Genomic DNA, 115,343 nt, shown 5'->3' with positions numbered 1-115,343 from the left:
ATCGCGGTCCGACGACGGCTGATCGTATGCAACGCTACGAAATCGAAGCCCCAAAACTAGCCGAAGAAGCCTGTCGCCGAGCCCTAGAGACCGCTGGCGTGGACGCGACAGACATTCAACACCTGGTTACCGTTTCTTGTAGTGGTTTCAATTCGCCGGGCTTCGATTTGGAACTTTTTCGGAAACTGAACCTCGATCCGACAACCTCGCGTACCCATGTGGGATTTATGGGCTGCCATGGTGCGCTAAATGGACTGCGGGTGTCTCGTGCTCTGGCGCATGCCAATCCAGGCGAACGAGTGATGTTATGCGCGGTCGAGTTATGTTCATTGCATCATCAATACACAGACGATCCGCAGCAAATTGTGGCCAACAGTTTGTTCGCTGATGGTGCAGCTGCGGCGATTGTGCAGCAAAGTGAATCGCGAGACGACGATGACGCTACCCCGCAGCGCTGTTGGCGCATTGTTGATAGCGCTTCATTTCTGATACCCGATTCCACCGAGGCGATGAGCTGGCGGATTGGAGATAATGGATTCACGATGACCTTGTCAGCTGCCGTACCAGAAGTAATCAAGACGCATTTGAAACCGTGGCTAGAGAGTTGGATTACCAAGTTTGGTTTCAGCCTGGCGGACATTGCGACGTGGGCCATTCACCCTGGAGGACCGCGCATCGTCAGCGCTGCCGTCGGTGCCCTGGCCTTGCCGGAAAACGCAGCTGCTACATCGCTGAGCGTGCTGTCCGACTGCGGTAATATGTCCTCGCCGACCATTCTGTTCATACTGCAGCGCCTATTGGCAGAAAATGCGCCTGGTCCCTGCGTTGCGCTGGCGTTTGGTCCGGGACTAGTTGTCGAAGCCGCGCTGCTGATCTAATAAGGGACTGGGTGGATAGACCAAACACGTGGACACGTCTACGTGCTCCGGACAAACGATGAAGCATGAACACTGCGAAGTTGGCCCGCGATCAGTTGCGAGTGCGAGGAGTGGTGCAAGGTGTGGGCTTTCGTCCGTTTGTGTTTCGCCTGGCTGTGCAATATCAACTGAGTGGTTGGGTTTGTAACACCCAAGGCTCGGTGTTGATTGAGGTTCAAGGCTTGCCCGAGCGGCTTGAACAATTCCGAGTCAGCTTGCGTTCTCAACTCCCGCCGCTGGCCCACATCGATGCGATTGAGTGCAATGGGCTCCAGGTAATAACCACAGAAGTTGGTTTTCAAATCCTGGAGAGCCAACTCGCACCTGCGGCATCCACTCCCATCCCGGCGGATCTCGCTCCCTGCCTTGCCTGTTTGAAGGAACTGGGTGATCCAGAGAATCGTCGCTATCGGTATCCATTCCTGAACTGCATGGACTGCGGTCCTCGATTCACGATCATCGAAGGCTTGCCGTACGATCGTGCACGCACCACCATGCGTGAATTTGAGATGTGCGCGGCTTGCATGGCTGAATATAGTGATCCAAGTAATCGTCGCTTTCACGCTCAGCCCATTGCGTGTCCCGATTGTGGACCTCAAGTTTGGTGCTGGTCGCGCGCCGCGGCCGTACATACGAATCAACATGCGCGAGCCAACGTGGTTGGTGACTGTCAAGGCGAAGCTGCGATCGCTGAGTTTTTGATCAGGTTGGTCAGAGGCGAGATCATCGCTGTCAAAGGCGTGGGAGGCTTTCATTTGGTTTGCGATGCTACCAACGAGTCCGCCGTCCACCGGCTGCGTCAGCGCAAAGGCCGCTTGGAAAAACCCTTGGCCGTGATGGTTGGAACGCTGGCCCAGGCACGGCAGTTCGCTGAGGTCAGCCAGGCTGAAAGTGAGTTGCTCACTTCGTCTGCGCGACCGATCGTGCTGCTGCGCAAGCGTTCGTCTGCGACAATAGTGGCTGATAATGTGGCACCTGGTAATCCATACATCGGAGTAATGCTGCCCTATTCGCCGCTTCATCATTTGATGATCGAGCCGGGAAGACCGCTGGTAATGACTTCGGGCAATCGAAGTGAAGAGCCGATTGCCTGGTGCAATGATGAAGCCGTGGAGAGGCTAAATGAAATCGCAGATGCTTTCTTGATGCACAACCGCTCTATACATGCTGTGTGCGATGATTCTGTGATGCGCCTGACGTCACACGGTCGACCAATTCCCCTGCGGCGCTCGCGTGGCTATGCACCGTTGCCGATTGGAATGCACGCGCGTGATGGTAGCTGCGTATTGGCTGCCGGAGGAGAACTGAAAAACACCTTCTGTATTGCCCGCGATGACTATGCACACGTTAGCCAACACATGGGCGATACGGACAACGCAATTACTCTGACAGCCCTCAATCGCAATGTGGATAGCCTAAGTAAGTTGCTGGATGCCAAGCCGACGCAGGTGGTGGCCGATCTGCATCCGGCTTATTTGTCGACGCAATGGGCCGAGCGATACTCGGCTGAGCATCGAATTCCCTTGCTCAAAGTCCAGCACCATCATGCGCATGTGGCCGCCTTGGCCGCAGAGCATCGCTGGCCGATCGAAGATCCACTGCTTGCCGTATGCTTTGATGGTACGGGTTACGGTGTGGATGGCACGATCTGGGGTGGGGAATTGTTGTTGATGCAAGGCACCGAATGCCGGCGTTTGTGTTCACTCAGCCCCATGCCTCTGCCCGGTGGCGATGCCGCGATCCGCAAACCGTATCGAACAGCGCTGGCGTATCTACATGCATGTGGCATCGCCTGGTCGGACTGCCCCGCGTGTACTCAGCCTGCGACCAGTAGCGAGTTGAAACTGTTGGAACAACAACTGCAACGCAACCTGCAATGTCCGCTGACCAGCAGTATGGGACGATTGTTTGATGTGATTGCGGCTTTGACCGGGATTCGGCAGAGCGTCAGCTACGAAGCGCAGGCGGCTATGGAACTGGAGCATTTGGCGGTCGAGTACTTGGCTCGATCTGGCGCGGAGCGTGAGTTGGATGCCTATCATTTTGGTTGGTCGGGTGGAGAGAGTGACGCTCGCGTCGGGCCCGTTATCCGCGCCGTGGTGGACGACGTAGCGGATGACGTATCGAGGACAGAAATCACAGTGGACCTTCCGCGGGCCGCGATGATGGCCGCCAAGTTTGTGGTGGCGGTTGCGGAGTTGATCGCCAGCTGGGCGGGACATTGGGCCGATCAATCGACTGCCCGCACCGTTGGGCTGACCGGCGGTGTCTTTCAGAATGCACTGCTATTGGACTTGGCGGTGGAAGCCATTGAACGGGTTGGTTGTCGAGTGCTTGTGCACCAGCAGATTCCGCCCAACGACGCCGGCATCTCGCTCGGCCAAGCTCGCCTAGGTATGCGAGCGCTCTGGTAGCCGATCTCGCCAGAGATTGGAATGTTGTAGCCGATCTCGCCAGAGATTGGATGCGTGATGGTAGTTCATCCAAAGTCTGGCGACTTCGGCTACGGGGATGGGGTGAATCAAGCGTAGTTCATCCAAAGTCTGGCGACTTCGGCTACGGGGCCAGGCTCAAGTCGATCTTCAAAATGGTTTGGTCTTGGACTTCCAGACGCACGTCAAGCGCATTAAACAGGCTGACGATCTTTAGGAGCATGTCGATTTCAGCGGTGGCCTCTTCGGAGGTGTGGCCCTTTTCGAGCATGTTTTGGCTAATCAGTTGATCGCGATTGATCGACAAAGCTTGCGAAACCAGTTGGCCGTCGATGTGCAAACGCGTGTTGGCGGGTGCCTCGTCGGCGGGAGAATTTTTGGTTGGTCCGTCCTGCAACTTGCCCACAATCTCTTCAGCCAGGCGTTTGTTACTGGAAAGCACGGCAGTGTTTTCCCAGACGACCAGTGTCGGTGAAAAGTTGTATTGAACTGGAACGATCCAGTCTTCAGGCCGATCGGCATCCATGACAAATTGAGTCGTCACGGCCAGGCTGTTTCCTTCGTTGCTGACGATATCGATATCCAACTGAGGTTGTTGTTCCTGCGCGCCGGCGATGTTCAAGAACCCAATCAAGCTAAAGAAAATACGTTTGAGCTGTGGCCGCATTTTGTCGGCGTCTTTGAGCGTGGTCACGAGCGCAAACGCGGGAAGTTTGATCTTCGGTTCGGCTTCTGGAGCGTAGCGACCATCGTTGGGCACGACGATAATCTGCGAGCCAGGTTCGATTGCGCCCAGGATCTCGTCGCCGAAGTCTCGGCCGGAGAACAGCGTCGTCAAGGTAGCGTCGGCTTGGGCAAGTTGATCGTTGACAGTCTGGCCAAACAGATCGCCTGCGTAGCGCCACAGCTTTGATACATCGCGATGCGCAGCCAATGTTGCATATGGTTGACCTAATTGCAGCAATGGTGGCGCTGACCCAGCCAGGTCTTTTCCAAAGAAGAACTCATAGTCACTCGAGCGCACCGCTCGTGGAGTAGGCGTGGAGAGCACCAGTTTCAATCGATCATCGGCAGCCCGTAACGAACCGGATAAGGTCGCCGTGTGACGGAGGACAGAGAGCACTCCTCCGACCAACAGTTCAGCAGCGAAGTTGTCATCGGGCCGTTTGAAAAGTCCTTTGGCAATGCCCTTTCTGCGCAGTTGTTCCAAGTCCACATAGGTCCACAGCACTAGGACGTCCGTCGAGCTGGCTTTGGCGGCGAGCTGCTGGGCGCGAGCCGCTTCAAAGTGTTTTTGAGAACTGAGCGTCTCCGTTGGACGAGCAGCGAGATTATCGGCCAGCGTTTTGCCCAATTCACTTTTATTGGTAATCACTAGCCACTTGTCCATAGCGGCCACGATGGCATCACCGATCTGATAGGCAGCCACATCGCGATAGGTAACTTGTTTGAACTCGCGGTTGTTGCTCTTGGCATCTTGCGCCGCGATAGATTCCAGCTTGGCATACAGATCAGCGCACGTACTTTTGCTGTCTGTTTCAGCCAGTAGAGCGGCACCTTCTGTCTGGGCATCGACCGCCAAAACCCAACCGCCATGTGTAGCGCGAGCCAAAGCATCGGTCAAGCGTTCACCCAACGCAACTTCGGCCAGCGTTACACCTCCGCGAACTTTCATCGCTTCCGGACTCCGCCAGATTTGCCGAAACACATCCGTGGTCGTAATCGACTTGACCAAAGGCAACTTCAACAACGATTCGCTATCGCGGCCTTCGATATAAATGATGGTCGAAGCAGGCAAGAACTCAGCCACTGTCGATTCCGGCGGCGCGGCATGGAGCGAACAAGCCCAGGACCATGTACAACACAAACAAATTATCGATCGTAAGCGTAAAGCCAGCATCGCGGTTCTCCCAGAAGGTTGGATACTATTGTAGCCGGAGCAACTGGCCCGCTATGATGAAGGCGTTCAAATCGAGCCAAGTTGTAGGTCATGGACCTCGAAGTGTTGAGACAAATGGAACCGACACCCGAACAGCAAGAAAAGTGGGACTTGGAGCAGATCAAACAGAGCCATAGCCGTTTGTTTGCTCGACCCATCAGCACCCACATGCGGCAATTGCTCTCAAAGCAAGCCTACGGCAACATAGAAGCGACCCAGAGTTTGCGCGAGGTTTGGGATGCGATCGTCGGAGATGTTCTTGGCAAAGCGTCACGGCTGGGGCGCATTTCGCGCGGAGCGCTGCTGATCGAAGTTAACTGCAGCCAAGCTTGCCAGGAGCTTTATTTTCAAAAGCCGCGCATTCTGAAAGCTCTAAAAGAGCAACTGCCCGAGCAACGCATTTCGCGACTGACCTTTAAGGTAGTCGCGTTCGATACTTGAGCACTCCACCATGTCGGAGCATGGCTGAAAACGTCGGCAAATGCTTATGCTAGCAAATGCAGTGGAATAATCGGCATGTTGGTGCGCGAAGCATTTTCGCTGTGATTGTTCGCTAGCGTGGTCGATTCTTGGATGTACGCTCGCGGGAAAGGATTTCCCAGTCATGGTAATTCGAAAAGGAATTCGGTGCGATGAAGACAATGCTCGGCATACGATGGGCGGCTTGCCTGAGTGCGGTAGTGGCGGCGAGCGGATTTGCTAGTTCGATTGGTGAGCTCCACGCGGCTCCGCCTGAGCGACCCACGTTCAATCACACAGCGGATCCTCGGCCCAATATTCTGCCGGATTGGATCTACAACCACCACGTGCCCTATCGAGCTCGGTACAATCGCCCGACTTATCATGTCGGCAAGGCTTTGTACTACGTGGTTTCGCCAACCAGTCAAGAAGCTCTGGCTTGGGAAGAAAATCTGGCTCGCGGCAGGTACAACGGCCACAACTGCCCGCCATTGTGCAAGGGCTTCTTCTATCCCAAGCCATGGGAAGTACTGAACACCGGACCGCGGCCCAACGTCACTACGGCCTCGACGGTTGTTCCAGCTGTGCCACCCAGGGTCCAGGAAGAGCAAGCCAAGGAAGCGCTGGAGGCTGGGGCTGAAGTGGTTCCAAAGCCCAATTAAAACGCAAGCGGCTCGGGCACACACGCGCGCCGAGCCGCTTTGAGATTATTTTGCGGTGGGGGACAGGTCGATTAACCCATCGGGCCCAAGGACATACTGGAATCGACAAACATCTCAGGCTTGCGAGTCTGAGTGGGAACGCCACATTCGGCGAGCACTTTGTCGATCGCATCTTGAGCGGCAGAGACCAACGCGTCGCGAGTCATCCCCGAACTGTTGTTGGTGTGACCCATCGGAGTGATTGGTCCCTTGTAGCCAGCTTTGGCAAAGTGCGACACGATCTTGATATTGTCGATCACGCCGCCTAGACCTGGCATCAGGCGATTCTTGGTCGTTGCCTTCTTAACGTCGACCTTGTCCGAGATGTCGGCGATGCGCAGCGAGTGCACTCGGTCTGCGGATAGTTCGGCCAGTTGCTCAAAAGTGCCGCCACCGACATGGAAACTCCAGGTATCCAGAGCTAAACCAACGTTTTTGGCTGTGCAAGCGCGGAAGAGTGCCAAGAAGCCCTCGACATCGTTGACGAATTTGAATTCCTTGCCCGCGCCCGCATCACTGCTAGCCGAAAACAGCAGAGCCACGTTCAGTTCATGGCTGGTGAAGATCTGAGCAACTTCGTCGATTCGCTTGCGAACGGCGTTGAAATATTCGTGGTAGGGAAGGCGATCGGTGCCGGCGGGAATTCGCAGTAAACCGGTGGTCGCGCCAACTCGGCTGGCGATTTCAGCCGCTTCTGGCAAAGCAGCCAACTTGGTGGCATAGACTTTGTCGTCGTCGTCCAAGTCGATCGGGGTCTCGAAGCCGCCGATCTTGATCTTTGCGCTCGTGATGAACCGGGCAGCCTTCTCGAAGGTGGCGCGTTGGCTGCGTTTGACCAGATCGGCCATGTCGATTTCAATTCCCTTGAAACCATATGTCAGGGCCAATTCGATCAATTCGCTTTGACGACCGGAAACTCCGATCGCCAAAGGATTCAGGTTCTTAAACATTCTGTTCTCCAGGAAATTTTTGGCATCTATTTGCTAGGGGCAATAGTATGCCACATTTCCTGTTTTTCATCCAGGGTAGATTTAAGCGGCGCAAGCGATGGGCCAAGGGGGAGCGGCCGGCTACCACTTGGGCTTCTCGCCACGCATCCAATCGCCGACCGAAGCTGGGTTGGAATCTTTTGATTTTGGCGTGCTCCACCAACTGCTCGAGTTGGCTCCCGTATCGCTGGGCGTGCTGCTCTTGGGTGGATTATCAAAGGGGTTCAAGAAACTAACCGTCTTGGTGAAGGCATTTTTGGTGCCTGTGGCCATGCTGCTGACCATCGAAGGTTTGTTGCTTTTGGCCTTGGGCTTGGCGACTGGCCAGCTAGGCAGCCAGGCGCTGACCCCCGACTTTTTGGCGGACGTAGTCACACCATTAGCGGCCGGCTTGCTCGAACTGCCAAACCAACCGTCGCTCGCATTGGAATGGGCGACAGGTAGAGCCAAAAAAACCAGCATCCAGGCTAGTAGAAGTGCGCGTAAATTCATTTTTTGCTTCTCCTGCATTGAGAGAGTCGATCTCCGATCATTTTGCGCAGGATCGTGTCAAAACCGGACAACCACGTCCAGAGCATTTTAGTGCCGTAGCCGATCTCGCCAGAGATTGGATGAATCAAGATTAGCGCGTCCAAAGACTGGCGACTTCGGCTACTTCGGTAGCTGAGCTCGCCAGAGATTGGCTGAATCGAGCTTGACGCGTCCAAAGTCTGGCGACTTCGGCTACAAGCCTATTCCAGGATCATTTCGTCGACCGTCTTGCCGCCTGGGATCATGGGTAGAACGTGCTCTTGATAGGGCACGCAGACATCCAGAACGTAGGGACCGGGGTAGTTGATCATCTCTTCCAGGGCACCACGCAGGTCGGCCTTCTTGCTAATGGTGGCCGCGCCGCAACCGTAGCCCTTCGCGATACCCACGAAGTCTGGGTAACGCTTGGTGACCATCGCATGCTTCTCAGTGATCCCGATGCCACTGGCTTCTTCGTGATCAATTGGTCCGAGATAAGTGTGCGCCCGGTTGCTACCCATAAAGCGGTCTTCCCATTGCACCACCATGCCCAAGTGCTGGTTGTTCAGCAGTAGCACTTTCACAGGTAATTTCTCGCAGAACAGCGTGGCTAGTTCTTGGATGTTCATCTGGAAACTGCCGTCGCCATCGATGTCGACTACCAGTGCCCCAGGGTGAGCTGCTTGCACACCCATGGCCGAAGGCAAACCAAAGCCCATCGTGCCCAGTCCCGAAGAGCTCAGCCAGCGTCGTGGCTGACGGAATTGGAAGAACTGAGCCGCCCACATTTGATGCTGACCTACGCCTACGGTAATGTAAGTTTCGCGATCCGCAGTCAGCTTGGACAGTTCTCGAATAGCGTGTTGCTGCAGAATCCCGTCAAACTTTTCATCGTAGTGGAAAGGGTACCTAGTCTTGAGTGATTTGCAGTTGGCTACCCATTCCGAAATATCTTCGGGGGCTTCGACAATCTTGTTTAGTTCATCGATGACATAGCCCACATCGCTGCAAACTGGAATGTGAGCGACCTTGTTCTTGTTCAGTTCGCTGGCATCGATATCGACGTGAATGATCTTGGCATTCTTGGCAAAGGCCTCCAGCTTGCCAGTCACGCGATCGTCAAATCGCACGCCGAGGGCAATCAACAAATCGCAATCGCGGACGGCATAGTTGGCATACGCCGAGCCGTGCATGCCGAGCATATCCAGCGAGAGTGGATCATCGTTAGGATAGAGTCCCAGTCCCATGACCGTCATGGTCACGGGAATGCCGGTCGTTTTGACCAGCTGCCGCAAAGCCGCGGATGCTTCGGCAGCGATTACACCGCCACCGACATAGAGAATCGGACGCTTGGAATGTTTGATGGCTGCAGCTATTTGTCGAATCTGCTCGGGGCGAGCATGCGGAACTGTCGCGCGGTAGCCTGGTAAATTCATACCGACGTCATCGGGCACTTCGCATTGATCCATCTGCACATCTTTGGGCATATCAATCAAGACAGGCCCCGGCCGACCGGTGGTGGCAATATGGAACGCCTCTTTCATGACGCGCGCCAAGTCGTCGATCTGGGTCACCAAGTAATGATGTTTGGTAATGCCCCGACATACTTCCACGATCGGCGTTTCTTGAAAGGCATCGCTACCGATCGAGTGAGTCGGCACTTGGCCGGTGATCGCAATCAGGGGAACACTGTCCAGTTTGGCATCGGCAATGGCCGTTACCAGGTTAGTGGCTCCCGGTCCGCTGGTCGCCATCACTACGCCCGGTCTGCCGGTGCTGCGAGCATAACCTTGTGCCGCAAATGCTCCGCCTTGTTCATGGCGGGGCAGAATTGTCCGCAGGTGTGCACCGTACTTGGTTAGCGACTGGTGCATAGGCATCGAACACCCACCCGGATAAGCGAAAATCACTTCCACGCCGTGATCCACCAAGGATTTGACCAGGATGTCTGCACCGGTCATTACTTGTGTACCACGTTTCGTTTCCACAGAAGCCATTTCGCCAAACTCCAAAGTAGGGGGTGGATTTAAAGACCAGAGACTTCCAGAATACGGCCACCGGCGTGTTTGTTCAACACTTAAACTCCCCTCTATGATAGGGAATTTGGCTGCGTGGTTCGCGAAATTCTGGCAATTGCCCTAGGCGGCATGTTGGGCTCGCTGGCCCGATACTTCTTGAGCGGTTGGCTGCGCAGCTTTCATCCAACCTGGTTACCGCTGGGGACATTGCTAGTTAACGTTATCGGTTGCCTGGCAATCGGTTACCTGTTCAAGTGGTCCACGCAGAAAGAACTAGTTGGCACCTGGTGGGAATTAGGGCTGCGCGTCGGCTTATTGGGCGGCCTGACTACCTTCAGCAGTTTTGCGCTGGAAGTGGTCGTAGCCTGGCAATGGCAAGCTCGACCGCTGCTGGCCATCGGTATCTTGCTAGCCCACGTGCTCTTGTGCGTGGGCGCGGTGCTCGTCGGCATGGCCATGGTCGGGAAATAGCCTTTAATTCCTACTCCTACTCGTACTCCTACTCCTACTCGTACTCCTATTCGTACTCCTATTCGTACTCCTATTCGTACTCGTACTCGTACTCCTATTCGTACTCGTACTCGCTGCCGTTTCGAGTACGAGTAGGAGTACGAGTACGAGGACTAACGTCTTGCCACGTGAGCTCGTACGCCAAGCACTACGGTAGTACGCGGATTTTACATCATGGAATTCAACATTCAGCAGTTTTCCGCTGGAAGTTGTCGTGGCCTGGCAGTGGCAAGCCCGACCGCTGCTGGCCATCGGTATCTTGCTAGCCCACGTGCTCTTGTGCGTGGGTGCATTACTCGTCGGCATGGCCATGGTCGGCAAAATGACAGCGACGTTGGAAAGCCTTTGATTCCTACTCCTACTCCTACTCCTACTCCTACTCCTACTCCTACTCGCAGCCGTTTCGAGTACGAGACTACCGTCATGCTACCTTCGTTGGTACTACGGCAACACTCGGATCTTTATGTCGCGGAATTCGACGGGTGCCCCTTCGGATTCCAAGCAGAGGTAACCGGTGGCGGGCTGACAATCTTTGCCGCCTGAAACCTCCTGGCCGTTGACCCACAAACGAACCTCCCCGTTTATCGCCCGCACGTAATAGTGGTTCCACTGATTGATGCCCAGGCTCAGGTTCTTGCGAGGAAAACTGCGACGGCCATCGGGGGCGACCGGCTCAAACGGAGTCATTTTGCTCTTGGCCACGGGGAACACATCGCCGTGGGTAGTAAACCAATCTGCCTTCTTGCCCGTGCTTTTCTCGTAGCTTTCCGTGTATCCATGATCGAGCACTTGCACTTCGATACCAACCGACGGCAGCGCACCAGGCTTTAGGCCAGCCATGCCTTCGGCCGAGGCCCACAGAAAGATGCCTGAGTTCCCACCACTGGATAGATGTCGCCATTGGCAGACAAGTTCAAAATTGGTGTATTGAACTTTCGAACGTGTGATACCTACCGGTTGCCCCGTACACTTGGCCAGGCTGCCTTCCCAAGTCCAAGTGGTCGGTTCCAGGTTGACTCGTTCAAAATCGGCTTCAGTCAGTGCTACCCAACCGGGACCTTGGCCATCGATGTGGGCCTGGGTGACACCTGGGATTTCTTGCGCATTACAACACCTCTGACCTAAACAACTCAACTGCCAGACAACTAGAATTGTGGATATGCTCAAAGCGACGCGCATGATCGATTCTCCGGGGCTGAATTACATACCCAGTTAAAGTTGACTGAAACACGATGCGAATATTGGTTTACTGCGTAACGCTGCTGGTAGCAATCAGCTCGCCAGCGCTGGTCGCTCAAGAGGCTCAGCCGCTAACGCCTATCGTAACCGAGCAACTTCATAATGTTTGGCAGCTCTCACCGCGTGTGATCAGCGGCAGTGAACCGGAAAACGAAGCTGCCTTTGCGGAACTTGCCAATCTTGGCATTAAAACCATCGTCAGCGTCGATGGTATTCAACCACAAGTCGAGCTGGCCAGAAAGTACGGCCTGCGCTATGTGCACGTGCCGATCGGTTACGACGCTATCGACCCTGCGGCTCAAGGTAGCCTCGTCCGCACGGCCAAAGAGATTGAGGGCAAGATCTACGTGCATTGTCATCATGGCAAACACCGCGGCCCCGCCGCCGCTGCAGTTTTATGCCGTGCCGACGACGGTCGCTCTGCGACCCAGGCCAGGATGATTCTCGAAAAAGCCGGTACTAGCCGAGAATACGCAGGCCTGTGGCGCGATGTCGAAGCGTTCCATGTTCCCGCTGATTTTCAGAAGTTACCCGCCCTGGTGGAGCGAGCGCAGGTCGATTCGCTGACAGCGTCGATGGCCAACATCGATCGGATCTTTGATCGCCTCAAGCAACTGCAACAAAACAAATGGCAGGCCTTACCGGATCACCCCGACCTGGTCGCCAAACAAGAGGCTCTACAGCTGGAGGAGCTGTTTACCGAATCGGCACGCCTGGCGAGCGGTGAGCTGAAAAGCGGACTGGCCCACAGCGCCCAGTTGATCGAGCAACTTCGTTCTGCACTTACTAACCCCGATTCGGCCATCGCCGACGCATCGATGAAAAAGCTGAGTAGTCAGTGTACGGCTTGTCATCAGACTCATCGTAATAACTGATGACGAGCTTGTAGAGCAGCTGTCCTCAGCTGCTCAGAACCCTCTAACCAAAGCTTCTTCCGACCAACAGACCATTACAGGCGAGCGACTTGCCGGGTGCGGAGCGGCTGGGGACAGCCGCTCTACATCGCCGCTCTACATCGTAGAGCAGCTGTCCTCAGCTGCTCAGAACCCTCTAACCAAAGCTTCTTCCGACCAACAGACCATTACAGGCGTGCGACTTGCCGGGTGCGGAGCGGCTGGGGACAGCGGCTCTACATCGCCGCTCTACATCGTAGAGCAGCTGTCCTCAGCTGCTCAGAACCCTCTAACCAAAGCTTCTTCCGGCCATCAGACCATTACAGGCGAGCGACTTGCCGGGTGCGGAGCGGCTGGGGACAGCCGCTCTACTAAAGCTTAACTTTGCGGAGAATCACGATGCAATCGGCTTCGATGTTGTCGCCGCTTTGGCCGAAGATGTTGGCCGCTTGAGTGTCACGCAACTCGAGATTGTCGATGCCAACTTGTTGCTCCGTTGGATCCTGCTTGGCCGCTTCGTATTGAGGAACGAGTCCCCCGATGGTCGCTTGCGGGTCGTCCAACTGAATCATGCGCGAGTAGTTCTTATTGGCACCGCTGCGACTGCTGCGCTGCAAGGCGGTCATGATCTTGTTGGTTGTTTCGGGCACGACCGTGGTCATCATCTTGACGCCGGGGTAACTGGCTTTGTCCGACTGCAACTGTACGTACAGTTTGTCATTGACCGTGGCGCTGGAGCGGATGAACATGAGCGCTACTTCAGCTCGATCATCTTGTGGAGGATCGCCTGGAATATTCTGTTCGATCAAAGTCCGCAACGTGTCTCGGTCGACGATAAAATCTTCGGCCCCACTTATACCGAGCTGACCAAGTAATTGATCAAACTTGCCTGCTTTCCAAGCTTCTTCGCTCATCTGCACATCGATCATGTACAGCAAACTAATCTGCATGGCATTTTGCAGTTGATGCAATTCGCTGGGTGAACGCCGAGAGGTATCGACCAGCTGATTTTCCGCTGGTTGCTCGGGTACTGGTTGCTCGCGTATTGGCCCATCAACGTCGGCGGGTTGGGTAGCAGTTGGGATGGAGGCGATGCCATTGATCGCTGCTGGTTGGCGACCGGGAATGATTGCTAGCGCTAGCACAGAGGCTGCCAGGGCGGCGGCGATCATCCACCAACCACCTTGCTCCGATCGAACTTTGGGTGCCGAAGTCGCAGGACTGGTAGCGCTGGGACCCAAGGGTCTGACCTGAGTGTCGCCACGCCGAACATGGTGTTCAGCCGACAAACCTTCATGCGCGGCCACTTGTCTAGCCTGGGCAATCACACGCTCGGCCAAGCCGCTGAGATTTTTTGTAGTCTCCAGCTCCTTGAGGCTGGCACGCATTTTGGTAAGCTGGCTAAGCCACAGCGCGGCGTCAGCATTCTGGCTGAGCAATTGCTCCGCCTGCTGCCGCTCGGAACCTTCCAGCGCATCGTCAAGATACGCTGAGATCAGTTCACGTTCTAGTTCGCTTAACTTGCCCATCACACCTAAAGCTCCGAAGCGGCCAATCCGCCTCGATGACCGACGATTTTTCAAAACTGCAATCTAGCGATTGCCAAGGCCGGTCGCAATCTCTTCCCACACAGCAACTTACTGAGTTTCTGACCTGGGAATTTTGGCCCATGCTACTGTGATGCAGTGGCTGACCCATAAGTTCCAGCGATTGTTGCTATCGTTGTGTGGGATTTTGAGATTTTTGTGAGTACGTCGCCTGGGCGGCTTGAAGATCGGGGGACCGATGGCGGCCGGGGCGCGAGCGTCCGGTTATGATGATTGTCGGGAGCGGCGATAAAATTTGCCGTTTGTTCCAATTGAATCAAGCTTGCTGGATATAGTGCCGATTAACAGCCCAGGAGACAGGTAGTCGCAACCGCCCACAAGCGGCAGCGGTACCTGGTGTCGGCGTGCCCCCTTGTGAGTGGTGAGGTACCTTGACGCTCTGCTAAGAGACCGTTACACTTCGGCATGGTAAACCTTGGCTTGCAAATGACTTACGACAATTGCAAGCGGACTTTTGGGAGCATGCCAAGTGACGAAGAAAGAGATCGTTCGTACGATTTCCGACAAGACGGGACTTACGCAGTTGCAGATCAAGGAGATCGTGCAGCTCACGTTTGAAGGTATTGTCGAAACTCTCCTGGAGGAAGGGCGTGTTGAACTGAGAAACTTTGGGGTGTTTCAGGTCAAGACGCGCAAGGCACGGCAAGCTCGCAATCCTCGAACTGGTCGACAAGTATCAGTTCCAGCCAAAAGCGTGGTCGTCTTCAAGCCCGGCAAAGGCATGGAGGCGCGCGTGAAGCTAGCGGATGAGCAGGGGCTTGCCGAGCGCTTGGAACGAATGGGGGCTGAAGCCGAGAAGGCGGCATCCCAAGATTCAGAAATTGAAGAAGAATCAACCCAGTTTTAGCCGCTGCAACCAGCGATCGTGTTTTTGAGCTAAATCGCACAAGACGATCGATTGGTAGCTGCCTAGGGATGCCTGAACGAATTCACGGAGGAGTTGACGATGCGACGTTGGTTACTCGCAGCAATGTTGTTGGGTTGTTTGACCGCTTCGGGATGCGCTATTCCGATCTACTCGGCTCTGCCAGAACGTCGTGCAGAACAACTGATCTATACATCTGAAAACTTGCGCCTGTTGATTCAAGAATGGGAACGCTTCTGGTTCCTGGATCAACCCGACCACATGACGCCTTATCGCGTCCACGGTGGCGTGATCTAGTCGGCAACAATTCACATGTAGCGGAAGTCGTCAAGGCTTTCGGATTTGCTCGCGTAGCGGAAGCCGTCAAGGCTTTCGGGCATTCTCGTAGCGGAAGCCGTCAAGGCTTTCGAATGCAAGGAGCCAGAGGCCAGCCAGGCTTTCGAACAAGCACTTTGCTTTCGCCCCCCGGGGGGGGCTGATGCACGAAATGCTTGACGCATTCCGCTACAGAGTCAGCAACCTCTTGGTAGCGGCGCTGCTAACTAGCTTTCGAGCGTAGGGTAAGGCGGTTCTTGCTTTTGCAGTTCAGCCAGGGCATTGCCTGCTGCGCGCTGCTCGGCGTCTTTCTTGTTCCGCCCCCATGCCGGTGTGAAGCGTTCCTTGCCCAGCACGGCCACGATCTGAAAAGCCTTGGAGTGGTCTGGGCCGCGTTCGCCAACGAGTTGATAGCTGGGTGCTATCCCCAGCTGCCGCTGGGCCAAATGTTGCAAGGCCGATTTGTAGTTGCCAATCGAATGGCCCTTAACTGCTGCGACCAGTTCCTCGGCCATTGTCCGCAAGACAAAATCGCGAGCCGGTTCCATGCCGCCGTCCAAATAGATCGCGGCCACCATCGCTTCAAATACATCGGACAGTAGGCTCTTGGGCACGCCGGTTGCCGACTGCATACCTTTGCCAAGAATCAGGCATTCTTCTAATCCCAGTCGGCGGCTGATTTTGGCACAGCAGCGACGGCTAACCACAGCTGACTTGACCTGCGTCAGCTCGCCTTCCAAATACTCGGGATGCTGAGCAAACAACCATTCGCAAATGGCGAAGCCGAGAATCGCATCACCAAGAAACTCCAGGCGTTCGTTGGACTGGAGGCGACTAGCCGCACCAGAGGCGTGCGTCAGTGCGGATACAGCGATGTTATAATCGCGAAAGTTATAGCCAATCCGCTGCTGGCATAATGCAACTTTCTCTTCGTGAGTCGGGCCTGCAGGCGTAGCGGAGTCTTGCATTATAGAAAGTGGGCTGCAGTTTCCTTTAGGATCTACGTGAGTCAAAGTGGGAACTTACCCTCCATCCGGATTCTTGTCAACGTATTCTAAAGGGGCTTAGCAAAATAACATCTGTACTTACGCAATATATGGCGTTGCCCCTTGTTTCAATTCTATCTGGCGGGACAATCCCAGCGTAAAGCGCGAGCTCAAGCAGGCCAACCCTGCTTTATGGGGTTCACGGGGCGCCAATCCTTCCGTTTCCATTTCACTAAAACCATCTCTAACCATCTCTCATGACCGACAGTCTACTGTACGAAAATCCACTCATCACACGTTACGCCTCGAAAGAGATGGCTCGACTGTGGAGTACGCATAATCGCTCTGTTCTATGGCGAAAACTCTGGATTGTCTTGGCCGAGTGTCAGCAGGAACTCGGACTGCCAATTACGACCTCTCAAATCAACTCGCTCAAAGCCGTTGTCGACCAGCCCAATCTCGACGTGGCTGCGCGTTATGAAAATGAACTGCGCCATGATGTGATGGCTCATATTCACGCCTTGGGTGAACAAGCTCCCGAGGCGCGAGCGATTATCCATCTGGGTGCCACCAGTTGCTACATAACCGACAATGCCGACTTGATCCTGATGCGCGAAGCCTTGCAGATGATCGCCCGCCGACTGGGGCAAGTAATTGCGACCTTGGGCGAGTTCGCTTCGCAGCATCGGGCATTGCCCTGTCTGGCTTTCACACATTTGCAAGCGGCCCAACCCACCACGGTCGGCAAGCGCGCTTGTTTGTGGGCTTATGACTTAGTGCTCGACTTGCACGAGATCGAGCACCGCTTGGAAACGTTATTGGCTCGCAGCGTCAAAGGCACCACGGGAACCCAGGCCAGCTTCCTCGAGCTCTTTCAGGGTGATCACGCTAAGGTTCGAAAACTGGAAGCGATGGTGGCTGAGCGACTGGGCTTTGCAGGTAGTTACGCAGTCACCGGTCAAACGTATCCACGCAAGATCGATAGCCAGGTCGTCGATGCACTTAGTGGAGTGGGCCAGAGCTTGCACAAGATTGCGACCGACCTGCGCATCCTGTCGCATCGCAAAGAGATTGATGAACCGTTTGGTCAACATCAAGTGGGTTCTTCGGCCATGCCCTACAAACGCAATCCCATGCGCAGCGAACGCATTTGCTCGCTCGCGCGATACGTCACCAGCTTGCAGACTTCGACCGCCGCGACTGCATCGACTCAATGGCTCGAGCGTACGCTCGATGACAGTGCAAACCGACGCCTCGTATTGCCACAGAGTTTCTTGGGCATCGATGCTTGCTTAATCTTGATGCAAAACGTGGCCTCAGGTCTGGAAGTCTACGAAGCCACAATAACTCGTCATCTGCTGGAAGAGTTACCGTTTATGGCCAGCGAGAACATCATGATGGCCGCAGTAGCTGCCGGTGGCGATCGACAAACGCTGCATCAAGTCATTCGTGACCACAGCCAACAAGCTGGCACGCGCGTCAAACGCGAAGGCGCGAGCAACGATTTGATCCAGCGCCTGGCGCAGGATTCTCATTTTGCCGGCATCAACCTCGGTCAGTTTATGGATCCAGCCAAATACGTGGGCCGCGCACCTCAACAGGTCGATGAATTCATTGCCGAAGTTGTAGGACCGATCCGGGCTCGCTACGATCAACCACCTCCTCCCACTGAACTGCGAGTCTGAGCCCACTATGAGTTTATTGCCAATTGCGGTGCTGATCTCTGGTGGTGGCACGACGCTACGCAACCTGATCGCCTGGCGCGACGCTGGCAAGCTGGGCGTTGATTTCAAACTGGTCGTTAGCAGTCGAGCCTCAGCCGGTGGCATAAACTTTGCGCGCGAAGCGAAAATTCCTTTCGAAGTCATTTCGCGCCGGCAGGCTCAGTCGCCGCAATTGCACAGCGATCAACTCTTCAATCATTGCCGCAGCGCCGGCGTGGAGTTGATCGTTATGGGTGGCTATCTGGATCATTTGCTGATACCCGACGATTACATCAATCGCGTCGTCAATATCCATCCTTCGCTGATCCCTGCCTTCAGCGGTCATGGATTCTACGGCCTGCGCGTCCATCAAGCCGTGCTGGATTACGGAGCCAAGCTATCGGGCTGTACCGTGCACTACGTCGACAACCAGTTCGATCACGGCCCGATCATCGCTCAAAGCGCCTGTGAAGTGCGCAGCGATGATACTGCCGAGTCGCTCCAACGCCGCGTATTTGACTTAGAATGTACGCTGTATCCAGAAACCATCGCCCACATTGCCGCCGGCCGAGTTCGTATCGACGGCAGAAAAGTAACTGTGGCATAGGCTTCCAGCCTGTGTAGTTCTGGCATAGGCTTCCAGCCGGTGGGAAGTGGCATATTCGTCCAGCCCATACGAGAATCTACATACCACTAGAATCCCCGTCCTCGCACCTCATCAGAACCACCTCTCCATGAAGACCATAACGTCGCTGGCTGTTTTGCTGCTCTGCGTTTCACTGTCGACCGCCGCTGAACCGATCCAGCATTCATTGTTCATTGCTGGTCCGAACTTCACCGGTATTCTCGATGAGCAAATGGAGATCAAGTGGGACTCGGGACAAAAGGGGGCGCGTGATGGTTACGTTCTGCCTAGTGGCAATGCGCTGATTGCCTGGCAAGGTGAAGTCAAAGAACTAACGCCAGCCATGGAAACTCGTTTCCACTACCAGTTAGCGGCCGACAATTCCGAAATCGGCACAGCGGTGCGTCTGTCTGATGGTAACACGCTGATTACCGAGCTAGGCAAGCGTCCGCGACTGATCGAAGTGGATGCTAGTGGAAAGGTAGTGGTCGACGTACCGCTGAAACCAGAGACCGATAACGCGCACATGCAAACACGCATGGCCCGCAAGCTGGCCAATGGCAACTACCTGGTCCCGCATCTCTTGGCCTTTAAAGTAAAAGAATATCGCGCCGATGGCCAAGTGGTGGCGGAAATCAAGACGGATCTGGACGTATTGGGTGGCCGAGCGCAAGAGAACTGGCCCTTTACCGCGATTCGACTCGCCAACGGTAACACGCTGACGACGCTGACGCATGGCAATAAAGTGGTGGAATGGGATGTGCAAGCCAAACCGATTTGGGTACTGACCAACGATGATTTGCCAGGACGACCATTGGTCGACCCCTGTGGTGCGCAGCGTCTACCCAACGGCCACACTGTTATCGCCAGTTATGGAGCGACTGAGGGTGTCAAGATTCTGGAAGTCAATGAAAAGAAGGAATTGCTCTGGAGTTATGCTGGTCCCTATCGCGCCCACGAATTGCAAGTTCTAACGACCAATGGCCAGCCGATCGAAGGTGCTCCACTGAAGTGACACGCGATTACTTGCTGGCGATCGAAACGACTTGCGATGAAACGGCTGCGGCCATCATCGATCGCCAATTGAACGTCTTGGCCAGCGCTGTGGCTAGTCAGCAAGCGGTTCATGAACGCTTTGACGGTGTCGTACCCGAACTGGCCGCGCGAGCGCATTTAGAACGCATCGTCCCGATCATTGATCAGTGTGTGACGGAATCGGCCTTGAGCCTTCCGGATCAATTGGCCGCCGTGGTCGTGGCTAGTGAACCGGGATTGCCTGGATCGTTACTTGTGGGCATGGCGGCCGCCAAAGCGTTGTGTGTCGCCTGGCAAGTGCCGCTGGTGGCGATCAATCACGTGCAAGCTCACATATACGCTTGTCAGTTTGGGCGCGAATCATCGATCTTTCCATGTGTGGGATTTGTCGTTAGCGGAGGCCATACCAATCTCTATCACTGCCATGGTCCAGATCAGTGGCAGTATCTAGGCGGAACGATTGATGATGCCGTGGGCGAAGCCTTTGACAAAGTCGCCGTTATGCTGGGCCTGCCCTACCCTGGTGGTCCCCACGTCAGTCGCTGGGCAGTCCAAGGCGATCCTAAGAAATATGCCTTTCCACGACCAATGCTCAGCGATCGCACCACGCTGAACATGAGTTTTTCAGGACTTAAAACGGCGGTGCGTTACCAGTTGCACGGTGTGGGCAGCAGCGATTGGAACGCGGCCGGGTTGAGCGATCAACAGCGCGCCGACGCGGCCGCCAGTTTTCAAGCGGCCGCCATCGATTGCCTGGTCGGCAAAGCGGAACTCGCCCTCAAGCGAACTCGCCTGCAGCGACTGTGCGTGGGCGGTGGTGTCTGCGCTAACGAATATCTGCGGGCCGCGCTTGTGCGCGTGTGCAAGAAGACCGGAGTCGAACTGATTTTGGCTGAGCCCGAACTATGCACCGACAACGCCGTTATGGGCGCGCTGGGTTGGGAAAAGTTGAACCGGGGACAAGCCACGCCCCTAGACATCGATATCCAACCCGGGCTGCTACGCTCATAGTCTACTTTCGCTCCGCGAAAGGAACACTGCTTTCGCGGAGCGAAAGGAGACGCTGGTTCGCGGAGCGAAAGGAGACTATACCAGTGCCAAACTGGCGCACAGGTGTGGGATCGAATCTTCATCCAGCAAGTGATGGACGTTGATGCGCTGCGCGATCAAGCGGGAGCTGGCTGACAAGTAGGCGTCGTTTTCGTAGTTATTGACGATGGCTGTGACCGAGTAGCCTTGGCGCTTCAACATGCCCAGGGCCAAAGCGGCTGCGTCATCCACTTCTTGAACGATAATGATGACGGTGGCTTGCCGCGACAGACGACTTTCCACTTCGATCAAGAAGTCGGGCAACTGTAAACCGTCGGTGCGTTCGATTCGGGCGAGTGTCTTGTGCAAATGCAAAAAGTGCTCCGGTCCGCGTCCCAGGGGAATGATGACTGGTCGCAGTCGATCGCTTTTTTGAAGCATGGCCGAGGCGCGACGGGCGGCTCCACGATCATGGAACTCGCGCAACTCTTCTTCGGCCATCCGATCGGCTGCATCGCGTCCGTTGCTAACCAAACCAAAGGGCTGTTGCATCTGCATGAGCGTATGCGCCATTGAGGCTGCGGCCGTTACTGCTAAATCACTACGGATCGGTTCATGGCGATCGGGATTGGATTGGCAATGCAAATCCAGCACAATAGTCGCGCCGGCCATGGTCGTCGGCTGATACTGTTTGCTCTGTAACGTCCCTGTGCGGGCAGTGGCTCGCCAATGCACACTGCGAAGCGGATCACCTGGTTCATAGCGACGCACGCCGGAGATCAACGTTGGATCTTCCATCAAACGGTAGGTCACGCGCACTTCTCCGACCGGTCGTTGGCTTGCCAAATCGTAACCGGCCAGCGGAATGATCTTGGGCAGAACCAACAGAGTTTCCGACTTGGTGATCGTTCGGAAACGTCGATGCAATCCAAAGACATCACCCGTCTCAGCGATCAGCGGACCGATCTGGTAATAGCCACGCCGATGAGCCTTGAGGCGATACGAGTGTATTTTGGGTTCGCGACTGGGTAAAGTAATCAGCCGCAAATTGCTGCCTTCGACCTGCAGCGACCGCGGCGGCCCAATCAGTGCGGCACGGGGCAGGACATCTTCCAGTAACATCCAAGTAATGGCCCAGCGGCTTTGATTCTCCAGGGTATAGCCGACCAGGATGGTTTGACCGATTTCAATTTCGTGAGTGCTCGACTTGCGAGTCGCCTTGAGATTGTCGGCCCATTGGCGCGAAAGCGTGCGCGTCACCCAATAGATGATTACCAGCACGTACGAGGCATACACTAACATACTGGCACCAGTCAGCAGGCCGACCAGTAACAGCAGCGCCATACCGACAAACGCACGCATGTTAAGTCAACATTCCTTCGCGGCCGGCACTGGATACCGTGGGCACCGCGATCTCGGAGATAATCTCATCCAAGACGCTCTGTGTCGTAATCTTACGCAGGCGGCTCTCGGGTTTCAGAATCAAACGGTGCCCCATGACCGCATTGGCAACTTTCTTGACATCGTCAGGAAGCACATAATTGCGACCCAACACAGCAGCCATGGCCTGCGAACTGCGCATCAGAGCGATTGAGGCTCGCGGACTGCCACCGAGTGCCAAGGCTTCGTGAGCGCGCGAATCGTGGACGATCTGCAACAAGTATTGCCGAACCTTGGGATCGACGTGCACATCACCAATACTCTTCTGAGCATCGATCAGGTCCTGCGCACTGGCGACGGCAGATAGCGAGTTGATCGGATGGTCGTGCTGCAACATATCCAGCATCCGACCTTCTTCCTCCAGCGACGGGTAGCCGAGCGAGAACTTCATCAGAAAGCGATCCAACTGCGCTTCCGGTAGTGGGAAAGTGCCTTCGTGATCGACCGGGTTCTGAGTGGCAATAACCAGAAACGGCGGTTGCAGTTGATGAGTTACTCCATCGACCGTTACACGCCCTTCAGCCATCGCCTCCAGCAGTGCCGCTTGCGTGCGCGGCGTGGTGCGATTGATTTCATCGGCCAACAGGATTTGCGTAAAGATGGGGCCAGCCCGAAATTCAAATTCGACAGTGCGCGGATTGAAGACCGAGGCGCCGGTCACATCGGTAGGCAATAAATCCGGCGTGCACTGGATGCGTTTGAAATTGCAACCAACACTCAAGGCCAAGGCACGCGCCAACATGGTCTTGGCTACGCCCGGCACATCTTCCAGCAGGATGTGACCACCGGAAAACCATGAGACCAGAGCGAGAATCAATTGCTTGCGTTTGCCAACGATCGCACGCTCGACGTTTGCGATCAGCCGCTTGGACAACTCGTTGACAGCAGTCACACCAGCCCCTTATCACCGTTGAAAGATCGGTAGTACCGTTCGCGGCATATTGAGAATCAGGCAAGCCATGGCTGTGCCGTATTCGCTGCTGTAAAAGTCAAACCAGCCTTGGTTGTCGGTCTTCAGTTGCAGCAAAATTCTGCGCAGCCGCGTGTACCACTGTTTCCACTGGTCGCCACCGCGATGCCAAAATGCTTGAACGGAATAGTAATGCGCATAATAAAAGAATGTTTCGCGCTGCAGTGAAGAGCAAGAGCCAAAGTTCTCGTGCAAGTATTTTATCGCCGCATCAATTTCCGACGAGTCGTAGATGCCAGCGTTGTACAGAGCCACCACGGCGGCCGCGGTCAAGGGAAATCGGCTTTGACCGCCGGACCGTTGGTACATGAATCCGCCGTCAGGATTTTGACTGCGGCGAATATAGTCGACCGCCCGATCGATCGTCTCTTTGGCCACCCCCACCCCGGCGTTGCGAGCAGCCCGTAGGGCCATGACCTGGCATACGGTTACCGACAGATCAGCATCGGTCGGCCGCGGATCGTAGCGCCAACCGCCTTGGTTGTTTTGTGATCGCACAATCAAATCCACGGCCGCTGACAATCGTGGTCGAACATCCAGCTTAGGATCCGTGCCGTGCAATTCGGCTAGAAACAAAGTACCAAATCCGTGCTCGTACATCGGTCCATGACTGGTGGCACCAGTAACTGTCAGGAAGCCACTTTCTTGCGAAGACCCCAAGACGTAGTTGCCAATCCTTTGCAACGCGGAACCCGCTTGTCCGATACCGGATCGAACTCCGCGACTCATCAGGGCCAAACCGGCCAACGAGCACACACCCACGTTGCGACCGGTTTCATTTCTCCCCAGGCTACCCTCTTCCGTTTGTCCGTTGAGCAACATCATCAGCCCAGATCGGACCGCCTGGTCGACGTCCTGCGTGTACAGTTCGTCAAAGTCATTTCGAGCGGGCAACTCGTCGGCCCAGGGGCTCGCCTCGAGCAGACTGGTCAGCCCGGGCGAACCCAATCCAAGCGCGAGAGCCCCACCGCAAGTCGTACCGCGCACAAAGGTCCGCCGATTGAGCGCCCTCGAGTTACTTGGCCAGGGCACGATAATAAGCCTCGATGTCTTCGCGGTAACCTGGCAGGAATCTTTCGACCATGCGCGACTGCATCTGTTCACGCATGCGCTCAGGCAAGCTGCCCCAGGCGCTGCGCTGCAGGGCAGTTGGATCATTCAAGTCGATGACCACTTGGCGATTACCCAGTGGTGACGATCCCGGCTGGCTCTCGCCGCTGGGTTGGTTCCCACCAGCAGTTGGTGGATCGCCGCCCGGTTGGCCGGATTGATTGCCGTTTCGATTCGGCGAAGTTGGCGCACTAGAATCCGCGGGAGTGCCTGCCTTGTTGGCCAACTGAGAATTGCCCTGGCGCTGACCAGCGGCAGGACTGGATGGTTCACCAGGCTGGCCGGTGGGTTGTCCGGTGCTTTGCGATTGAGACGCAGACTGGGAACTTGACGAACTCGATCCCGACTGTGATTTACTCTGCGATTGCTGCTGCTGCATTTGCGCGATCAATTCATCCAGACGTAGAACCACATCGCGCTGCAGTTGCTGAGTCTTCTGAGGTTCCGAACCGCTACGTAGCCAATCGGCCAGTTGGACCATGCTCTGCTGGACAGGCACCAACGGATGCTCAGGCCCTTGCCCAATATCTTCACCCGTCTCGGAGCCTGGAACGGGCGGAACTTCCTTGGCTGGCACGCTGGGTCGCTCCGCGTTTGGAGTTTTGTTTTCAACGGGCTCGCGCAACAAGTCCAACAAACCATCGGTGAGGTCAGGTGGAGCAGTGGTAGCGGGTGCGGTGGTAGATGGTGCCGTAGTTTTCGGCGGTGGCGCAGGAGTATCCTGGGCCAGGCACAGAGCCTGGTTGATCAGCAAACACCCTAGCGCAACGCATATTCGCTTCATCACTGGCTCCCCTGTGGCATAGGCTTCCAGCCTGTGAACTCATGTGGCATAGGCTTCCAGCCTGTGAACTCATGTAGCATAGGCTTCCAGCCTGTGTACGCGTGTGGCATTGGCTGCTAGCCTCACTACCTTCCAACTCTAACATTATTGGCACACCGTCAGTGGCACAGATACTATTTGTTGACGGATTTCATCAATGTTTGGACTTGCTCGGCCAGGGCTTGTTGGCGTTGGGCCAGTCGTTCGAGCAGGGCGGTATCATCGGGACTAAGTTCAACGACTTGAGAGGATTGTTCGTTCAGCAGGGCTTGCATTTCACGCAGCAGTTTCAGACTGGTTAGGGTAATCGCCGATTCGGGTTTATCTGGCTCTTTGGATTCCGAAGGATCAGCTGACTGCGATTCGCCTGCTGGCGAAGGTGGATCGGTGGCTTTATCGAGCGCGGCCAAAGCGGCGCGGAACATGCCCAAGGCGGCACTAGCGCTGGTCATTGCTTCGGGATGGACGCGCTGCCGTTCCAGAGCCGCCAGGGCTCTGACTAGTTCATCTTCGCATTGTTCGAGTAACCAGTCGAAGGTTGCGGGGATGTTGGATTGTGAACGGCCATCGCGCAGTTGATTGAGTGACTGTTGGTGCGTGGTGATGACTTCGGTCAGTGACGGGAGTTGGCTGCTGTCGGCAGTTGTGGGGATGGCCTTCAGTTTTTCAACGACATCGGTCTGTCGCTTGACTAGCGTCTCGAGCAAGGTTGCCAAATCGAGTAGTTGCTGTTGCGAAAGTTGTTGTCGCAGTTGATCCGCTTTCTGGCTGGCCTGTTGCTGCGCCTGGCGGAGTCCACTAGCCGACGAGTCTGCTTGTTGGGCGGCTTGTTCAAATTGATCTTGTTGTGCTGAGTCGGTAGCAGACTGTGCTGCCTCCTGCGCCTCGTCCAGCATTTCTCGCATGGCTTGACTGCCGGCGGCGGTTGCGCGATCGGTTGCCTGTTCGATCGCTTGGGCGAGCTTGGCTTGTTCTTGTGCGAGGAAATCGCCTTCGGCTGCGTTGCGGGATTGTTGTTGTTGCCGCATGCGGTCGGCTAAGGCTTGTTGATTGCCTGCGAGTTGCTCGAGTTGCCTAGCCAGATTCTCCATGGCGTTAGACGAACTCTCCAAGCCGCCTTGAGCACCGGAACTGAATTCACCCACTACTTGCTCGAGCGCTTCGATGGACGCTTGTTGTGAGGCCAGGGCCTGCGAAACGCGATTATCTTCGATCTGCTCGGCAGCCTGCTGCATGCGCGCTCCGACTTGACTGTCGAGCAGTTGTTGGCGAACACGACTGAGGATATCTGTATTTTGCCCACCCACTGCGGGCTGGTCAGCATTTTGATTGGCCGATTGGAGTTCACGATCGAGCTTGGCCATCAATTCCGTGACATTGCGAGCCAGATCTTGTTGATCGGATCGAATACCAGCTTGTTTGCTCTGCAATTGCGAGCGACTATTCTCCGTCAGGGCGTCCACCTGCAACTGCTGGGTCGTGCGCTGTACGGCTTGTTGCTCGCTGAGCAACTGTTGGAATTGTTTCTGTGTGTCGGCGAGCGATTCGACGGCGGCGATCGATTGAGTCAATCCGCTCAATTGTGACGAAAGTTGTCGGGCAGCGGTAAGTGCAGTATTCAACTGTTCAAGCGTCTGAGTATTGGTGGTTGATTGCTCGGCGGCGGAACGCGCCGTTTGGCTGGCCTGATCGAGAGCCGTGATGGCCGGCTCAATCGTCTCGGTTTGCAATTGGTCAAGTTGCTGTTTCAGCCGGCCAATGTCCTCGGCCAATTGGGAATCGCTCAAATTGTTTTGCGACAGCAGTTTCTCCAGGCCTCCCAAGCGCTCGTGCAAACTATCGGGCGAGCGGACCAGTGCATTGGCCACCGAGTTTTCTAACTGCAGGGCTGTCGCCACCGAATCAGATTCGCTGTTTTCAACTTTGCCAGCGGCCATTATGACTTCGAGGGCTCGTTCCAACGAATGTGTCGCTCGATTCTGCGATTGAGCGATCTCGCGCAGACTGCTAAAGGCTTCGGCTTGCTGTTGTTGCACCTGAGCCAACATGGCTTGGTCGTCCAGCACTTCAACGGATTGTGTCAGACTACGCGATCGTTGACCGGCGGTATCGGTGGCTTCTAATTCCAACACAATGCGCTGACCAGTAACCAAAGCGATGGATGCCGACGGCCACTGCGTTGATACATCGACAGCTTTGGGCGGCGGTGCAGATCCAGTGGAAGCATCCATGGCGCGGTCGGTCGAAGTCGAGGTACTGTTCCAAACGATTTGGCGAGTTGGTTCGGCCGCGTCACCTGTACGCCATTGGAGAGCGATCTCGACTAGTCCCAAGTCATCGACGGCTTGACCGGTTAGGTTCAGTCGCGCGTGCCGTGTGATGCTGGGTGATTCCAGCGGATGAAGCGTGACTGTCGGGGCTTGATCTGCCATGACTCGAATGTGCCATGGGCGTTCATCCATCACGACCAGCCCCTCAGCAGTCGTGATCTCCAATCGCCATGATTGATCGCTTTGAATGACTGCCGTCGGTCCAGCCTCCGGTGCCATATCGAAGCTTAGGCCGTCAGCGCTGAGCGTGCAAAGCCAGGCAAAGGATGTTTCTTCAGTCGCTGCGGGTGCGTCCTGAGTTGTCGATGCAGGCGCGGGCAGGGCGACCACAGCCCGCACCGGCACATCAAACTGGCCATGAAATGTAGCTCGCGAACCAGCGAGCACTTCGATGCGTTGACCGACTAGTTGGAAAGGTGACTGGGCGGTGTAAACCGGCGGCTCAATCGTGAACTGATGTTCGACCAGCATGGGTCTCCGCGCGACCTTGATCTCGTGCCACGGAGCCTCGCGTTGATCGCCTCCCAGCACACGCACGGAGAAGTCACTGTCCATGGCGGGCAATGTCAACACTGCCAACTCTTCAAGTGATCGCATAGGTAACCTGTCGACGACCGGCTGTTCATTGCGCTCAACGCGGTGCCGAAGTTCGAGCAGTACATCCAGCGGCAGGGGAGGGTGGTTGTCGAGAACTTGAACTTCTAATTGGCTGTTGATGGCAATCATGCTGGGCAACGCGACAAACTCAAGTTGATCTGCGCGGGGCCAAGGCGCCCAGCGCCACGGCGCCACCATGCGTTCCATTCCCAATGCCGCCAACGTTTGATTGGTCGCGACGATTGTCCCCAGCAGACTGAAAGCCACAGCGCAGACTGTGGCAGCTGCGATGGTTGAACGTTTGTCAAGGACATTCTGCCACGGGGGATCGCCTAATTGAGCTAAATCGGAGTTGATGGCAGCTCGACGCAGCTCCAGCGAACCAAATCGCAAGTCGCTGGTCGGTAATTGTTCGGCAGCCAAGAGATTGCTTAATCGTCCTGCCAGCTCGGGACGCCGCTGCTCAATCCACTGGGCCAGTTGCAAAGAGTTGAGGCGGAACCGCCACGCATCGTTTGCCCAGTACCAGACAATTGCCAGCAGCGATCCCACCCATAGTAGACTCAGCAACCAACGCAAGCCCGATTCGTCAACGTGCAGACCAAAGTCGACCAGGACAAAGAACACTGTGACCAACACAACATAAACCGTGCACCACAAGGCGGCTCGCAAGCGGTACAGCCGAACAGCTTGCACAGCCATGTTTTCCGCGGTCGAACTAATCTGCCTCAGTGGCTGCATGTCGTGCAAAGTAAGAAATGGTGAGAGTGGATCAGACCTGCTCCCTAAATTGTATCGCACCAAGAAAAAGGGGTCAGGTCCATTTTGGGAAAATAGACCTGACCCCATTTAATGTCGCGCCACTGTTACATTTTTGGCCACCCCTGGACAACAGATCACCAAGTGCAGGCGAAGTTCGAGGGATGTAGCGCCAAAATGTTGTGAAAACATTGGGAATATGTGCATTTCCCGATTGGGCACAGTCTTTGCCTTTAGGCGGTTGCCATTGTCAATACGCTCGAATTTCAGACACCAGTTCAATAAGTGGGTTACATGCGCAGACACTCGGGATTCACATTGGTTGAGTTGTTGGTTGTGATCGCCATCATAGGCATTTTGGTCGGACTGCTACTGCCGGCGGTCCAAGCCGCGCGTGAGGCGGCGCGTCGAATGTCTTGTAGCAACAATCTAAAACAAATTGGACTAGCGACTCACAACTACGAATCGGCCAATCGCAAACTGCCGCCTAGCTCGTGCATCAATCCTACCGCCAGCAACAACGGCTCTTGGTCGATTCACGGCCGTTTGCTGCCTTACATGGAGCAATCGAATCTCTATAACCAAATTGACTTGAGCGTCGGCTGGTCGAGCCAGCCGATTGTCAGTCGCTTCCAAGTTCCGGTCTACTATTGCCCTTCGGATCCCAAGGGCCAGCAACTGCGCGACACCAGTACGACGGGCAGCACGAGCGGCATCTTTCTGTACCCGACCAACTACGGCTTCAATTTTGGAACGTGGTTCATCTACAACCCACTGACCAATACCGGGGGTGATGGGATGACGCATCCAAACTCTCGGATCACCATGGGCTCGATCACCGACGGGACCAGCAATACACTGTTGGCAGCCGAGGTGCATGCCTGGGCAGCATACACGCGTAACGCCGGACCACCGACGACCAACGTTCCTGCCAACGCTGCTGATGCGTTGGCGGCTGTCGCCAGTGGCAAGCCCGATCGCTTGTTACCTGAAGGCTATGGAACTGGTCACACGGAGTGGGCCAACGGCCATTGCCACCACAGCGGCTTTACCACGACGCTCGCGCCCAATACTCCGTTGGCCTACGTCTACAACGGGATAACGTATGCCAACGTTGACTTCAATTCGCAGCAGGAAGGTAACAGTAGCTCGCGACCCAGCTATGCAGTAATAACATCCCGCAGTTACCACACAGGCATTGTCAACGTGAACCTGCTGGATGGATCTGTGCGCTCGATCAGCAATTCAATTGACCTGGCCGTCTGGCGAGCCTTGGGGACTCGCTCCGGTGGTGAGATCAATCAGCTGGACTAAACAAAGGGTCGGGGCTCAACTCGTTGGTTTCCATCGTCACACGGTCTAGGGCATCGTAGAGGTAAGTTGTGACCGCTGGAAAACGAGGGCAAGTCTCGATTTGCCACCTTTATAGAGACCTGACCCCGTGTTTCGTTTTAAGTCGTGTTACTTTACATGTAAAGTAATGGCTAACCGCAGGGGCCCCCCTTCTCCCTCAATGTACTCATTGGGGGAGAAAGGGACGGGGGATGAGGGGCGCGTTTGAGCTTGTAGCGGGAGCGATCAGGACATAGGTGGCGCTTTGCGGCCAGGGCAGCATTGACGAAGTCACAGATACACGCGAGAGTGTAGTTGTGCGAGCTCCGGAGTCAGTGCGTAGCGCCGGGGTCTAACCCGAGCGCATGCCGGCTGTCTCATCGTTTTGTTCGTTGTCCTATGGATCCGGAATGCCTAAGTCGCGGCATATTTTTCGGGCTAAGTTGTCAGATACTTCGCTGTGTCTCGGGACCGCGGATCGGCGTCCATTCGCAGGATTGCCCCACCATGAATGACTACCGCCCTCACGTACGAGTTCACAGCCATGATCCATCAGGTGCCGTATCAGATCTCGACGTTTCACAGTTCAATCGTTACCACTTCAAATGTTTCGCCAGCAGCATTGCGAGCATCTTCGCGGTTCATCTCAATCGCTTCGCCCAGCGCTTCACGCAGGTTCGATAGCAATTCATCTCGGGTTGCCCCCTGCGAATTGACGCCGGAAACTTCTTCAATCCATCCAATCCACCATGTTCCGTCTTGACGGATCACTGCGGTAAAGCCATTGGGCAGCATTTCTCATTCTCCAAGCTATTGATCGATGATCCTATTGTACTGACTACGGACCGCTGACTGCAATCGCTGCCGATTCGATGATGACCAACTAACGCTGGCGGAACCGTCCTTCGTATCCGAGACCAGTGCACTCAACACTAGGTCGCTTCGCCCTTCTCCCTTCGTCCACGATAATCGTGTTCCACGAAGGCATTAACGATCTCGCGAAATGCAGGACGCCAAGCCGAGAAAATGGGGTCAGGTCTGGGTCAGGTCTCGACTTGTACGGTTTCGGACTGCAATTGACACCTGGGGATCTTGTGCGTAGCGCCGGGGTCAGACCCGGGATTCGGGATTGCGGTCTCTTCAGAAGTCGGAGTAAGTGTCGGCTAGATTGAGTTTGAGCTACCCAGACAGCGCGTCAGCCCGGTTTGCTCGAAGGTTCAAGCAAATAGAATGGCTCGGCGACCGTCAATTGATCACCATCGAACTGAATCCCGAATCCCGGGTCTGACCCGAGCGCATGCCGGCTGTAGATGCTTCGCGGAAGGTTCATTCAGCAATTGGATGTAAGGCACACGCTAGCTGACGAAACCGTCACCGCTTTCAATACCCACTGTCCCCCACCGGATGACGCAGCGGCACTCGCTGAGCGCCGTTTGAGGCAGAGAAAAGGGGTCAGGTCTAGACCTGACCCCAATTTTTTTCCTGACCCCAATTTTTTTCCTGACCCCAATTTTTTTCTTATTGAGCCGAGCGTGGAGCGCGCGAGACGCGCTCTAAGAGCAAGAAATTGCGGCCACGGTATTCAGTGACCGTGCCCGTGACCAGCCAGCGTTTGTCGCCTGAATCAGCCCGAACGGCTTGCACGATGCGTTCCAGCGCCAGGTTCTCCAAAGCTTCGAAGGACTGCTTGTCATCCTCGGCCTCCAGGCTGAGCGTCTCGCCCGCCAGCCGCACGACCATCATTCGCGATTCAATGCGGGCTCCCTCGCGAAATATCTTGCTGGGCTCGCGCGTGCTGGCAGCCGTCGAACTGGCATCGTCACCGGAGCCAGCTCCATCGCCTGCGGCCAGGTTGGAACCAATCGCGGCCAGGCCAATCAGGTTCAGCACCCAAAACATGGGTGAGTGAATTGCCGAACGAACAGTCGAATGCATGGGTCAATTACCCGAATTTGTAGAACCAGCCCTACGATCGATATCAAGCAGATGAGTGCTCGCGGTCACTTATTGGATTTGGGCAGTACCAAAGCGTGCAGACAAATAACTCCACCAGCCGTCAGAAGTACGTAGCCCAACCAAGTCGGCGGCTTCATCTGTTTCTTCGGCGATGGATGCACGTTTAAATAGAGAGAAGTTCCAAAATCCTGCGCCGATGCGTATTGAGATCCTGTCGTGAATCGTGCTAGCATTCGCGTGCTGGGCTCGTTCAGCACAAACGATTCGACCCATCGGAACTGAATACCCAGCAGAAACAACAATACCCCAATCATGAAGTAACGATTGCGATCAAACTCCATGATGAACTCTCCCACTTTTTCGAAGCGACTTCACGTAGCAGCGTCTCTCCGAGACGCTGAACCACAGACTCTGATCAATCCGAGACACTGGAAAGACCGAGTCTCGGAGAGACTCGGCTACGTGCACGTAGCAGCAGTTCGAGTCTCGGAGAGACTCGCCTACGTGGGGCAAACTTATGCAAGCATTGCGCTGTATCGGTTCGGAGTGGGGCCAGAGATGAGTTTTGTTTTTAGGCGCGAAAGGCTTGAACCATTCCGTTACTGGGACCATTGGCGCAGCAGGTTTTCAACGCTGCCGCGGACAGATTCTACGCCACTGCCGTCCATGAGCGGCTGATTTTTCGAAGTGACGATGGCAGCAGCCAGCGAAGGATGACGCTGCCAATCTTCGAGCTTGTAAGAGCGAATATCGTAGTAGGGTATTTCCAGCTTCGCGGCGACTTTGGGCACCAAGTGGATATTGTCCTTGGACCGCACTATGTAGTAATTCATGGTGACCAGCAGGCCAACGGCACCACAAAACATGCCCAGAAAAAAGCTTGACAGTTTCGACATGCCCGTCTCCTCCTCCCAAAAACCATAGCTGTGCGACATACTAGCGTCGGCGTTTCCAACGCGGCAACATCAGTCTGAAGAACCGCACCCTGAAGTTAGGAATTATCGTTGTGGCCGTACTGCTCAATCGCATCTTTTGGTTGGTGGCTGGGTTGTGTTTGCATCTGCGTTACCGTGTGAAACTGCACGGAGCGGAACAATTGCGCGGGCTGTCGGGGCCCACCCTGGTCTTGCCGAACCATCCAGGTTACATCGACCCGGCGATTATTCTGTCGCACATTCGCCTGCATCAACCGCTCCGGCCGCTGGTCTTCGCAGGTACCTATCGCATGCCGCTGTTGCGACCGCTGATGAGCCTGGTGCGTGCCTTCGAAGTCCCTGATCTCTCGGCAGCTAGTCGCGATGCGCAAGCTCGCACCATGGAGATGATCGATTCGGTCGTGGCTCGATTTGATGCCGGCGATTGTTTCCTCATCTATCCATCGGGCCGCTTGCAGCGTGGGAACATCGAAGTCATCGGCGCTGCCCGCGCAGTCCACGACATTGTCAGCCGGACACCCAACCTGAATATCGTGCTGGTCCGCACGCGCGGGATCTGGGGTAGCAGTTTCAGTTGTGCGCGCACCGGCACCGTGCCCAACCTGGCAGCGGTGGCTCGATCAGCGTTTGGTTGGGTAGTGGCCAGCCTGGGCGTGTTCTTGCCTCGCCGGCCAGTGAATATCACGATCGAAGTCATGCAGCGCCCGCAGCTGCCACTCGATTCACGCGAGCGATTCAACGCTTATCTGGAACAGTGGTACAACAGCGACGGTCCGCAGACGCCGCTGTTTGTGCGGTACCATCATTGGTTCGGTCCCAGCCAAGGCGAGTTCGGCGCCGCCACCACCGGCCTGGACGCAGATCTAACGAAGATCAAATCAAAGACGATGCAGCAAGTTAATGAATTGCTACAAACGCATTTAAAGCGTGAACTCACTGGCGAAGAGTTGCAAGAAGGGACAACTCTCGAATCATTGGGCATGGATAGCCTGGACCGCATGGACTTTGCCTTGCAGGTCGAAAAGCAATTTGGATTTCGCAGCAACATTGTGCTGACGACCGTCGGCGCTCTGTGGGCGCTGGCCGATGGTCAACTCTCTGGCGGACCGGTGGAACGCATGCAGGTTGCACCGCAATGGTTTGCGCAGCGCGCGACCAGGCAAAACTACTTACCGATGGCCGATACATTGGGCCTGGCCATCGTACGCCGCTTGCAGTCGGCCCCCAGTGACGTGGCCATCGCAGATCGGCTGAGTGGTGTGCTGACCAATCGGCGCTTGCTGGTGGGTGCGGCCTTGATGGCCGGCAAGTTGCGCTTGCTCGCCGGCGAGCGACTGGCCATCATGCTGCCTGCCTCGGTGGCTGCGGACGTCGCGTTCTTGGCCACGCTGCTGGCTGGCAAGACGCCGGTGATGCTGAACTGGACCACCGGTCCGGCGGGCCTGGCTCACGCGGTCAAAGTTACAGACACTCAGTATGTACTGACTTCGCAGAAACTGGTCGATCGACTGGATATCCAAATCTCGGGTGCCGAGTTTGTCTTTCTGGAATCGTTGCGCGAGCAGATAGGGCGCTGGGACAAGTTGAGCACACTGGTTGCCAGTTATGTTGCTCCAGGTTCTTTTGTCAAAGCAGTCTCAGGCGCTCAGCCAAAAAATGTGGCCGTGTTCTTGTTCACTTCGGGATCAGAATCTTTACCCAAGACAGTTCCGCTAACGCATGAGAACTTGCTGACCAACATTCGTGATGCTCTGCAGGTGTTGGGGCCCACTAGCTCAGACAGTTTGTTAGGGTTTCTGCCACCGTTTCACAGTTTTGGTTTGACTGGCAATGTCGTGTTGCCAGCCGTGTGTGGCATTCCCTGCGCGCGTTTCGCGGATCCAACTGATGCCCGCGGCTTGGTGGCCACAATCGATGCCTACAAGCCAACGTTGTTGTTTACCACGCCCACGTTTCTTAGTTTCATCATGGCCGCCTGCCAGGGGGCTGAACTGCAGGGCTTGCGCGTGATCGTCACGGGCGCGGAGAAATGTCCCGAAAGTGTATTTGAGCAGTGTCGCCAGCTCGCACCCAAAGCTGTCATCCTGGAAGGTTATGGCATAACCGAATGTTCCCCAGTCGTCGCCGCCAATCGGCCGGGGGCAATCAAGAGCGGGACGGTCGGCAAACCACTCGAGAGCGTCGAAGCTTGTGTGGCCAATCTCGAGACACACCAGCTCGTCTCGGCAGGCGAGACTGGCATGTTGTTGGTCCGCGGCCCTTCAGTATTCAGTGGCTACTACAAGTTTGAGGGGCCGTCGCCATTTGTGGAACTAAACGGGAAACAGTGGTACCAGACCGGCGACCTGGTGTCGATGGATCAAGACCGATACATCACTTTTCAGGGACGGCTGAAACGTTTCTTGAAAGCCGGCGGTGAAATGATTTCGTTGCCCGCGCTGGAGGAACCTTTCTTGAAACACTTTCCCAACAGCGAAGAGGGGCCGCGAGTTGCGGTCGAAGGTATTGAAACGGCCGATGGTCGACATATCACACTCTTTACGACCTTTGAATACACTTTGCGCGAAGCCAGTCAGCTATTGCTCAAGTCAGGCTTCACGGGAGTGATGCGTCTAGATGAAGTGCAACGCTTGGACAGAATTCCTCAATTGGGAACGGGCAAGACAGACTACAAAGAGCTGCGTAAACTAGTGCAAGGCAGCGCCGGAGTGGCCTAAGGGCGTGTCGATGTGCCCGTCTGATTGTCCTTGTGGTTGCCTCGAGTGAGGCCCAAATGTTACCTCTAGCCGTGAGTATCAACCCATGATTCAACTTGGATTTGCGACCGCCATTTTACCCGAGTTGTCTTTGAGCGAGGTCATGCAATTCGCCGGTGAAACTGGTTACGACTGCATCGAAGTCATGTGCTGGCCCGTCAGCCAGGCGGAGCGGCGCTACGCGGGTGTAACGCATATCGACGTTACCCAACTGGATGATGACGCAGTGCAGCGTATCGCCGAGTTGAAAACCTCGACTGGTGTCTCGTTGAGCGCTCTGGGGTATTATCCGAATTGTCTTTCGCCTAACCACGATGAGGCGCAGACGGCCGTTGAGCACCTCAAGCGCGTGATCGCCGCCGCGCCTTGTTTAGGCCTGACGCGCGTCAATACGTTCATCGGTCGCGATTACACGCAGAGCGTGCATGACAATTGGCCTCGGCTGCTGGAGACATGGCGACCCATTGTGGCCTTGGCCGACCAGGTCGGCGTGAAGCTGGGCATCGAAAATTGTCCAATGCTGTTTTCGAAAGATGAATGGCCTGGAGGCAAGAATATCGCCGTCTCGCCAGCTATTTGGCGGCGTCTGTTCGCTGACTTGGGTTCCAGTAACTTGGGACTCAACTACGATCCTTCGCACATGGTGTGGCAACACATGGATTATCTGGCCCCGCTGCGAGATTTTGCGGATCGACTGTTTCATATCCATTTGAAAGATGTGCGGATCGATGTCGAAAAACTGAACCAAGTAGGCATACTGGCTCATCCGGCTGAGTATCACACGCCCAAGCTACCGGGGCTGGGTGACATCAATTGGGGCAAGTTTTTCTCAGTACTATTAGATGCCGGATATCGCGGCCCGGCCTGCGTGGAAGTCGAGGACCGAGCCTACGAAAAGAGCATTGAAGATCGCAAGAACTCTTTGCGCCAAAGTTATCGCTACTTGAAGAATTTGATTCCTTAGATCGACACGTCGATCTCGTAACCTTTGCGCTGTTGGCGGCCCATCCACTGGGCCGCATCTGCATCGCCCACGATGGTCTGCTGAACGGAATCCCAATTGATCTTGCGACCCAAGCGAATGGCGATATTGGCCAGGTGGCAGGTCGTCATGGCTCGATGATGGCTGTACACGTCCGAGATTGGTTGCTTGCGGGCTTTGATGGCTTCGACGAAGTTCTCGAAATGCATGCGTGGAATCTTGCCGCCATAGACTTGTTCCAGAGCATCTTCTGGTAGCGGATTGTCTTTGAGGGCTTCGACCACACCACCCTTCATGGAACCGCGGCTGACATGGAACCGACCGTCGGTGCCTTCGAACAAGATTCCGTTGCCATCGGGCGATCCAGAGACAATGTGTAATTCAACATCATTGGGGCACATGACCGTGACATCGAATTCCGTGGCTGTGTTGTACTGATCATCGCGAGTCGGCATGCCGTTTTTGAATTCTACGGGGTGCGTGGCTTTGCCTTCCAGGCTCAGCGGACCAGACTTATCCATGCCTAGTGCCCAACTGGCGATGTCCACATGATGGGCACCCCAGTCGGTCATCTTGCCGCCAGAGTATTCATACCACCAGCGGAATTCGTAATGACAACGCGAGTTGCCCCAACGATTTTTTTCGGCAGCTTTGTAGCGGAAGTCGACCAGCGGTGCCTGGCCCAGCCAACGTTCCCAGTTGAGCCCTGTGGGTGCTTCGGCTTTGGGGATCTCGCCACTGGTCGGAGCGCCACCGATATCGCAGATCACGCGTTTCACTTTGCCAATGCGACCTGCACGAATCATGGCCACGGCTTGAATGAAGCGTTGGCCCATTTCAGTCCGCTGTTGGGTGCCGACCTGAAAGACGCGCTTGGTTTCATCCAGCACCTTGATGATCTGTTTGCCTTCATTGATTGTCAGCGTCAGCGGCTTTTCGCAGTAGATGTCCTTGCCGGCTTGCATGGCTTCGATAGCGATCTTGGAGTGCCAATGGTCGGGAGTAATGATGGTGACCACGTCGATGTCTTTGCGTTCGAGGATCTTGCGATAATCTTCGTAGGCATCGACCGTGTACTCTTTGCCCGATTTGGATTGCACGTTTTGCATCATGCCGCGTCCTTCCTCAAGATGGTTGGCATCGACATCGCACACCGCGATCACGTCACCGAAAATCTTGGCTTGGCCGACGACACCTTTCCAGCGATCGCCCGTGCCAATGCAACCGATGCGCAGACGTTCATTGGGACTAGCAGCAGCCTCTTGTGCGAGCGTGCGCGTGGAAGTACCAACGCCAGAGAACATAGCCGCAGCAGCGGACGCGGAAGTGACTTGCAAGAATTGACGACGAGAGGCTTGGGACATCGGCAGGCTCCAAGGGGTATGAGTGAAAAGGGCTCGGTGCCGGTATTGTAGCATTTCACAACGGTGAGAAAGGATTCGGCGGAAAGTAATCGCAGACCGAAGAATCCCCAATTACTTTATTCATAAAGTAATCGCCAACCGCAGGGGCTCCCCTTCTCCCCCAATGAGTACATTGGGGGAGAAGGGGAGAACCCAACGCTGTGAAGCATTTTATGCGGCGTTTTTGAGTTCGAGTTCCGTTAATTTCTTCCGTTCCCGAGAAGTCAATTTGAGAATGGTTGGTTCACCCAGCGATTTCTTTTCAGCGTCTTTGGGTCTATGGCGCGCGCGTTTGTCGGTGGTGTTGTTATATCGTTGTACTACTGCGTTGATCAGATCCAGCGTTAGCTGGTTTGGTTGGCTACTCTCATTCAAGTTACGCATGTATTTGCGCAATACTCGTAGCGTGTTTGCCAGACTTCGGTCATTGGGGGTATAGTCTCGATTCTTCTCCTTCTTGTCTTTTTTCTTTTTCTTCTCTTTCGTCGCTGCTGATATTTGGGCTCGCAGTGCAAACAGTTCCGCCAATGCCATCGCGTTTAAAGACCACTCGACTTCAACCAATGATCGTTCGGGATTGCGGCAACGAAGTTTTTGTTTGTCGACCGTTTGCTTTAGCCCACGAAACTCGACCTCGATCAACCACCGTTGCTTGTAGAAGTTTGCAATCTGTTCGATGGTTAGTTCGTCCTCATTCAACACACTGGTCAGCATCCACATTTTCGTTTTTCCAACCGTTACGCGAACCAAGCGAAGTCGCAGTGGCGGAACACCTTTATCCATTTGGTCTTTAGGCCAGCACAGAACCGTTCCATCATCCTGCGTTCTAGAATCCGTGTTTTGACTGAGCAATTTTACATTGCCCCCGACTCGTACTAGGAAGTCATGCCCCGCTTCCACAATCGACTTCCATAATTGAAAACCAACGAAACCTGCATCGCCAGTGAATAGGGTGCCTGTCGGAAATTCCTCTTGCTCAATTATGTCGCGAACGTGGTGACGCTCACTGGAGTTAGAAGGCCCGAACCGCCAGGTCCATGGCAATCGCATAGTCATGTGCCACACCATTGTCATCCAAATTTGCGGTTCTGGCGGTGCAGGCTTTTCGGCTCTCTTGCGTGGCTTGTTCATCGACGTGGAGTTCTTGTTCTGCCTCTGCGCTTTGTTGTCGTTGTAACGGGCTTTTTTTCCCTTACCGTAGTTAGGCGCACAGAATGCCTCTTCATTTGAAACCGAACGTGGTACCGTCGCTCTAGAACCGTCAAAGCCCATTAGTACCCAGCCATCGGTGCGGTAAAAACGATCTCCCCACAGTTTCGCCAGCAAATGAAGGCGAGCGCGAATGCCAATTCGGAGAACTTCCTGGTTGTTGGTCAATACGTTCATCATCCCAGTGTAAGACCGGGCAATTTTCGTGAGTCCCAAGCCATGACAAGTCTCAATCGACTGGGCAAATGAATCGGTCACATTCTTACACTCTTGCCATGTCCAAATCAAAGCTTGTGCGGCTAACTGTTCTCCCTGCCAAGTGGCATTGCCATGGAACTGGCCTTTGGCAAATAATGCTCCTGAGGGAAGGATGAGCTCCACGAGCTCCTTGAACAATGCACGATTCTTGACCAGCTCGAGTTTGGCCCTACGTTTGATAACTCGTGATCTATTCTTTGCTCGTTGCTTGCGACTCACGGCCAGATTCCTTTCTGACTGATAGGTTTCAGTTAGTGCTTGGGGGAATCTGGCCTTTTTTCATCCTTTGGCAATTTATGGAAGCCCAGTTTTTGCAAGTTAAAATGCTTCACAGCGTTGGGGAGAACCGGGGCGTTTCACTAGTTTGCATCTAAAGTATTCAAAATGCAAAGGATCGCTAATTACTTTACGCATAAAGTAAATGCAAACCGCAGGGGAATGAAGCGGAGAACCGGCAGAATCCCGTTACTTATAGCTACTGAGCATAGGTTCCAGCACGAAGTCGCGATCTTCGGCGGTGCCGTTGACGAAGGCTAGTCCGTGTCCACCGATGGTCAGTTGCAGCGCGGCGTCACGCTCTTCGTCGTTCAGCAGGCCCAGCGAATGGAATAGTTTGATTTCCATCAGAATGGGTAGTGGGTCCTTGTTCTTCTTTTCAATCAGCGACTTGATGCGTGCCTGAGCGCCGGCGGGCTTGATGGCTGGCATGTCGATTAACTTGGCGGAGGAGTCAATCTTCTTGAAGATGTTGGTCAGGTTCTTGGCCACTTCGTCGTTGTCACCTTTGGTTGCCATCTTGCGATCAACGTCAATGGCATTGAGCGTTGCCGTGGCTCCGAGCGGTTTATCCGAGTGAGTTGAGAGCAAGAACATGCGCGTCTTGTTGGTGGCGCCCATGCGTGAATTTTCAACTTCGACATCGAAGAAGAACAAGAAGTCGATCCCTTCGGCTTCGGCTTTACCCAGCAACTCAGATTTCGTTCCAGTACCCAGGAACATCAGGCCGGGCACGATGTTTTTGCCGGGCACGGCTTTGCCGCGCAAGGCAGCGTCGGCCGGAGTGGCATTAGGTTGGTTAAAGCCGCCACCACCTCCACCGAAGTCCATCGGCATGCCGCTACTCATTCCCATGCCGCTCATGCCGGCCATACCCCGCATACCACCCCCGGCCATGCCTGGAGCGGTTCGATTAACGGGAACAATGGTATCGACGTCTTTGAAGACGTCGCCGAAATCGCCTGCATCCCAGGCGGTTTCAAAGGACTTGATCAGGTCTTCGCCAAAGCGACCGGTGTAATCGACGAAGGTCTTTTGAGCATTCTGGCCACCTTGGCCACCCATGCTGCCCATCGACATTTCGCCCATGCCTCCGCCACCAGCACGCTGGGCGAACGGTGTGCGTCCGATAGGTTTGTAATCGGTGATCGTGCTGGGGGCCTTTAGTTCAACACCAACGGCGAATCGCACCAGCAAGGCAGGTTTGCGAGCGCCGGGCGAGTAGCGAATCTGTTGCAGGATCGTAGGTGCTTCGGCATCATTGGCCAGCAAGTGAGCGATGACATATTGTTCAGCGACCGATTCTTTGCCGATGGCGAATGCATACTTGGCCTTCTCCAAATAAGCTGCGTCTTCGTCGGGAGCCGGGTCGACAATCGCTGGGCCGTTCATACCATTCATGCCCATACCCGGTCCACCCATCGAGTTGGCCATTCCCCCGCCATCGAAGATCGACTCAGTACCAACGGTACCTCCGCCACCGCCTGGTGACATGGTGGGCATGCCTTGAAATGCATTGGACTGTCCGGCGAGGCTGCTGGGCATAATGCCGCTCATGTCGCCCATGGCGGTCGCTTCCTCGGGACTGACGGGTTCTGACTCACCCTCTTCCTCGCTGGCGACCTGTTCGCTTTCCGGTTCCTCAGTCGACATGCTAGGTGGCGGCTGGGAAGCACTGCTGGAAGCAGGAGCTGGGGCCGGAGGTGGTTCACTGCTGCCGCAGCCCCACATCGAGCTCAGCGTCAACACACAACCTAAACAGGCCCACTTGCGCAGGGACAGGCAGTACTTCATGACAGTCCTCAGAATGGGTACTAGACCCGGATAATCAACGAAAAGTGCGGAATGATCGAGCGCCCCTATTATGGCACTCACGCCGGCCATTGTCGAGTTTTAGAAGTCAAATCGATCGATGTTTTCTTTAGTGAAAATGAAGGGTTCACCCAGCAAAATGTTGTGGTCGCGGATCTCGATCTCGCCCAGGCGGCCACCCTTGATCGAGGTACTGTCGGACTTCAACTGGCCGCGATGCAACTGGGCGGCCGCCTGGACGGTCAAGTAGCCCAAATCTAGCGTATTCCACAGGATTACCGCGTCGGTAATGCCTTCGTGCACAAAGCGCTTGTTGTCGTTGGGCATGCTCAGCCCAATCACTTTTACATCGGATCGGCCCGATTGCTTGACCGCTTCGGCCGCACCCGGTACGGCGGGCGAGCAAATGCCCATGATCAGTTTCACGTCGGGGTACGCGTTCAAGATATTGTTGGCTTCGTCGAACGCCTTGGGCTGCTTGTCATCACAAGGCCGCAGCACGGCCATCTTGATATCCGGATACTTCGATGCACGGCGAGCCTCGATGTGCTTCTGCCATTCGATCATGTTGCCTGCGGTCAACGAAGCGGTGATGATCGCAAACTCGCCTTTGCCACCCATGGTCTTAGCGGCTTGATCCATCAGCGTATTACCAATGCCTTCCGGCGTTGCCTGGTTGACAAAAAACTCCCTGGCATCCTCCTCGGCGTCGGAGTCCCATGTGATAACCCGGATACCACGCTCGCGCGCCTTTCTAAGCACGCTGGAGATCCCGGCGCGATTCTCAACGGCCACGGCCAGTACATCGACGCCGCGCGTAATCCACGTGTCGATGACTTCGTTTTGTTTGGCGGGATCGGGATCGGTAGGGCCGTCCCACAGCAGGTTGACATTCAGTTCTTTGGCGGCTTCCTCGGCCCCTTTGCGGCAGACGATGAAATATGGATTGCCTTTGCTCTTGGGCATCAAGGCAACCGTGATGCGTTTGCTGGTCTCGCCGGTCATGCCGGATGCCATCGATGTGCGGCCACCCGTACTGGCGATGTCATCCGCTGAGGACACTCCGCTACTGCCAGTGGAACCTGCTGGCGCGGGCGGCGAAATTCGGACGGCATCGACCAACGCACGATTGCTGCCGGCCACGATCAGCGCGGCCAAGAGAATCGTGGCGCACAGGATAACTAACTGTGCATTCTTCATCTCAAACTCCTGTGAAGGTGAAACATGACTCTCGGCAATTGCCCCAGTCCCGGCGGCCGCATTGGCGATTCTGGTCGCCCGACTGGACCGGCGGACCGTGGAATAACGATCCAAGCAGATCGTGGTCAGCAGCAGCACACCACTGAGCACTCCAGCCAACTCGGCCGGCAAGTCGGATAGTCGTAAACCATTTTGAAGAACAGCGATGGCCAATAGCCCGAGCATCGAACCGACGATCGTGCCGCGACCACCAAAGATCGAGGTACCACCCAGCACGACAGCGGTGATAGCCATCAGTTCATAACCGGTACCTGCATCCGCTTTGGCCTGGCCCAAGTGGGCAACGTAGACCAGGGCGCTGATACTGGCGAACAGTCCACTCAAACAGTAAACGCTAATCAACCGCCGCGCAACATTGATGCCCGCATACCGCGCTCCTTCGATCGAAAAACCAATGGCCACCAAGGCTCTACCAAAGACAGCTTTGTTCAACCACCAGTAGCATAAGACAGCCGCTGCCAACAAAATTGGGATCTGGGTCGGCACGCGACCCAGCACATAACCTTGTCCCAAAAACAAGAAGTCTGCTGGCAGACCAGTGTAGTTGTCGACAGCGCCGGTAATGCCTTCAGCCAAGCCGCGAAATAGCGAAAAGGTGCCTAGCGTAACAATCAGTGGCGGCAAGCGACCATAAGCAATCAACCACCCATTCAAACTGCCCGCCGCCGCGCCGACCAGCAACGTGATCAGCCCGGCAAGCGGTATCGGCAGATGCGCGTCACGCCACAACATGCCAAAGATCACCGCCGATAATCCCATCAGCGATCCAACCGACAGATCGATTCCACCAGTCACGATTACCAGCGTCATAGCCAGTGTTAACAAACCGATCTCAACGCTCAGACGCAGGATCTCCAGGCCATTAGCGACACTAAAAAAGTTCGTGCCCAGCCAGGCAAAGATCGCCACCTCAAGTGCCAACATCACCAGCAATGCCTGGTGTTGACCGCGAGTCGAGGAGTGATGAATCTGGGACATTTGGAGATTGAAGATTGAAGATTGAAGATTGAAGATTGAAGATTGAAGATTGAAGATTGAAGATTGAAGATTGGAGATTGAAGTCTGAGGTCTGAAGTCTGAAGTCTTATTCGCGGTTACTGCGGTCGGTGGCTACGGCGGCCAGGATGATTAGGCCTTGGAGCGCCTTTTCCCATTGCGGTTGAATATGCAAGAACACTAGCGCCGGACCGATCAGCCCCAGTAGGATCACGCCTAACACAGTTCCCAGCAGCGATCCACGTCCGCCCGAAATTGACGTACCACCGATGACCACAGCGGCGATGACTTGCAGTTCCAATCCGTTGCCTGAATTGGGATCGATATCTCCAAAACGCGTAGCACCCAACAGTGCCGCCAATCCGGTTAGGGCACCCATCAGCAAAAACACCAACAGCAAAACGCGCTGCGGACGGATTCCTACTAATCGCGCAGCTTCTTGATTGGAACCGACCGCAACCACGCTCCGACCAGCGGGGAAATATTGGAGCGCGATTGTCAAGATGATAAACACTAACAAGGCGACTGCCAGAATAATCCAAGGTCCGGTTTGTTGATCGGTCCCGAACCACTGCAGTTTATCTTGTACCCCGCGCACGAATTCGCCTTCGCGGTACCAGCGCAGCGATTCACGAAAGATAACCATGGTGGCCAGCGTAACAACGATGGCTGGCAACTTCAGATACGCGATCATGTAGCCATTGAATAGTCCCATAACTGCGCCGCTGAGGATCGCGCTGGCAATGACCACCACCATGGGCCAGTCGTGCTGAGCCACCAGTGCGCAGACAACACTGCAGACGCTCAACTGCGAACCAATTGAAATGTCGATTTGTCGCGCGAGTATTACCAGCGTCATGCCCAGGGCTGCTACCAGCACTGGCGCATTGGCCACCAACTTGTCACGCAAATGTTCGGGTCGAAAGAAGGCGGGCGCGGTTACAGCCATCAGTAGCAGGATCGCGATGATCGCCGCGGTGATCGACCACTGTCGGCTACTGCTGGAGTGCTGCGCTCGCGCAGTTTGCGGAATTTCGATGGCACTCATGGCAAAGCGAGCTCCATGATGCGCTCGGCAGTAGCATCCTCGCGTTTCAGCGTGCCACTGATCGTGCCTTCGCGCATTACGGCGATGCGATCGCACATGCCGAGCAACTCCAAGATCTCTGAAGAGATGAGCAGAATGGCCAAGCCTTGTCCGGCCAGTTCGCTCATCAAGCGATGAATCTCCGACTTGGCTCCGACATCGATACCTTGGGTCGGTTCATCCAGAATCAACACGCGAGGCTTGGTGGCCAGCCAACGACCGAGTGCCACCTTTTGTTGGTTGCCACCGGACAATGTTTCTACCGTATATGCAATCGATGGCGTTTTCACTTTCATACGCTCGACGGCTTCGCTGGCTACGGCATTCTCTTTGGCGAAGTCGATGCCGCTGGCAGAGATAAAACTGCTCGACTGGGCTGTATCCAGCAAACCAAGCGTGACATTGGTGGCGATGGGCATCTCGGGGATGACGCCATGTCGACGACGGTCCTCGGGTACATAGGCCAGGCCAAGGCCGATAGCCTCGGCCGGTGATGTGATGCTGACTGCCTGGCCATCGATTTCAACTTTGCCGGTATCTGCCGGGCAGATGCCGAAAAGCACCTGGGCGAGCTCTGTTCGACCTGCACCCATCAGACCGCCCAAGCCGACGATCTCGCCTGCGCGCACCTTTAGTGATACATCGCGAATGCCCGCGGCTGCAGATGTGAGCGCCTCCACCGATAACCGCTCCTGGCCAATTGTCACGGTACTTTTCGGAAAGACCGCCGATATGTCACGACCGACCATCAAACGTATTAACTCAGTGGGTGTAACTTCACTGGCTGGCCGCGTATCCACCCAGGCGCCGTCGCGGAGCACCGTAACCCGCTGCGCGATGTTGGCTAGTTCCTCCAAACGATGCGACACATAGATGATCCCTATGTGGCTGGATTGAAGTTGTTGGATGACGGTCATCAACTGCTGGACTTCGCGAGTGTTGAGTGACGCAGTGGGTTCGTCCATGATAATCAGCTGAGCATCGCTGCCTATGGCGCGGGCGATTTCCACTAGCTGTTGCTGAGGCATGCTGAGCGCTCGCGCAGGCCAATCAGGGTTGATCTGGGCTCCGATCCGCTCCAGTAACTCTTTGGCGCGTCGTCGTCGGCTAGGCCAATTGATCAGTCGCCAAGCGGAAAGTGGTTCGACGCCGTAAGCTAAATTTTCGGCTACCGACAGATCGGGAAACAGCGTGGGTTGTTGATAAACAGCGGCCACGCCTAGTTGTTTGCTGACCGTCGGATGAAACTGGGCGACGGGCTGGCCGCCAATTTCGACTTGACCGGCATCGGGTCGATAGGCGCCAGTGATAATTTTGATCAGCGTTGATTTGCCCGCGCCATTTTCGCCCACCAGTGCATGAACTTCGCCCCGCGCGACTTCCATCGACACATCGCGCAGGGCTTGTACCGGTCCAAAGGACTTCGATACATGCTGCACGCGCAAGGCGATCGTGGAATTGGTTAGGGCAGTCATAGTTGCGCTGAGGTCTACCTTCGTTGGGTCTGCACCGTTTGTTCGTAGTGTCGGACTTGATCGAGCCATTGGCGACCCGCTGGCACATCATGCCGATGACAAAATTCTGCCCACACCACTCCCCACGGCAGGCTCTTTTGTTCCTCAAGCAAGGCCAGACGGGCAGTGGTATCGCCGGCCAACTCCAACTCGCGCCATGCCTGGATCGGTTCCAGCAGCGCAGCCAACAGAGCCTTCTGCATATTGCGAGTACCAATCACCCAGGCGGCTACGCGATTGATACTGGCATCGAAGTAGTCCAGCCCAATGTGCACTCGCGACAAGCAGTTACCGCGCACGATTTCTTGGGCAATTGCCAGCAGCTCGTCACTCAGTACGACTACATGATCGCTATCCCAGCGCACTCCGCGACTAACGTGCAGCAGCAGTTCATCGACCCACAGCAGCGTGGATGAAATCTTGTCGGAGATGACTTCGGTCGGATGAAAATGGCCGGCATCCAGGCACAATAGCTTGTTGCGCGCGATGGCATAACCCAGATAGAACTCGTGGGAACCGACTACATAACTTTCGGACCCCAGCCCGAACAGTTTGCACTCGACCGCATCGCGCACGAACTTGGAGTCCAGCGGTTGGCTGAAGAGCTGGTCGAGCGACTCAACCAGCATGGCTCGCGGCCCCTGGCGATCGATGGGGGTCTCTTTACAACCATCGGGAATCCACACATTGTGAATGCACGGTGAGCCCAATTGTTGGCCCATGACATTCGCGATGCGCCGCGACGCTTGACCATGTTCGATCCAATACTGTCGAATGGATTTATCGATATGGGTCAGCGTTTGACCGCTGGCCGCCAGCGGATGGCCGAAGTAGGTCGGATTAAAATCCAGGCCCAAGCCGCGCTGGCTGGCCCAATCGATCCAACCTTGAAAGTGCCTCGGCTCGATGCAATTACGCTCGATCGACTGACCACCATATTCGCCGTAGCTGGCATGAAGGTTGAGGCGATGTCGGCCCGGTATCAGTTGCAGCGCTAGCTCCAGATCGCATCGCAGTTCACCGGGAGTTCGAGCTTTGCCTGGATAAGCCCCGGTCACAGCCAGGCCGCCGCCTAGCTCGCTGCCCAGGTTCTCAAAACCGCCAACATCATCACCTTGCCAACAATGCAGCGAAATCGAAATCCCACCCAGCCGGGACAATGCCGCTTCGACGTCGACGCCAATCGATGCGTATTGTTCCTTAGCTAGATCAAGTGCTGTCATAGTTCTCAAATGGTTTGAGGTAGCGGAATGCGTCAAGCATTTCGGCAATTGGTCTAAGGTAGCGGAATGCGTCAAGCATTTCGGCGTCTAGTGACAGGCAAATCCACCGTCTGGCGACGGTGGCTACGGAGGAAACGAATGGATGATACTCTCGCTTTATCGTGGCTACAATGGTCGTCGCTATCACTTCGCGGAGTAACGGGTCGGCAGTTGACGCTTGGGCTGCTAGACTCGGGGGGCAAGTCCAGTCATACTCTGCCCAAGTTGCCACACGTTGCCCAGTTGTCATGCCAAGTAGTAAGGAGATGAACGTGGTTAAGAATCGCATGTGTCGCGATAATGTGCCTGCCGGCGATTGCTTATGCGATCACTGCCCCGCCAAATGTTGCCGTTACTTTGCCCTGGCGATCGACAAGCCGGAAGAGCATCGCGATTTCGATTTTATGCGCTGGTACCTGCTGCACGATCGAGCCACCGTGTTCGTGGAAGATGACAGTTGGTACCTGTTGGTCCATACAACGTGCAAACATTTGCAGAGCGATAATCGCTGTGGGATTTACGCGACGCGTCCCCAAATTTGCCGTGATTACACCACCGATGCGTGCGAGTTCGACGACGATGGCGTGTACGATCACTACTTTGAAACGGCTGAGCAGGTGGTTGAGTACGTCGAGGCTACATTGCAACACACCAAGCTGGACAACATCCGCTCGCCCGAACCCGAACTACTGCCGATCCTGGCGTAGTTTCACACGCCCACAACACCTTAAAAATTTAACAGCCGAACCATAACCCCCAATGAACCAGCGAATTGAGCCACGGACGCTACAGGGATTTCGCGATTATCTGCCCGAAACGATGATGCCGCGCGAGAAGTTGATGGAGACCGCGCGCCGAGTCTACCGCAGCTACGGCTTCTGTCCCATCGATACGCCGGCGCTGGAACTGCTGGAAGTACTGTTGGGTAAAGGCAGCGATGAAACCGATCGGCAGATCTATCGGTTCGAAGACAACGGGGGTAGGCAAGTCGGTTTGCGTTTTGATCTAACGGTGCCGCTAGCGCGTTTTGCCGCTCAGCATGCCAGCACGTTGGGCTTGCCATTCAAACGTTATCACATTGCTCCTGTGTGGCGCGGTGAACGTCCGCAGGCAGGTCGCTTTCGTGAATTCGTCCAGTGTGATTTCGATACGATTGGCACTGAGTCGGTAGCGGCGGATATCGAAACTGCTTTGGTCATCCATGATTTGCTGGTGGCCATTAATGTGGGTGAGTTCTCGCTGCGCATCAATAACCGGCAAGTGCTGAACGGTTTGCTCAACAAGCTCGACCTGGCGGACAAGAGCGTTCCCATTCTGCGGGCCCTCGATAAGCTCGAGAAGATCCAGGCGGCGGGCGTGATGGCCGAGATGGCACAGACCGCTGGTGTCAATGATCAGCAAGCCAGCCAGATTCTGCAGTTCGCCGGTATCCGCGGTTCAGCCGAGTCGGTCTTGCAGCAATTGACGGAGTTGCTGACGGGCAATGACATGGGCATGGCTGGGATCGAACGCTTGTCGGAACTGGTAGCCGCACTGAAGTCATGCGGAATTTCGGAAGAGCGATTTCAACTAGACGTCAGCATCGCCCGCGGACTCGACTATTACACCGGTGTCATTTACGAAACCGTGCTAAAAGATCTACCCAGCATCGGCAGCATTTGTTCAGGTGGTCGGTACGATAACCTGGCCGAACTGTACACCAAGCAGCATTTGCCTGGCATTGGCGCGTCGCTAGGACTGGATCGCTTGTTGGCGGCCATGGAATCACTGGGGCGCATCGAACCGATCCGCGCGGCTGCACCGGTGCTCGTGACCTATTTCGAGAAAAGCGGCTTTCACGACTATCTGAAAATTGCCGGTCTGCTGCGGGCCGCGGGTATTGGCGCGGAAGTTTATCCCGATCCTAAGAAGCTGGGCCAGCAATTAAAGTATGCTTCGCAGCGTGGTTTTCGCGCGGCCATTATCGCTGGTCCCGATGAACTGGCCAAAGGCAACTGCCAGATCAAGAACCTCAAGACTGAAGAAAAGTTTGAAGTTCACTGGCGTGACTCGGCCACGGAGTTGATCGAGAAAGTGGGCGCCTGCCTGGAAGTATGAATACCAAACACTGAAACTGAAAATTGAAACGGCTACTTTCAAAATAACAGTCAAGGACCGTTTATGGCGACCGCTAAACTGGTTTTGATCTCGTTTCTGGCGATCATCGCAGGTCTCTATGCGGTCACTTGGTTTTATACGCTTACGCAGCGGCGGCAGTGGCAGATGCCGACTTGGTATCATGCGCTCGTCGGATTCATTACCGACTTTCTTGATACGCTAGGCATCGGTTCGTTTGCGATAACGACAGCCATGTATCGACCGGTCAAAGCGGTCGACGATCGTTTGATACCCGGCACGTTAAACGTGGGACATGCTTTGCCCACGGTAGCTCAAGCGTTCTTCTTTATCAACGCGGTGCAAGTCGACTCGCTGACGTTGTGGCTGTTGATCTTGGCATCGGTGTTGGGAGCCTGGTTGGGCGCTGGCTGGGTGGCTCGCTTGCCCAAACGTTATGTACAACTGGGCATGGGCGCAGCGCTGTTGTGTGCGGCCATGATTCTGTTGGCCAGGCAACTAGAACTGATTCCGCAGGGCGGGATGGCGACGGGACTGGCAGGCGGAAAACTGCTGATCGGTATCATCGGCAATGTTATCTTTGGTGCGCTGATGACCATCGGTGTGGGTGCGTATGCACCGATCATGGTCATGGTGAGTTTACTGGGGATGGATCCTAAAGGCGCATTCCCAATCATGATGGGTTCGTGCGCGTTTTTGATGCCGGCAGCCAGTTGGCAATTTATCCAGCGCGATAGCTACAGCGTGCCAGCAGCCCTGGGCTTGACTCTGTTAGGAATCCCAGGCGTGATCATAGCAGCCTTGCTGGTCAAGAGCCTGGACCTGACGTTGGTGCAATGGCTGGTCTTGTGTGTGGTTATCTATACTGGAGTAATGATGTTGCTGGCCAGTCGCAAAACATCAGAATCGAACGACGCAACCGTCGCAGTAGAAGGCTAAGCACTTGTCCACGTGCTTCGGGGTGGTTCCGGTTCTTAATTCCGATTGGATGTGTCGACGTGCTTAAGCAGAGTTTATTACTGTTGGCTGGGCTGATGATCAACATGCCATTGAACTTTGCCAGTGATACGTCGGCCGTGGGTGGGCATTTGATCATCATCGGCGGTGGCCTGCGATTGGATAACCGGCCGGTGTTCGAGACTTTGATTCAACTCTCAGGCGGACGTGACGGTTCGAAAATTGTAATTCTGCCGACGGCCAGTTACTCGACGGCTGATTCGCACTTGTTCGCCAAGGAACTGGCTACTTTTGGTATTCCGGCTGAGCGTGCCCAAGTTCTGGATGTTACCGAGCACAATGCTCGCGCGGCGACCAGCGATGCGGCGATACTAGCGCAGGTTAAGCAGGCGACATGCTGCTTCATCTCAGGCGGTGATCAGCGTCGTCTGGTGAGGGCGCTGACTAAACCGGATGGCAGCGATACACCGCTGCTGGCCGAGATGCGTGCGCTGTGGGCGCGGGGTGGCGTGATCGCCGGCACCAGTGCAGGCGCATCGGCTCAGAGCGCCACGATGTTGGCAGTCTCTGGATTGCCCGACATGTTGATCGACGAAGGTTTTGATACGCTGGACTTTGGCATACGCCATGATCAGCGTCAGCGGGGATTGCTGATTACGCGTGGTTTTGGGTTTTTTGATGCCGGCATCATCGACCAGCACTTCTATCACTTTCGCGGGCGACTCTCGCGCTTGATACGCGCGGTCGATCATGGCCAGGTACCATTCGGTTTTGGCATCGAAGAGAATACGGCTCTAATTGTCGAACCCAATGGCCGGTGTCGAGTTCTGGGGGCCGGTTTGGTGACGATTATCAAAACGCCCAAGCGCGGACTGGATGGTCCCAGCGGTTATAAAATTGATGGCGTCCAGTTAACAGCCCTGTCCGATGGCGATACCTTCGATCCAAAAACTGAAGCCATCACCATCGATCCGGCCAAGCCACTGCATACGCTGGAAAAAGCAGAATACAACGGTAACTTCTTGATCAGCGATATCGCCGCCGGTCGATCGGCTCAGTTTGCACTGATTGCCGGATTAGCTGAGAATCAAAAGTCGTTTCAAGACTCGATCATGCTGAAGCATCATCATGACTGGTCGCACGGCTATCGCATCGGCCTGCGCAAGACCGACACGACTCGCGCGTACACCGGCGTGATGAACGGTGAATGGACCTATAGCCTGCTGAGTGTATCGGTCGATATCGCGCCCATCGTTAACGGCTTGAAACCGGCCGATTCTCATCTGCCCGCTGATGCACCGGCGAATAGGCAGTTGGCGCTGGCCATGACGGCCTTGTCCTTTCGCGGGATAATGCCACTGGACCAGCAGCTGAATTTTCGCGGCCAGCAACCCATGTCGCGGGGTGAGCTGGCATCGGCGCTTGCGCGCAGCGCGCATCTACATGCAACTAATCCGAAGGTTACCCTGATCGAAGATGTCGATTGGCATACACTCGACGGCCAAGAGATCTATAGTGCGGTGGCGGCTGGATTTATCGGTGTAGATGATGCGAGGCAATTTCGCGCCAGTGAGCATGTTACGTGCGATCAAGCCGCTCATGCACTGCGCAAGCTCGCGCTTTACGATCGCAACGAAATTCAGCCCGAACTACTTCAGCAACTGGGCGCGATCGAACAGCGAGCCGCTGAGCCGATCACTCGCGAAGAAGTCGCACGAGTACTATTCGATATTCTGAATTTTCAGTTCCAATGATCCGTCGACGCGATTAGATATACAGTGTTACCCATCCGCATTGTCAAGCTTGGTGGCAGCGTGCTCGATCAGCGCGATTATGCGCGTGCACTCGATACCTGGCTTGAGATGCAAGCACCGGCCCGCACGCTCGTTTTGGTCGGTGGCGGTCGACCGGTGGATGCCGTGCGTGAATTGGCGCAGCTCAATCCCTATCCCGAGGACCTGCTGCACTGGATCTGTATCGATTTGATGGACACTAGCTTTCGACTGGCATCGTCGGCCATGTCTCAGTGGTCGCAAATTGAAGACGCACAGCACCTGCGGGCCTGGTGCCAGGCCGGTAGTGCTAACAGCATTGTGCATGTCCGAGCTTTTTATGATCGCTCAAGCGATTTGCCCATCGGTTGGCAAACCACCAGTGACACGTTATCTGCACATCTGGCCGCAGTTGTCGATGCTCGAGAACTGGTACTGATCAAATCATGCAGTGCCTCAGCGATTCAGAGTCGAACTTGGCAAGAGCTGGCTGATAGCGGAGTAGTGGATGCCGAGTTTCCCGCGATCGTCGCCAGACTCGTCGCCTGCGCAGTCCGTGTTGAAGGATTAAGGTAGGAGTAAGGTGTAAGAGGTCTGGGTGGCACTGGCAATGCGCAGCATAGCCAGTGCTCCAAACGAAGCGGTACGATTTGCCCTGCGGCTGACTTGGCTAATGAAACCGAAGTTTCCAAGTACCCTAACAGAGCTCATTGGCCAAGGAACGAACCCGTCAGGCAGTGACCTGGGATGCTGTATCCAAAAATTCGCTGCCATTGGTACAGTGACAGGGCTCGCCACCTGCACTACTTCGTTCCATGCACTGGCTTTGCTGCGCATTGCCAGTGCCACCCGAAGTCCTTACTCCTTACTCCTTACTCCCACCACTCTGGCGTCGCGCCATAGGACGTGGTCACCCAGTGTGCCATCGGTGGTGGATTCGACCAGCAGCACAATCAGTTGTGCGCCGCTGACATCCACACGCACATCGATCGGCGCTGAGCTGTCGTCGAGAACGGGCGACTGAAAGGCGCTGGATAGCTGATTGTTTTTGCCGAGCAGCACTTGGCATTTAGCGCTACCCGGAGCTGGTGGTATCGAACCTGCGGTTGCCTCGCGCCACAGAGTGATGTTGGCCAGGAAGGTCGCGGGTTTGCCATCCCAGCGATAGGCAACTTGCGCAGGCGAATGAATAACGAGTGCTTTTTCTATGGGCAACTCGCCAGAATACAACCTCTTGCCGAACAAATCGCGGTTTCTACCCAGTGGCCAGGCGACTCGGCTGGCACTATCCAGCAATCGATAACGAGCGGGTTCTGTGTCGCTCAACCAATGGGCCCGGTCGTTGTGTCCGGCCACTTCGACCAAGGCCATTACAAATTCTTCTGCAGTATCAAGTGTTGTCAGTTTCAGCTTGCTGTCCAGTTGCAATTCAACTCGTCCATCGGCCAGGCGTTTCAGCGATTGAATTTTCAGACGTGATGCATCGGTCAAAGTCACGCTGGTGCGCTGGGCACTATCTGGCAGGGCCAATCGTAATACGGGGCTAAAGGTGATCCCGCTGATCTCTTCGTCTGGCAGCGCGACACTTTCGTCGCTATTTTCCGGTTTGAGCGACCAGGTGAGTCGGCTGGGGCCGCCGGTGATTTTTGACGAGCTCAACTTCGACTTGACCACTCCCGCAATCGGTTCGCCGCGCTTCTTCCAGACCTTGTCCGAGGCTCCGGTGTGCAGGAGCATTTGAGTCTGCAAATCGATTGTTTGCCGAACGCCAGGCGAGGGCTGCGTGACGATAGCGCGAATTTGATCAAGTCGCAAGTCGATCGATTCAAACCAGTCGCTCGCTAGCTGCAGCGAGTTGTCAGAGGTCCAGACGATCCTCCCACTCAACCAAGAACCGTCCGCCAGGGCCACGCAAACTTGACTGTTAATTGCCTTGGATCGATTCCACCACACAATCTCACCGGGCTCTGCCACAGTTTGCTGTTGAGGAGATTGGAAGACAAAGCTGCCAGATGGATTGATATCTACAAGCAACGATTGGGGCACACTCTTGTCCAGCAAATGCAGCGTTGAAGCTGTTTGCGCGACCGATGGACTACTGACTAACAGTAGACTTGCGGTCAAGAGAGCGACACAGGGCGAGCACTTATTGCCCACGATAGATCTTTCGCAGGTTTGCGCTAGAGGCCTCCCATTGCTGGGCCGCCGTAGTAAAGTCGATATCCATGTAGCGCGTGCCGGGCGGTGGCGCGGCTCGAGATTTTTGCGGGTGACCCGGGCGAACTGGGATGTTGCCGCTGGGGCTCATTGCCAGTCGGCCCTCGATGTCTTCGCTTAACAAGTAGCGAGCCAGTTCTTTAGCAGCCACAGGATGTTTGGTTCCTTTGACTACGCCCAGCGTGTTGGGGATCAACAAAGTGCCGAGTTGGTCAGTTGCTTGATCAGGAAAGACGATGGCCACCGGGAGGCCATTGTCTTGTTCGATCAGTGCATCGTCGGTATCGGTTAAGCCAAAGGCAACCTGGCCCGATGAGACGGCCAGCGCGACTTGCTTGTTACCCGACAGCACCACTGCGTTGTCTTTGACTTGGGTGAAGAAATCGGTCGCTGGTTGTTCGCCGAGTTTCGTTTGTAGGACTGCGAAGTGTGTGGCGGTCGTTCCGAACAGGGGCAAAGCGACCGCGCACTTTTGATTCCAGCGCGGATCGGCCAGTTCCATGACCGATTTCGGCCATTGTGTTTCATCCGGCAACAACTGCCGATTAATGATCAAGATCCGCGCGCGAGCCGCAAAGGCGATCCAAGTGTTGTTCGGCGAGCGCATATTCTTGGGCCAATCGCTGGGCACGCCCCAAGATGTGCTCTGCAACAGGCCGGCTTTCTCAAGTCGTAACGTATGCAGGATCTCGTTATTCCAGAACAGATCGCAGCGCGGGGCGCTGGCTTCGTTCTCGATGCGATTGACCAGGCCGACCGTCTTGGTGGATTCAACGTCATAGGTAGCGGCGACCGTTGTTTCGGGGTGTCGCCGCTGGAAGGCAGCCATGATGGGCGTGGCGATCTCGCGGTCAGCAGCTGAGTAAACAACCACTTCGTTTTCCGCGCGTTTCACACAGCCCACTTGCATGAGCAGCAGACTGGCAAGAACTACGCAGGGGCGAATCGTCCACGTTAGAACAGCAATGATAATCCCACTCCCATCAAAAACAGACCGATCGCCGCGTACGCAACCACTACCGCACGTTTGCCACCCATTTGTTCGAGGCCTTGTGCGATGCCAGACCAATGCACCAGCCGACCACCACTGCAGGCGGCCACCAGAGCCGCACCCCCTAAGGCCAATGCGACCAGTCCCACCAACAAATCCTGAGATTGGGAAGCAAACTGCATCGAATACTTATTGCTAGCTAATGTGAAGGACGAGCAAATCGCTCTTTGCGGCCCAGGAGCATTGGGCTAGTATTGCCCAGTTACGCTTACCCCCTATCCTACCCCAGGACACTCGACGCGAACAGGATTGACCTCGTCATGGATCGACGAACGATGCTCAAAAGGACGCTCGCCTGGAGCGTGCCGACATGCAGTTGTTTGCTGGGCTGCAAGTCTGCGCCGTACACGGGTCGCAAACAACTGATCTTTGTGCCTGAGTCGCAAGAGGTCAGTCTGGGCCAGACTGCGTTCACGGATGTCTTGTCCAAAGAAAAAATAAGTGAGAACGTGCGTTTTCAGCAAATCGTCGAACGCGTAGGGCAGCGCATTTCGGGCGTTAGCGGCCGCACCGACTATCAATGGGAAACGAAAGTGGTCGCCTCCGAAACACAAAATGCGTTCTGTCTGCCTGGTGGCAAGATCGTCGTGTACGAAGGTATACTACCGATATGCCAAAACGAAGCTGGATTGGCCGTGGTGATGAGCCACGAAGTTGCGCACGTGCTGGCGCGGCATGGCGGAGAACGCATGAGTCAAACCGCTGCCGTCAACGGTGCGCAGAGCCTGGTCGGTTTCGTGATGCGCAATCAAGAACAAGTCACCAAGGACATCGCGCTCCGCGCCTACGGTATCGGCTCAGAGTACGGATTCTTGTTGCCTTACAGTCGCAAGCACGAACTGGAAGCCGATCAGATCGGCCTGACACTCATGGCCCAAGCCGGTTACGATCCCACGGAAGCCCCCAAATTCTGGAAGCGTTTTGCCGGAGCCAATACGGGGACTAAGCCGGCTGAGTTTATGTCGACGCATCCATCGGACGAACGTCGCGCCCTTGACTTGGAAGGCAAGTTGCCAGAAGCGCTGCAATTATATTCGTCGACGCAAAACCAGGTTGGTCTCGGAGAGACTATCATTTGAGATACGGACATCTCATGCTTGAGTTTCACGCTTAAGTTCTCATTCTACGATCCTCAGATTTCAATTCTCGCAATTCATAATTCAAGTCTTAACTCACTGGCATGGCAAGTTTGGAACTGTTAGTCGTTCTGGCGATGGTGCTGGTGAACGCGGTCTTTGCAGCCTACGAGATTGCCTTAGCTTCAATCTCGGTCTCGCGTTTGCACGTGTTGATCAACGACAATCGCTCTGGTGCCCGAGCCGCGTTGGAAATGAAGGAAGGCATCGAGCGCAGTCTGGCTGTGGTTCAACTGGGTATAACGCTGGTCGGCTTGATCGCGGGCGCCACCAGTGGTGCTAGTGCCGGCGAAGATATCGCGCCGATCCTGAAGAACTGGGGACTGGGTGACACCATGGCCGATGCGCTGGCCATCACTCTAGTGGTGGTCCCGCTGACCGTTGTCACGATTGTGGTCGGTGAGTTGGTGCCGAAGCTCTTCGCCCTGCGACACAAAGAGTGGGTCTGTTTGCGGCTGTCGCCGGCGATGTGGGGATTCTCGATGGCTGCCTGGCCGTTGGTCTGGACGCTCGAAACATCCGCTTCGTATATCATGGACTTTGTCGAACATTTCTGGCGGCCGCGCACTCCCGGCAGCCAACGTTCCGAAGCGGCTGAATTGCAAGAGTTGCGAGCCATCGCCAGCCTGGCACGCACCTCGCGCCTGATCGGCGCTCGCGAAGAAAATATCATTCTGGGGGCTGCCAGACTCTCCAGCCGTCAACTGCGCGAAATCATGTTGCCGGCTGAACATATCAGCATGTTGAACTTGGGTGATTCCATCTCGGCAACGCTGCTGGCCGCGCATTTGGACATGCACACGCGATTTCCAGTTGCCGAAGTGACGGGTGATCCCCAGACGATCGTGGGCTACGTGACCTTCAAAGATATCATCGCAGTTCTGAAGAACAGTCCCAGCGAACCATCGATTCGCTCAATCGTGCGCGGTATCCCGAGTCTATATGAAGACTTGCCGATATCGATCGCGCTGGAACAACTAATGCGTGAACACACGCACATCGCTCTGGTGCGCGATCACAAACAAAACGTCTTGGGCATGATTACGCTCGAAGACATCATGGAAGAGCTGATCGGGGACATTCAGGATGAATATGATCTTTTGCCTCTGCATGTGCTGAAAGCCGGTAATGGTTGGGTAGTAGGTGGCGGACTGAGCCCCTTGAGATTCCGAGACTTGACTGGCCAAGATCTGAAAGCCCTCGACGGAGGTGCTGAAGTTCATAACCTATCCAGCTGGATTCAACAGCGTATCGGCCGCATCCCTACCGGTGGCGAAGAGATCATCCACGAAGGCTACCGAATCGTAGTCCGCAAAGTCCGCCGCCAACGAGTCTTGGAAGCTTCAATAGCCCCAGTGTGACCCCGTAGCCGAAGTCGCCAGACTTTGGACGATCTAACATTACGCGTCCAAAGTCTGGCGACTTCGGCTACGGGGTCAGGCACACATCCCGTGCAGCTTTTCGACCGTGCGATAGTTGCGCGCGGTGGTGGTAACGCCGAGATGTTTTTCTACGGCTGCGGCCAGCTTCGAACGCCCGAGACCATCCGGGGTGTGCAGGTACAACACTGCGTCTGTCAATTTAAAACTCTCGCTCGCCAGTTTGAGCTGCTCGAGAGCTTTCAAATTTGGTTTGCTGGCGGGGCTGGCCAGAAAATAGAAGTGCAAGGTAGTCGGTTGGCTCGTCGCATCGGGGTAGGGATTCTGGTCCAGAGCCCTCTGCATTTCATCGCTCGTCAATAGCAACACAGCTGGCCGGAATCCGTGATGCTGGTCGACAAGTTCGACAATCTTCTGCGTCAACTTGGCTTTCGACTCGCGGCCACAATCGAACAGCACGTTACCGCTCTGAATGTACGTACGCACGTTGGTCAGCTTGAGGGACTCTAGTTCCACTTTCAGCTTGGCCATTGGCAACATGTTCTTGCCGCCAACGTTGATGCCGCGAAAGAGTGCTATCCAAGTTGGCATGTTTTGAGCGCCGTGACTGCAACAAAAGATTGGAACGACACAAGTTTACTGGATCCGTTTATTGGGCCGCTTGGCCATTGATCCATTGCTGCATCAATTCCAGCCCTTGTTGATCTACATTGAACGTGGCTAGCGGTGGCATTTGGCCTGGACCACGACGCTGCATGCGAATAGGCAATAGCGAGCGCTCGGCTGCGCCAGGTGCAACCAAGCGAGCCTCGGGGATCTTGAAGGCATCATGTTGGGGCGAGGCGTCCAGGATGCGCATCTTGTCTAACAACGTATGCGCTGATAATTCCATTTTGGAATTGCCACCACCTGCTTCCGTATGACAGTGAGCACAATTGGCATGCAGATAAGCTCGCACGCGCGCCTCGAGGGGTTGGGACGTGTCGGCAGGATCAGCCAACTGTGGATACTCGCCACTGGCTTTGGGCAATTGGCCGGTTGCCGACGATTGATCCGTGCTGTCGGGCATCTTCAGCATGCCGATATGGGCCAACGTTCGCAATTGATTGTCTTGGATGCCACCATAATCGTGCACGTGGTTCATTTGCGCAGTCGACAAACCCAGCACGTAATTGGCTGCGCGCGAATGGCAGACCATACATTCGGTACGGCTGGGATATCGCCACGGTTGCTCGGTCACCTGGTGACTATCACGAGTATGGCTGACGCGGAACGTTTGATTTGTGCCGGCAGCAGGCACCAGCGTCGCATCGGTTTGCTCTTCGTTCCAGCGATACGAATAACCGAACCACTCCTTGTCGACCTTCGTCATAATTCGCGTTTCGATGCGCTGGTCGACAACTTTGTTGCCACTCGCGATCGGTAACGAGAAGGTCTTGACGAGCACGCTGCCGCTAGGAAAATTCCAGCCCCAGTTCTCGGTGCCTTCGATCTGGCCCTCGGTGGGAACTGCCATCGCGCGACCCTTGCTCGCTCCATCGGACCACAGCGGCGACTGAACCGAGTAAGAAACGAGACCAGCGCCGAGCGTGCCTTGCGCGATGTTGGAATAGAGTTCAGTCTGGCTGAGAAGAGTAGGGAAGGGCTGCGATTGGTCCTGTGGTGGTTGGATCTCCAGTTGATACAAACCACCTTCATGATCCGCAATCAAGAGTTCACCTTGCGTATTAGTCCCGAAGCCGGCGATCTGGAGCGTGGATCGCGCGATATGTTTATGCCACAGCACACTTTGTCCGTCGTGACGCACCGCCCACATGTTGCCCGTTGAATAATCGCCGTAGATATAAGCCCCCACCAACTCTGGGAACTGCTGGCCACGATAGACAATTCCTCCGGTCAGCGAACGGGCTTCGGAGTGAGGATGTTCGACGGTGGGCGCAGCCAACGGAGCAGGGCCTTGCTGCCGCTGCGGTTGAAATGGATGACTACCTTCATTGACGCTCCAGCCATAGTTCTCGCCTTTGCGAATCAAGTGGGCCGTCTCCCACAAGTCCTGGCCGTTGTTGCCGACCCACAACTGGTCCGACAGGCGGTCGTAGGTCATGCGCCATGGATTGCGCAAGCCAAACGCCCAAATCTCCGGCCGTGCGCCTGGCACACTTACAAACGGATTGTCAGGTGGCACGCTATAAGGCTGATCACCTGTGACATGATCAACGTCAATGCGAATTACCGAACCATTGATGGTCGACAGATCTTGGCCCGTCAAGTTCACATCCGAATCGGAGGTGCCGTCGCCAGCAGTTACATACAACATGCCATCGTTGGCGAAGGCCAGATCACCTCCATTGTGTCCATCTGAGGGCCACTCGATGATCAGCTTGAGACCGTCCTTGTCAAACTTCGGTGGCCAATCGCTGGCGACCGTAGTGCGATAGACCTTGGTGGCTACTTTGTCCAGCTGGTCCGATTTGCCGTTGCAGCCGATGAAGACGAGCCGATTGGTGGCAAACTGCGGATGAAACGCAATGCCGTAAATGATCTCCGGTATTTCAAGCAGCGGTTCAGTCGCAGTTGCGTCTGGGTCATCGTGAAAGCCTTCGATGAAACCTGGGCCGGCATAACCTTCGCGATGGGTGATCAACCACATCCCATGGCTCTGGGGAAAAGAGCCTACTGTCAACAAGCCCTTGCGCTCGATCTGCCCGTAAGCTCGCACTGGGCGATAAGGCGGCAAAGGATCCGGAAAGCCGTTGAGTGTTTTGTTGCTCCACGCTGGACGCTGGTCCAATCCAAAAGCCGGTTCCTCCGCATCTGCGGTCCCGATGGGAATATTGACGAGCAGAAACAGGCAAATCGGCAATAGAGCTCGCATCATGTTGTGTCCCCCGTCAGCGTCACCTCGCGCAATGATTCTGCGAACTAGTCTACGCCGAGACGAAAGGCACGGCCAGTGCCGCGACCTTTGGAGTGCGGTGTCATCTGGCACCGCTTTGATGTAAGTAAAGTCTCAAGCCGCAGCCTGAGTTATTCTGAAAGTTTGAAGTCCCCAGGTTCGCGCAGGCTGCGGTAAAGTTTGGTTATCACATCAAAGCTACGGCTGCGCCGCAGCACTCCAAGGAGTCACTCTGAATGTCCGCATCACCTAGTTCGCGCAGGTCTTTGGAGTGCGGTGTCATCTGGCACCGCTTTGATGTAAGTAAAGTCTCAAGCCGCAGCCTGAGTTATTCTGAAAGTTTGAAGTCCCCAGGTTCGCGCAGGCTGCGGTAAAGTTGGGTTATCACATCAAAGCTACGGCTTCGCCGCAGCACTCCAAGGAGTTACTGGCTTGCCAGCGAGGCAGCGCGGCCGCCTCGGCGTCGTTCGGATTCGCGGAGCTGCATCTTGCGGAGGCGAATATTCTTGGGAGTGATCTCGACCAGCTCGTCGTCCTCGATGTATTCCAGGGCGGCTTCCAGGAACAGCAAACGCGGCGGTTTGAGAATAATGTTTTCATCCGAGCCAGCAGCTCGAATGTTCGTCAACTTCTTCTCGCGACAAGGATTGACCACCAAGTCATTATCGCGCGCGTTTTCGCCTACGATCATGCCTTCGTAGACTTCGTCCCCCGGCGCGACAAATAGTTCGCTGCGTTCTTGTAGACCAAACAGTGCAAAACCAACTGCTTTGCCTGTAACCATCGAGACCAATACACCGTTGGTGCGATGAGGCACTTCGCCTTCTTGTGGTTTATAGCCCGAGAATCGATGGTGGATGATGGCTGTGCCTTGAGTGGCATTGAGCAAGCGGGTTCGCAGGCCGATCAAACCGCGAGCCGGAATATCGAAACGCAGCAGCGTGTAAGACCCGCGGGGAATCATTTCCTCGACGGTGCCGCGACGATAGCCCACCAGTTCCATGACCGGCCCGACTTTATCCGTGGGAACTTCGACGGTTAGTGTCTCAAAGGGCTCGTGGACTTTGCCGTTAACGGTACGCGTAACCACACGCGGCTTGCCTACCGACATCTCGAAGCCTTCGCGGCGCATGGTTTCGATCAGCACGGCCAAGTGCAATACACCGCGTCCACGCACAGCATAAGCCTCCGCGCCTTCAACCGTAGACATCCGCAGTGCGACGTTCTTTTCCAGTTCGCGATCCAAGCGAGTCTTCAGTTGACGCGTCGTAACGTACTTGCCGTCTTTACCAACAAACGGTGAGTTGTTGACGCTGAAGATCATTTCGAGCGTAGGTTCGTCGACTTTGAGTCGCTCCAGAGGTCGCACATCACCCCGGGCACATACGGTGTCACCGATCTCGATATCTTCCATGCCCACAACGGCCACCACGTCGCCGGCGGTGGCTTCCGCTACTTCGACGCGGCTCAGTTTGTCAAAGATAGATAGCGAAGCAATTTGTGCAGGAACGACTACGCCTTTGTCCTTCGCCAAATCCACAGCTTGACCGCTCTTGATCCGGCCAGCTTGAATGCGTCCGATCGCGATGCGTCCCACATACTCGGACCAGTCCAAGTTGGTGACCAACATCTGCAGAGGTGCTTCCGGTTCAACTTCCGGACCCGGGATGGATGCCAGGATCATATCCAACAGTGGTTCCATCGACGTGCCGCGCACATCCGGGTCCAGCGTGGCATAACCTTCGCGAGCCGAAGCAAAGATATGATGGAATTCATCCAAGTGATCTTCACCACCGAGGTCCACCAGCAATTCCAGGGCTTCGTCGAGCGCTTCGTGCGAACGAGCATCGGGACGGTCAATCTTGTTGATGACCACAATCGGCTTGACGCCTACTTCGAGCGCTTTGCTGAGCACAAATCGCGTTTGTGGCATCGGGCCTTCGGCCGCGTCCACCAAGACCAAGGCACCATCAGCCATCCGCACCACACGCTCCACCTCGCCACCAAAATCGGCGTGGCCCGGCGTATCAATGATGTTGATCTTGATGCCCTTGTAGTTGAGCGCAATGTTCTTGCTGAGAATCGTGATGCCACGTTCACGCTCGAGGTCGTTGCTATCAAGAATGCGATCAGCAGTTAACTGAGAATCGCGGAATTGCCCAGATTGTTTGAGCAAGCAATCGACCAACGAAGTCTTTCCGTGGTCAACGTGAGCAATGATAACTATGTTCCGAAGATCGTCCCGACGCATAAATGTGGTACTCAGCCGCAAAGACATTGGATCGCTAACGACCGCGAATTTACCTTGCCGCCATGCAAGGGCGTCTCGGTCGCCATTAACAACAAACTTCAAAAAGGTGCTCAGGATCGCCGTCTGAACCGGACCGCCCTGACACCTGCGGCATTTTCCAGATTCCTGATCCTCCCTGCTAGAGCGATATTTTTGTCGCTAGCGGGAAATTTCATAAGAGGGTAAATCGTGGATTAGTCGAGATTTACGAGAAATAAACACTGTCGCCTCCCTTAAGGCTTCGGAGAGCGTACAGCTTTTAAGTCGAGCAATCGCATTGTGTTTAGGTTTTTGGGTGGCACTGGCAACGCGCAGCGTAGCCAGTGCCACCCTAAGGCCTTGGAAATGTAGCCGATCTCGCCAGAGATTGGGATTTGATCAGTGACGCATCCAAAGTCTGGCGACTTCGGCTACAGTCCAATACTGACTATTGCGGGCCGAGGTTTAGGTTCGGAGGCAGGCCTGGGAAAGATGGTGCGGCAGGCGCCCCGGGAGTGGTCGGAGCGGCTTTGGGGCCGAACAGCACGTCTCGCTTGAGCATCAGTTGCTTGAACGAGGAGTCATCGATCAGGTAATACCAATCGGCGAAACGGGCGTTCAACTCCTGCACTCGTTTGCGAGCCGCAGTCAGTTTTTCGTTACGAGCATCAATCAAACGCTGATTGGCTTTGGTGATCTCGTCTTGGACTACCGGCAAGCGATCCTTCAATTCTTCGTCGGTCATCGGCTTAACGGCCGCTGGTGCTGCCTGAGCAGCCGCATCGGTTGCAGTCGCGTCGGTTGCGGGCGGGGCTGCCGCATCGGCCACAGGAGCGGGAGTCGCTGGTGCGTCAGCTGGGGGCTGCGCTGCGGCGTCTTGTTCGTCGTCCGCTGAGACTTCATCGGTTTCTTCTGCGAGCTCGTCCCCTAGTTCTTCAGCAGAAGCCTCTTCTGCAGTAGCCTCTTCAGCTTTTGGTTCTTCGCTCTTAGGTTCTTCTGTGGCTGGCTCGGCAGCGGTGGCTTCTTCCGCCTGCGGTTCCTCCGCCTTTGGTTCTTCAGGTTGAGTGCTTTGTTCAGGCTTGGGAGTCTCAGGAGTAGCTTCAGCGGGTGCAGGTTCCGCTGGCGGGGTCGTTTCAGCTGGCGGCAGAGCAGGTGGCTGTTCGGCTGCCTTCTTCGCAGCTTCCGCCGCAGCTTTTTCTTCGTCGAGCTTCTTCAGATCATCGATGGTCTGCGGAATCGGTCGCAGCTCGGGAGCTGGAAAGCGAGTTTCGTCTACTGAAGCGGTTACCAGCAAGTAGCGTTCGCGTTTGGAAGTGGGAGTTTCAGCTTTGTCGTCACCACTGGCTTCTAGGGCGGCGCTAACGACGCTCTCTTCACCGAAACGCAAGGTATACCTGACGCCTTCGCGGGTGGTGAGAATTGTCTCACCGGCCGTCGCCAAAATCTCGGTCGCGCCACCAACTTCGTGGGGCACGAAACCTTGATCCAGCAAACTGACCATGCTCTCTTGGTTGTCTAACAGCGCTTTGTCAGCTTTGAGGTCGGCGGCCAACCCTTTGGGTTTGGGGCGCACGCCAACGATTTGCAGTGATTGGGCAGCAGTACGAATCGAGTTCAGCTTGTCCGATTTGATTTCATCGCCTTCAGCGATCTGATCGGGCTTGGGGTCGGCTCCTTCGAACGCCACCAGGCGATCGAGTGACCATTTGTTGCCGTTGGCGTCGTAGCTGAAATCCGCCTCCATGTTTTTTTCCATGGCCACGCTAACACCCTGCGCCGTAGCACGCTGCTGAGTGCGATAGTCGCGGATGGCAATGCCATTGATATCAACGCTTTTAACAGTTAGCAAGTCAGGCTTGATCCACTTCTTGAAATCGGTATTGAAGACCGAAGTGTCGATTTCAACCGTGTAGACTGGATCTTGGTTGGGGATACGTACAAAGTGCAGGGCGTCTTGCGTGCCGTCTTGTTTCTTGCCGATGATCAAACTGGCCATGGACTTGCCGGTGCTGTCGGCCACGTTGACCATCATGCCCACGCCCGTAATGCCGGCTTCGAGTTTATCGCTTGGTTCCACTACTCCATACAGCGCATGATCACTGCGGCTGGCATCCTGAATGACACTCAGGATCTTCAGTCCTGCCAGTGGCGAGGTTGCATTCTTGAGCTGTTCTTCGGCGTCGGCGGGGTAGTTGTACTCGGAAGGGATCTTCCATAAGCCGCTATCTTTGTCGCGTACGATTTCGAACGACTCCATGGAGAGTTTGTTCTCATCGAACTTGGTGATCTTCAGCGAGGAAGCTTTGGTGACGTCCGACGCTTCATCTTTGAACAGCAGATCACCCGCAGCCAGACCTCCCGATTCGTCTTCTTTGGTGATCGATACGGGACGCGTCAAAACCGCCAGCAATACTGCGATGGCAGCAATGGCGGCGAAGATGCCTGTCTTTTGAGTTTCGTTCACGGGACTCGTCTCCCACGTATGAGAATTGTCTGGCGTTGGATTTTGAAGCAATTGGTTACACACAGGCTGGAAGCCTATGCCACACAACGACACAGGCTGGAAGCCTATGCCACACAACGACACAGGCTGGAAGCCTATGCCACAACACTATCTTAAACGATTCTTGGAAATACCTTCGCGCTCACGCACGCGACGTGACACGAACACGGCGACGCCGACCAGCAGGGGTGGAATCGGCGGCAGGAAGATTGCCCAAAACTTGTATGCGTTTTGCAGGTTCAAGACTTCGGTGTCGGCTTTGCGACGACTTTCGGCGATGCCTTCGTCACGCACTTTCTCGAGCTGTTTCTTCTTGACGATGAAACGCCGCGCGATCAAGCCGCTTTGGATCTTGGCCTCTTGTTGCATCTGCATCAGTTGCTGGGCATCTTCGGGCGTGGCGATGCCTTTTTCTTGCACCGCGCGGACGCGATCCATGAACTTGTTTTCAACTTTCTGGTTTTCTTCTTCCAGCTTTTGAACTTCCGAGTTAAAAGTCTCTTGGAACTTCATCTGGACCTGGTCTTCTTCGCGGCGGAATTTTTCGCTTTGCTGTTCAACCAGTTGCAGAGTGCTGTGCTGTGGTTCATGACGACGAATGGCTGGATAGTCCGTTTCGCCAACCAAAGCATCGATGATGTTGAGCACGAAGGTCACGTTCTGGAAGCGGAAGCTGATGTCTTCGATCTGTTCAGGACGAGCTCGTACGTTCAGGAAGAACGATAACATGCAATCGAGGTCCGTAACGTAGACCACGCGAATCGGTTTGGCCCCGGCCGGTTTGTCGTCGGCTTTCTTGTCAGCGCTGGCATCAACTTTTGTTTCAGCCGGCTTGGCATCAGGTGCGGCGGGAGCAGTGCCTTCGATCATCACCGCCAACGTCTGCTTGCCCGTTGCTTTACCTTGCTTCATCCGCAGTTCAGCTTGCGAACTGGCGGCACGCAGACTGTTACGAGCGTCTTCAGCTTCCAAGAGTCCCGATATTTCGCCTGTGCGCACCAACTTGGTGAACTTCAGATCCTTGCGATCGCTGTCAACATTCAGCGTGCCGGCGTACAAGAACATCAATTCTTGCAGACCGGCAGTGATGACACTGTCTTCGCTGATCAAGTCTTCGTCCTGCGCCAACTCTTCGCGCACAAAGATCCACTCGTCTGTAGCCTGCATCAAGCGTTGGAGCTTGGGATAAGGATTGTATGGCTGCCATACCACTAGCGGATCGACCATCGACATACCCATGGCTGGCTTGTTAGGAACATTCAAACCTAGAACTTGCCAGAGTTCTTGGATATCGCCTTTGGGTTGTGGCCCGCCACCGCCGCCGAACATCCCGCCACCGGGCGCCTGTTTGGGTTCGCCGGTGCCAGGGATACCATCAAATCCGAATGGGACGGGGTCCTCAAAGATCGCAGCAGGCACGCCCGCTTTGACAGCCGCGACCACGTTGGGTAACTCTTGCGGACCCAACGACGATGGTTGCGCTATGAACAGTACATCAACTGAGTCAGTGGCAATCGTTTGCGAGGGATCAACATCGACCAGTTCGTACTGCTTGGCCAATTCCGACAGAATAGCTTGACGTGGAATCTGCTGAAATTGACCGCCGGCCATTGAGAAGCCGCCCATAAACTGAGCATCGGTCTTGACGACCCCCAGCTTCTTGCGTGTGGGTTGAGCCACGGTCTTGATGGATCGCACCAGTTCATATTCAACCGGTACACCGCTTTCGAAGAACGGTACCACGACTTTCGATAGACCACTGCGGAAGGCGGCGCCTAGAATCACTTTCTGATCGACAAACGCGCCACGCTCACGCACGCGAATGGTCTGCGGTTCGATGCCGAACTGCTTGGAAGCGATACTGGCTTGTTCGCTGAACGGTTCCAAGTTGTCGTGGATACGGACATCCAATTTGACTTTGCTGCTACTGGCCAGCGACTTGAACTCCTTCAGTCGAGCCAGCAGGTCGTACTTGGTGCGAGCGTATTGCTCGGGCACGTCTGCCGACATGTAGGCTTCGATAACGATTGGTCGTTCGGCTTCCAGGTTTCGAATCAGCTGACGAGTTGTGCTGCTGAGAGAGCTGACTTGGCCTTGAGTCATGTCGGTCCGCAACAAGTCATTGTTGCGGAAGAAATAAGTGCCGGCCAGCAAAATTGCAATCAGCATCACCACGCGGGTGAAGAAGTGCAAGAACATGACGTTGCCGTCTTTGCCACCGCTCCAGTGCCGCCTGCCGATCAAGACCATACACAGGTAAAGACCGAGCAGGATTACCAGCGAGAAATAGGCGACCGACGAAATACCAATCACACCCCGGCCGAAGTTATCGAATTGCTCGCGGATGCTAAACAGGCTGACAAAGCGGGCAATGTTGTTGTCTTCAACGATGACATCGGCCATAGCGGCAAACGCCAGCGGTGCATTGAAAAGGGCACCCAGGATAAAGCCCACGGTCAAGTTATGCGTCAAGAACGACGCGACCATGCCAACAGCCAACATGGCCATCCCGATGAACCAGTAACCAAAGTAGTTGGCAGCAAACAGTCCAGTGTCCAGGTTGCCTTGCGAGAGCAACATCAATACGCCAAAGGTGGCCAACTGCGAAAATAGCAGCGAGGTAGTGTAAATCGAGGCTGTGGCCAGATACTTGCCGATGACGATATCGAAGTCGTTGGCCGGCAACGTCAACAGCAACTCGTCGGTGCCTTGCCGCTTTTCATCCGCCCAGATGCTCATGGTAATGGCGGGAATGAAGAACAGCATGATGATCGGGAACCACTTGTTCAGCTGGTCGAGCGTAGCCAGGTTGGAACTGAAGAACTCGTGTGGCCAGAAGGCGGCCATTGAGGTCAGCAGTACGAACAAGCACAAAAACACGTAGCCGGTGGGGTTAGTGAAGTAACCCAAAAAGTTACGTTTGAGCACAGCGAAGGCGGCCCGTTTGGTGCTGGCCAAAATGGCCACGATCACCAACAGTCCAGCCACGAACACCAAGTCCATGCCCAACAGAACCAGAAAAGCCCACAGTTGATTGAGTCCTGAGTCGTCCATAATTTAGTTGTAAGCTACCTTACGCTGCTCCGGTTAGTTTGTGGAAGGCGACGTCGAGTTCACCCTTGGTCTTCAGTTCAGCTACGGTACCGTCGAAGACTTTGCGACCTTCGTTGATCATGATCACGCGGTCAGCCATGGCTTCGACTTCTTGCAGAATGTGCGTTGAGAGCAAAATCGTTTTGGTCTCGCGCAAGCGACGCATGGTGTTGCGGACTTCGCGAATCTGATTGGGGTCCAAACCGGCGGTCGGTTCGTCCAGGATCAACACATCGGGTTCATGCAACAGAGCTTGAGCCATACCGACGCGCTGGCGAAAGCCTTTAGAAAGCTTGCTGATGGCTTTTTGTTGAACGCTGCTCAGGTCGCACAACTCCACGACTGCTTCGATACGTTTCCTCTTGGAAGCGGGGTCCATACCGCGAGCTTCGGCAAAGAAGTCGAGCAGTCCCAGCGGCGTCATGTCGGGATACAGCGGACCATTTTCGGGCAGGTAACCCAAGTGCTTGGAGCCCGCCAGGCGATCGCCGAACATGTCGTGACCGGCGATTTTGGCGGCACCTTCGCTGGGCGCCAGGTAACCGGTCAGCATCTTCATCGTCGTGCTTTTGCCAGCCCCGTTGGGACCGAGAAATGCGACCAATTCGCCTTCGTAGACTTTGAAACTGATGTCGCGAGCGGCAGCGAAGGGGCCATAGAACTTTGAGAGCCCTTCCGCCTCGATCATCGCGCGCCGATTTTCAGTGGGTTGTGACACGCAGCACCTTTTCCAAGTTTATTTTCGAAGGAACAGTTATCCGTAACAGGTTTACGTCTAAGCCAGCATCCCGGTTCGGGCCAGGGACGCCCCAATCGTAGTCCGACTCGTCTGCCTGCGACACACGCGCTGGCGACCGTTCTGTCGCTCCGGCAGCATGCCGTAAGGTTTTACTCTCCAATGTCTTGCGCACAAGTGGGGGCCCCACGTTGCAGGCAGGGCAGGGGCGGTTACGATAGCACCCTATCAAGCTTACCTAACAGGCTTCATTTCGGGTTATTTAAAGAGGTTGATCCATGGCGCGGCTTGCTCATCATGTTTTCTTCACGTTGACTGACAATTCGCCGGCGAAAGTTGCCGAACTAATCGCAGCCTGTGAAAAATATCTGACCGACCATCCGGGGCTTGAATCGATCGACTTCGGCTCACTGAATCCCGATCTGGCTCGGCCCGTCAACGATCGAGGTTATGACGTAAGCTTGCATACGGTGTTTGTCGACAGAGCCGCCCATGACGCCTATCAAGATGCTCCCAGGCACAAACAATTCATCGAAGAGCAAAAGCCCAACTGGAAGCAGGTTCGCGTCTTCGACTCCGACCTGGCCTAAATCTTAAATCTCAGATCCCAGAATCCACATCTACTAGGGCCCGATCACCATGAGTGCTACCGAAGCCACCGACTACTTCTTCGAAACCGCTGCGGACCGACTCGAATTGCCGCAGTGGCTCCGCAAGCTGCTCAGGACACCCAAACGCGAAGTCACCGTTCAAGTGGTGTGCGAAATGGACGATGGGCGTGTCGAAACTTTCTTGGGCTACCGCGTGCAGCACGATAATGCACGCGGTCCGATGAAAGGCGGTCTGCGCTACCACCCGGCCGTTGATTTGGATGAAGTGCGGTCGCTGGCCAGTTTGATGACTTGGAAAACCGCGGTCGTCAACATTCCCTATGGTGGTGCCAAAGGCGGAGTTGGGGTGGATCCCAAACAACTCTCCCGCAAAGAATTGGAGAGGCTCACTCGCGGTTTCATTGACGAGATTCACGATATCATCGGGCCAGATACCGATGTCCCGGCTCCCGACATGGGAACCAACCATGAAGTCATGGCTTGGATTCGCAATCAATGGGAAAAATACCATGGGTTCAACCCAGCCGTGATCACCGGCAAACCGGTTGAAGAATATGGAGCCAAGGGTCGCGAAGAAGCCACCGGTCGCGGAGTTGGAATTCTGGCGGTGAAGTTCATGCGTCGCTTTGGTATCAAGCCAGACAGCTGTCGCACAGCCATTCAGGGCTTTGGCAACGTCGGTTCACACGCCGCCAAATTCCTCAGCGAAGCCACGTTTCCGATAGTGGCTGTCAGCGACGTTAGTGGCTGTTACTACGACCCCAATGGCCTCAATGTTTCGGAACTATTGCGATACACCATGCAAAACGGCGGCTCGCTGAGCGGGTATAAGCAAGCGCAAGTGTTGCCCGCCGACGAACTGCTTTTCCTCGACTGTGACTTGCTGATCCCCGCCGCTCTGGGCGGTGTCATCACGAAAGAAAACGTCGGCAAGATCAAAGCCAAGTCGATTATCGAAGGCGCCAACGGACCTATCTATCCCGAAGCCGATGAGATCCTGGCCCAGCGTGGTGTGACCGTGTTGCCGGATATCTTGGCCAATGCCGGTGGTGTGACGGTCAGTTACTTTGAATGGGTACAGAATCGCCAACACTACTCGTGGAGCCTGGACCGCGTGCGACAAGAACTCGATCGCACACTCAGCGATGCCTTCGAACAAGTCTGGCAGGAATCACAGAGAGCCAACGTGTCGCTACGCACCGCTGCTTTCATGATCGCCATCGCCCGCGTCCGACGAGCCACCGAACTAGCCGGCCTCAGCGGCGCATAGCCTCGTAGCGGAATGCGTCAAGCATTTCGAAAAACGTAGCGGAATGCGTCAAGCATTTCGATATGCCGACAAACCTTTAACTATCGAAATCCCAACGCCTTGGGGTGGCACTGGCAATGCGCAGCATGGCCAGTGCATGGAACGAAGTGGTGCGGTTGGCGAGCCTGTTGCCGTACCAATGGCAGCGAAGTTTTGGATACAGCCTGCCAGGGTGCTGCCGGTGACGGGTTGGTTCGTTGGCCAATGAGCGATCTCAGAGTGCTTTGAAACTTCGGATTCATTAGCTCAGGTCAACTGCAGCCCGAATATCAACCGCTTCGTTCTAAGCACTGGCTACGCTGCGCGTTGCCAGTGCCACCCAAAACCTTAAAAGCTTTGACTATTTCGTTATATGCGGGGGAATGGATGATACTTGCGGTATTCGTGTACGGCACGTTGAAGACTGGTCAGTGCCGGGAGACGTGTTGGCCGTGTACGCCGCGCGAAGTTCGGAAGGTATGGACGCGCGGCCAACTGTTCGATACCGGCCCTTACCCTGCCCTTTTCGCGGGTAACGATCCGGTGGCGGGCGAGCTGTGGTTGTTCGATCAACCGCAGATCGATAACGTGCTGGCCGAACTGGATCAAGTCGAAGAGTACACGCCCGGTATGGAAGCGACCAATCTATATAACCGTGAAGTGATCGAGTGCACGGATCAGAGCGGCCAGGTACATTGCGCCTATACCTATCGCTACGGACGCGAAAACGAAAAGCAGTTCTTTCGCCGCCTCGAGCCCAACTATTCTTGGGCTGACTTGCGTTTAGCACTCTGGCCACCCGAAGGTGATTGGTAACGCTCGAGCATTTCAGCCAGGGTGGTCGCAATCAATTGGCGGCAACGAGTGGGAGCGATCAACTCTGCTTCGCTACCCAGGGCCAACACCCGCGGCACGATTTCCATGTCGTGGTAGGCGGGAACTTCTAATAGTCCGCCACCATCGACCTCAGGTGTGAAGCTCTGCTGAGCATGCCAAGGATCTTCTTGTACCCACCGCGCTGCGCTGGCGGACAAGCGAATTTCGTAGGTTGTGGCTTCGGCGCCGGAGAAAATCCCGACGGTTTGCCCCAGGTGGGCTTCGACATCGATGTCATCGTTCGGCTTGAACCAGTCGTCTTTGGCCGTGGCAGCTTGGAATCGATCGAGTTTCCAGTGCTTCAAGCGATCGACACCCACGCCATCACGGGCCTCTTCGGTCGCGATCACGTAGATGCTCGATTGATAGACCACCACGCCGTACGGTTCGATTACTCGCGTCTGTACAGGTTTGCCAATCGATTGATATTCGATCTCCAAGTGGCGATGCTCTTGGATGGCGCGATTGACCGTTTTGAGCATGCCCTGTTGTTTTTCGTAGGACTTGGCGGGCGTGCCCAAGACGTACAGCGTACGACGATAACGCTGATAGTGTTCCCAGACGCCGCTGGGCAACTGCTCTTTGACTTTGTTCCAGAAAGATTCGATGCCGATCCAGAACTGGGTACCAACCAGCGGCAACATTAGCTGGCGACCCATCGACAGGGCGATCAGTTCGCTGGCTGTGATGGCGATCTTCTGCAAGCCTTTGTCGGCACGACTGAGTTTCCAGACTCGACCGCGACCAGTCTCTTCATCCATGATCGGCATACCGGCGGCGACCAAGGCTTCGATGTCGCGGCGGATGCTGCGCGTGTGCAGCGAAGTCAGGCCCAGTTCTTCGACGACGGTATCGCGGAGTTCTTCAAGCGTGGCTCCGAAACGTAGACGCTCAAGCACCTGAATGATCTTATGCTGACGAATCAATTGTTCATTGCGTGCCAAGCGTGGTCTCCTTTTACGCTTTATAGATACGACAACGGATGCCGGCGGTTCTCCAGTGGCAGGTGTACGATTTTACCGAGTCTGTGCGATTCGAATATGGCCATGATCATTTCGATCGTTCCTCGAGCTTCGATCATGCCGCACAGCGGCTGCCGATCCTGCTCGATGGCTTCCAGCAAGTCCTTAACAACGGCTGGGTTACCCCCGTCATAGCCAGTTGCAGTCAGCGTTTCCGGTTTGTCCAAGCCACCAGAGGTGATCACCTGCCATTTCGCATTCACAGCCGGCGCGTGCCAACCAGCGTCGCGCAGCAAATAAGCTGGTACGCCATAACCAGAAGGTAGGTCGATGACACCTTTGGTCCCGTGAATACGAATTCCAAAGCGATTTGGCGTGCCGCCAGCCTGTCGTTTCGAAGAAAACGTGCCCACGACGCCGTCGCGGAAGCGAAAGACGGCTTCGACCCGATCGCCCGCCAGGGGTCCCAAGCCTTCTGCACCTGGTCGTACATGCTGGCCGGTAACCAATGTGTCGCCGTCGCTGAGAAACGCCTGGCAAGAGATCGGATCGCCGGCCACGGCTCGCAGCTGATCGAGCACGTGTGAGCCTAGGACCCACAAGTCTTCGCTGCCACCGCGCGCGTCTTCTTTGCCGCGCGTACGCACCTCGACCACCGAACCAATTTCACCGGCTGCGATCAAGTCCTTGACCACTTTCAACTGCGGCGAATAGCGGGCGATGTGCGCAACCGCGATTTTCAAGTGCCGCATCTCGCAGGCTCGCACAATCTCATCGGCTTCGGCCAGATCGCGGCAGAAGGGCTTTTCCATGTGCATGTGCGCGCCATGCTCAGCACAGGCCAGCGCCATATCGCGGTGTTGATCAGCCCAACGCGGGCAGATGGCGACAACGTTTGGTCGCTCTTTGTCCAGCATCTCGCGGTAGTCCGCGTAGCCGCGCGTCGCGCCGGTGCGTGGAATGGCCTCTTTCAACCCCGTGGGATTGTCGTCGGCCACCGCTACAACTTCGCACCCCGCCGTGGCTTTCCAAACTGTATCCAGTCCGTGTCCGTAGTTGCCACGCCCTGTCGAGCCAATGATTGCGACTTTGACCATGGTTCCCGCCTTTCCCCATGCGATAACAGAAATAAACGCCAAGTGCGTTAGGTGACCCTGCAGCCCATAGATTAGTTGTTCGAAGCGCGGTCCGTCACCTCCCCCGCGCAGCGGGGGAGGTCGCCAACGCGGCGCTTAGCCGTCGTTGGCGGGAGGGGGCACAGCGCTAGGCAAGACACCTGCTGTAGCCGAAGTCGCCAGACTTTGGACGCGTCACTATTCAACGTCCAATCTCTGGCGAGATCGGCTACACGCCAAGACCCCTCCCGAATCTCGCAGAGCCTCGATTCGACCTCCCCAAGGCTTCGCCTTGGAGAGGTGACAGTCCCGCGCAGCGGGGGAGGTCGCCAACGCGGCGTTCAGCCGTCGTTGGCGGGAGGGGGCATGGCACCAGGCAAGACACCTGCTGTAGCCGAAGTCGCCAGACTTTGGACGCGTCACTATTCAACGTCCAATCTCTGGCGAGATCGGCTACACGCCAAGACCCCTCCCGAATCTCGCAAAGCCTCGATTCGACCTCCCCAAGGCTTCGCCTTGGAGAGGTGACGGCTACTGATATTCGCGTACTTGGCGGGCGATCGAATGTCCCAGAGCTTCGCGAACGCTTTCGATGGTGATGCGATCAAAGATCTGCTGGAAGAAACCGGTGACGATCATCCGCACAGCTTCTTTGCGCGTAAAACCACGCGTGCGAGCGTAGAAGATCAGTTCTTCGTCGACCCGGCCCGAAGTGCTACCGTGAGTACAACGCACATCGTCGGCCAAGATCTCCAAGCCGGGAATCGAATCGGCTCGCGATTGATCGCTCAGCAGAAGATTATCGTTGCGTTGATAACCGTCGGTCTTTTGTGCACCTTGATCGACTTTGATCATGCCACGCCACACGGTACGCGACTGATCTTGGAGCGCTGACTTGTACAGGAAATCACTGCGGCAGGATGGAGCCACGTGATGCTGAATCGTGTTGTAGGTCATTTGCTGAGTATCTTGCGTGAACATCACGCCATTGACCTGGCTACTAGCGCCTTTGCCTACGAGAGCCACTTGCTGGCTGACTTGGGCAAAGCGACTGCCCATCGCTGCAATGGTCCATTGCATATTAGCATCGCGATCGATGGTGGCACGATGGTGAGCAAAGTGCCACGCATTGCGTCCCCAGTCCTGCAGGTTGACGTATCGCAAGTTGGCGCCGGGTTTAACGACGACTTCCAAACTACCGCAGTGAAAGCCACCTGCAGTATTGGAAACGCTACCAGTTTCATGTAGCACCGTGGCTTCAGCGCCCTCTTCCAGAATGATCAGCGTGCGACTGAGGTCGGTGCCTCCGTCACTCATGCCGTGGCTGATGTAAACTGGCAAATCAAGGCACACACCGCGCGGGACATGCAGCAGTTGTCCGCCACTCCAGGCGGCCGCGCTCAACATGGCAAAGCGATCTTGATTGGTCTCGACCACCGAATATAAATGTGGTTGCACAACCTGCTCGTGCTCGCCAGCTAGCAGTGACAAGTCACCGAATAGCACTCCACGATTGGCCCACTTGTCATCCAAAGAGGCGCGAGTGGTTTGACCATCAAACGTCTCGATGGTTCCAGCCACTTCAACGCCTTCGCTGAGCCACTGGGTGACGCTGGCCGGTGTGGCCACGCCGGGCATACTGTAGCGGTCCAGCTTGAATGAACGCAAGTCGCTGCGCATCCAATCTTCTTGCGAGCGCTCAGGCCATTTCGCGGCTTCGAACTGTTCCCAAGCAGCGCGACGCGCTTCGAGTAACCAGGCTGGTTCTTGCTGCTGAGGTGCTTGATTCAGCCAAGCTTGAAAGCCTTGTCGTGTGAAGGTGGCCGGGGCGGTTGCTGAGGTCATAGTCGAGTTGGAAAAAACGGAAAAGAAAGGGAAAAGCACACAAGCTGGAAGCCTATGCCACAAATTACACAGGCTGGAAGCCTATGCCACAATTCACACAGGCTGGAAGCCTATGCCACAGGTTAGCCTACGGAGCCTTCCATCTGCAGTTGGATTAGGCGGTTCATTTCGACTGCGTATTCCATCGGCAGTTCTTTGACCAAGGGCTCGATGAAGCCGTTGACGATCATGGTGCTGGCTTCGGCTTCGCTCAGACCGCGGCTCATCAAGTAGAACAATTGTTCTTCGCCGATGCGCGAGACGCTGGCTTCGTGACCGACCGATACATTTTGTTCGAGGATTTCGATGTAGGGATAGGTATCACTGCGGCTCTTGTCGTCCAAGATCAGTGCATCACAAACCACGTTACAGCGGCTGTGAGCGGCATCTTTTTCAACGCGAACCAGACCGCGATAGCTGCTGCGGCCACCGTTCTTGCTGATCGACTTGCTGATGATTTGGCCGGTGGTATGCGGAGCGGCGTGGACCAGCTTGGCACCGGCATCTTGATGTTGGCCGGCGCTGGCAAACGCGATCGACAAGATTTCACCGCGGGCACCTGGCTCCATCATGTACACGGCTGGGTACTTCATCGTCAACTTGCTGCCCAAGTTGCCGTCGACCCATTCCATGGTGGCATCGCCATAAGCCATAGCACGCTTAGTCACCAGGTTATAAATGTTGTTGGCCCAGTTCTGAATCGTGGTGTAGCGGCAACGGCTACCACGCTTGCAGATGATTTCCACGACGGCCGAATGCAAACTTTCGCTGCTGTACATCGGAGCGGTGCAGCCTTCGACGTAGTGCACTTCGGCACCTTCGTCGACGATGATCAGTGTGCGTTCGAACTGGCCCATGTTCTCTGCATTGATGCGGAAGTACGCTTGCAGCGGAAACTCGATCTTGACTCCAGGTGGTACGTAGATAAACGAACCGCCCGACCAAACGGCCGAGTTGAGAGCAGCAAATTTGTTATCCGTCGGCGGAATGATCTTGCCGAAGTACTCGCGCATCAAATCGGGATGCTCGCGCAGAGCCGAATCGGTATCCAAGAAGATCACGCCTTGCTTGGCCAGATCTTCTTTCAGCGATCCATACACAACTTCGCTTTCGAATTGTGCCTTCACGCCAGCCAGGTATTGTCGTTCCGCTTGCGGAATGCCCAGTTTGTCGAAGGTGTCTTTGATCTCCTGAGGAACATCATCCCACGTGCGGCCTTGGCCTTCGGTGGGTTTGAGGTAATAGAAGATATCCTGGAAATCGACGGCGATGTCGCCACCCCAAGTCGGCATCTTTTTGGCGTTGAAAATGTCGAGCGACTTGAGGCGAAAATCTCGCATCCAGGCTGGCTCGTTCTTCATTTCGGAGATCTGAGCCACGATGTGGTGATCGATGCCCTTGCGAGCCTTGAAGACGGCTTTGCTGTTGGTGCGGAAGTCGTACTTCTTGATTTCACCGATGGCGTCCGGGGTTTCTACCGATACATCCGTTGACATAGTCCAATATCCAAACTGTAAGTATGTGTTCTGTTGATCGAGTTGGCGTCGCTCGCCGCGCGCTTGCACAGCGTTTGAGCGTTAAACGACTGCAGGTTCTTTGCTTTCTTCCTTCAGCATGCGTTGGTTGGCGGCATCCGCGTCTGGATGGGCTCGACGAATGCGATCGTATCCTGAGGCGTGCAGTTCGCGAGCCAGTTCTGGGCCACCAGTTTCAACGATGCGTCCGCCCAGCATCACGTGGGTAAACTGCGGTGGATTGTGTTCGAGCAGTTTGTCGTGGTGGGTAATGATCAGCAATCCCATCTTCTCCCGACCGATCTCAGCGATGCTGGCACTGGCCAGCCGCACGGCGTCGGCATCCAATCCGCTATCGGTTTCATCCAGGATGGCAAACTTAGGCTGCAGCATGGCCAGTTGCAGTATCTCTGCTCGCTTCATTTCACCGCCGGAGAAACCTTCGTTGACATAACGGCGCGCGAACTCGGGATCCATCTTCAGTTGCTCCATGCGGTCCTTCAGTTCGCGTCGAAAATCTCGCATCGGAATCAGCTCTTCGCCTTCCTTGCGATCCGGTCGGCGAACATTGGTGGTGGCATGCCGCAAGAAGTCGGCCATCTTGACCCCCGGAATCGTAACCGGCCGCTGAAACGCGATGAAAATACCGGCTCGCGCACGTGCATCGGCTTCCATCTCCAGCAGATCTTCGCCATCCAAGGTGATCGAACCTTGCGTGACTTCGTAGCCGGGATGACCAGCGATGACCAGGCCCAGCGTGCTCTTGCCCGAGCCGTTGGGGCCCATCAGCGCATGCGTCTGGCCATATTCCATCTCCAGGTTGACCCCGCGAAGGATCTCTTTGCCTTCGACGGATACGTGCAGGTTTTCGATCTTCAATACGTGTGACATCGGCTGTCCTGAATCAAGGGAATGTCGAGTAACGCGACAATGTTGGTTTAGTGTTCGGATGTAGGCGGACTAACAGTGGACGGCGGGCTGAGTTGAATATTGACTTGAGGGTTGACCTGTGGACTGACCACGGGGCGATACTGACAAATCGCATGCCCATCTAAGCGACACGAGTCCAATTGCATGGGCTGGCCCATGGCTTCGCTGAGCATTTCGGCTTCCATTTCACATAGCGAGCGCTGGCCGTCCAGTCGCGAGAGCTCTGGATAGGGACATGCATGTACCTGCAACACTGGCAAGTCGCCTGCATGGTCGACGCCCGCTGGGACGCGATTGTGACTGAGCATATCAGCCACGGCAGTCATGCGGTCCTCCAACGATGCCGAGCTCGATACGTGACTGCGCATTTCCAATCCCATACGGCGACCGACGCGTCGCAGTATGCGTTGTCGCATCGCCTGGCTAGGCAGATCCATCACCTCCTGCCACAGGGCAAGAGCTAAACCGGAATAGCTGGCCGAGGCATAACGCATTCCCAACGAGGTCAGGAAGTAGCGAAACTGTGGCCGACCGCGCCCAGCGACCACTTTGCGCCTCTCGATCATCTCGACTTGAACCAAGCGGTCCAGACGTTGTCGAACAGCCGTCGCGGTCACTTCCAGACGGTCAATCAGCTCCTGGACTGTTAAGCCCTCTTCGCGTCGAAGCAGATCCAACACGGCCTGATCAATCGGCCTGACGCCGTCAGCCAGCGGTGAATCAGCCAGCGTATGTTCAGTATCCATGGCAGCACGCTCGCAAACTTGTGGGGAAACCCTACACCCAAAGATTATGCGATCCGGCTATTTTCGACAAGCCCCGCTGCGAAAAATAGAAATGCTAGCAGTTCACTGATTTTTAGGGGCAATTGCTGGCCGCCAAACGCTCAGCCCAGAATTGCACCGCGGCCTCGAAAAAGGGGTCAGGTCTATTTTCCCGACCGTTTTTCTGGCCGTTTTTCTGGCCGTTTTTCTGGCCGCTGGCGGCCAGCCAGTCGGCAAAAATCTGACAAGCGGCTTTCGAAATACGGGGTTGGTCGCCAAACTCGACATAGAACGGGGCGGTAGTGGCCAGACGATACGTCTCTTCGCGGCTGGTCACCACGCGGACCACAATCCAGCCACTCTCCTTAACTTCCAAGGCCGGGATCTTGCCGCCGGCTTTGGCGTATTCGTCCAGACGCGCGTGATAAAGGGCCTCACCGTTGAAGACCACGTCGACATATTCAACTGGGTCAGCCACCGTCAGTTCGAGCGCGACGTTCAGGCTGAGGGAACTACGTGCAGCGCGAAAGACGTGACCCGGCAACTGCTCGTTTATCTTGACTCGCAGCAGCGGTCCATTGGTCACAAAGCTGCGACCGGCGCACAGCCCTTCCCACCAGCGGTCAGAATTGTGCAAGGTGCCTGGCACGTTGACGTAGACGCGGTTGTACCCCAGCGGTGACGAATTAGTGCCCACGCCCGAACCGGCTGACGGTGGAATGCGAAGGCCGGTCTCGAGCACCTGCCAGTAGAGATTTTCCACCAGCCGGCCGGGGCCGCGCGAACCTTTGTACTTGGCCGGTTCTGGATGGTACATGTCGCTCAGTTTGACACTCGTCTGGCCATCGCGCGTCACGTGTTCGGACAGGATCTGAATGCAATCGATCTTGCCGCTGGCCAGCCAAATCGGCGTCTCATCGACCCACAGGCGTGCAATTTCAGCGCGAGTCTCTGGCGATTGTTTGGCCATCTCCAGCAGTCGCGACGAGGGCACGCTCGTCGGCACGGCGGCCGGTGGCAGCCAGTTGTGCAGAATCAATCCGCTACCAGGTCGATCGTCAAAGTAGCTGCGGTCGCTGTACCAGCGGCCGTCGCTGGTGCGCTGCGCCGTAGGGTTGTCGATGTTGCCTTGAGCCTTGGGTGGGGCAACTTTCTCAGTGCTGACTGCTGGCGGTGGTTGGCTGCCGCGCTTTACGATCGCCGCCATTGTCAGACTCTCAGCCGGTAGCCACCCGGGCAACTCTGTCGCCGGTATGCAAGCGAGCAAGTCGCCACCAAAGTAGTTTTCTTCGGCCATGTTGGCGTGCCGGGGTAAGCGGACGGTATCGCCACCTTCACCTTTTTTATCGAGCGTGAAACCACCGCCACCGCTGCTATATTCGGGGCCGTGAAATACATCGAACTTGTATTCACCCGCTTTACCGCGGTACACCAGTTGGCCGTCAACAATGCTCCAGGGTGCATGATACAGACCGCCGCGACCCTTCAATGGTCGCCCCTTCGCATCGCGCAATTCGACTCGACAAGGAATCGCCTGGCCCGTTTTTTCATCGGTAAAGTCGATCGTCATCGTGGCTTGTGCACAGCAGGTTTCGGCGGTGAAGAGTGCGGTGAAGAGTGCGGCGCAGAGTGCCACGATCTGCCAGCGGCCAGCCATAGGTCGACTTGAGTAAGCGGAAACGGGTCGATCCGTTTTATCTGGTCGCATAGTGCTCCACCCAGATTTTTGGGAATTGCGTTATCATGTCTACTCGCCGGTTGAAGCCAAGAGTACCTCTTCATGGTAGTCGAGGCCCACGGTATGCCGCTGGCGAATGCCGGTTAAGTTTTACTCGGCCTGCGTGGCCACGAACAAGTTGTAACGATTAGTCAGTAAGAATTAGCGATCGATATGGCAGATTGGCAAGCACTTTATCCCTTCAAGTCTCATTGGTTGTCACTGCCTGCCGATCCTTCATCCCAGTCGACTCAACAGGAAAATGCCGGTTCCGCGCAAGTTCGCATGCATTATGTTGACGAGTGTGTTGTCGATGCGCCACGTGGCGATAGTCGCAGACAGACGGTGTTGTGCGTCCACGGTAATCCGACTTGGTCCTTTTATTATCGCGAAGTCATTCTCGCTCAGCGGTCCAAGGTCCGAGCGATTGCGGTCGATCACATCGGTTGTGGGCTGAGCGACAAACCCCAAGAGTATCCTTACCACCTCGCCCAGCACATTCAAAATCTGGTCGCGCTGATCACGCAGCTGGACTTGCACAACATTACGCTGGTGGTTCACGATTGGGGTGGCGCGATAGGTTTAGGCGCGGCCTTGCAGGTGCCGGAGCGTATTGCCGGCCTGGTGATTCTGAACACCGCTGCCTTTCCACCGCCGTATGTTCCGCTGCGCATTGCCGCTTGCCGAATACCACTGATCGGACCTTGGGCGATGCGCCAACTAAACTTATTCGCGCGCGCCGCGCTGACGATGACCATCAATCGCTTGCCCAAGTTACCCGATGATGTGGCGGCAGGTTTGATCGCGCCTTACAACTCGTGGGCCAATCGCGTCGCCATTGCGAGCTTTGTCGCCGACATACCTGGTAATGCCACACAGCCGACGTGGCAGAAGCTGGTCGAAATCGAAACGCAGTTGCCTACCCTGGCCAATCGACCTGCAGAGTTGGTGTGGGGCATGAAAGATTGGTGCTTTCGCCCGGAGTGTTTGGATCGCTTGTCGAGCTTGTTGCCCGGCGCACGCGTTAGTCGATTGGACGATGTGGGTCACTACGTGATGGAAGAAGCGCATGTGGAAGTGAATGCAGCCATCGATCGAGTGTTGGAGTTGCCACGTTGAACTGGGCCAAATCCAAACAGTGGCTCAACAACCAGTGGCCAATTGGTCAGGCTGCGTCGATGGCCATTCTGCTGGAAGCCAGCGCCCCCAAAGCTGGTAATGTGTCGCCCAACAACTCCTTTGCTGATATGGACTTTACGGACTTTTTGGCCAGTGCCGTGGGTGTGGCTGTTGTCTTTGAACAAGCTGCGAATCTGTCGGTCGGCCGCCTGGTGTTGGATGCGGTCGAGGCCACGCGTGAGCGTTGTGGTCTGAATACGAACTTGGGCACGCTGCTGCTACTAGCGCCGCTGGCCAAAGCCGGCCTGAGGCTCAGGTCTAATCCATCCGTGGCCACCTGGGCCACCGAAGTTGAACGAGTGCTCGGGTCCCTCACGCCACGCGATGCTGAGTTGATCTACAAAGCCATCCGCGTCGCCAAGCCAGGTGGATTGGGGCAAGCCGAAAAGCACGATGTTCAAAGTTCCCCACCCGCTGACTTGCGGGCTGCGATGGCGCAAGCGGCGCCGGTCGATGCAGTGGCCAGGCAATATGTAAATAACTTTGCCGATGTGCTTGAGCAGATGTTGATCTGGTTGCGCAGAGGCTTGGTTCGCGGTGCAGTCATTAGCGATCTGATTGGTGAGATTCAATTGCGTTGGTTGGCCGCGGAGCTGGATGGCCTGATCGTACGCAAGGCCGGTATCGAGATCGCCACCGAAGCCCAACAATTGGCGGTGTGGGCGTTGGACGAGTACCTGGAAACCAACCAGCGCGGCACGCGCTGGCTAGCGCTGGATACGTTTCTGCGCGGCGATGGCCACAATCGCAATCCCGGAACCACGGCCGACCTGATTGCTGCGGCGCTCTATGCAATGTTGATCAGTCCTCCGCCATTAAATTCATAAGTACGCCAACACCGCTTGGCTACTAAACAACACGAACAAGTCGAAGGATCTTCCTCATGAGCGAACCCATATTCCGAGTCGAACTGCAAAAGGAGCAATTGGTTTTTTCAGCAGCCCACTTCATCACGTTCGCCGGCGACATTTGCGAGTGTCTACACGGACACAACTATGGAGTGCGAGCCGAAGTGGTAGGGCCGCTCGATGAAAATCGATACGTCATCGATTTCATTGCGTTTCGAGATCGCCTGGCCGAGCTAGTTAAACGTCTCGATCATCACGTCATTCTGCCCACCACACATCCCTTGATCCAAGTCGTCTCAGGTGAGCGGGAAGTCACGGTTACTTTTCGCGACAAACGTTGGATATTTCCGTTGGAAGACTGCATGCTGCTGCCAGTAACCAACACGACCGCCGAAGAGATCGCCCACTATTTGGCCGTCGAACTGCGTGGGATGTTGCGGCCGGTCATTGGCGATCGCTTGCAGTGGTTGGAAGTGGGCGTCGATGAAAACCACGGACAGTGGGGAACGTGCCGAATTGCCTGGTAATCGGGCGAGTGTGGTATCGACCAGTCGGGGAAACGCCAACGGGCTGCCGTGCGGGAGAATATACTAGGATGGACCGCTAATTTTTGCCCTCGCGGAAACCGTTCCTCCACGGAAACTATTATGGCCCGCTATTGGAATATCTGGCTAGCGATTGTGTGCTGGCTGATATCGCTGAACTCTACCACAATCGGCCAAACTCCTGATCTGCCGCGTTTGGAATATTACGTCGCTCGGGATCTATACGATACGGGCAACCTGGCAGAGGCGACCGAGGGTTTTCGCGTCTCGATGAATCGTGGCCAGCAGGTTAAGGGGCAACGCTGGATCGATGCGATTCCGCCATTGGTGATGCTGGGTGAATGTTACTACCAACAAGGCGCCATTGCACAGAGTTTGGAACAATACGATGCAGCCGTGATGGTTGCGCTGGCATTTCCCAAGTGGGCTGATGCGATGCGGCATCCGGAGAATCTGGCAGAGATACCTGCGGAAGCAAAAGTACTGAATTGGACTCGGCAATCGCGGGCATGCAACCTGGTTCGCGTGCCTGGTGTGATGCAAGTGGCGTTGGATGCAAACGCGGCTCGTTTTAATGGTGATGGGATTCTGGTACCCGGTGGGACGCAGATCTTGAGGGTAGATGTACCAGAGGTCCTGCGGTGCCTGGCTGTGGCTCTGCAGCGTCGCACGCAGTTGCTGGGACCGCTGGCGGCGCATTCGCCGCTTTCGCGTCCGGTGGCCGACTGGCTGGCCGAAACTCCGGCTCGTAAAGCGCCGTGGCTGCATACCGCTTGGCAGGGCTTACATGGACTAGCTTTGCTGTCACTGGGTGACACTGCCAAGGCCGAAGAAAAATTGGTAGCGGGCCTGAGCATTGAGGGCAAGAGCGACTACTTTTTGACGCCGGCCTGTTTGTTAACCTTGGCCACGCTCGAATTTCGACAGGACAAAGACACATCGGCGTTCAATCGATTGGGCGATGCATCGCTGCGAGCCGCTCAGTTGGAACAGCCCGATATGCTGGCCGAATCGCTGGCGATGATCGGTCAGTATGCATGCGCGTCGCGTCGCGTGGATTTGCTGCCGACATTGCAGTTAGCTACAGCGTGGTCCAAGAGTTATGCGATTCTCCCCTTTATGCACGGCAGTGCTGCCACTAGCGAGTTGGCTGTGGTGGCTGGGAATGCGGCTGCGCACGAAGCAGCCGCGACGGACATGCTGACAGTGCTGCGTGGCCGTGATGGGGACAAGTCAATTGTGGCTCTGCCGCGCGTCCAGGCTCAACTGGGATATTCGATGGCGCGGGCAGCAGCGGCTCAAAACCTGTTGCCGCTGGCCGACAGTCAATTAGATAAGTCGATGAGCCTGCTGCGCGGATCTCAGGCGACGGGCGCCGCTGTGCCGCGCGTCTTTCAAACTCAGTTGACGCTCGAGTTGATCTCGCGAAACAACTTGCCCGCTGCCGCTGGCGAACAGATTCTCAAACAGTTGTTAGCCGAGCCCTCGGCTGATCAGTGGCGCCGTAATCCACTGGAGGCGCTCGTCGCCATCTCCACACCCCATCGGCTGGCCTGTGATAAAGCGGTCCAGTTGGCCGTGCTGCGCAGTGCACCTCAAGACGCGCTGGAGCGCATGGCTGATCATCAGTTAGAATTGTTTCATGAGCTCTTGCCGCTGGGCGGACGCTTGCTGGCTGCCCGCTACTGGATGCACGTGGATAAACAGTCGTGGCCCACAGAATTAGCCACAGCCATCGAGCCCATCTTGAAGGCTGACCCAGCTATTCGCACATTGCCGCTCAGCTTGAATGATTCGCTCGGTACGCTAGCTCGTGAACCGCTCGTCGTCGATGACAAACAAATGTCAGCCGAGTTGAAGAAAAAGCTGATCGAGATCGGACGCCAGGCGGAACAAGCGGAGAACGCCATGTTAAACTTGGCGTTGCAAGCAGTACCGATCACTCGCGACATTCCCGGTTCGGTGCAATATGCTGACATCGAACAATCGCTCGAGAGCGACGATGTACTCCTGTCGTTTGTTCATACTTCGACCCAAGTCTACGGAGCGGCCATTAGTCGCTCGCAGCAGCATGTCTGGTCGGTCGCGGACTCGCCTGCTGTTGATGCCAAGATCGCATTGCTGCTGACTCAAATAGGTTTGAGTGCTCCGCCGAGTTTGGATGTGGGGCCGAAAGTCGCCTGGCGAGCGACGGCTAGTGAACTGACCAAACTGCTAGTGCCGGACACAGCTCGGCAAATGATTGCCGGCAGTAAACGGACGATCATTGTTCCCAGCGGCAACTTGTGGTATCTGCCATTTGATCTATTGCCCCTGGACAATTCATCGGGCGCTCTTTTGGCCAAGCACCGCGTGTGTTACTTGCCAACCTTAGCGCACCTCAGCTTGATCAATTCGCCCGCACCGACCATTCACGCGACCGTTGGCATCTTCAACTCGTTCTTCTTGGCTGATCGCGTGGGTAATCAAGGCTTGTGCAATCGCATCGGCCTCGAACTGGATCCATCGGCGCGACTGGATCTGAATCACAAATCGACCCTGTCAACGCCCAGTTGGTTGCGTTTGAAAGCGGACCAGATTTGGGTAGCCAGCGAATTGCCGATGGCCCCTACCGCCTGGGAACTGCGTGTCTTGCCGGTGGAGCCAGCCCGCGACAATGCCTTGGCCAACTGGATGCAAAGTCCGATGCGGGCCCCGGCGCGGGTCTTCTTGCCGGGCTTGCAAAGTCACGCGCGCAAAGTCGAAATGAAAGGCGGACACGAGTTATTCGTGCCCGCCACGGCCATGATGACCTGTGGTGTAAAGTCGCTATGGATGTCGCGTTGGAAAGTCGGTGGTCGCAGCGCTCATCAAGCCCTTTCGCGACTGATCGACGAAATCCAATACGAATCGCCCTCAGCCGCCTGGCAACGCACCGCGATATCGCTGTGGGCCGACAAACTGCCGACGGCTGACGAGTCGATCTTGCCTAGCGCCAAAGCGCTGCCGACCACCATCGACGGTTCCCATCCGCTGCTGTGGAGTGGTTATATGATGATCGGCGATAATCAGTCGCCTTAACCGGCCTCCCCCGTAGCGGAAGCCTTCAAGGCTTTCGGATTGATATTTTGCGTACGGCTAAAGGTTTCGAGATGCTTGACGCATCTGTTGCGCGGGGCGGCCTGCAATGGCAGCGGTTGCTTGCGGGCGGCAATGAACCTAAGATAAGGGGCATGTGAATCTGCAGGTCGGACCTCCCAGGGGGCGGTCTACTGTTGAACTTAAAGTAAGTTTGTGCACTACCAGGGGAGATAGCTAGCGATGCGTAGGTTTGCCGTTGGAACAATGTTACTGCTGGGATTGGCTGTTGGCTGCGAAAAGCCAGTTGATGGTATTCCCGGTCCAGGAGGTCAACCCACCACCAGCGGTGACGACATGGCGCCACCTGCGGTTACCGTACCGGCCGACGCGCCGGCTGCACCTGCGGCCGATGCTCCTGCGGCCGATGCTCCTGCGGCCCCAGCTGCCGATGCGCCTGCTGCTCCGGCTGCTGCTGCTCCCGCAGACGCTCCCAAGCAATCGAGCGTCGATACTTTCAAGGGCACTAAGTTTGTGGCCAATACTAGCTTGAAGGTACCAACCATGACCTGCCCACACGGTTGCTGGCCAACTGTTGAAAAGACCTTGGCTGCTCAGCCAGGTGTAGAAGCAGTCGCGCTGGCCAAGCAAGGCAGCGAAGATTCGATCGACAACCCAGTTGTCTACATCAAGCTCAATGGCAAGTTCGATTCCAAAGCTGCCGTCGACGCGCTAGCCCAAGCCGGTTTCGAAAACGCTGAGCCGACCAACAACTAAGAGCATCTCGCCAAAGATTGGAAGCGTTGGTAGCCGATCTCGCCAGAGGTTGGAAGCGTAATCATGACGCATCCAAACATCTGGGGACTTCGGCTGAGAGTGACGCATCCACAAAGTGCGACTAGGACTTTGTTCCAGTGGCAGCTGGCTGCTGCTGGAGCGACTCTTGATTGTGGCGTTGATGTCGAAGACGCCACTGCTTGTTAGATGCGCGTAAATTTCTTGACACACCTGAGTTGTGACCGCATCTTGTCTGCATTCTGTCTAAGAACTCTGAGGCCTTTTATGTTGTGCCTTCGCTCATGCCTGTTGATGTTGACGCTGGCCGTATGGTTGTCCTTCGGTGTCGCTGCGGCGGAGAATGATGACATTCTGACTGTTGGCTCCGTGGCTCCTAAACTGGACATCGAGCATTGGTTTCCACAGGCCGACGGCCAGACGCACAAGGTGACCGGTTTCGCCAAGGGCCAGGTATATGTCGTTGAGTTTTGGGCGACTTGGTGTGGTCCATGTCTCCAAAACATGCCGCACTTGGTTCAGTTGCAGCGACAGTACGCCGAAAAAGGCGTGCAAATCATCGGCGTTACCAATGAAGATGTCGACACGGTTTCGGAGTTCATGTCGCGCGAAGTTCCGCAGCGTGCTGCTGGCAAACCGGACACAGAAACCCCGAAGACCTTCGGCGAGTTAACGCAAGTCTATTCGCTGGCTGCCGATCCGGACCAATCGACCAGCAAGGCATACATGGAAGCCGCGATTCAAGCTTCGATCCCCAGTGCCTTCATCGTAGGCAAAGACGGCAAGATTGAATGGATTGGGCATCCCGCGCAAATGGACGAAGTGCTGCGGCAGGTTGTGGCCGACAGTTGGAACAGAGACGAATTCGGCAAAGAATTCCTGGCTGACCAGCAAGCGACCAAAGCCCGAGCGGAACTCAACAACGCGCTGCAACGGCGAGACTACGACCGAGCTGTAAAGCTGATCGATGCGCGTCTGAAAGCGACCGATGAGCCCCAAGAGCAATTGGAGCTGCGGCTGACTAAAATTCAAATCTCCTTGGCCACCGATCAGATGCCGGCAGCAGCTGCGCAGTTAAAAGAAACTTTCGCCTTCACTGGTGGTCGTGCCGATATGGTGGATCTGATCTGCTGGCACATTTACGAGCAATCCGAGCAGCGCAAGAACGAAATGTCCTCGCTCATCCAAATTGCGCTGGCCGAAGGCGAGAAAGCTCTCGCCTCAGCCAAAGGTGCATCGCTGGCTAGCTTGCTGGACACCGTCGGACACTTGGCTTACAAGAGTGGTGATAAAGCCAAGGCGATCAAACTTGTCATCCAAGCCATCGACCTGGCCGATGGCGAAAACAAAGAGTTTTCCAAGCAATTCTTACAAGAGCTCCAAGGCAAATAGCTCCAAGCAAACAGCTTAGAGTTCTACTTCGGAACCATTGGATTTGGCTGATTGCCAGCAAGCGTCGAGGACGCGTTGGGTATTCATCGTCCACTGGGGCCAAACGTCCGATGGTTGGCCGCTGAGAGCCAACTTGGAAAACTCTTCGACCAGTCGGACTTCTTGAGCACCGGCAAAGGCGCTGGAGTATTCGCGCACGCTATGTCGGCGAGGGTGATGCTGCATATGAAACTCGCAGTTAGTCACCGAGAAGACGTCGTTGGTGACCGTGGCGGCAACTTCGGCGCCGTGATAGGGCAACACAAAGTCGGGCACTTGCAAGTTTCCAGCTTCGCCGCTGAGATGAATCCACTGTTGGTTCTCGGTCACAAACGAATTGTAGAACGAAGCGCTTACGCCATCAGGAAAGATCAACTCGGCGCTCAGTTCGCCCGGCACGGCCACAGGGCTGCCTTGGCCATGCAAGGTCGACAGCATTCTGGCTCGGACTGAAGTTGGCATTTTGCCTTGCATAACCCACAAAAACATGCGGATGCAATACCATCCCAGGTCACCCAAGCAACCATGAGGCTCCAGGCGACTATCGACGCGAATGTTCTGAGTGCGAAACTCTTGGTTGCTGCAGAACGAAAATTGACTGGCCATGCGCCGCAGCTTGCCGACATTTTTCGGGTCATCCAGCAAACTTCGGATCATCGGCAAGCGGCCGCTATGCATGAACATGACGCCATCCATGTACTGCACGTTATGTTGTTTGCAAGCGTGTAGCATTTCAGTCAGTTGGCTGGCATCAACGGCCGCCGGTTTCTCGGCCAGCACATGTTTGCCTGCTTCGGCAGCCTTGATTACCCATTGGTGACGCATGGCCGTAGGCAATGGAATGTAGACTGCATCCACATCATCGCGCTCCAGCAACGCATCGTATGGAGCGACCGCTTGCACAGCCTTAGCATAAGGCACATCGGCCGAACATTCATCGATAAAACGCTGCGCACTTTCGAGCGTGCGACTAGCGACAGCCGTCAGTGTAGTGTTGTTTGTCGAGCGAATGGCTCGCCAGTGTTTACGCGCAATGCCCGCGGTGCCCAAAATTCCCCAGCGACAGAGTCGATCCGCCATCTCGAAGTGCTTTCTTACTGGTTTGAAGAAGATTCAAATTCACAGAGCCAGCATTAAAGCCTCAAATCCACCTCCGGTCCATAGAGCTGTAGAGCAGCTGTCCCCAGCTGCTCAGCACCCTCTAACCAAATGTTCTACCGACCGTTGCTCTTTTTCGGCTGCCACACCGGTGCCCTTTTCGATTGCCAATTCCAAACACCGCTCAGAAGAACGGACATAGACTCCGGGGGAAGTGGTGCATGCGTCGAGTGTTGGTCGGAAGATACTGAGTTAGAGGGTTCCGAGCAGCTGAGGACAGCAGCTCTACGCTCAGCACCCTCTAACCCAATCTTCGACCGACCATTGGTCCCGGGGGGCGAAGGTCCTCCTGAGCCCAACACCGCTCAGAAGAGCGGATATAGACTCCGGGGGAAGTGGTGCATGCGTCGAGTGTTGGTCGGAAGATACTGAGTTAGAGGGTTCCGAGCAGCTGAGGACAGCAGCTCTACGCTCAACACCCTCTAACCCAATCTTCGACCGACCATTGGTCCCGGGGGGCGAAGGTCCTCCTGAGCCCAACACCGCTCAGAAGAACGGACATAGACTCCGGGGGAAGTGGTGCATGCGTCGAGTGTTGGTCGGAAGATACTGAGTTAGAGGGTTCCGAGCAGCTGAGGACAGCAGCTCTACTCTCAGCACCCTCTAACCAAATGTTCGCCCTCCCTTGCGAGGCGGCTGACACCAGCCAGAGCATTGGTAACCAGGTGAAGATAGGCTGACTCTGTGCATCCGGTTGTCCTTAGCGGATCTAGCGAAAGTTCTGGAAATTCTGGCTGTAACTCGTCGATGCTGGAGTGCAACGAGTGAAAGATTCTGGAATATGTGGAGTGGTGCTATGAATCGTCAGCAGTTGGTGCGTACATTGTCGCTGTCTGTGGGAGTCGTAGGAGTCCTGGGTGGACTGACCACTTTTGCAGTGGCTGATCAATGCGACAATCCATGTGATTGCTCCACTGCTTGCCATTGTCACCCATCGGGCGGCATTCTGGAAAAGCTCGACAAGGTTGCCGCCAGACATTTTCAATGCAAGCCGCAACGCAGTTCGATCTTGAGCGCTTTCAAATTGAAGATCAATTGCAAGATAAGCTGCGATGAGCCGACCTGTGGCACCGAGCCGACTTGTGGTACAGAACCATCATGCGGGACCGAGCCGGATTGTGGTGTTGAAGCGACCTGTGGCATCGAGCCCAGCTGCGGAACTGAACCAAACTGCGGAGTAGAAGCGGCCTGTGGCGTTGAAGCCTCGTGCGGTACTGAGCCAGGCTGTGGTGTTGAGCCAGGCTGCGGAGTAGCCGAGCCCTCCTGTGGCTGTGCGACGCCGTACTCCCACGCTGCTGGGCCGATCACTTATCCAACTCATTTGCAACATCGTAGTCAGTCTCCCGGACGCGTTCCTTCGCCGGCACCAGCTCCCAGCAACGCGATACCGGCTCCGCTACCAGAAGATTCGATGGTCGACCCGTTCCGCGACGATGCGGCCAGTTACCCCAGACGTGTTCCAGCCCGTCGCGTCTCGACTCATCAACCTGCCGTCGGTACTGCTCTGCGATTCGATCCGCAGGCGCGCCGAGCCAACGCTCGGATCAGCGACCGGTACGTGGCTCAATCGTCAGAAGTAGCACCAAAGTTGACTCCTGAGCCTGCACCCGCACCTGCCATCGAGGCCGTCCAATCTGCCAAACCAGTCCGCAAGCTGGCTGAACGACCAGTGCAGAAGGTGGTGGTTCCCGCCTCGGCTACCGAACCGGCCAAGTTGCCTCCACTTGGCAGCTCGCAGAGCCAGTTTGAACTGACCTCGTCGCGCAACCCGCTTCGTGACTGACGCTGGCTCTCGCTCCGTCAATGATGGCGCTTTCGAATCCATTCAAACACAGAGTCCGCAGAGGCTCGCAGAGAACATTCCTCTCTGCGATCTTCTGCGTCTCCGCGTTTTTGACCATGAGTTGCAGGGCAGGGCGTTGGGGAATTAAACTAAAGAGATGTAGGCTCCCCAATCGCCACTCACTGTTGAAACCAGATTTCCTATGCGACTCGACCCAATTGGTGCCGTCATCGGCCTGGCAGGATGTTCCGTTGACTGGATCCTGACGCGACCTTGGAAACTGCTGGTCTTGTTCTTTTTGCCGATGGTCTTTGCCACGCTTGTGGGCGGATTGGTGGCAGCAGGTTCATGGCTAAATCGAGATGTGCTGGCCGACACCTATCTTCGCCTGGCTGATAAAGAAGTTGCCAAGTGGGAATCGAAATGGGCTCCCGTTGATCCGGCCAGTGCTGAAGAGGAATCAGGTTCGACCGAGCGACTGGATCTAACACCCACCAAAGAAGATATCCCGGCGGCCGCCGAGATGCTCTTCCGTCGAGTCCAGCAGTTGCAGAAGAGCGACCGGCGCAGCGTGTTCTTTGTGGCGATGAGCTACATTCAGCGCGGGGCTTTGCAGCAAGGCATGACGATGCTCTCACGCATCGCACCCAATGACGCCATAGGATATCTGCCGGCTCACGCCTATCTGACGGAATATCATTTGTCGCGCCCGATCGCCCGCAAGGATCTGCCGGTCATTCGGCATCACATGTTGGCCACGCTGCGCTGGAATCGCGCCTCGCCACAATTACTTGCGACCATCAGCCAATTGCTGTTCAACATCAATGACAAAGATGCATCGGTTGAAGCCATGACGCTGGCCGCTGGACGCGATCCCAGCTTTCATCTGCCGCTAGCCAAACTGTGCGCCACGGATTCGAAAAACAGCATGCAGGCCGAAGCGGCTCTCCAATCGGCCATGAAACATTTCGCAGCCAAAATCGAGCGCAATCCCCACGACGTCAATGCGCGCTTGCTATTGGTGGACACTCATTGTCAAAAGTTGGACTTTGCGACTGCCGAGAGTCTACTAACCGAAGGCATGAAGCTGTCGGATAACCCATTGCTCAAGACCGCGCTTTCGGAAGTCTATTGCCGCACTTTTGTATCGAGCAGCAAGTTTGAAGATGATAGCTGGTCGGGAGACATCGAACTGCTCGAACGCGCCTATCGGCTGGATCCCAATAACTTGCATATCTACGAAGAAGTTGCCAAGCTGGCTCGCATCGGTGGAGCGTCTCCGCATGAAGGCTTGATGAATCAACTTCGCAAAAACCTGGCCGAAGGCAAAGCCACCTCGGTGACTCATACGTGGATTGCTGAACACTATCTGATCCACAATCAATTCGAAAAGGCCATTCCTCATCTCGAGCAAGCCGTCAAACGCGATCCACAAGCGTCGCGCTGTTGGAACAACCTTGCGTATTGTATTGCAGATCGATATCCCGATCGCTTGGAAGATGCATTGCGGTTTGCCGACCAAGCGCTGGCGATTGCTCCTCGTGTCCCCGACTACCATGACACGCGCGGCACGATTTTGATGAAGATGAAGCGGCATACCGATGCCGTGGCTGCTTATGAACATGCTATTGAAACGGTCACGCACTCCGGTGGCCGCTTCCAGCCTCAGCCCGGCTACCACAAACGCTTGTCCGAAGCGTATGCCGCTATCGGCGATGAATCGATGAGCAAGACGCATGCGGAAGTATCGGGGCGACTATTGGAGCAGATCGAAGCTGCTCGAGTGGCGGCTGAAGCGGCCGCTCAAGCACCTGCGGCTGAGAGCGGCACTGCTGAGAGCGGCACTGCAGAGGCTGGGCTAACTAAAGATGAATCCACTGAGAGAGAATCAACCGAAGCCGTATCCTCACCAGCGGCAGACGCTTCAACTTTGCCGCTTGTGCCTGCTGAAACAACTGGTGGCGATGCAGCGACTCCAACCCAGCCGGACTCTGGACCGCAGTCAGAATCGCAGCCCTCTCCGCAGCCCGGCAGCTCTGAACCTACTCAACCTCCTATTCAGTCGTGAGTTTGGTTGAACGTTTTGCTCAGCAGGTCGAAGCTCGCCCCCAGTCGCTGGCACTTACTGTTCTGGGCAGTGCCAGTGAACGAACTGCAGCGCACTACTCATGGCAAGATCTGGGGCGCTTGGTAAGTGCATGCCAGCACAGCTTGCTGGAAATCTCACCCGGTCCGCGCGTGGCGGGGCACGGTGTGCATGTGGCCACCTGGTTGCCCAATGGACTGGCTTGGATTGTTATTGACCTGGCACTGCAATCGCTAGGATGGGTGCATGTGTCCATCGATAAACGCTTGCCACGCAAGCTGGCCGCAGAATTAGTCGTACACAGCCAGTCTCGCTTTGTCCTAGGCGACGATCAACCCGGCGCATTCGATACCCTGGGAATTCATGCGCTCAATGCCGATGAAGTTGTTAACTGCCGAACGGCGATTTCGATGCACGGTGAAATACCGCGAGCGCCGCTAACAGAATCGCAGCCCGCTCAAATCTTGTATACCTCGGGCACGATGAGCCAACCCAAGGGGGTTGTGCTCAGCCATGGCAATCTGGAAAGCAATGCGTTGGCCAAGCTTGGGGCGGCCCCGCAGTACGCCGACGATGTGCGTTTGAATGTGTTGCCCTTTGCGCATGCGTATGCTCGAACTTGCGAGCTATCGACATGGTTGCTCAGTGGTTCGCAATTGTGTATTGCAACCGACTGGAACTTGCTGCTCGCTGGGGCACCGACCATTCAGCCCACCTTGATCAACCTGGTGCCGCATTTGGCGCACAAGTTAGCGGCAGTTGTGCGAGAGCGTGGCGCTATGGGTCCCGGTGTGTTAGGCTCACGCATGCGACTGCTGCAGGTGGGTGGAGCGGCCCTGCCTCGCGATGTCTGGGATACTCTGGCGGGCGCTGGCTGGCCGCCACTGCAAGGGTATGGTTTGACGGAAACCTCGCCAGTGGTTTGTTCCAATCACGCAGGTAGTCAAAGCCCGGACAACGTTGGTTTTCCTGTAGCGGGCGTCCAGCTGCGCGTCGATCAGTACGGCGTGCTATGGACAAAAGGTCCTCAAGTCATGCTGGGCTACTGGAATGACCCTCGATCGACTGCTGAACGAATCGTCGATGGTTGGCTATGCACCGGTGACCTAGCTGCCATCGAAGCAGATGGGAGCGTAAGAATTCTGGGCCGCGCCGATGATCAAATCATGCTCTCGACCGGTTACAACGTTTCGCCTTTCGAGCTCACCCAACTGCTGGCGCACGATGCCTGGATCGAGCACTTGGTGATTGTGGGCCATGGGCGGCCGTATGTGGCCGCGCTGGTTGATCCGCGCTGGTCGGCCATACCGGTTGAATTGCATCAGGATCATCCGCGGCTCGAACGATTATTGCAGGAACGCTGGGCAGTTCATTGGGATCGCGTGCCACGCTGGATGCAGATCCAGCGCGTAGCTATTTTGCCAGCGCCACTAACAGTCACCGATGGTGGACTGAACTTCAAAGGCGCGGTGCGACGCAAGTTTATCGAAGAGCAATTGTATGCTCAGCGCATCGCCGAGTTGTATTTGTGCAACTCGTTGCCTGCGGCAAGCTAACCAATCACTCCCCAGTTTCCGGTCGAGCACCCGAGGGCTCTGCTGCTGGCTGCTCCACTGGCGGAGCAGGTGGTGACTCGATTGTGGCTTCAGTGCCGATGGGTTCACTCGCTGGTTCACTCGCTGGTTCACTCGATCGTGTGGCTGGTGGCTCAAAGCGGTCGATGAGGTTCTTTAGATACATCTCATCGAACTGCATCTGTGTTAAGGGAGATGACTGGATAAACGACTGAGAAGTCAGTGCGGGAACTTGTTCATAAAGCACTGACAACTGCTGCAACATCAACACCTCAACTGCCAGGCTGCTGGCGGCTTGCCGCTGATAATTCCACCGCAAGGTTGGTACATTCTCAATCAACTGCCAAGCCCAGCGTGGCCGATTGATCAAGGTCCAGTTGGAGGGAGTGACCGAGTAAGCGAACATGGACTCAAGGGGAACTGGCCATGACGCCGCCGGCAAACTGGCGGCCGGTCGACCGTCCAGCATGCGATAGTCGATCGTGGCGGACATTCGCAGCAGTTTTTCCAAGCGCTCGGTCGCAATCGGTTGGTTGATCAGCTCGTTCAAATTGGCTGCCTCTGCCAGCCAATACCAATCGTCATTGGTGAGTTGACGCCGACTCACATTAGAGTGGATTCTAGCCCTGAGCAGTTCAATATTGTCCAAGACATCAAAGTCGATGAGCGAACAGAGTTTGGCATTGGCCCGCCAAGCGGCGACGGCCAGGTCTCGATCATATTTTCGATAGGTAGCTACAAATCCCCAGAATGCTGTGCCGTAAATCAGATTGAAATTCCGGGAACTTAGCGAATGCGGACCTTCTGCCAATTGCTTATCGATGCGACTGCTAATCGAAGTCAGCTCAGCGATCAGCGCCTTACGCTGGTCGCTCGTAAGCGTGCCACCACCCTGTTGAAGCTCCTCTGATGCCATGCGCAATCGCCAAGCGTCCTGAATCGAACTGCTTGCCCATTGAGGGTCAATCTTGGAGGCAGTCGGCAGTTCATCGAAAATGCTACCCAGCTCAATGGTTGGGTGAGGGCTGCCGATCTTTATCTGCTGGGCAGGCACACCCTGCCAGGGTCGATTGGGCACCAGCAGAAAATTTGTGGTTGCCTCGAGAAATATTGGCAGCAAAACCAAACAACCTAGGGCTGTACCTAAAAATTTAAACGTTGGCACGCGATCGCGAAGTAACCATTGCCGCACGATGAAGGCCATTGCCAATGGCAAACCAATGACTGCTGCCGTGATTCTCCACACAAGCGAGGGCGCAAACAGCGCGATCTGCCCCCACATAAACTCATTGACTCCGTAGACCAGTACTGTCAGTAGAACAACCGTGACCAACAAACCTGCACTGACAATCGTCGACGAAACGCACAGCGAACAACAGATAGCGGCCAAGAATATCATGTACGCGATACTGGTGAAAAGCAGGGATGCCCCAAGCGAAGTTGGAAGTGCGCCGAGGCTAAAGAAGGGCACTATGCTCAAAACGACGAGCATGCAAAAGGGCACCAATGCGTGTGCCACCAGGAGCTTCCACCACTCCACGCCACGATCGGCCAGAAATCGATAGCGATTGCGTGGTTGGTCAGCTGCAAAGACGCTCAGGCCTAGCAATCCACTGGCACCAAAAAGCACTATCAGAATTGCGTCACCAGGAAATCCAGAGATGACACGAGTCATCATCAGCAAGGCAGCGACGAAGGTAATCGATCGGAGCGCTAAGGATGAAGTTGCTCCGTGCCATAACAGCATGCCTAACTGATTTGGTTGGCGCGTCACCAGTCCATAACTGAGCCATAGCGAAGGTTGAGCCAGGCTGGTCCCGTCCCCTGCGCCTCGCCGGAAACCGGCCACCGAGAATTGGCCACTGCCCCACCGCCAGCGAAACGCGCGGGCTGAGAGATAGCCGCCACCCACAATTATGGTTAGCGCTGCTAAGCCGATGCCCACCGCGCCTGCGCCTTGTAAGGTGAGTTCCGTGTTGGGCGGTAGCCGCAGCAACACGCGCGGAGCCACATCGGTCAGCACGAAGTGAACCACGCTGACCAGCACACCAGCTATGACCATCGCAGGCAGCGTCTCACTGAGCACTAGCGCTGCCAGGCTGAAGCAGACATAGACTTCGATTGGCACCAGCACGACTGTCATTACCAGCGTGTAAGGTGATGCCCAGTAGTCTGTCATCCGCGGAGTGAGGCCTTGCCAGATGCAGAGCTGCCATAAGCAGCCATACATGGCCAGCAGCGATGCCAACATAGCGAGACTCGCGACCAGCCAGACAACTGTTTTGCTTACCCAAGCGCGTTGCCATTCGATCGGCAAACTGCTGGACCAGTTCCAGGATCCTGTTTGGCGCTCTTGGCCGATCAGTAAACCGCTGATGGCCATGGCTGCAAGCGTGGGCGCGACCAGGGCGAACAACAGAGTACTTGCGTATACGTCAGACCCGGGGTTTTCGCTCAGCTGACGCACATAACCAATGGCGATCAGCACGGCCAGTATGGCCCAACAGCCCACTAGCCCCGGCAACGCTTGCCGATAGTCTTTCCAGAGTAGATGTCGAGAAAACATGATGGATCTCGGATTGGAATTTTGATTTGAGAAGTGAGGTTTGAAACTTGCGATCTCGGTGTGCTGAGATCAGGCCACATGAATCTTGGGCTTATCCGCTGGGGCTGGAGAATCGGTCGGCTGCGTAAAGCCGATATACAGTTCTTCCAAGTTCGGCCGAATGACTTTCACTTCAAACAAGTTGTTGTCGCGCATCAGGCTCGCTTCGATCTCGTCATTCAAGTTGCGAACCATCAGGCGATGGCTTCTGCCTTCACTACTGCGATGAATTACGTCCAGACGATCGAGTTCGATCGGTTCAGCCAGCAACGGGTCGCGCATCGAATAGGAGAGCATGCGGACTTGCGACTTCAGGTCTTCTAGTGGCGCTACCACTTGCAGGCGACCGGCATGCAGGATGGCGACCCAGTCGGCCACGCGTTCGACTTCGTGAATTTGATGACTACTTAAAAAGACCGTCTGCCCGCTGGCCGCGCGGTCTACCATACTTTCCAGAAAGGCACGTCGCACCAGGGGATCGAGACCCGAAGTTGGTTCATCCAGGATCAAGAGGTCGGGATCAAAGGCCATCGCCAGGGCCAAGGCAACTTTGGCACGCATGCCTTTGGATAAACTGCGAATGGGTGTGTCGGCCGGCAACGCGAAGTCCGAGCAGAGCTGCGCATAGCGACTTAAAAAACCTTCGGCATAGAAACCTGAGGCATACCAACCGGCTTGAGCCACGCTCATCCATTCATACATACCCGGAGCATCAGCCACATATCCCACGCGGCGTCGCAGTTTCATGGTATCACGGATTGGGTCCATACCCAGCACTCGCAAAGTGCCACTGTCCAAGCGGTGGTAGCCCAAGAGCCCACGGATGAGCGTCGACTTGCCGGCGCCGTTTTCACCCAGCAGAGCGAACACACAGCCGGTGGGCACTTGCATACTCACATTGTTCAGCACCGACTTGCGCCCAAACTTTTTGTGGGCGCCTTCGACAGCGATGGCATTGGCTACGCTTTCAGAGTTGGTATTCATGCCTGAGCCCCTTCGTTCTTGGTTGCTTGTTTGACTGCTTTCTCGAACATTTCGCGTAAGCGTTCCGGTTCCAGTCCGCCGCGAATGGCTTCATCCACGACGGCCGTCAGCCGCTGACCCAGCAGAGTTTGACGATCGCTTACGCACCGCCTCTTTGCCCCAGCACAGACCGCGATCCCACGACCGCGGAGACTTTCAAGCACCTCTTCGTTTTGCAGTTCCAAATAGGCGCGCTGAATCGTGTTGGGATTGACCGCTAGTTTCTTGGACAAGACGCGGACACTGGGCAGGAGTTGGCCGGGCACCAGCGTGCCTTCCGCCACGGCAAACTTGATTTGCCGCACCACCTGCTCAAAGATCGGCATCCCGTTGTTCGGTTCGATCGTAAGTTGCATAACCACCTCTCAGTTGTGGTCTCGACCAATAATTGCCACAGTTGCGGTGTACTGGTGTACTGGTCAAATAGTACACCAGTTGATTGGTTGTGTCAAGACGACGTAGCAGCGTCTCTCCGAGACGCTGATCTAGCTCCTGGCAGACTCTGGCGATGATTCGCGATCCGAGTCTCGGAGAGACTCGACTACGTGGCACGTAGCAGCCTCTCTCCGAGACGCTGAATGGCCTGGGGGGTGGTGATGAAAGTCTCGTAGAGACTCAGGTAAGTGTTTTTTGAACGATCAGCTTTCGCCACGCAACCCAAAGCAGTAGACTAACGCTTTCGCAATTTAACAAAGATGTTATATAGCAAGTGGTTGCCGATGACTGCGATAAGCGTTGGGTATATCCGCAATCCCGTAGCCGATTGGTTTTGGTTTGTGCTCTTGCCGCCGCTAGCGGTGGCCCTAGCGCTGATCAGCGATCGTTACTTGACGTTTGTCGCCTTGGCGTCGATCAGTTTATGGATCACGGTCCCGCATCACTTCGGCACCTGGTGTCGAACCTATGGGCTGAGTGAAGACTGGCGTCGGTTTCAGGCGCGTGTCATTCTGGGGCCGATATTGATTATTGCGGCAGTGGTTTTTGGATTCAGTTATGCGCCGTTGACGATCTTCATTCTGACGACGCTCTGGGATCATCAGCACAGTTGCATGCAGCAGTATGGGCTAGGGCGCATTTACGATTACAAAGCCAAGACGGGCGGCCCTAGTGCGGCCAGGTACGATCTGTGGTTGATGATTGCTTTATATATCAACCATTTAATCACCACGCCGCTGTGGACTGAAATTTGGGTGCAGCAATTGTTTGCGTGGAATTTGCCTGTCTCGGCGCAGTTTGTACTGACCATTCAGTCGGTCAGTTATGCCGTGACCGGGGGAGTGGTGCTGTGGTATGCCTTTGGGCTACAAGATGCACTGCGGCAAGGTCAGCGACTGAACCCGATGAAGTATTTGTTTCTCGCGTCCAGTTTTGGGCTGTGGTATTACTGCGCGTGGCATACCAATTCCTTGCTCGTCTACGGTATTGCGCACAAGATCATGCATGGCGTGCAGTACCTGGTGTTTGTGTATTGGTTTCTCGAGCGCAAGCAGACGCACACGCATACCAAGCCGTGGATGTTGCCGCGGCTGAGCGTCGTTTACTTCGTGATCGCCGGAATTAGTTATGCAGTGGTGTTTCAGTTGCTGCTCCTGCGGCCTCTGGGAGAGTTCTTGTTTGGTTTGCCGCAGTTGGCCAGTCCGCCGCCGCCGCTGGCGGCAGGCGAGTTGCCGCCGCTACATGTGGGCTATGAACTGTATGCTGGTACGATCGTCAGCGCTGCTGCTCTGATTCACTATTACTTTGATTCGTTTATTTGGAAAATCCGCGATGAACGCAATCAACAAGGGCTCTAAACCCGACCGACCCACTTGGCGAAGACGTTTGCAAGAGTTTCGTTTTCTGGCCGTGGTGCTGGGCGTCTGGGTGGCCTTAGGCTTGTACGAGATGAATCGCAGTGATTTACCGAAGTCACCATCCGACGTGGTGCCCCAGTGGTTGCTGGACGAACGAGTTAACATGGCCCAGACTCTGCTAGAACTTTATCCTCAGCGCAGCTTGGGGCATTTCTTGCGGAGTTATCAAGCGGGCATGTGTTTCGATGTCGGTTATCGCCTGCCGGTGTGTGACCAGTTTCAGTATCGCGATCCCCGCGATGCGCAAGCGGCCTTGGAAGCGGCCATTGCGCTGCACGGACTGAGCAATCAAGAAGAGCTGTATCACTTCTACGCGACGATATTGGTGCGCAACGGTGCCCCAGCCGATCAGGTTGATCAGGCCATCGCCAATTGGCGGCGCAATTATCCTTACTCGACCAAGAAGCCGGATCCGCGCTAAGCTCTGGCACATCGGTTCGCAAATCGATATGCTGGACAGCATGGATCCCTTGGTAATCGCAATCTTGTTCTTTGTCGTAGCCGCGGCTTTAGCTGCGGCTGATTTGTTTGTACCCAGCGGTGGTGTCTTGGCGGTTTCTAGTCTGCTGGCCGCCGTGATCAGTGTGTATTCTGCGTTTCGCAGTAGCCAGACAGCGGGGTTGGTAACGCTGATCTTGATGCTGGTGGCCATTCCGATCTTCATCACGGTCGCCATTCGCATTTGGCCTCATACGCCGATTGGCCGCAGGCTTATTTTGAAGACCCCGGAGCTGCCAAAAACGTCAACTGACCCGAGGCTGGTCCAATTGCAAGAGTTGGTGGGCCAAATCGGCACTGCGCAAAACTCGCTGATGCCCTGCGGTTTAGTGCGAGTCCATCAACGCAACTACAACGCTGTCGTGCAGTCCGGCGTAATCGAAGCCGGGCAACATGTGCAAGTGATTGGCATCCAGGAGCGCAACCTGGTTGTGGCTGTGACGTCGCAGTCGCCGCGTGCCAAACCTAAGCCGGCCGTTCCTGAACCTGAACAGACGGCAGAAAGTCTCTTAGATCGACCAGCCGAGGAATTGGGCTTGGATTCGCTGGACTAATCCCGAATTGGACGTGTCCACGTGCTTAGTGTGCCAGCGGTCTGGAGGGAGACTATGCGATTTTTGCCGCTGGCCATAAAATGGCGGCTTGTTGGGCGGGCCGGATGGCTTGCTCGGTCGGTTGCGAGTACAGCGGAAAACAAAGGATAACGCCATGTCGGCACAGGTCGTTCAGGAGCGCGTTTACAATTTCTCCCCAGGTCCAGCGGTTTTGCCGTTGTCGGTTCTGAAACGCGTCCAGGAAGAGATGCTCTGTTTGCCTGGCGCCGGCTGTTCGATCCTGGAGATTTCCCATCGCAGCGACGAATACATCGCAATCCAAAACGAAGCCCAAGCACGTCTACGGCGGTTGCTCGGTATTGGCGAAGAATTCGAAGTCCTGTTTCTGCAAGGAGGCGCGCGGCTGCAGTTCTCGATGACGGCCATCAATTTGCTGCGTGGCCAAAGTCAGCCCGCGCAGTACGTTCTGACGGGTGCTTGGGGTAAATATGCCGCTGATGAAGCCCGCAAAGAGGGCGCGGTCGAAGTGATCTACGATGCCAAAGCGACCAACTATGATCGCCTGCCCGATCCAGGCGAGCTGAAGATCTCGCCGGAAGCTGCTTATGTGCATATCACCAGCAATGAAACCATCCAAGGCGTTCAATTTCTGGACGATATTCATGCCAGTGGCGCTCCGCTGGTCTGCGATTCCAGCAGCGACTTTCTCTGCCGACCGGTCAATCTCGATCGCTACAGCATGATCTATGCGTGTGCCCAAAAGAACGCTGGGCCAGCGGGTGTGACCGTCGTGGTCCTACGCAAGGAATTGCTCAACCGCAGCACCGACGGCTTGCCGGGGTACTTGAGCTATCGCAATCATGCCAAAGAGGGATCGATGTGGAATACACCGCCCACCTTTGCGATCTATGTGCTGGGCCTGATCGGCGAATGGCTTGAGGATTCGATCGGCGGCTTGGACCAGATGCTCAAGCACAATCGCAAGAAAGCTCGCCTGCTGTATGCCAAGCTGGACGAATATCCTGAGCTGTTCATCGGTCATGCGCAGCCCGATTCGCGATCGCTCATGAATGTTACCTTCCGCTTTCCATCGCCGGAGCTCGAAAAAGAGTTCATCGCACTCGCCGAGTCGCGTGGCTTGTGCAGTTTGAAGGGACATCGCAGCGTCGGCGGCATTCGTGCCAGTATCTACAACGCCATGCCGATCGAAGGCGTGGCGTTGCTGGCTGACACGATGGAAGAGTTTGCCAAAAAGCATGCCTAAGCTCGACGCGCCCTAAGCGTAAATTGCCAGCAGCGGCACACTACCAATGGCGCAGTTGCGTATGTTGCCGCAGCGACGTTTGTGAGCTGGGCGTGCGAGGAGTCGGCGTGTGAATTCATTGGCGCGACTGCCATCCGTTCAGCGCCATCCATTACCCCCTGAATAAACCCCTGATCCAATTTAGAAATCGAAAACTATGGCTAAGTTCCGCATCGGTGTACTCGACCCTATTGCCGACGAAGGTCTGCAACTGCTGAAGGCCGATAACGCTTTCGAGTATGTTGAGAAGCACGGCCTGAAGGGTGACGAGCTGCGAGCCTTTTTGGCTGACATTGATGGAGCCATTGTTCGCAGTGGAGTCAAGATCACGCCCGAATCGCTCGAAGGCAATCGTCGCTTGCGGGCCATTGTGCGCGCTGGAGTGGGCACGGACAACATCGACAAGGATGCGGCCACGCGGTTAGGCATCGTGGTAATGAATACGCCGGCCGGCAATACCTTGTCGACGGCCGAACATGCCTTTGCGCTGATGTTGGCTCTCAGCCGCAGCGTGGCGCCAGCGTATCAAAGCTTGATCTCGGGCAAATGGGATCGCAAGAGCTACATGGGAACGCAGCTGGCCGACAAAACTCTGGGAGTTGTCGGACTGGGCCGCATTGGTCGTGAAGTGGCCGTGCGGGCTTTGGCCTTTCGAATGCGCGTGATCGCTTACGATCCGTTCTTGACTGACGAGCAGGCGACCAAGATGGGCGTTGAACGCGTTGATACGGTTGCCCAGATGCTACCCAAGGTCGACTACTTGACCGTGCACACGCCGCTGACCACGGAGACGCGGCATTTGGTGGGCAAGAAAGAGCTGGACATCGTCAAGCCCGGCATTCGCTTGATCAACTGTGCCCGCGGCGGTATCTATGATGAAGCCGCGCTAGTCGAGGGACTCAAGAGCGGCAAAATTGGTGGTGTGGCTTTGGACGTTTTCGAAGAGGAACCGTGCGCCAACAGTCCGCTCTTCGGCATGCCCAACGTGGTGTGCACGCCGCATTTGGGTGCCAGCACCGAAGAGGCTCAAACTCAAGTGGCTGTGGAAGGGATTCACCTGCTGCTGAACTTCTTTAAGACAGGTGAGATTCGGCACGCCGTTAACGCAGGTTCGCTGGATCCCAAGACGCTCGAATCGCTGCGAGGATACTTGGATGTCTCCTATCGCCTAGGCTTGCTGCTGAATCAATGGCATGGCGGAGCGATCTCTGCCTGCAATCTGTACTACCGTGGTGAAGTCGCTGATCGCGATACCAAGCTGCTTACAGCTGCCTTCTGTGCAGGCTTACTTGAGCGTGCACTGGTCGATGAAGCGAACATTGTCAACGCAGAGATGCTCTTGCGCGAGCGCGGCATTGAACTGAACGATCATCGCAATCGTGAATTGGGTGCATTCACGTCAAGTATCATCGCTGAAGTAAGTGGTGGTGGCGTGACCGTGCGGGCTGGTGGTACGCTGTTTGGCCACAACATGCCGCGTCTGGTATTGATTGATGACTATCGACTAGAGGCGTACTTGGACGGGAATTTGCTATTCTTTACGCACTCCGACGTGCCTGGCATTATTGGACGTGTCGGTACCGTCTTTGGTCAGCATCAAGTCAACATTGCGCAGATGTCGGTAGGACGAGCCGGAGATCAGCCCGGTGGTAAAGCCATCGGCGTGCTCAACTTGGACAGCAAACCACCGCAGAACGCACTCGAACAGTTATCGGCAATCAACGCCATCGAACGGCTTTGTTCGATCGATCTGCCCAAAGCCGGCCAACTGCCCAGCTGGTTGAAGTAGAGCCCGCTATCGTGGCATAGGCTTCCAGCCTGTGAATATGTGGCATAGGCTTCCAGCCTGTGTTTTGATTTTATGTTTCTAATGCAACGCATTGGCAAAGTTTGCCCAGGAAGCCAAGCGTCCAAACAGGCTTCCTGCCTATGCCAGAACTCAATGCACACAGGCTGGAAGCCTATGCCACAAATAAAAAAGAACCGCGTTGATCGAGGTGACCAACGCGGTTCGAGCTATGAGATTTGCTTTTCGACTGGGCGTCGAGAGTTCTTATCGCAGCAGCGACAGCACGTTCTGAGGGGCCGAGTTGGCCAACTGCAGAACTTGCGTACCCGACTGAATCAGAATTTGAGCTCGCGTCAGGTTAGCACTTTCCTTGGCGAAGTCGGCATCACGAATCGAGCTTTGAGCTTCGCTGAGGTTGTTCAACGTTTCGCTGAGCGAGACGCTGTTGCTGTCGAGAGTCGTTCGTTGGAACGCACCCAATCGACCGCGGAGTGTGGTTACTTTGGCGATGACGTCTTCGATGACGCGGCCTGCACCGGTCACGTCGTTGAGCAGTGACTTGGATTCACCGGAAGCCAGTTCGTACAGGCGGCCGGCCGAGCTGCCTAATTTGGCAGTGTTCAAGCTGGCGATGCCCAAACGTGCTTGCTGGTTGCTGACTACGTCGGGACCCAGTTGGAACTGAGCACCACCGCCAGTGACCTGGAAGCTGATCGCATCGTCCGAACCGTCGACTACTGACAGACTCAGGTCGAGCGTGGCGGTATTGACCGACAGCGTGTTGCCCGATCCGGAGGCCTTAAAGCCGTTGATCGTGGCTTCGATATCGGTACCGTTGGCGCGAGCTGCGCTTAGGCTGCTAGCGAATGTGCCGCCAGTGCCTTCGCTGATCACTTCTACGGCCACGGTTTCCTTCGAGCCGTAGCCCACGCTGTTCAGGCGGAGCGTGCCGGCTTCGTTCCTGGCTTCGACGCCGGTGGCATCTTTCACCAGGTTGATGGACTGAACAATGTCATTGATCTTGCTACCGGCATTGAAGTTGAAAACTTCTGAGCCTGAGCCACCAGTTAGTTGCACGACCAGGTCGGCAACCAAACCACCGCCAGCGGCACCACCGGTCAAGTTAGTAATCGTCGGGGCGGTATCGACACCGATGCTGTAGGTGCCGTCGCCATCATTGTCGGAAACGGTGGCCGAGTATCCTTCCAGAGAATCGATTGCATCTTTGATCGTTGAAATCTGGACATCACCCGTATTGCGGATGCTGACCACGATGTTGCCGTTTGTATCTAGTGCAGCTTGAGCCGTACCGGCAGCAATCGAGTTATCGGTTTGCAGCGTAATGGTGGCATCGAAGTCAGCCGATTCATCGTCGGCAGTAACCGTGATTACATCGTTGGCAACTTCGTCGGTGCCACCTGTTAGCGTGGCGGCGTTGGTGCCGATGTCTGTTGCCGAGAACAGCGAAGTACCATTCAGCGGGCTGAGTGCTTGGAAGGTATTGTCGGTGTTGATCGCACCGATGATGTCGTTGATGGTGGCGCCGGTGGCAACCGTGATCAACAGCTCATCGGTATTGGCGTCGTAGGCGGCTTCGGTGGTCGCTCCAGCTTGGAACTTGACAACCGTATCATTTCCCTTGTCACCGTCGGCTTCGCCACCGTTGACTGCCGTCAGCGTGAAGGAAGCTGCGGCTGCTGGGTCGGTACCACCGGTCAGCGGGTTAGCAGTTGTACCATTGGCCCCAGTGCTGTACGTGTAGCTGCCGTTGGTGGTGTTGGAGGCGGTGAAGATACCGTCCAGGTCCGTGTTGATGGCACTAGTGATATCCGAGATCGATGCACCCGCAGCGACGGTCACCAGGATCTGGTTGGTCGTGGCATTGTAGGCTGCACTGGTCGACGAACCCGAAGTGAAGGTAATGTCGGTCGCGTTACCGAACGCACCATCAGCGGCTCCACCGTTGACGGCGGTCAGGTCGAACGTACCGTTACCCGTGATATCTGTACCACCGGCGAATTGACCGGTCAGTACTCCAGCGTCGGCAGATGTCGCTGCTGTCGCATTACCGGCGCTGAAAGCGAAGCGGTCAGTGATAGCCGAGATGCCTGAGAGGGCGGTAACTAGCTGAGCGCCAGTCTGACCTTCTTCGATCGTCAGGTTCAAGGTGTTGGTGTTAGCGTCGTAGGTGCCCGTCGTTCCACCTGAAGTTGCCGTGGTGGTGATGTTGACGGCCACTCCGTTACCGGTGGTACCATCAACCGAGCTGCCATCGACTGCGGTAATCGTGAAACCAGCACCGCTGGTCAGCGTCAGTGCTGCCGAAGCTTCCGCATCAGGCGTCGTCGCGCCAGCCAGGGTGATCGTGCCGGTGGCCGAGTCACCGATGGTGTAAGCGTTGGCCAGCGAGACTGTGCCACTGGCTTCTACTGCAGCTGTCGGGGTTCCGAACGAAAGCGAGCCGGTTGATGTGCCCGAAGTCGAACTGGCGGCGATACCGGTATTGGTAATCGAAGCCTTGGAAGCTGCTTGAGTAATACTGACGTCAACCGATACCGAACCGGTAGCGCCCAGGTTGGCCTGGTTGATGCTCAGATTGGTAACGTTGGTGAAGTTGGTGCCAGCTTTGGTAATGAAGTCCAAGCTGCCGTCGAGCAAGCGTCGACCTTGGAAGGTAGTCGTTTGGGCGATGCGGTCGATGGCTTGGAGCGAGCTGTCGATCTGCAATTGGTTAGCGTTGATTTCGTCGTCGCTCAGGGCGCCTTTGTTGGCAGCTTCGACAACCAGACCGCGGATGTCATTGAGCAGGCTGCTGACCTGTCCCAGAGCACTGTCGGCGGTGGAGATGATTTGATTGGCACGCTGAGTGTTGCTCAGGGCTTTGTTGATGCTGGTGATGTCGCTGCGAAGGGCTTCGCTGGCGATCAAACCTGCCGGGTCGTCCTTGCCGTTGTTGATTCGCAAACCAGTACTCAGGCGAGTCAAAGAGGTCTGCAATTCCGACTGAGTTCGACTCAAACGAGTCTGCGCGACCAAAGAGTTGACATTGGTATTAATACGAGTCATGTGAGATCCCCAAAGTGTTCAGCTATAAAAGCTACGGATGTTGTGTGAAGTCAGCTCGGAAATTCGAGCCGTGAACTTCCAGCTGTTCACTAGCAACTAACTAACTGTGCAAGTCCGACCGACCGGACAAGAACTGTTGGTGTAGTCGTTAACGCGAGGGGGACGTCAACTTACTCTTTTGCTAGCGCATCAAAGAGCCATCGTGGATGAACTCCGAATGCAACTGTCGCAACAGTAGCATCGAAATTTGGACACAATCTTATTAAGCAAACCCTCAGAAGGTCATTTTCTTCTAATAGTGTCAGCGTGCACTGTGCATAACCGTTACAGTTTGACTGATATACGCCATTTGCCTGGTGGGCAATGGTTTTACCGAAATCTGGCCCTTTCGGCCAATTCAGGCAGACCGACGGGTTATTGGGCGAGCCGATGGACCGTTCCGATCCGAATTGGCCACGAAAAAAGGCGAGGCAGACTCAAGTGAATCTGCCCCGCCTGTAAGGTTCAACGGAGGTTGACCAAGATCGAGGTTAGTGGCCGCGAGGGCCAAGTGAACGCGTTTCATTGGGCTGGACATGGCCGGCCTTTTGATTTTCGCGTTTTATTGCTTCATAGACTTCTTGTCGGTGAACAGGTATATCTTGGGGGGCTTCAATACCCAAGCGTACCTTATCACCGCGGATGTCGACGATGGTGATCACCACATCGTCCCCGATCATGATGCTCTCGTCCCTGTGTCGCGACAGCACCAACATGAAACGCTCCTTCCATTCCGCTAAGAATCAATCTGATTGCAATCCATTCCACTGATCGGCTCGGGACCACGACTACGTTCGTGTCGCAAAGGTTCTATCGTCGCCCTAGGTCATGGGCAACATGACTCGCTGTTAAGTTTCGTGCTGGCGCGACGATTCCATGCGCACCGGCGCCCACGCTTGTGGCGCATGCGCAGGCAAGGTCACCCGAGCCAATACTTTTCTACGATTTCTTGGCCCACTTGGTTTGGCATTGTGTCAAGTGTCAGTCTGGTTTTGCGCGCTGCTCATACATCATACAATACAGCTTGTCCCCTTCATCCCCGCCTCGGAGTTTCACCAATGCATCCACGACGTGATTTTCTCTCTGCAGTTACCGCGGCTGGTCTCACTGCCGCCCATGCCGCTGCAGTGAACGCCACCGAACCTCAAGATGTTGATTCTCCAATAAGCGAAAAGGTTCGCGTGGGAGTGATGGGACTGAGCCGAGGGCAATCACTAGCCATGGGGCTGGCCGATATTTCGGGCGTAGAAGTAACAACGCTCTGTGACATCGATCAAAAACGTCTGGACAACGTGGCCACTCAATTGGCAGAGAAGACCAAGCAGTCACCGCAGAAGACCACCGACTTTCGCGAGATTCTCGCAGATAAGAATATTGATGCCCTAGTATGTGCAGCGCCCAATCACTGGCATGCGCCGGCTACGATCATCGCATGCAAAGCCGGCAAACATGTGTACGTCGAAAAGCCATGTAGCCACAATCCACAAGAAGGTGAGTGGATGGTAGAAGCGGCCGCCAAATATAAACGTTGCGTTCAGTTGGGCACACAGCGCCGCAGCAGCCCAGGCGCGATCGAAGCGATTAAGAAGTTGCATGACGGTGCCATCGGCAAAGTCCACTTGGCTCGCAACTATTATAACAGCCTGCGGACTTCAATCGGTAACGGGGCTCAAGCCGATCCACCCGCCAACATCAATTATCCGCTCTGGGAAGGCCCCGCGCCACACGTGCCCTATCGCGACAACGTTGTTCACTACAACTGGCACTGGTTCTGGCACTGGGGCGGTGGCGAGTTGGCCAACAACGGAGTGCATGGTCTGGATATCTGTCGCTGGGGACTAAAGGTTGACTTCCCTGTGCATACCGTCAGCTCCGGTGGACGCTACTGGTATGATGATGACCAAGAGACCCCGGATACTCAGACGGCACTCTTTGAGTTCGAAGGCAAGAAACAAATCAGCTGGCAAGCACTCTCCTGCAACAAACATGGTAGCGGAGCGTTTGTGGCTTTCTTTGGTGAAGAAGGTGCCATGGAATTGGACAGCGATGGAGGTTATCGCATTTATGATCGAGGCGATAAGTTGATTGACGAGGCCAAAGACACTTCGCAGGGACAACCCGAGCACTTGCAGAATTTCGTCGATGCCATTCGTACCAACAACCCTGACCGCCTCAATCAACCCATTACGCAAGGCCATCGCAGTACGTTACTTTGTCACTTGGGCAATATTGCGTATCGCACCGGTCGCAGCGTGCAGACCGATCCCAGCAACGGGCATATCCTCAACGATGCCGAGCAGCAAGCGTTGTGGCGACGACAATACAATCCTGAGTGGGAAGAATTGGTTACCCAGATTTAAATGAATAGCGGCTGGTGGATTTTACTGGTGGCCGGTCTTTTCGAAGTTGGTTGGGCCGTGGGACTCAAGGCGAGCCACGGACTGACCAAGCCGTGGATTGCATTGGCCACCGTGGTGGCCATGTTTATCAGTTTCCTGCTGCTGGGATTGGCTGTGAGGACGATCCCCTTGGGAACCGGTTACGCAGTCTGGACGGGGATCGGCGTTATTGGGACCGTCATCCTGGGGATCGCGCTGTTCGACGAACCCTTGAACTGGCTGCGGTTCATGTTTCTGGCCATGATCGTGCTCGGCATCATCGGACTGAAACTGAGCAGCCAGTGACATCGGTGCCGACACTTCCACCCCACCCTTTCGCAGTTTTACTCAAGCCACTACCATCGTAGTCTGTCATCGTAGTCTGTGCGATCGCCGCCGTGGACGCTCGAAAAGACATTGAGTCTACGACTCAGAGCGGGCAGGAGCGGCTGCGGACCGTTGCACGACGATTGACGAATTTCAGCCCTACTAACAACTATGAGGAACATACTATGCCACGATCTGGCGTGATCACGTTCAAAGGCGCACCGATGACGCTCCTGGGCGATGAATTGAAAGTTGGCAGCCCTGCCCCGGACTTTACCGTCCACTATTTCGAAGGCGGATTGAAAACGATTGCCAAGCAGGACTTGATGGGCAAAGCCACAATCATCTCTGTGGTACCGTCGGTAGATACCGGTGTATGTGCCATTCAAACCAAGAAATTCAATCAAGAGTTGGGCGGTATGGGAGACAAAGTCAACGCCGTGACGGTCAGTCGCGATTTGCCGTTTGCTCAAAATCGCTTCTGCGGCGCCGAGAGCGTTAAGTCCATGAAGATGGGCAGCGACTATCAGAATGGCAACTTTGGTCAGGCCTTTGGAGTGATGATTGACGAACTCAAACTGCTGGCTCGGGCGGTGTTTGTGCTCGACAAAAATGGCCAGGTCACTTACAGCGAGATCGTTCCCGAAGTGACTCAGGAGCCCAACTACGCTGCGGCTCTAGAGGCTCTGCAAAAGGCGGCTTAAGCCAGCCGAGTTCAGTCCCACACCCGGGTAGAATGCTTGCTCTATCTTCTGGTAGCCCTTGGTGGGCTACCAGAATATGCTGGGGGTGGAAAAAGCCAAAAGATATTGTGAAATTTCGTTGACTCGACTAGACACGAGCCTGATAATCTGCTGCGAGAGCCGTTAGTAATGGTCTGATGCCCGAATCGCCGCGGGTGGTCCCTTCGCCCTTCGAGACAGTGTTCGGTTGACGATCGAGGCTACTCGTTACGTGGAACTGTTTTTGTGAGGGTTCGAAGGTGACGAATATCTACGTTGGCAACTTGTCTTTTAGAGCGACTGAAGACGATATTCGCCAGGCGTTTGGCGCGCATGGTCAAGTCGCAACGGTCAACATTATCGTCGACAAGGAAACCGGTCGTTCGCGTGGATTCGCGTTTGTAGAAATGCCCAATGCCGACGAAGCCGCGGCGGCAGTCGAGGCCTTGCATCAGCAAGAACTCGTAGGACGGCGCATCACCGTCAATGAAGCGCGCCCGCGAGCTGAACGACCACAACGCAGCGGCGGTGGTGGAGGCGGTTATCGCGGTGGTGAGAGAGGCGGTGATCGCGGACCGCGCCGCAGCAGTTACTCGCGCGATTACGATGATTGAATGAAGCCTGTACGCATTGCTCTTCATTCACCGTTTTTCAGGTAGCCAGCGCTACTCTGAAAGTACTTGCGCCTGCGTTGTGATCTAGCCGCCTGGGTAGCTTCGGTGGCTGCCAGCATCTGTTGCTGTTCCGACTTCAAATCTTCCAAGTTAGCCAGGCACAGCCGACAACAGACTTGTTCCAAATGGAAGCGGACATAATCTTGCCAAGGTGTATCGAGCGTACCTAAAACAAATCCGCCTAGTTGTTGGCGATCGGGACAGGTTAGGCGATGTCTGCGCCAAATTTCTCCTAGTCCATGAACGCCCGCTTCACGCTGCCCGGCGATCGAGACCAGGCGGTTCATCAAATCGCGGTCGCTACGCATGCGCACTTCGATTTGCGCCATCACTTCAGGTGAAAGTGCTTCATCTAGAAACGCCTGCAACTGCTGATCAGAATAGTCGGTTTTCATCGCGCGCCCGAAGGATGAGAGTTAGGACAATGCCCTATTATACTCGCGGGCCAATCTTGGCGCGGGCCCAGACGCCAAAAACCCAAACGCCCCGTAGCGGAAGCCGTCAAGGCTTTCGAGCATTTCCGAAATGCTTGACGCATTCCGCTACTAGGCCGACTTTTGTGCAGGTGGGTTGCTCTGATTGAGTTTGGTATACAGCGTTTTCATGCTGATTCCCAATTCTTCGGCGACGGCCTGTTTGTTTCCGTCGTGGCGAGCCATGGCTTCGTGGACGGCTACCAGTTCTAATTCACGAAGTGACATAGGAGCAGATGCTCGCAGTTCTTTGCGCAGGCGACGGTCGGTGAAATGTTTAGGCAGATGTTCATGGCGAATGGGCGTCTTATCGCACAGGATGGTGGCATGTTCAATAACATTGGCCAGTTCGCGAACATTGCCTGGCCAGGAATGGCCACGCAATTCTTCCATAACTTCAGGTGTAAACAGGTCACCTTCGCTGACTTGATCCTGACGAAATCGTCGGAAGAGATGTACAGCCAACTTTGGCAAATCGCTCAAGCGTTCGCGCAGGGCCGGCATATAGATCTCGAAGGTATTGATGCGAAACATCAAATCTTCGCGAAATGTGCCTTCTTCAACCATCTTCTCTAGATTGCGGTGCGTGGCGCAGACGACGCGAACGTCGACGCGATGCGGTTCGTTGTCGCCAATCTTGCGAATGTCGCCGCTCTCGAGCACGCGCAGCAACTTGGCCTGGACAGCCAGTGGCAATTCACCGATTTCATCTAAGAAAATCGTGCCGCCGCTAGCGACTTCGAAGAGCCCTTCGCGACTGGCATCGGCGCCAGTAAAGGCTCCCTTTTTGTGACCGAACAATTCGCTTTCAATTAGATTCTCGGGTAGCGCGCCACAGTTGATGGCCACGAAGGCTTTGTCTTTGCGCAGGCTCTGATCATGGACGCTGCGGGCGACTAGCTCTTTGCCGCAGCCGGTCTCGCCGCGAATCAAAACAGTCGATTGAGTCGGCGCGACTCGAGATACTAACTGACGAACTTGTTCGATCAAGCGATGTTCGCCTACCAACTGTGCGGTGCTGGAGGTCCGCTCGATCTGGCGTTTGACCAGGTAATACTTCTTGACGGTTTCGCGTCGAGCGGCAATCGTGGCCAGCAGTTCCTTCAGATCGGATAAGCGGCAGGGTTTGGTCAGGTAATCACAAGCGCCGTAGCGCATCGCAGCCACCGCTGTGCTGAGCGCCTCTTTGCCGGTCAACACGATCGCTTCGGTCTCGGGTGAGAGCTCTTTGCAACGTTTGATGACCTCTAGTCCGTTCATTCCTGGCATGTCTAGGTCGACGATCAGACAGTCAAAATGCTCCTTGGCTTCCAGTTCGCGGACTGCGGCGTGGCCATCGGGACAGACCGTCACGCTGTGACCCATGCGCGGCAACTCCAGGCTCATCGTGTCCTGCAGCGCTTCTTCATCGTCAGCAAATAGGATCTTCAAACCGTTAGGCGGCAAACTTTTGGGAGTCATTTGAATTCGAAGTTTCAGGTACGAGCGGAAGCTTTATCAGGAAACGGCTGCCATGACCAGGACCATCGCTGGAGGCCACGATCTGACCGCCGTGATCTTGCACAATTCGATAGGAAATCGACAAGCCCAATCCAGTGCCTTTGCCATCGCGCCGGCGGGTAAAGAAGGGCTCGTACAGGTGACGCAATACTTCCTCGGTCATGCCACACCCATTGTCTTCAACGGTTAAACGCATCGCGTGTTCGTCGTTTCCAAGCGTCAGGGAAACGACTCCGCTATCGTCTGTGGAATCCAAGGCATTGGTGAGCAGGTTCAGTACAACCTGCTTGAACTCGGTTGGGCTGACCCAGGCCTCCAGGCCCGGATGCTGCACGAACTTGATCGATTTGCTGCGGTACGGAGCCAGGTGTTCCACCAGCGCGATGACATCGCCCACCAGTTCATTGACGTCGCACTGCTGCCGGCGTTGGCTTTCGCCTAATCGCGAGAAGTCGAGCA

The 115,343-nt window shown here is 55.5% G+C and carries 94 protein-coding genes (2 of these 94 running past the window's edge); 45 read left to right on the top strand and 49 right to left on the bottom strand.

Annotation, left to right across the window (positions count from 1 at the left end; all coding sequences use genetic code 11):
• Together SH573x_RS20615 and hypF are read left to right on the top strand one after the other, a co-directional pair.
• Positions 1-878, top strand: partial view of a type III polyketide synthase gene (locus tag SH573x_RS20615; RefSeq protein WP_479349646.1) — the 3' portion only. 250 nt of this gene lie to the left of the window's left edge; only the last 878 of its 1,128 coding nucleotides appear in the window; the start codon falls outside the window, past its left edge; the stop codon is at positions 876-878.
• 65 nt (positions 879-943) lie between these two features.
• Positions 944-3,331: a carbamoyltransferase HypF gene (hypF, locus tag SH573x_RS20610; protein ID WP_479349645.1), complete on the top strand. Its 2,388-nt coding sequence runs from the start codon at positions 944-946 to the stop codon at positions 3,329-3,331.
• 142 nt (positions 3,332-3,473) lie between these two features.
• Here the strand turns inward: hypF and SH573x_RS20605 are convergent, their stop codons facing one another.
• Positions 3,474-5,159, bottom strand: a complete 1,686-nt coding sequence (locus SH573x_RS20605) for an acyl-CoA synthetase family protein (protein ID WP_479349643.1) — start codon at positions 5,157-5,159, stop codon at positions 3,474-3,476.
• Positions 5,160-5,339: 180 nt separating this feature from the next.
• On the opposite strand from SH573x_RS20605, the gene SH573x_RS20600 reads away from it, so the two are divergent.
• Both SH573x_RS20600 and SH573x_RS20595 read left to right on the top strand, forming a co-directional pair.
• Positions 5,340-5,729, top strand: coding sequence for a DciA family protein (locus SH573x_RS20600; RefSeq protein WP_479349642.1), 390 nt, complete (start codon positions 5,340-5,342; stop codon positions 5,727-5,729).
• Between the two features lie 191 nt (positions 5,730-5,920).
• Complete coding sequence (locus SH573x_RS20595) at positions 5,921-6,409, top strand: hypothetical protein (protein WP_479349640.1); 489 nt, start codon at positions 5,921-5,923, stop codon at positions 6,407-6,409.
• Positions 6,410-6,480: 71 nt separating this feature from the next.
• Here the strand turns inward: SH573x_RS20595 and SH573x_RS20590 are convergent, their stop codons facing one another.
• The 3 genes from SH573x_RS20590 to ilvB all read right to left on the bottom strand — a co-directional run bounded on the left by SH573x_RS20590 (position 6,481) and on the right by ilvB (position 9,944).
• Positions 6,481-7,398: a sugar phosphate isomerase/epimerase family protein gene (locus tag SH573x_RS20590; RefSeq protein WP_479349639.1), complete on the bottom strand. Its 918-nt coding sequence runs from the start codon at positions 7,396-7,398 to the stop codon at positions 6,481-6,483.
• A 120-nt stretch (positions 7,399-7,518) separates the two neighbouring features.
• Complete coding sequence (locus tag SH573x_RS20585; protein ID WP_479349638.1) at positions 7,519-7,929, bottom strand: hypothetical protein; 411 nt, start codon at positions 7,927-7,929, stop codon at positions 7,519-7,521.
• Positions 7,930-8,168: 239 nt separating this feature from the next.
• Positions 8,169-9,944, bottom strand: coding sequence for a biosynthetic-type acetolactate synthase large subunit (gene ilvB, locus SH573x_RS20580; RefSeq protein ID WP_479349637.1), 1,776 nt, complete (start codon positions 9,942-9,944; stop codon positions 8,169-8,171).
• A gap of 114 nt (positions 9,945-10,058) precedes the next feature.
• On the opposite strand from ilvB, the gene crcB reads away from it, so the two are divergent.
• A complete protein-coding gene (crcB, locus tag SH573x_RS20575) occupies positions 10,059-10,436 on the top strand; it encodes a fluoride efflux transporter CrcB (protein WP_479349636.1) in 378 nt (125 codons plus the stop codon).
• A gap of 253 nt (positions 10,437-10,689) precedes the next feature.
• On the top strand, positions 10,690-10,824 hold the full coding sequence (locus tag SH573x_RS20570; RefSeq protein ID WP_479349635.1) for a hypothetical protein: 135 nt from the start codon (positions 10,690-10,692) through the stop codon (positions 10,822-10,824).
• A 92-nt stretch (positions 10,825-10,916) separates the two neighbouring features.
• Here the strand turns inward: SH573x_RS20570 and SH573x_RS20565 are convergent, their stop codons facing one another.
• The gene (locus tag SH573x_RS20565) at positions 10,917-11,654 is read right to left on the bottom strand and encodes a 3-keto-disaccharide hydrolase (RefSeq protein WP_479349634.1); all 738 of its coding nucleotides are present in this window, start codon (positions 11,652-11,654) and stop codon (positions 10,917-10,919) included.
• Positions 11,655-11,707: 53 nt separating this feature from the next.
• Here SH573x_RS20565 and SH573x_RS20560 point away from each other — a divergent pair, with 53 nt between their 5' ends.
• A complete protein-coding gene (locus SH573x_RS20560; RefSeq protein ID WP_479349632.1) occupies positions 11,708-12,589 on the top strand; it encodes a protein-tyrosine phosphatase family protein in 882 nt (293 codons plus the stop codon).
• 389 nt (positions 12,590-12,978) lie between these two features.
• On the opposite strand, the gene SH573x_RS20555 is transcribed toward SH573x_RS20560, so the two are convergent.
• The gene (locus tag SH573x_RS20555; RefSeq protein WP_479349630.1) at positions 12,979-14,136 is read right to left on the bottom strand and encodes an anti-sigma factor family protein; all 1,158 of its coding nucleotides are present in this window, start codon (positions 14,134-14,136) and stop codon (positions 12,979-12,981) included.
• A 547-nt stretch (positions 14,137-14,683) separates the two neighbouring features.
• Between SH573x_RS20555 and SH573x_RS20550 the strand changes: the two genes are divergently transcribed.
• On the top strand, positions 14,684-15,061 hold the full coding sequence (locus SH573x_RS20550) for an HU family DNA-binding protein (RefSeq protein WP_479349629.1): 378 nt from the start codon (positions 14,684-14,686) through the stop codon (positions 15,059-15,061).
• Between the two features lie 99 nt (positions 15,062-15,160).
• The gene (locus SH573x_RS20545) at positions 15,161-15,376 is read left to right on the top strand and encodes a hypothetical protein (protein ID WP_479349628.1); all 216 of its coding nucleotides are present in this window, start codon (positions 15,161-15,163) and stop codon (positions 15,374-15,376) included.
• Between the two features lie 245 nt (positions 15,377-15,621).
• Here the strand turns inward: SH573x_RS20545 and rnc are convergent, their stop codons facing one another.
• Positions 15,622-16,362, bottom strand: coding sequence for a ribonuclease III (gene rnc, locus SH573x_RS20540; RefSeq protein WP_479349627.1), 741 nt, complete (start codon positions 16,360-16,362; stop codon positions 15,622-15,624).
• Between the two features lie 275 nt (positions 16,363-16,637).
• On the opposite strand from rnc, the gene purB reads away from it, so the two are divergent.
• The 4 genes from purB (at position 16,638) to tsaD (ending at position 20,754) form a co-directional block, all read left to right on the top strand.
• A complete protein-coding gene (gene purB / locus SH573x_RS20535; protein ID WP_479349625.1) occupies positions 16,638-18,065 on the top strand; it encodes an adenylosuccinate lyase in 1,428 nt (475 codons plus the stop codon).
• A 7-nt stretch (positions 18,066-18,072) separates the two neighbouring features.
• Positions 18,073-18,690: a phosphoribosylglycinamide formyltransferase gene (purN, locus tag SH573x_RS20530; protein WP_479349624.1), complete on the top strand. Its 618-nt coding sequence runs from the start codon at positions 18,073-18,075 to the stop codon at positions 18,688-18,690.
• A gap of 127 nt (positions 18,691-18,817) precedes the next feature.
• Positions 18,818-19,723 carry a beta-propeller domain-containing protein gene (locus SH573x_RS20525; RefSeq protein ID WP_479349623.1) on the top strand — a complete coding sequence of 302 codons (906 nt, stop codon included), beginning with the start codon at positions 18,818-18,820 and terminating at the stop codon, positions 19,721-19,723.
• On the top strand, positions 19,720-20,754 hold the full coding sequence (gene tsaD, locus SH573x_RS20520) for a tRNA (adenosine(37)-N6)-threonylcarbamoyltransferase complex transferase subunit TsaD (RefSeq protein ID WP_479349622.1): 1,035 nt from the start codon (positions 19,720-19,722) through the stop codon (positions 20,752-20,754). The genes SH573x_RS20525 and tsaD overlap by 4 nt, the downstream gene beginning before the upstream one ends.
• 75 nt (positions 20,755-20,829) lie before the next feature.
• On the opposite strand, the gene SH573x_RS20515 is transcribed toward tsaD, so the two are convergent.
• The 5 genes from SH573x_RS20515 to SH573x_RS20495 form a co-directional block, all read right to left on the bottom strand.
• Complete coding sequence (locus SH573x_RS20515) at positions 20,830-22,134, bottom strand: DUF58 domain-containing protein (RefSeq protein WP_479349621.1); 1,305 nt, start codon at positions 22,132-22,134, stop codon at positions 20,830-20,832.
• A 1-nt stretch (position 22,135) separates the two neighbouring features.
• Entirely contained in the window at positions 22,136-23,104 is a 969-nt protein-coding gene (locus SH573x_RS20510; RefSeq protein ID WP_479349620.1) for an AAA family ATPase, read from the bottom strand.
• Positions 23,105-23,116: 12 nt separating this feature from the next.
• Positions 23,117-24,214, bottom strand: coding sequence for a prenyltransferase/squalene oxidase repeat-containing protein (locus tag SH573x_RS20505; protein WP_479349619.1), 1,098 nt, complete (start codon positions 24,212-24,214; stop codon positions 23,117-23,119).
• Entirely contained in the window at positions 24,198-25,076 is an 879-nt protein-coding gene (locus SH573x_RS20500; RefSeq protein WP_479349618.1) for a hypothetical protein, read from the bottom strand. Before SH573x_RS20500 ends, SH573x_RS20505 begins: the two co-directional genes overlap by 17 nt.
• 173 nt (positions 25,077-25,249) lie before the next feature.
• Positions 25,250-28,783 (bottom strand): DUF4175 family protein, encoded by a 3,534-nt coding sequence (locus SH573x_RS20495; protein ID WP_479349617.1) that lies wholly within the window; start codon positions 28,781-28,783, stop codon positions 25,250-25,252.
• A 312-nt stretch (positions 28,784-29,095) separates the two neighbouring features.
• Between SH573x_RS20495 and SH573x_RS20490 the strand changes: the two genes are divergently transcribed.
• On the top strand, positions 29,096-30,115 hold the full coding sequence (locus SH573x_RS20490; protein WP_479349616.1) for a DUF1559 family PulG-like putative transporter: 1,020 nt from the start codon (positions 29,096-29,098) through the stop codon (positions 30,113-30,115).
• Positions 30,116-30,530: 415 nt separating this feature from the next.
• Here the strand turns inward: SH573x_RS20490 and SH573x_RS20485 are convergent, their stop codons facing one another.
• The 5 genes from SH573x_RS20485 to SH573x_RS20465 all read right to left on the bottom strand — a co-directional run bounded on the left by SH573x_RS20485 (position 30,531) and on the right by SH573x_RS20465 (position 32,985).
• Positions 30,531-30,716 carry a type II toxin-antitoxin system HicA family toxin gene (locus SH573x_RS20485; protein WP_479349615.1) on the bottom strand — a complete coding sequence of 62 codons (186 nt, stop codon included), beginning with the start codon at positions 30,714-30,716 and terminating at the stop codon, positions 30,531-30,533.
• Positions 30,713-30,928, bottom strand: coding sequence for a type II toxin-antitoxin system HicB family antitoxin (locus SH573x_RS20480; protein ID WP_479349614.1), 216 nt, complete (start codon positions 30,926-30,928; stop codon positions 30,713-30,715). Before SH573x_RS20480 ends, SH573x_RS20485 begins: the two co-directional genes overlap by 4 nt.
• 723 nt (positions 30,929-31,651) lie before the next feature.
• Entirely contained in the window at positions 31,652-32,068 is a 417-nt protein-coding gene (locus SH573x_RS20475) for a hypothetical protein (RefSeq protein ID WP_479349612.1), read from the bottom strand.
• A 65-nt stretch (positions 32,069-32,133) separates the two neighbouring features.
• Positions 32,134-32,430, bottom strand: coding sequence for a hypothetical protein (locus SH573x_RS20470; RefSeq protein WP_479349610.1), 297 nt, complete (start codon positions 32,428-32,430; stop codon positions 32,134-32,136).
• A gap of 258 nt (positions 32,431-32,688) precedes the next feature.
• Positions 32,689-32,985 (bottom strand): hypothetical protein, encoded by a 297-nt coding sequence (locus SH573x_RS20465; protein WP_479349609.1) that lies wholly within the window; start codon positions 32,983-32,985, stop codon positions 32,689-32,691.
• A 110-nt stretch (positions 32,986-33,095) separates the two neighbouring features.
• Between SH573x_RS20465 and SH573x_RS20460 the strand changes: the two genes are divergently transcribed.
• Entirely contained in the window at positions 33,096-35,741 is a 2,646-nt protein-coding gene (locus SH573x_RS20460; RefSeq protein ID WP_479349608.1) for an AMP-binding protein, read from the top strand.
• 85 nt (positions 35,742-35,826) lie between these two features.
• Positions 35,827-36,744: a sugar phosphate isomerase/epimerase family protein gene (locus SH573x_RS20455; RefSeq protein ID WP_479349607.1), complete on the top strand. Its 918-nt coding sequence runs from the start codon at positions 35,827-35,829 to the stop codon at positions 36,742-36,744.
• Here SH573x_RS20455 and SH573x_RS20450 read toward each other — a convergent pair.
• From SH573x_RS20450 to SH573x_RS20420, 7 genes are all read right to left on the bottom strand, one after another.
• A complete protein-coding gene (locus tag SH573x_RS20450; protein WP_479349606.1) occupies positions 36,741-38,126 on the bottom strand; it encodes a Gfo/Idh/MocA family protein in 1,386 nt (461 codons plus the stop codon). The two genes, SH573x_RS20455 and SH573x_RS20450, sit on opposite strands and share 4 nt — an antisense overlap.
• A 210-nt stretch (positions 38,127-38,336) precedes the next feature.
• Positions 38,337-39,755, bottom strand: coding sequence for a transposase (locus tag SH573x_RS20445; RefSeq protein WP_479349604.1), 1,419 nt, complete (start codon positions 39,753-39,755; stop codon positions 38,337-38,339).
• A gap of 342 nt (positions 39,756-40,097) precedes the next feature.
• Positions 40,098-41,702: a hypothetical protein gene (locus SH573x_RS20440; protein WP_479349603.1), complete on the bottom strand. Its 1,605-nt coding sequence runs from the start codon at positions 41,700-41,702 to the stop codon at positions 40,098-40,100.
• 99 nt (positions 41,703-41,801) lie between these two features.
• On the bottom strand, positions 41,802-43,958 hold the full coding sequence (locus SH573x_RS20435; RefSeq protein ID WP_479349602.1) for a substrate-binding domain-containing protein: 2,157 nt from the start codon (positions 43,956-43,958) through the stop codon (positions 41,802-41,804).
• A 106-nt stretch (positions 43,959-44,064) separates the two neighbouring features.
• Positions 44,065-45,024, bottom strand: coding sequence for an ABC transporter permease (locus SH573x_RS20430; RefSeq protein WP_479349601.1), 960 nt, complete (start codon positions 45,022-45,024; stop codon positions 44,065-44,067).
• Complete coding sequence (locus SH573x_RS20425; RefSeq protein WP_479349600.1) at positions 45,021-46,538, bottom strand: sugar ABC transporter ATP-binding protein; 1,518 nt, start codon at positions 46,536-46,538, stop codon at positions 45,021-45,023. Before SH573x_RS20425 ends, SH573x_RS20430 begins: the two co-directional genes overlap by 4 nt.
• 14 nt (positions 46,539-46,552) lie before the next feature.
• Positions 46,553-47,800, bottom strand: a complete 1,248-nt coding sequence (locus tag SH573x_RS20420; protein ID WP_479349598.1) for an L-rhamnose isomerase — start codon at positions 47,798-47,800, stop codon at positions 46,553-46,555.
• A 287-nt stretch (positions 47,801-48,087) separates the two neighbouring features.
• Here SH573x_RS20420 and SH573x_RS20415 point away from each other — a divergent pair, with 287 nt between their 5' ends.
• The 5 genes from SH573x_RS20415 (at position 48,088) to SH573x_RS20395 (ending at position 53,259) form a co-directional block, all read left to right on the top strand.
• On the top strand, positions 48,088-48,546 hold the full coding sequence (locus tag SH573x_RS20415; protein ID WP_479349597.1) for a YkgJ family cysteine cluster protein: 459 nt from the start codon (positions 48,088-48,090) through the stop codon (positions 48,544-48,546).
• A gap of 52 nt (positions 48,547-48,598) precedes the next feature.
• The gene (gene hisS, locus SH573x_RS20410) at positions 48,599-49,936 is read left to right on the top strand and encodes a histidine--tRNA ligase (protein ID WP_479349596.1); all 1,338 of its coding nucleotides are present in this window, start codon (positions 48,599-48,601) and stop codon (positions 49,934-49,936) included.
• A gap of 63 nt (positions 49,937-49,999) precedes the next feature.
• Positions 50,000-50,893: a TSUP family transporter gene (locus SH573x_RS20405; RefSeq protein ID WP_479349595.1), complete on the top strand. Its 894-nt coding sequence runs from the start codon at positions 50,000-50,002 to the stop codon at positions 50,891-50,893.
• A gap of 59 nt (positions 50,894-50,952) precedes the next feature.
• Positions 50,953-52,665: a cyanophycinase gene (locus SH573x_RS20400; protein ID WP_479349594.1), complete on the top strand. Its 1,713-nt coding sequence runs from the start codon at positions 50,953-50,955 to the stop codon at positions 52,663-52,665.
• 24 nt (positions 52,666-52,689) lie between these two features.
• Complete coding sequence (locus tag SH573x_RS20395) at positions 52,690-53,259, top strand: hypothetical protein (protein WP_479349592.1); 570 nt, start codon at positions 52,690-52,692, stop codon at positions 53,257-53,259.
• A 282-nt stretch (positions 53,260-53,541) separates the two neighbouring features.
• Here SH573x_RS20395 and SH573x_RS20390 read toward each other — a convergent pair whose 3' ends face one another.
• Genes SH573x_RS20390 through SH573x_RS20380 form a run of 3 tightly spaced genes read right to left on the bottom strand, consistent with a single transcriptional unit; the run spans position 53,542 to position 56,073 of the window.
• The gene (locus SH573x_RS20390) at positions 53,542-54,807 is read right to left on the bottom strand and encodes an NPCBM/NEW2 domain-containing protein (RefSeq protein WP_479349591.1); all 1,266 of its coding nucleotides are present in this window, start codon (positions 54,805-54,807) and stop codon (positions 53,542-53,544) included.
• Positions 54,808-54,829: 22 nt separating this feature from the next.
• Entirely contained in the window at positions 54,830-55,795 is a 966-nt protein-coding gene (locus SH573x_RS20385; RefSeq protein WP_479349590.1) for an extracellular solute-binding protein, read from the bottom strand.
• A gap of 59 nt (positions 55,796-55,854) precedes the next feature.
• On the bottom strand, positions 55,855-56,073 hold the full coding sequence (locus SH573x_RS20380) for a hypothetical protein (protein WP_479349589.1): 219 nt from the start codon (positions 56,071-56,073) through the stop codon (positions 55,855-55,857).
• Positions 56,074-56,211: 138 nt separating this feature from the next.
• On the opposite strand from SH573x_RS20380, the gene SH573x_RS20375 reads away from it, so the two are divergent.
• Both SH573x_RS20375 and SH573x_RS20370 read left to right on the top strand, forming a co-directional pair.
• Positions 56,212-57,030, top strand: coding sequence for a M48 family metallopeptidase (locus tag SH573x_RS20375; RefSeq protein ID WP_479349588.1), 819 nt, complete (start codon positions 56,212-56,214; stop codon positions 57,028-57,030).
• A 101-nt stretch (positions 57,031-57,131) separates the two neighbouring features.
• Complete coding sequence (locus SH573x_RS20370) at positions 57,132-58,448, top strand: hemolysin family protein (RefSeq protein WP_479349587.1); 1,317 nt, start codon at positions 57,132-57,134, stop codon at positions 58,446-58,448.
• Positions 58,449-58,523: 75 nt separating this feature from the next.
• On the opposite strand, the gene SH573x_RS20365 is transcribed toward SH573x_RS20370, so the two are convergent.
• The 6 genes from SH573x_RS20365 to SH573x_RS20340 form a co-directional block, all read right to left on the bottom strand.
• Positions 58,524-59,057, bottom strand: coding sequence for a DUF1697 domain-containing protein (locus tag SH573x_RS20365; RefSeq protein ID WP_479349586.1), 534 nt, complete (start codon positions 59,055-59,057; stop codon positions 58,524-58,526).
• A 58-nt stretch (positions 59,058-59,115) separates the two neighbouring features.
• Positions 59,116-61,344, bottom strand: a complete 2,229-nt coding sequence (locus tag SH573x_RS20360) for a PQQ-dependent sugar dehydrogenase (RefSeq protein ID WP_479349585.1) — start codon at positions 61,342-61,344, stop codon at positions 59,116-59,118.
• Positions 61,345-61,786: 442 nt separating this feature from the next.
• Positions 61,787-63,613, bottom strand: a complete 1,827-nt coding sequence (typA, locus tag SH573x_RS20355) for a translational GTPase TypA (RefSeq protein ID WP_479349584.1) — start codon at positions 63,611-63,613, stop codon at positions 61,787-61,789.
• Between the two features lie 466 nt (positions 63,614-64,079).
• The gene (locus tag SH573x_RS20350) at positions 64,080-66,095 is read right to left on the bottom strand and encodes a DUF4340 domain-containing protein (RefSeq protein ID WP_479349583.1); all 2,016 of its coding nucleotides are present in this window, start codon (positions 66,093-66,095) and stop codon (positions 64,080-64,082) included.
• Positions 66,096-66,242: 147 nt separating this feature from the next.
• The gene (locus SH573x_RS20345; protein ID WP_479349582.1) at positions 66,243-69,188 is read right to left on the bottom strand and encodes a Gldg family protein; all 2,946 of its coding nucleotides are present in this window, start codon (positions 69,186-69,188) and stop codon (positions 66,243-66,245) included.
• 19 nt (positions 69,189-69,207) lie between these two features.
• Entirely contained in the window at positions 69,208-69,915 is a 708-nt protein-coding gene (locus SH573x_RS20340) for an ABC transporter ATP-binding protein (protein WP_479356775.1), read from the bottom strand.
• 326 nt (positions 69,916-70,241) lie between these two features.
• Between SH573x_RS20340 and SH573x_RS20335 the strand changes: the two genes are divergently transcribed.
• The 4 genes from SH573x_RS20335 (at position 70,242) to SH573x_RS20320 (ending at position 72,678) form a co-directional block, all read left to right on the top strand.
• On the top strand, positions 70,242-70,553 hold the full coding sequence (locus SH573x_RS20335) for a Dabb family protein (RefSeq protein WP_479349581.1): 312 nt from the start codon (positions 70,242-70,244) through the stop codon (positions 70,551-70,553).
• A gap of 49 nt (positions 70,554-70,602) precedes the next feature.
• Complete coding sequence (locus SH573x_RS20330; protein WP_479349580.1) at positions 70,603-71,844, top strand: Glu/Leu/Phe/Val family dehydrogenase; 1,242 nt, start codon at positions 70,603-70,605, stop codon at positions 71,842-71,844.
• A 43-nt stretch (positions 71,845-71,887) separates the two neighbouring features.
• Entirely contained in the window at positions 71,888-72,091 is a 204-nt protein-coding gene (locus SH573x_RS20325; RefSeq protein WP_479349579.1) for a hypothetical protein, read from the top strand.
• Positions 72,092-72,249: 158 nt separating this feature from the next.
• A complete protein-coding gene (locus tag SH573x_RS20320) occupies positions 72,250-72,678 on the top strand; it encodes a gamma-glutamylcyclotransferase family protein (protein ID WP_479349577.1) in 429 nt (142 codons plus the stop codon).
• Here the strand turns inward: SH573x_RS20320 and SH573x_RS20315 are convergent.
• From SH573x_RS20315 to SH573x_RS20285, 7 genes are all read right to left on the bottom strand, one after another.
• Entirely contained in the window at positions 72,624-73,682 is a 1,059-nt protein-coding gene (locus tag SH573x_RS20315) for a helix-turn-helix transcriptional regulator (protein WP_479349576.1), read from the bottom strand. The two genes, SH573x_RS20320 and SH573x_RS20315, sit on opposite strands and share 55 nt — an antisense overlap.
• Before the next feature lie 20 nt (positions 73,683-73,702).
• Positions 73,703-74,797: a Gfo/Idh/MocA family protein gene (locus SH573x_RS20310; RefSeq protein ID WP_479349574.1), complete on the bottom strand. Its 1,095-nt coding sequence runs from the start codon at positions 74,795-74,797 to the stop codon at positions 73,703-73,705.
• A 549-nt stretch (positions 74,798-75,346) separates the two neighbouring features.
• Entirely contained in the window at positions 75,347-76,660 is a 1,314-nt protein-coding gene (gene sufD, locus SH573x_RS20305) for a Fe-S cluster assembly protein SufD (protein WP_479349572.1), read from the bottom strand.
• Between the two features lie 122 nt (positions 76,661-76,782).
• Entirely contained in the window at positions 76,783-78,195 is a 1,413-nt protein-coding gene (gene sufB / locus SH573x_RS20300; RefSeq protein ID WP_479349571.1) for a Fe-S cluster assembly protein SufB, read from the bottom strand.
• 81 nt (positions 78,196-78,276) lie between these two features.
• The gene (sufC, locus tag SH573x_RS20295; RefSeq protein WP_479349570.1) at positions 78,277-79,104 is read right to left on the bottom strand and encodes a Fe-S cluster assembly ATPase SufC; all 828 of its coding nucleotides are present in this window, start codon (positions 79,102-79,104) and stop codon (positions 78,277-78,279) included.
• A gap of 47 nt (positions 79,105-79,151) precedes the next feature.
• Entirely contained in the window at positions 79,152-79,889 is a 738-nt protein-coding gene (locus tag SH573x_RS20290) for a helix-turn-helix transcriptional regulator (RefSeq protein WP_479349569.1), read from the bottom strand.
• 112 nt (positions 79,890-80,001) lie between these two features.
• On the bottom strand, positions 80,002-81,615 hold the full coding sequence (locus tag SH573x_RS20285) for a CehA/McbA family metallohydrolase domain-containing protein (protein WP_479349568.1): 1,614 nt from the start codon (positions 81,613-81,615) through the stop codon (positions 80,002-80,004).
• A 183-nt stretch (positions 81,616-81,798) separates the two neighbouring features.
• Between SH573x_RS20285 and SH573x_RS20280 the strand changes: the two genes are divergently transcribed.
• The 6 genes from SH573x_RS20280 (at position 81,799) to SH573x_RS20255 (ending at position 89,440) form a co-directional block, all read left to right on the top strand.
• Positions 81,799-82,743 (top strand): alpha/beta fold hydrolase, encoded by a 945-nt coding sequence (locus tag SH573x_RS20280; protein WP_479349567.1) that lies wholly within the window; start codon positions 81,799-81,801, stop codon positions 82,741-82,743.
• Positions 82,740-83,630: a triphosphoribosyl-dephospho-CoA synthase gene (locus SH573x_RS20275; protein WP_479349566.1), complete on the top strand. Its 891-nt coding sequence runs from the start codon at positions 82,740-82,742 to the stop codon at positions 83,628-83,630. The genes SH573x_RS20280 and SH573x_RS20275 overlap by 4 nt, the downstream gene beginning before the upstream one ends.
• Positions 83,631-83,686: 56 nt before the next feature.
• A complete protein-coding gene (locus SH573x_RS20270) occupies positions 83,687-84,178 on the top strand; it encodes a 6-pyruvoyl trahydropterin synthase family protein (RefSeq protein ID WP_479349565.1) in 492 nt (163 codons plus the stop codon).
• A gap of 120 nt (positions 84,179-84,298) precedes the next feature.
• Positions 84,299-87,256 (top strand): hypothetical protein, encoded by a 2,958-nt coding sequence (locus tag SH573x_RS20265; RefSeq protein ID WP_479349564.1) that lies wholly within the window; start codon positions 84,299-84,301, stop codon positions 87,254-87,256.
• Positions 87,257-87,496: 240 nt separating this feature from the next.
• The gene (locus tag SH573x_RS20260) at positions 87,497-88,030 is read left to right on the top strand and encodes a heavy-metal-associated domain-containing protein (protein WP_479349563.1); all 534 of its coding nucleotides are present in this window, start codon (positions 87,497-87,499) and stop codon (positions 88,028-88,030) included.
• Positions 88,031-88,315: 285 nt separating this feature from the next.
• A complete protein-coding gene (locus SH573x_RS20255; protein ID WP_479349561.1) occupies positions 88,316-89,440 on the top strand; it encodes a peroxiredoxin family protein in 1,125 nt (374 codons plus the stop codon).
• Between the two features lie 15 nt (positions 89,441-89,455).
• Here the strand turns inward: SH573x_RS20255 and SH573x_RS20250 are convergent, their stop codons facing one another.
• Complete coding sequence (locus SH573x_RS20250; protein ID WP_479349560.1) at positions 89,456-90,559, bottom strand: Gfo/Idh/MocA family protein; 1,104 nt, start codon at positions 90,557-90,559, stop codon at positions 89,456-89,458.
• 874 nt (positions 90,560-91,433) lie between these two features.
• Here SH573x_RS20250 and SH573x_RS20245 point away from each other — a divergent pair.
• The 3 genes from SH573x_RS20245 (at position 91,434) to SH573x_RS20235 (ending at position 96,062) form a co-directional block, all read left to right on the top strand.
• Positions 91,434-92,420, top strand: a complete 987-nt coding sequence (locus tag SH573x_RS20245; RefSeq protein WP_479349559.1) for a hypothetical protein — start codon at positions 91,434-91,436, stop codon at positions 92,418-92,420.
• A 202-nt stretch (positions 92,421-92,622) separates the two neighbouring features.
• Positions 92,623-94,488, top strand: coding sequence for a tetratricopeptide repeat protein (locus SH573x_RS20240; protein WP_479349558.1), 1,866 nt, complete (start codon positions 92,623-92,625; stop codon positions 94,486-94,488).
• Positions 94,485-96,062 carry an AMP-binding protein gene (locus tag SH573x_RS20235; protein ID WP_479349557.1) on the top strand — a complete coding sequence of 526 codons (1,578 nt, stop codon included), beginning with the start codon at positions 94,485-94,487 and terminating at the stop codon, positions 96,060-96,062. The genes SH573x_RS20240 and SH573x_RS20235 overlap by 4 nt, the downstream gene beginning before the upstream one ends.
• Positions 96,063-96,066: 4 nt before the next feature.
• Here the strand turns inward: SH573x_RS20235 and SH573x_RS20230 are convergent, their stop codons facing one another.
• The 3 genes from SH573x_RS20230 to SH573x_RS20220 form a co-directional block, all read right to left on the bottom strand.
• Positions 96,067-98,646 carry a hypothetical protein gene (locus SH573x_RS20230; protein WP_479349556.1) on the bottom strand — a complete coding sequence of 860 codons (2,580 nt, stop codon included), beginning with the start codon at positions 98,644-98,646 and terminating at the stop codon, positions 96,067-96,069.
• Positions 98,647-98,715: 69 nt separating this feature from the next.
• Positions 98,716-99,669: an ABC transporter ATP-binding protein gene (locus SH573x_RS20225; RefSeq protein ID WP_479349555.1), complete on the bottom strand. Its 954-nt coding sequence runs from the start codon at positions 99,667-99,669 to the stop codon at positions 98,716-98,718.
• Positions 99,666-100,064 carry a GntR family transcriptional regulator gene (locus tag SH573x_RS20220; protein ID WP_479349554.1) on the bottom strand — a complete coding sequence of 133 codons (399 nt, stop codon included), beginning with the start codon at positions 100,062-100,064 and terminating at the stop codon, positions 99,666-99,668. Before SH573x_RS20220 ends, SH573x_RS20225 begins: the two co-directional genes overlap by 4 nt.
• A gap of 363 nt (positions 100,065-100,427) precedes the next feature.
• On the opposite strand from SH573x_RS20220, the gene SH573x_RS20215 reads away from it, so the two are divergent.
• The 5 genes from SH573x_RS20215 to serA all read left to right on the top strand — a co-directional run bounded on the left by SH573x_RS20215 (position 100,428) and on the right by serA (position 105,705).
• Positions 100,428-101,501 carry a hypothetical protein gene (locus SH573x_RS20215; protein WP_479349553.1) on the top strand — a complete coding sequence of 358 codons (1,074 nt, stop codon included), beginning with the start codon at positions 100,428-100,430 and terminating at the stop codon, positions 101,499-101,501.
• Positions 101,476-101,982 carry a hypothetical protein gene (locus SH573x_RS20210; protein ID WP_479349552.1) on the top strand — a complete coding sequence of 169 codons (507 nt, stop codon included), beginning with the start codon at positions 101,476-101,478 and terminating at the stop codon, positions 101,980-101,982. Before SH573x_RS20215 ends, SH573x_RS20210 begins: the two co-directional genes overlap by 26 nt.
• A 40-nt stretch (positions 101,983-102,022) precedes the next feature.
• The gene (locus SH573x_RS20205; RefSeq protein ID WP_479349551.1) at positions 102,023-102,613 is read left to right on the top strand and encodes an NfeD family protein; all 591 of its coding nucleotides are present in this window, start codon (positions 102,023-102,025) and stop codon (positions 102,611-102,613) included.
• A gap of 154 nt (positions 102,614-102,767) precedes the next feature.
• A complete protein-coding gene (serC, locus tag SH573x_RS20200) occupies positions 102,768-103,877 on the top strand; it encodes a 3-phosphoserine/phosphohydroxythreonine transaminase (RefSeq protein ID WP_479349550.1) in 1,110 nt (369 codons plus the stop codon).
• 196 nt (positions 103,878-104,073) lie between these two features.
• Positions 104,074-105,705 (top strand): phosphoglycerate dehydrogenase, encoded by a 1,632-nt coding sequence (serA, locus tag SH573x_RS20195; RefSeq protein ID WP_479349549.1) that lies wholly within the window; start codon positions 104,074-104,076, stop codon positions 105,703-105,705.
• Positions 105,706-105,969: 264 nt separating this feature from the next.
• On the opposite strand, the gene SH573x_RS20190 is transcribed toward serA, so the two are convergent.
• Positions 105,970-108,771, bottom strand: a complete 2,802-nt coding sequence (locus SH573x_RS20190; RefSeq protein ID WP_479349547.1) for a flagellin N-terminal helical domain-containing protein — start codon at positions 108,769-108,771, stop codon at positions 105,970-105,972.
• 530 nt (positions 108,772-109,301) lie between these two features.
• The gene (gene csrA, locus SH573x_RS20185; RefSeq protein ID WP_479349545.1) at positions 109,302-109,526 is read right to left on the bottom strand and encodes a carbon storage regulator CsrA; all 225 of its coding nucleotides are present in this window, start codon (positions 109,524-109,526) and stop codon (positions 109,302-109,304) included.
• 342 nt (positions 109,527-109,868) lie between these two features.
• Between csrA and SH573x_RS20180 the strand changes: the two genes are divergently transcribed.
• The 4 genes from SH573x_RS20180 to rbp all read left to right on the top strand — a co-directional run bounded on the left by SH573x_RS20180 (position 109,869) and on the right by rbp (position 112,851).
• Positions 109,869-111,170, top strand: coding sequence for a Gfo/Idh/MocA family protein (locus SH573x_RS20180; protein ID WP_479349544.1), 1,302 nt, complete (start codon positions 109,869-109,871; stop codon positions 111,168-111,170).
• Positions 111,171-111,494: a DMT family transporter gene (locus SH573x_RS20175; RefSeq protein ID WP_479349543.1), complete on the top strand. Its 324-nt coding sequence runs from the start codon at positions 111,171-111,173 to the stop codon at positions 111,492-111,494.
• A gap of 206 nt (positions 111,495-111,700) precedes the next feature.
• Positions 111,701-112,219: a thiol peroxidase gene (gene tpx / locus SH573x_RS20170; RefSeq protein ID WP_479349541.1), complete on the top strand. Its 519-nt coding sequence runs from the start codon at positions 111,701-111,703 to the stop codon at positions 112,217-112,219.
• Between the two features lie 278 nt (positions 112,220-112,497).
• Positions 112,498-112,851: an RNA-binding regulator gene (gene rbp / locus SH573x_RS20165; RefSeq protein WP_479349540.1), complete on the top strand. Its 354-nt coding sequence runs from the start codon at positions 112,498-112,500 to the stop codon at positions 112,849-112,851.
• A gap of 23 nt (positions 112,852-112,874) precedes the next feature.
• On the opposite strand, the gene SH573x_RS20160 is transcribed toward rbp, so the two are convergent.
• The 3 genes from SH573x_RS20160 to SH573x_RS20150 all read right to left on the bottom strand — a co-directional run.
• Positions 112,875-113,306, bottom strand: a complete 432-nt coding sequence (locus SH573x_RS20160; RefSeq protein ID WP_479349538.1) for a hypothetical protein — start codon at positions 113,304-113,306, stop codon at positions 112,875-112,877.
• Positions 113,307-113,456: 150 nt separating this feature from the next.
• Positions 113,457-114,815 carry a sigma-54-dependent transcriptional regulator gene (locus tag SH573x_RS20155; protein ID WP_479356774.1) on the bottom strand — a complete coding sequence of 453 codons (1,359 nt, stop codon included), beginning with the start codon at positions 114,813-114,815 and terminating at the stop codon, positions 113,457-113,459.
• Between the two features lie 4 nt (positions 114,816-114,819).
• Positions 114,820-115,343 carry the final stretch of a sensor histidine kinase gene (locus tag SH573x_RS20150; RefSeq protein ID WP_479349537.1) on the bottom strand. It continues 1,099 nt past the right edge of the window, so 524 of the gene's 1,623 nt are visible here — the last part of the coding sequence; the start codon falls outside the window, past its right edge; its stop codon occupies positions 114,820-114,822.

Source organism: Rania fehmarnensis (genome assembly GCF_056494185.1).
This window is presented reverse-complemented; position numbering and strand designations above follow the sequence as displayed.

What these genes read in the sequence shown, in the direction of transcription:
- SH573x_RS20375 (WP_479349588.1), top strand. Translation starts at nt 56,212, where the DNA reads ATGGATCGACGAACGATGCTCAAAAGGACGCTCGCCTGGAGCGTGCCG.
- SH573x_RS20415 (WP_479349597.1), top strand. Translation starts at nt 48,088, where the DNA reads ATGCCAAGTAGTAAGGAGATGAACGTGGTTAAGAATCGCATGTGTCGC.
- SH573x_RS20560 (WP_479349632.1), top strand. Translation starts at nt 11,708, where the DNA reads ATGCGAATATTGGTTTACTGCGTAACGCTGCTGGTAGCAATCAGCTCG.
- SH573x_RS20345 (WP_479349582.1), bottom strand. Translation starts at nt 69,188, where the DNA reads ATGGACGACTCAGGACTCAATCAACTGTGGGCTTTTCTGGTTCTGTTG.
- sufC (WP_479349570.1), bottom strand. Translation starts at nt 79,104, where the DNA reads ATGTCACACGTATTGAAGATCGAAAACCTGCACGTATCCGTCGAAGGC.
- SH573x_RS20370 (WP_479349587.1), top strand. Translation starts at nt 57,132, where the DNA reads ATGGCAAGTTTGGAACTGTTAGTCGTTCTGGCGATGGTGCTGGTGAAC.
- serA (WP_479349549.1), top strand. Translation starts at nt 104,074, where the DNA reads ATGGCTAAGTTCCGCATCGGTGTACTCGACCCTATTGCCGACGAAGGT.
- SH573x_RS20250 (WP_479349560.1), bottom strand. Translation starts at nt 90,559, where the DNA reads ATGGCGGATCGACTCTGTCGCTGGGGAATTTTGGGCACCGCGGGCATT.
- SH573x_RS20425 (WP_479349600.1), bottom strand. Translation starts at nt 46,538, where the DNA reads ATGACTGCCCTAACCAATTCCACGATCGCCTTGCGCGTGCAGCATGTA.
- SH573x_RS20365 (WP_479349586.1), bottom strand. Translation starts at nt 59,057, where the DNA reads ATGCCAACTTGGATAGCACTCTTTCGCGGCATCAACGTTGGCGGCAAG.
- SH573x_RS20590 (WP_479349639.1), bottom strand. Translation starts at nt 7,398, where the DNA reads ATGTTTAAGAACCTGAATCCTTTGGCGATCGGAGTTTCCGGTCGTCAA.
- SH573x_RS20205 (WP_479349551.1), top strand. Translation starts at nt 102,023, where the DNA reads ATGGATCCCTTGGTAATCGCAATCTTGTTCTTTGTCGTAGCCGCGGCT.
- SH573x_RS20330 (WP_479349580.1), top strand. Translation starts at nt 70,603, where the DNA reads ATGAGTGCTACCGAAGCCACCGACTACTTCTTCGAAACCGCTGCGGAC.
- SH573x_RS20240 (WP_479349558.1), top strand. Translation starts at nt 92,623, where the DNA reads ATGCGACTCGACCCAATTGGTGCCGTCATCGGCCTGGCAGGATGTTCC.
- SH573x_RS20245 (WP_479349559.1), top strand. Translation starts at nt 91,434, where the DNA reads ATGAATCGTCAGCAGTTGGTGCGTACATTGTCGCTGTCTGTGGGAGTC.
- ilvB (WP_479349637.1), bottom strand. Translation starts at nt 9,944, where the DNA reads ATGGCTTCTGTGGAAACGAAACGTGGTACACAAGTAATGACCGGTGCA.
- SH573x_RS20595 (WP_479349640.1), top strand. Translation starts at nt 5,921, where the DNA reads ATGAAGACAATGCTCGGCATACGATGGGCGGCTTGCCTGAGTGCGGTA.
- SH573x_RS20565 (WP_479349634.1), bottom strand. Translation starts at nt 11,654, where the DNA reads ATGCGCGTCGCTTTGAGCATATCCACAATTCTAGTTGTCTGGCAGTTG.
- hypF (WP_479349645.1), top strand. Translation starts at nt 944, where the DNA reads ATGAACACTGCGAAGTTGGCCCGCGATCAGTTGCGAGTGCGAGGAGTG.
- SH573x_RS20435 (WP_479349602.1), bottom strand. Translation starts at nt 43,958, where the DNA reads ATGTCCCAGATTCATCACTCCTCGACTCGCGGTCAACACCAGGCATTG.
- SH573x_RS20290 (WP_479349569.1), bottom strand. Translation starts at nt 79,889, where the DNA reads ATGGATACTGAACATACGCTGGCTGATTCACCGCTGGCTGACGGCGTC.
- SH573x_RS20230 (WP_479349556.1), bottom strand. Translation starts at nt 98,646, where the DNA reads ATGTTTTCTCGACATCTACTCTGGAAAGACTATCGGCAAGCGTTGCCG.
- sufB (WP_479349571.1), bottom strand. Translation starts at nt 78,195, where the DNA reads ATGTCAACGGATGTATCGGTAGAAACCCCGGACGCCATCGGTGAAATC.
- SH573x_RS20545 (WP_479349628.1), top strand. Translation starts at nt 15,161, where the DNA reads ATGCGACGTTGGTTACTCGCAGCAATGTTGTTGGGTTGTTTGACCGCT.
- SH573x_RS20220 (WP_479349554.1), bottom strand. Translation starts at nt 100,064, where the DNA reads ATGCAACTTACGATCGAACCGAACAACGGGATGCCGATCTTTGAGCAG.
- SH573x_RS20175 (WP_479349543.1), top strand. Translation starts at nt 111,171, where the DNA reads ATGAATAGCGGCTGGTGGATTTTACTGGTGGCCGGTCTTTTCGAAGTT.
- SH573x_RS20285 (WP_479349568.1), bottom strand. Translation starts at nt 81,615, where the DNA reads ATGCGACCAGATAAAACGGATCGACCCGTTTCCGCTTACTCAAGTCGA.
- SH573x_RS20215 (WP_479349553.1), top strand. Translation starts at nt 100,428, where the DNA reads ATGACTGCGATAAGCGTTGGGTATATCCGCAATCCCGTAGCCGATTGG.
- sufD (WP_479349572.1), bottom strand. Translation starts at nt 76,660, where the DNA reads ATGACCTCAGCAACCGCCCCGGCCACCTTCACACGACAAGGCTTTCAA.
- serC (WP_479349550.1), top strand. Translation starts at nt 102,768, where the DNA reads ATGTCGGCACAGGTCGTTCAGGAGCGCGTTTACAATTTCTCCCCAGGT.
- hisS (WP_479349596.1), top strand. Translation starts at nt 48,599, where the DNA reads ATGAACCAGCGAATTGAGCCACGGACGCTACAGGGATTTCGCGATTAT.
- SH573x_RS20480 (WP_479349614.1), bottom strand. Translation starts at nt 30,928, where the DNA reads ATGCTGCCCAATGGCTTTACCGCAGTGATCCGTCAAGACGGAACATGG.
- SH573x_RS20465 (WP_479349609.1), bottom strand. Translation starts at nt 32,985, where the DNA reads ATGTCGAAACTGTCAAGCTTTTTTCTGGGCATGTTTTGTGGTGCCGTT.
- SH573x_RS20525 (WP_479349623.1), top strand. Translation starts at nt 18,818, where the DNA reads ATGAAGACCATAACGTCGCTGGCTGTTTTGCTGCTCTGCGTTTCACTG.
- tpx (WP_479349541.1), top strand. Translation starts at nt 111,701, where the DNA reads ATGCCACGATCTGGCGTGATCACGTTCAAAGGCGCACCGATGACGCTC.
- SH573x_RS20260 (WP_479349563.1), top strand. Translation starts at nt 87,497, where the DNA reads ATGCGTAGGTTTGCCGTTGGAACAATGTTACTGCTGGGATTGGCTGTT.
- SH573x_RS20380 (WP_479349589.1), bottom strand. Translation starts at nt 56,073, where the DNA reads ATGCAGTTTGCTTCCCAATCTCAGGATTTGTTGGTGGGACTGGTCGCA.
- purB (WP_479349625.1), top strand. Translation starts at nt 16,638, where the DNA reads ATGACCGACAGTCTACTGTACGAAAATCCACTCATCACACGTTACGCC.
- SH573x_RS20340 (WP_479356775.1), bottom strand. Translation starts at nt 69,915, where the DNA reads ATGATCGAGGCGGAAGGGCTCTCAAAGTTCTATGGCCCCTTCGCTGCC.
- SH573x_RS20360 (WP_479349585.1), bottom strand. Translation starts at nt 61,344, where the DNA reads ATGATGCGAGCTCTATTGCCGATTTGCCTGTTTCTGCTCGTCAATATT.
- SH573x_RS20320 (WP_479349577.1), top strand. Translation starts at nt 72,250, where the DNA reads ATGATACTTGCGGTATTCGTGTACGGCACGTTGAAGACTGGTCAGTGC.
- SH573x_RS20455 (WP_479349607.1), top strand. Translation starts at nt 35,827, where the DNA reads ATGATTCAACTTGGATTTGCGACCGCCATTTTACCCGAGTTGTCTTTG.
- SH573x_RS20310 (WP_479349574.1), bottom strand. Translation starts at nt 74,797, where the DNA reads ATGGTCAAAGTCGCAATCATTGGCTCGACAGGGCGTGGCAACTACGGA.
- SH573x_RS20470 (WP_479349610.1), bottom strand. Translation starts at nt 32,430, where the DNA reads ATGGAGTTTGATCGCAATCGTTACTTCATGATTGGGGTATTGTTGTTT.
- SH573x_RS20500 (WP_479349618.1), bottom strand. Translation starts at nt 25,076, where the DNA reads ATGAAGCGAATATGCGTTGCGCTAGGGTGTTTGCTGATCAACCAGGCT.
- SH573x_RS20555 (WP_479349630.1), bottom strand. Translation starts at nt 14,136, where the DNA reads ATGGGCAAGTTAAGCGAACTAGAACGTGAACTGATCTCAGCGTATCTT.
- SH573x_RS20160 (WP_479349538.1), bottom strand. Translation starts at nt 113,306, where the DNA reads ATGAAAACCGACTATTCTGATCAGCAGTTGCAGGCGTTTCTAGATGAA.
- SH573x_RS20420 (WP_479349598.1), bottom strand. Translation starts at nt 47,800, where the DNA reads ATGACAGCACTTGATCTAGCTAAGGAACAATACGCATCGATTGGCGTC.
- SH573x_RS20475 (WP_479349612.1), bottom strand. Translation starts at nt 32,068, where the DNA reads ATGCATTCGACTGTTCGTTCGGCAATTCACTCACCCATGTTTTGGGTG.
- SH573x_RS20210 (WP_479349552.1), top strand. Translation starts at nt 101,476, where the DNA reads ATGAACGCAATCAACAAGGGCTCTAAACCCGACCGACCCACTTGGCGA.
- SH573x_RS20270 (WP_479349565.1), top strand. Translation starts at nt 83,687, where the DNA reads ATGAGCGAACCCATATTCCGAGTCGAACTGCAAAAGGAGCAATTGGTT.
- SH573x_RS20225 (WP_479349555.1), bottom strand. Translation starts at nt 99,669, where the DNA reads ATGAATACCAACTCTGAAAGCGTAGCCAATGCCATCGCTGTCGAAGGC.
- purN (WP_479349624.1), top strand. Translation starts at nt 18,073, where the DNA reads ATGAGTTTATTGCCAATTGCGGTGCTGATCTCTGGTGGTGGCACGACG.
- SH573x_RS20585 (WP_479349638.1), bottom strand. Translation starts at nt 7,929, where the DNA reads ATGAATTTACGCGCACTTCTACTAGCCTGGATGCTGGTTTTTTTGGCT.
- SH573x_RS20325 (WP_479349579.1), top strand. Translation starts at nt 71,888, where the DNA reads ATGCGTCAAGCATTTCGATATGCCGACAAACCTTTAACTATCGAAATC.
- SH573x_RS20335 (WP_479349581.1), top strand. Translation starts at nt 70,242, where the DNA reads ATGGCGCGGCTTGCTCATCATGTTTTCTTCACGTTGACTGACAATTCG.
- csrA (WP_479349545.1), bottom strand. Translation starts at nt 109,526, where the DNA reads ATGTTGGTGCTGTCGCGACACAGGGACGAGAGCATCATGATCGGGGAC.
- SH573x_RS20490 (WP_479349616.1), top strand. Translation starts at nt 29,096, where the DNA reads ATGCGCAGACACTCGGGATTCACATTGGTTGAGTTGTTGGTTGTGATC.
- SH573x_RS20430 (WP_479349601.1), bottom strand. Translation starts at nt 45,024, where the DNA reads ATGAGTGCCATCGAAATTCCGCAAACTGCGCGAGCGCAGCACTCCAGC.
- SH573x_RS20265 (WP_479349564.1), top strand. Translation starts at nt 84,299, where the DNA reads ATGGCCCGCTATTGGAATATCTGGCTAGCGATTGTGTGCTGGCTGATA.
- SH573x_RS20405 (WP_479349595.1), top strand. Translation starts at nt 50,000, where the DNA reads ATGGCGACCGCTAAACTGGTTTTGATCTCGTTTCTGGCGATCATCGCA.
- SH573x_RS20280 (WP_479349567.1), top strand. Translation starts at nt 81,799, where the DNA reads ATGGCAGATTGGCAAGCACTTTATCCCTTCAAGTCTCATTGGTTGTCA.
- SH573x_RS20495 (WP_479349617.1), bottom strand. Translation starts at nt 28,783, where the DNA reads ATGCAGCCACTGAGGCAGATTAGTTCGACCGCGGAAAACATGGCTGTG.
- SH573x_RS20600 (WP_479349642.1), top strand. Translation starts at nt 5,340, where the DNA reads ATGGACCTCGAAGTGTTGAGACAAATGGAACCGACACCCGAACAGCAA.
- SH573x_RS20255 (WP_479349561.1), top strand. Translation starts at nt 88,316, where the DNA reads ATGTTGTGCCTTCGCTCATGCCTGTTGATGTTGACGCTGGCCGTATGG.
- rnc (WP_479349627.1), bottom strand. Translation starts at nt 16,362, where the DNA reads ATGCAAGACTCCGCTACGCCTGCAGGCCCGACTCACGAAGAGAAAGTT.
- SH573x_RS20440 (WP_479349603.1), bottom strand. Translation starts at nt 41,702, where the DNA reads ATGAAGTACTGCCTGTCCCTGCGCAAGTGGGCCTGTTTAGGTTGTGTG.
- SH573x_RS20450 (WP_479349606.1), bottom strand. Translation starts at nt 38,126, where the DNA reads ATGTCCCAAGCCTCTCGTCGTCAATTCTTGCAAGTCACTTCCGCGTCC.
- SH573x_RS20515 (WP_479349621.1), bottom strand. Translation starts at nt 22,134, where the DNA reads ATGCGTGCGTTTGTCGGTATGGCGCTGCTGTTACTGGTCGGCCTGCTG.
- SH573x_RS20190 (WP_479349547.1), bottom strand. Translation starts at nt 108,771, where the DNA reads ATGACTCGTATTAATACCAATGTCAACTCTTTGGTCGCGCAGACTCGT.
- SH573x_RS20180 (WP_479349544.1), top strand. Translation starts at nt 109,869, where the DNA reads ATGCATCCACGACGTGATTTTCTCTCTGCAGTTACCGCGGCTGGTCTC.
- typA (WP_479349584.1), bottom strand. Translation starts at nt 63,613, where the DNA reads ATGCGTCGGGACGATCTTCGGAACATAGTTATCATTGCTCACGTTGAC.